The 115,343-nt window shown below is 69.3% G+C and carries 70 protein-coding genes and 2 pseudogenes (1 of these 72 only partly in view); 34 read left to right on the forward strand and 38 right to left on the reverse strand.

Going from position 1 to position 115,343, the window contains the following annotated elements; genetic code table 11:
• Nucleotides 1-331: 331 nt before the first annotated feature.
• The 5 genes from ACIHAO_RS09705 to ACIHAO_RS09725 all read right to left on the reverse strand — a co-directional run bounded on the left by ACIHAO_RS09705 (nt 332) and on the right by ACIHAO_RS09725 (nt 5,367).
• A complete protein-coding gene (locus tag ACIHAO_RS09705; RefSeq protein ID WP_396556290.1) occupies nt 332-1,591 on the reverse strand; it encodes a DUF222 domain-containing protein in 1,260 nt (419 codons plus the stop codon).
• Nucleotides 1,592-1,739: 148 nt separating this feature from the next.
• The gene (locus tag ACIHAO_RS09710) at nt 1,740-2,183 is read right to left on the reverse strand and encodes a GreA/GreB family elongation factor (RefSeq protein WP_396556292.1); all 444 of its coding nucleotides are present in this window, start codon (nt 2,181-2,183) and stop codon (nt 1,740-1,742) included.
• A gap of 90 nt (nt 2,184-2,273) precedes the next feature.
• Entirely contained in the window at nt 2,274-2,450 is a 177-nt protein-coding gene (locus ACIHAO_RS09715) for a hypothetical protein (RefSeq protein WP_396556294.1), read from the reverse strand.
• 6 nt (nt 2,451-2,456) lie between these two features.
• Nucleotides 2,457-3,719, reverse strand: coding sequence for an NAD(P)/FAD-dependent oxidoreductase (locus ACIHAO_RS09720; RefSeq protein WP_396556296.1), 1,263 nt, complete (start codon nt 3,717-3,719; stop codon nt 2,457-2,459).
• A gap of 109 nt (nt 3,720-3,828) precedes the next feature.
• The gene (locus ACIHAO_RS09725; RefSeq protein ID WP_396556298.1) at nt 3,829-5,367 is read right to left on the reverse strand and encodes a PucR family transcriptional regulator; all 1,539 of its coding nucleotides are present in this window, start codon (nt 5,365-5,367) and stop codon (nt 3,829-3,831) included.
• 181 nt (nt 5,368-5,548) lie between these two features.
• Between ACIHAO_RS09725 and ACIHAO_RS09730 the strand changes: the two genes are divergently transcribed.
• From ACIHAO_RS09730 to ACIHAO_RS09740, 3 genes are all read left to right on the forward strand, one after another.
• Nucleotides 5,549-7,117, forward strand: a complete 1,569-nt coding sequence (locus ACIHAO_RS09730) for a discoidin domain-containing protein (protein ID WP_396556300.1) — start codon at nt 5,549-5,551, stop codon at nt 7,115-7,117.
• An 87-nt stretch (nt 7,118-7,204) separates the two neighbouring features.
• The gene (locus ACIHAO_RS09735; RefSeq protein WP_396556654.1) at nt 7,205-8,764 is read left to right on the forward strand and encodes a discoidin domain-containing protein; all 1,560 of its coding nucleotides are present in this window, start codon (nt 7,205-7,207) and stop codon (nt 8,762-8,764) included.
• Between the two features lie 17 nt (nt 8,765-8,781).
• Complete coding sequence (locus ACIHAO_RS09740; RefSeq protein ID WP_396556302.1) at nt 8,782-9,813, forward strand: hypothetical protein; 1,032 nt, start codon at nt 8,782-8,784, stop codon at nt 9,811-9,813.
• A gap of 7 nt (nt 9,814-9,820) precedes the next feature.
• Here ACIHAO_RS09740 and ACIHAO_RS09745 read toward each other — a convergent pair whose 3' ends face one another.
• A complete protein-coding gene (locus ACIHAO_RS09745) occupies nt 9,821-10,813 on the reverse strand; it encodes an Lrp/AsnC family transcriptional regulator (protein ID WP_396556304.1) in 993 nt (330 codons plus the stop codon).
• Between the two features lie 160 nt (nt 10,814-10,973).
• Here ACIHAO_RS09745 and ACIHAO_RS09750 point away from each other — a divergent pair.
• The 4 genes and pseudogenes from ACIHAO_RS09750 (at nt 10,974) to ACIHAO_RS09765 (ending at nt 15,528) form a co-directional block, all read left to right on the forward strand.
• A pseudogene (locus tag ACIHAO_RS09750) lies at nt 10,974-12,483 on the forward strand (AbgT family transporter).
• A 50-nt stretch (nt 12,484-12,533) separates the two neighbouring features.
• On the forward strand, nt 12,534-13,628 hold the full coding sequence (locus tag ACIHAO_RS09755) for a M20 family metallopeptidase (RefSeq protein ID WP_396556656.1): 1,095 nt from the start codon (nt 12,534-12,536) through the stop codon (nt 13,626-13,628).
• Between the two features lie 74 nt (nt 13,629-13,702).
• Complete coding sequence (locus ACIHAO_RS09760) at nt 13,703-14,518, forward strand: esterase/lipase family protein (RefSeq protein WP_396556306.1); 816 nt, start codon at nt 13,703-13,705, stop codon at nt 14,516-14,518.
• 77 nt (nt 14,519-14,595) lie between these two features.
• The gene (locus ACIHAO_RS09765) at nt 14,596-15,528 is read left to right on the forward strand and encodes a universal stress protein (protein WP_396556308.1); all 933 of its coding nucleotides are present in this window, start codon (nt 14,596-14,598) and stop codon (nt 15,526-15,528) included.
• Between the two features lie 10 nt (nt 15,529-15,538).
• On the opposite strand, the gene ACIHAO_RS09770 is transcribed toward ACIHAO_RS09765, so the two are convergent.
• Nucleotides 15,539-15,925: a hypothetical protein gene (locus tag ACIHAO_RS09770; RefSeq protein WP_396556310.1), complete on the reverse strand. Its 387-nt coding sequence runs from the start codon at nt 15,923-15,925 to the stop codon at nt 15,539-15,541.
• A gap of 192 nt (nt 15,926-16,117) precedes the next feature.
• On the opposite strand from ACIHAO_RS09770, the gene ACIHAO_RS09775 reads away from it, so the two are divergent.
• Complete coding sequence (locus ACIHAO_RS09775; protein ID WP_396556312.1) at nt 16,118-17,059, forward strand: glycoside hydrolase family 43 protein; 942 nt, start codon at nt 16,118-16,120, stop codon at nt 17,057-17,059.
• Between the two features lie 47 nt (nt 17,060-17,106).
• On the forward strand, nt 17,107-17,343 hold the full coding sequence (locus ACIHAO_RS09780) for a DUF6480 family protein (protein ID WP_396556314.1): 237 nt from the start codon (nt 17,107-17,109) through the stop codon (nt 17,341-17,343).
• 6 nt (nt 17,344-17,349) lie between these two features.
• Here ACIHAO_RS09780 and ACIHAO_RS09785 read toward each other — a convergent pair whose 3' ends face one another.
• Nucleotides 17,350-18,243, reverse strand: coding sequence for an alpha/beta fold hydrolase (locus tag ACIHAO_RS09785; RefSeq protein ID WP_396556316.1), 894 nt, complete (start codon nt 18,241-18,243; stop codon nt 17,350-17,352).
• Nucleotides 18,244-18,353: 110 nt separating this feature from the next.
• Here ACIHAO_RS09785 and ACIHAO_RS09790 point away from each other — a divergent pair, with 110 nt between their 5' ends.
• Nucleotides 18,354-18,875, forward strand: coding sequence for a CGNR zinc finger domain-containing protein (locus tag ACIHAO_RS09790; protein WP_396556318.1), 522 nt, complete (start codon nt 18,354-18,356; stop codon nt 18,873-18,875).
• On the opposite strand, the gene ACIHAO_RS09795 is transcribed toward ACIHAO_RS09790, so the two are convergent.
• The 14 genes from ACIHAO_RS09795 to ACIHAO_RS09860 form a co-directional block, all read right to left on the reverse strand.
• Nucleotides 18,872-19,312 (reverse strand): DUF2243 domain-containing protein, encoded by a 441-nt coding sequence (locus ACIHAO_RS09795; RefSeq protein ID WP_396556320.1) that lies wholly within the window; start codon nt 19,310-19,312, stop codon nt 18,872-18,874. The two genes, ACIHAO_RS09790 and ACIHAO_RS09795, sit on opposite strands and share 4 nt — an antisense overlap.
• A gap of 29 nt (nt 19,313-19,341) precedes the next feature.
• Nucleotides 19,342-20,607 carry an ATP-grasp domain-containing protein gene (locus ACIHAO_RS09800; protein ID WP_396556322.1) on the reverse strand — a complete coding sequence of 422 codons (1,266 nt, stop codon included), beginning with the start codon at nt 20,605-20,607 and terminating at the stop codon, nt 19,342-19,344.
• Nucleotides 20,597-21,895 (reverse strand): cation:proton antiporter, encoded by a 1,299-nt coding sequence (locus tag ACIHAO_RS09805; protein WP_396556324.1) that lies wholly within the window; start codon nt 21,893-21,895, stop codon nt 20,597-20,599. The genes ACIHAO_RS09800 and ACIHAO_RS09805 overlap by 11 nt, the downstream gene beginning before the upstream one ends.
• A complete protein-coding gene (locus tag ACIHAO_RS09810; protein WP_396556326.1) occupies nt 21,888-23,681 on the reverse strand; it encodes an ABC transporter substrate-binding protein in 1,794 nt (597 codons plus the stop codon). Before ACIHAO_RS09810 ends, ACIHAO_RS09805 begins: the two co-directional genes overlap by 8 nt.
• Before the next feature lie 5 nt (nt 23,682-23,686).
• The gene (locus ACIHAO_RS09815; protein WP_125787272.1) at nt 23,687-24,031 is read right to left on the reverse strand and encodes a hypothetical protein; all 345 of its coding nucleotides are present in this window, start codon (nt 24,029-24,031) and stop codon (nt 23,687-23,689) included.
• A 216-nt stretch (nt 24,032-24,247) separates the two neighbouring features.
• A complete protein-coding gene (ddaH, locus tag ACIHAO_RS09820) occupies nt 24,248-25,054 on the reverse strand; it encodes a dimethylargininase (RefSeq protein ID WP_396556328.1) in 807 nt (268 codons plus the stop codon).
• Complete coding sequence (locus tag ACIHAO_RS09825; RefSeq protein WP_396556330.1) at nt 25,051-26,301, reverse strand: ATP-grasp domain-containing protein; 1,251 nt, start codon at nt 26,299-26,301, stop codon at nt 25,051-25,053. Before ACIHAO_RS09825 ends, ddaH begins: the two co-directional genes overlap by 4 nt.
• Nucleotides 26,198-27,844 carry a class I tRNA ligase family protein gene (locus tag ACIHAO_RS09830; RefSeq protein ID WP_396556332.1) on the reverse strand — a complete coding sequence of 549 codons (1,647 nt, stop codon included), beginning with the start codon at nt 27,842-27,844 and terminating at the stop codon, nt 26,198-26,200. Before ACIHAO_RS09830 ends, ACIHAO_RS09825 begins: the two co-directional genes overlap by 104 nt.
• Nucleotides 27,845-28,213, reverse strand: a complete 369-nt coding sequence (locus tag ACIHAO_RS09835; RefSeq protein ID WP_396556334.1) for a cupin domain-containing protein — start codon at nt 28,211-28,213, stop codon at nt 27,845-27,847.
• Between the two features lie 2 nt (nt 28,214-28,215).
• On the reverse strand, nt 28,216-29,538 hold the full coding sequence (locus tag ACIHAO_RS09840; protein WP_396556336.1) for a lysine N(6)-hydroxylase/L-ornithine N(5)-oxygenase family protein: 1,323 nt from the start codon (nt 29,536-29,538) through the stop codon (nt 28,216-28,218).
• Between the two features lie 16 nt (nt 29,539-29,554).
• Nucleotides 29,555-29,824, reverse strand: coding sequence for an acyl carrier protein (locus ACIHAO_RS09845; protein ID WP_396556338.1), 270 nt, complete (start codon nt 29,822-29,824; stop codon nt 29,555-29,557).
• Nucleotides 29,808-31,661 (reverse strand): HAD-IIIC family phosphatase, encoded by a 1,854-nt coding sequence (locus ACIHAO_RS09850; protein ID WP_396556340.1) that lies wholly within the window; start codon nt 31,659-31,661, stop codon nt 29,808-29,810. The genes ACIHAO_RS09845 and ACIHAO_RS09850 overlap by 17 nt, the downstream gene beginning before the upstream one ends.
• A gap of 10 nt (nt 31,662-31,671) precedes the next feature.
• Nucleotides 31,672-32,700: a 3-oxoacyl-[acyl-carrier-protein] synthase III C-terminal domain-containing protein gene (locus ACIHAO_RS09855; RefSeq protein WP_396556342.1), complete on the reverse strand. Its 1,029-nt coding sequence runs from the start codon at nt 32,698-32,700 to the stop codon at nt 31,672-31,674.
• A 275-nt stretch (nt 32,701-32,975) separates the two neighbouring features.
• Nucleotides 32,976-34,019, reverse strand: a complete 1,044-nt coding sequence (locus ACIHAO_RS09860; protein ID WP_396556344.1) for a ParB/RepB/Spo0J family partition protein — start codon at nt 34,017-34,019, stop codon at nt 32,976-32,978.
• A gap of 482 nt (nt 34,020-34,501) precedes the next feature.
• Here ACIHAO_RS09860 and pepN point away from each other — a divergent pair, with 482 nt between their 5' ends.
• Nucleotides 34,502-36,988 carry an aminopeptidase N gene (gene pepN / locus ACIHAO_RS09865; protein WP_396556346.1) on the forward strand — a complete coding sequence of 829 codons (2,487 nt, stop codon included), beginning with the start codon at nt 34,502-34,504 and terminating at the stop codon, nt 36,986-36,988.
• 6 nt (nt 36,989-36,994) lie between these two features.
• Entirely contained in the window at nt 36,995-38,026 is a 1,032-nt protein-coding gene (locus ACIHAO_RS09870) for an NAD(P)/FAD-dependent oxidoreductase (protein WP_396556348.1), read from the forward strand.
• 242 nt (nt 38,027-38,268) lie between these two features.
• Here the strand turns inward: ACIHAO_RS09870 and ACIHAO_RS09875 are convergent, their stop codons facing one another.
• Nucleotides 38,269-38,712 carry a VOC family protein gene (locus ACIHAO_RS09875; RefSeq protein ID WP_396556350.1) on the reverse strand — a complete coding sequence of 148 codons (444 nt, stop codon included), beginning with the start codon at nt 38,710-38,712 and terminating at the stop codon, nt 38,269-38,271.
• 84 nt (nt 38,713-38,796) lie between these two features.
• Between ACIHAO_RS09875 and ACIHAO_RS09880 the strand changes: the two genes are divergently transcribed.
• A complete protein-coding gene (locus tag ACIHAO_RS09880) occupies nt 38,797-40,155 on the forward strand; it encodes a dipeptidase (protein ID WP_396556352.1) in 1,359 nt (452 codons plus the stop codon).
• Here the strand turns inward: ACIHAO_RS09880 and ACIHAO_RS09885 are convergent.
• Complete coding sequence (locus ACIHAO_RS09885; protein ID WP_396556354.1) at nt 40,145-40,381, reverse strand: hypothetical protein; 237 nt, start codon at nt 40,379-40,381, stop codon at nt 40,145-40,147. The two genes, ACIHAO_RS09880 and ACIHAO_RS09885, sit on opposite strands and share 11 nt — an antisense overlap.
• A 251-nt stretch (nt 40,382-40,632) precedes the next feature.
• Between ACIHAO_RS09885 and ACIHAO_RS09890 the strand changes: the two genes are divergently transcribed.
• Nucleotides 40,633-42,561, forward strand: coding sequence for a BTAD domain-containing putative transcriptional regulator (locus tag ACIHAO_RS09890; RefSeq protein WP_396556658.1), 1,929 nt, complete (start codon nt 40,633-40,635; stop codon nt 42,559-42,561).
• A 3-nt stretch (nt 42,562-42,564) separates the two neighbouring features.
• On the opposite strand, the gene ACIHAO_RS09895 is transcribed toward ACIHAO_RS09890, so the two are convergent.
• The 4 genes from ACIHAO_RS09895 to ACIHAO_RS09910 are packed head-to-tail and all read right to left on the reverse strand — an operon-like array spanning nt 42,565 to nt 47,077.
• Nucleotides 42,565-43,260, reverse strand: coding sequence for an NIPSNAP family protein (locus tag ACIHAO_RS09895; protein WP_396556356.1), 696 nt, complete (start codon nt 43,258-43,260; stop codon nt 42,565-42,567).
• 27 nt (nt 43,261-43,287) lie between these two features.
• Entirely contained in the window at nt 43,288-45,492 is a 2,205-nt protein-coding gene (locus ACIHAO_RS09900; protein WP_396556358.1) for a xanthine dehydrogenase family protein molybdopterin-binding subunit, read from the reverse strand.
• Entirely contained in the window at nt 45,489-46,469 is a 981-nt protein-coding gene (locus ACIHAO_RS09905; RefSeq protein WP_396556360.1) for an FAD binding domain-containing protein, read from the reverse strand. Before ACIHAO_RS09905 ends, ACIHAO_RS09900 begins: the two co-directional genes overlap by 4 nt.
• Nucleotides 46,469-47,077 carry a 2Fe-2S iron-sulfur cluster-binding protein gene (locus tag ACIHAO_RS09910; protein ID WP_396556362.1) on the reverse strand — a complete coding sequence of 203 codons (609 nt, stop codon included), beginning with the start codon at nt 47,075-47,077 and terminating at the stop codon, nt 46,469-46,471. Before ACIHAO_RS09910 ends, ACIHAO_RS09905 begins: the two co-directional genes overlap by 1 nt.
• A gap of 96 nt (nt 47,078-47,173) precedes the next feature.
• Here ACIHAO_RS09910 and ACIHAO_RS09915 point away from each other — a divergent pair, with 96 nt between their 5' ends.
• Nucleotides 47,174-47,422, forward strand: coding sequence for a DUF1272 domain-containing protein (locus ACIHAO_RS09915; protein WP_396556364.1), 249 nt, complete (start codon nt 47,174-47,176; stop codon nt 47,420-47,422).
• Nucleotides 47,423-47,762: 340 nt separating this feature from the next.
• Here ACIHAO_RS09915 and ACIHAO_RS09920 read toward each other — a convergent pair whose 3' ends face one another.
• A complete protein-coding gene (locus ACIHAO_RS09920) occupies nt 47,763-50,084 on the reverse strand; it encodes an immune inhibitor A domain-containing protein (protein ID WP_396556366.1) in 2,322 nt (773 codons plus the stop codon).
• A gap of 221 nt (nt 50,085-50,305) precedes the next feature.
• Here ACIHAO_RS09920 and ACIHAO_RS09925 point away from each other — a divergent pair, with 221 nt between their 5' ends.
• The 9 genes from ACIHAO_RS09925 to ACIHAO_RS09965 all read left to right on the forward strand — a co-directional run bounded on the left by ACIHAO_RS09925 (nt 50,306) and on the right by ACIHAO_RS09965 (nt 60,867).
• The gene (locus ACIHAO_RS09925) at nt 50,306-50,542 is read left to right on the forward strand and encodes a ferredoxin (protein ID WP_396556368.1); all 237 of its coding nucleotides are present in this window, start codon (nt 50,306-50,308) and stop codon (nt 50,540-50,542) included.
• A 54-nt stretch (nt 50,543-50,596) separates the two neighbouring features.
• The gene (locus ACIHAO_RS09930) at nt 50,597-51,823 is read left to right on the forward strand and encodes a cytochrome P450 (protein WP_396556370.1); all 1,227 of its coding nucleotides are present in this window, start codon (nt 50,597-50,599) and stop codon (nt 51,821-51,823) included.
• Nucleotides 51,824-51,935: 112 nt separating this feature from the next.
• Nucleotides 51,936-52,382, forward strand: coding sequence for a hypothetical protein (locus tag ACIHAO_RS09935; RefSeq protein ID WP_396556372.1), 447 nt, complete (start codon nt 51,936-51,938; stop codon nt 52,380-52,382).
• Nucleotides 52,383-52,467: 85 nt separating this feature from the next.
• Nucleotides 52,468-53,694 (forward strand): amidohydrolase family protein, encoded by a 1,227-nt coding sequence (locus ACIHAO_RS09940; RefSeq protein ID WP_396556374.1) that lies wholly within the window; start codon nt 52,468-52,470, stop codon nt 53,692-53,694.
• A 95-nt stretch (nt 53,695-53,789) separates the two neighbouring features.
• Complete coding sequence (locus ACIHAO_RS09945; protein WP_125787251.1) at nt 53,790-54,038, forward strand: phosphopantetheine-binding protein; 249 nt, start codon at nt 53,790-53,792, stop codon at nt 54,036-54,038.
• Nucleotides 54,035-55,591: an amino acid adenylation domain-containing protein gene (locus tag ACIHAO_RS09950; protein WP_396556376.1), complete on the forward strand. Its 1,557-nt coding sequence runs from the start codon at nt 54,035-54,037 to the stop codon at nt 55,589-55,591. The genes ACIHAO_RS09945 and ACIHAO_RS09950 overlap by 4 nt, the downstream gene beginning before the upstream one ends.
• Before the next feature lie 20 nt (nt 55,592-55,611).
• On the forward strand, nt 55,612-58,029 hold the full coding sequence (locus ACIHAO_RS09955) for a condensation domain-containing protein (RefSeq protein ID WP_396556378.1): 2,418 nt from the start codon (nt 55,612-55,614) through the stop codon (nt 58,027-58,029).
• A gap of 13 nt (nt 58,030-58,042) precedes the next feature.
• Complete coding sequence (locus ACIHAO_RS09960; RefSeq protein ID WP_396556380.1) at nt 58,043-59,332, forward strand: MFS transporter; 1,290 nt, start codon at nt 58,043-58,045, stop codon at nt 59,330-59,332.
• Nucleotides 59,329-60,867, forward strand: a complete 1,539-nt coding sequence (locus ACIHAO_RS09965) for an amino acid adenylation domain-containing protein (protein ID WP_396556382.1) — start codon at nt 59,329-59,331, stop codon at nt 60,865-60,867. Before ACIHAO_RS09960 ends, ACIHAO_RS09965 begins: the two co-directional genes overlap by 4 nt.
• A 110-nt stretch (nt 60,868-60,977) precedes the next feature.
• On the opposite strand, the gene ACIHAO_RS09970 is transcribed toward ACIHAO_RS09965, so the two are convergent.
• From ACIHAO_RS09970 to ACIHAO_RS09980, 3 genes are read right to left on the reverse strand one after another with little or no spacing between them, the layout of a single operon-like run.
• Nucleotides 60,978-62,090: an acyl carrier protein gene (locus tag ACIHAO_RS09970; protein WP_396556384.1), complete on the reverse strand. Its 1,113-nt coding sequence runs from the start codon at nt 62,088-62,090 to the stop codon at nt 60,978-60,980.
• Complete coding sequence (locus ACIHAO_RS09975) at nt 62,087-62,815, reverse strand: alpha/beta fold hydrolase (RefSeq protein WP_396556386.1); 729 nt, start codon at nt 62,813-62,815, stop codon at nt 62,087-62,089. Before ACIHAO_RS09975 ends, ACIHAO_RS09970 begins: the two co-directional genes overlap by 4 nt.
• On the reverse strand, nt 62,812-65,946 hold the full coding sequence (locus tag ACIHAO_RS09980; RefSeq protein ID WP_396556388.1) for an amino acid adenylation domain-containing protein: 3,135 nt from the start codon (nt 65,944-65,946) through the stop codon (nt 62,812-62,814). Before ACIHAO_RS09980 ends, ACIHAO_RS09975 begins: the two co-directional genes overlap by 4 nt.
• A gap of 143 nt (nt 65,947-66,089) precedes the next feature.
• Between ACIHAO_RS09980 and proB the strand changes: the two genes are divergently transcribed.
• The 8 genes from proB to ACIHAO_RS10020 all read left to right on the forward strand — a co-directional run bounded on the left by proB (nt 66,090) and on the right by ACIHAO_RS10020 (nt 106,903).
• The gene (gene proB / locus ACIHAO_RS09985; RefSeq protein ID WP_396556390.1) at nt 66,090-67,202 is read left to right on the forward strand and encodes a glutamate 5-kinase; all 1,113 of its coding nucleotides are present in this window, start codon (nt 66,090-66,092) and stop codon (nt 67,200-67,202) included.
• On the forward strand, nt 67,193-68,443 hold the full coding sequence (locus ACIHAO_RS09990) for a glutamate-5-semialdehyde dehydrogenase (RefSeq protein ID WP_396556392.1): 1,251 nt from the start codon (nt 67,193-67,195) through the stop codon (nt 68,441-68,443). The genes proB and ACIHAO_RS09990 overlap by 10 nt, the downstream gene beginning before the upstream one ends.
• Before the next feature lie 13 nt (nt 68,444-68,456).
• On the forward strand, nt 68,457-69,626 hold the full coding sequence (locus ACIHAO_RS09995; protein ID WP_396556394.1) for a pyridoxal phosphate-dependent aminotransferase: 1,170 nt from the start codon (nt 68,457-68,459) through the stop codon (nt 69,624-69,626).
• Nucleotides 69,627-70,799: 1,173 nt separating this feature from the next.
• Nucleotides 70,800-72,194: a serine hydrolase domain-containing protein gene (locus ACIHAO_RS10000; protein ID WP_396556396.1), complete on the forward strand. Its 1,395-nt coding sequence runs from the start codon at nt 70,800-70,802 to the stop codon at nt 72,192-72,194.
• A gap of 112 nt (nt 72,195-72,306) precedes the next feature.
• Entirely contained in the window at nt 72,307-90,357 is an 18,051-nt protein-coding gene (locus ACIHAO_RS10005) for a non-ribosomal peptide synthase/polyketide synthase (protein ID WP_396556398.1), read from the forward strand.
• A gap of 10 nt (nt 90,358-90,367) precedes the next feature.
• Nucleotides 90,368-105,442, forward strand: a complete 15,075-nt coding sequence (locus ACIHAO_RS10010; RefSeq protein ID WP_396556400.1) for a non-ribosomal peptide synthase/polyketide synthase — start codon at nt 90,368-90,370, stop codon at nt 105,440-105,442.
• Nucleotides 105,439-106,713 (forward strand): MFS transporter, encoded by a 1,275-nt coding sequence (locus tag ACIHAO_RS10015; protein WP_396556402.1) that lies wholly within the window; start codon nt 105,439-105,441, stop codon nt 106,711-106,713. Before ACIHAO_RS10010 ends, ACIHAO_RS10015 begins: the two co-directional genes overlap by 4 nt.
• Nucleotides 106,706-106,903, forward strand: a complete 198-nt coding sequence (locus ACIHAO_RS10020) for an MbtH family protein (RefSeq protein ID WP_396556404.1) — start codon at nt 106,706-106,708, stop codon at nt 106,901-106,903. The genes ACIHAO_RS10015 and ACIHAO_RS10020 overlap by 8 nt, the downstream gene beginning before the upstream one ends.
• Before the next feature lie 310 nt (nt 106,904-107,213).
• On the opposite strand, the pseudogene ACIHAO_RS10025 reads toward ACIHAO_RS10020, so the two are convergent.
• The 4 genes and pseudogenes from ACIHAO_RS10025 to ACIHAO_RS10040 form a co-directional block, all read right to left on the reverse strand.
• A pseudogene (locus ACIHAO_RS10025) lies at nt 107,214-107,540 on the reverse strand (lysine 2,3-aminomutase); the annotation flags it as partial.
• 637 nt (nt 107,541-108,177) lie between these two features.
• Entirely contained in the window at nt 108,178-108,753 is a 576-nt protein-coding gene (locus ACIHAO_RS10030; RefSeq protein WP_396556406.1) for an Ltp family lipoprotein, read from the reverse strand.
• Between the two features lie 198 nt (nt 108,754-108,951).
• Nucleotides 108,952-109,128, reverse strand: a complete 177-nt coding sequence (locus tag ACIHAO_RS10035) for a hypothetical protein (RefSeq protein WP_396556408.1) — start codon at nt 109,126-109,128, stop codon at nt 108,952-108,954.
• A gap of 89 nt (nt 109,129-109,217) precedes the next feature.
• Complete coding sequence (locus tag ACIHAO_RS10040) at nt 109,218-110,540, reverse strand: tyrosine-type recombinase/integrase (protein WP_396556410.1); 1,323 nt, start codon at nt 110,538-110,540, stop codon at nt 109,218-109,220.
• 711 nt (nt 110,541-111,251) lie between these two features.
• Between ACIHAO_RS10040 and ACIHAO_RS10045 the strand changes: the two genes are divergently transcribed.
• Complete coding sequence (locus tag ACIHAO_RS10045) at nt 111,252-112,478, forward strand: hypothetical protein (RefSeq protein WP_396556412.1); 1,227 nt, start codon at nt 111,252-111,254, stop codon at nt 112,476-112,478.
• A 677-nt stretch (nt 112,479-113,155) separates the two neighbouring features.
• Here the strand turns inward: ACIHAO_RS10045 and ACIHAO_RS10050 are convergent.
• Both ACIHAO_RS10050 and ACIHAO_RS10055 read right to left on the reverse strand, forming a co-directional pair.
• Nucleotides 113,156-113,509, reverse strand: a complete 354-nt coding sequence (locus ACIHAO_RS10050) for a spore germination protein GerW family protein (protein WP_396556414.1) — start codon at nt 113,507-113,509, stop codon at nt 113,156-113,158.
• 43 nt (nt 113,510-113,552) lie between these two features.
• Nucleotides 113,553-114,557 (reverse strand): Acg family FMN-binding oxidoreductase, encoded by a 1,005-nt coding sequence (locus ACIHAO_RS10055; RefSeq protein WP_396556416.1) that lies wholly within the window; start codon nt 114,555-114,557, stop codon nt 113,553-113,555.
• Nucleotides 114,558-114,758: 201 nt separating this feature from the next.
• On the opposite strand from ACIHAO_RS10055, the gene ppk2 reads away from it, so the two are divergent.
• Nucleotides 114,759-115,343, forward strand: partial view of a polyphosphate kinase 2 gene (ppk2, locus tag ACIHAO_RS10060; RefSeq protein WP_396556418.1) — the 5' portion only. The gene runs 234 nt beyond the window's last position; only the first 585 of its 819 coding nucleotides appear in the window; its start codon is at nt 114,759-114,761; the stop codon falls past the right edge of the window.

Here is a 115,343-nt window from a genome sequence, read left to right on the forward strand (position 1 = left end):
GCGGCCGGGCGCGGGGGTGCCGGGGTGCCCGGCGCACCGCGCTTTCCGCGCGGTCTGGGGTCGCGAAAGTGGCTTTCGCGACACGGTCACCCCACAGTCCACAAGCGAATCCCCGCGACCCGACACCATGAAGTCAGCGGAATGCTCCCGGCCTCAGGCGACAGCATCTTCACCGCGCGAAGCAACAACAAGATCCTCCGGCACCACACCGAAACACCACACGAACTTCCGCCTCGGGACACTAGACGCAGTGAAGGGGGCCTTCACGTACTTCGAGCTGGGCATGGCGAGGGGCCCGTCGCCGATGTAGCTGGCTGGCGGGCTCCTCTGATCAAGCGGCGGTGCGGTGGAGGGTGTTGCGGCGGGGTTGTCGGAGCGGGTCCCGGTATTGGGGTGGGATGAACTCCGGTATCCCATCGGCGGCCATCCGGACTTCCCAATCACCATGATGGATCAACCGGTGATGAAAACCGCACAGCAGCACCAAGTTCCGGAGATCCGTAGGTCCGCCGTCTGCCCAGTGACGAATATGGTGAGCGTGACAGTTCTTCGGCCGCCGATCACACCCAGGGAACGCGCAACCCCCATCCCGGATGTTCAACGCACGGCGTTGACCAGGGGTGACGAACCGCCGCAGCCGCCCCACATCGAGGGGCTCACCAGCGGCGCTCATCACCACGGGAAGCATGAGGCAGTCGCAGGCGGCGAGGCGGGCTTCGCGGGCGGTCATGGTTCCGACATAGTCGAGGCACGCGGTCCCGAGGCCGGTCTTCAGCTCGTCAAGGCCGATGGTGACGTGCACGAGGGTGCGGTAGCCGTTGGTACCGGGCTGGTCGGGGCAGGCGACGGCGAGGTCGAGGATGTCGACCCAGGCATCTCCCATGCGTTCGCATTTCATTCGCAGATCGGCTTGGCCGAACTCGTCGACTGGGCGCGGCTGGGCGTAGGCATCTAGGGCGGCGGCGGTGCGGGCACCGGTTTCGTCATCGAGGAGGCCGGTGAGTTTCCAGAAGCCGTCTTTGCGCCGTTCCAGGGTGATTTCCCGGCGCGGCTGAGCGGGTTCGGGATCTTTCGGTTCGTTGCCGTCGGGATCCAGCAACGCGAGCAGGTTCGCCTCGGCTTCCGCGAGCTGCCGGGGACCAGCACTCGGGGCGAGGTTGGCCAAGATCTTCTCTGCACCGGCCCGATCCTCAACCGAGGTATCGGCCGGGAGCCTCTTCAAGAACTTCAAGATCTGATCGATCCGCTCATCCCCGACCAGACCTTCGGCAGCCACCGCAGCGGTAGCGGGCGCGACCGCGGGAACCTCGGTGCCATCCAAAGCGCACGTCGGGTTCAACGCGAGGGCCCGGTTCACCACCGCGCAAGCCTCACCGACTGATAGTCCCGCTATATCGGCGAACCAGTTGGCCGTACGGCCATAGCCGTACAGGTCCTTGACGCCCCGAGACTCGATCTCCGCCAGGTACTGACCCAGTCCGGCGGTGGCCATCCTGATCACCTGCAAGGACTGCTGCACGCCATGGGCAAGCTCCAGCTTGCCGGCGCGCCACAGTTCCTGCGGCAACTCGGGAAGGAAAGTCTCGGACACCCCTCAACAATACCGCAAACAATCGAACATTCGTTCGTAATTTTAAGCAACAATGAACCAGCTCATTTACCACTGACGGGTGATTGGTTGCGAAAAGGCGATTACCCGAAAGCAAGCAGGAGCCGCGAGCCGAGACGGTGCCGAACCGTCAGTGAGAGCCCTCCCGGTGGCGGCTGTAAGGCTTGGCGTCGAGAAGCGTGACGCCCACGGCTCCGCCGCTGGGCACGCGATACTCCCGCCGGTCGCCCGGTTTCGCGCCGTGCAGTGCGCGGCCGAGCGGGGAATCGGGGGAGTAGACCTCGAGTGCGCCGTGTCCTGCCTCGTCGCGAGTGCCGAGTAGGAAGGTTTCGGTGTCGCCGTCGTCGTACTCGACGGTGAGCACCATGCCGGGCTCGGCGATGCCGTCGTCGGGAGGGTCCTGTCCGACGACGGCGCCGCGCAGCATGTCCTCGATCTGCCGGATTCGTGCCTGCCGGTGGAGGAGGTGCTCGATCTCGTCGTCGGTGCCGGGGCGCCGCAACGTCGCGAGTTCGCGCACCAGGCGCGCGTGCGCTTCGGGGGTGAGCCAGGGGCCTGACGAGACGATGGTCATGGTGATGATCGCCTTTCGTTCGTTACGTCTGTGGGGGCCGGGCGCGGAAAGGATCCGGCCCCCACAGACCTTCGGTGAGTCCCGCGTCGGTCAGCGGGTCTCTGGCTTGTCGTGCCGCCGCTGGAAGGCGCCCGCGTCGGTGGCGAACCCGATCGCGGCCTTCAGCAGAAGGTCCTTCTCGGTGCGCAGCAGGGCGTTCTCGGCGCGGAGCCGGTCCATTTCGGACTGTTCGGCCGGTGGGGTTTCGTTGTCTGGAAGCATCGTCATCCGAAATCAGCGAAGGGGATCGAAGGGGCGCAGGGCCTCGGGCTGCTTTCCGGTGGTGATGTGCTCGGCCAGGAGGCGTCCGGTGATCGGGCCGTGGGTCAGTCCCCACATCCCGTGTCCGCCCGCGACGTAGAGGCCGGGGGTGCTCGTCGCGCCGATCACGGGCCGTCCGTCGGTGGTGACCGGGCGGGAGCCGACCCATTCGTCGGTGCGCCGGTCCCAGTCCAGGCCGGTGAGGAACGGTCGCGCCGAGGCGATGATCGCGTCGATCCTGGCGGGATCCAGTGGTGCGTCCGGTTTCCGGAACTCCATCGTCCCGGCCACGCGGAGGCCGCCCCGGTACGGCGTGCACGCCACGCGGATGTCGGGCAGGTAGAGCGGACCGGGTACGGGATGGTCGGTCGGCACGGTGAAGGAGTAGCCGCGTCCGGCGCGCACAGGAACCTTCACTCCCCACTTCCGGCCGAGATCTCCCAGCCAGGCCCCGGTCGCCAGCACGACCGCGTTGGCGTTCACCGTCTGGCCCGTCTTGGAGCGCACGCTCAGCGCGTGGCGGTGTGCGCGCAGGGACGCGACTTCGAACCGGTGACGGATCGTGCCGCCCCGGCCGACCACCGCCCGCGCCAGCGACTCGACGAATCGGCCCGGGTCCACGTAGCGCTGCCCGTCGATCCGGACACCGGCGCCGAGCCTCGCCGTGGCCTGGGGGAATCGTTCGGCGAGGTCGGCCGCGGTGAGCCGGGTGTAGGAGATGTCCTGTCCGGTCTCGCCGATGTGCCGCAGTTCGGTGATCAGCCCCGCGGCCTGGTCCGTGGTCTCGAACGCCGCCGTGATCGGCGCTTCGATGGTCGGCGCGTCCACCCCGTTCGCGGTGAGGACGTCGAAGGCCTCGAGGCATTCCTCGTTCAGTGGTGAGTTCGCCTCGACAGCGCGAGTCCAGGAGCGTCCGGTGCAGTTCGCGGCGAAGCGGGCGAGGAACGACCACAGCCGCGGATCGGGGGACGGCGGAACGTGCAGCGGTGCCTGCCGGTCGAGCAGCGTCCGCAGTCCGTAGCGAAGGACGCCGGGTTCGTTGAGGGGGATCGAGAGCCCGGGGGAGAGCCAGCCGGCGTTGCCCCACGACGCGCCGGCCGCGATGCCTTCGCGGTCCAGCACCGTGACGCCGACGCCGCGTTCCTGCAGGAACCACGCGGTCGACAGGCCGACCACGCCGGCGCCGATCACGATCGCCGAACGCGGGACGCCGTCGATCCGGTCGAGATCGCCCATGAATTCCTCCGCTGCACGAGTGGTGCTGTCGCGGTCAGGATGGCTCGGAAACGGAACGCGGCGATTGTCCGGATCCGACAAACAGGGCGGGCGGCTTTGGCCGGAACGGTCAAGTGCCAGGTTCGGACACGGCCAGCTCGATGATCATCGCCAGCCGTTTCGCGGGCTGGTCGAGCCGGAGTTCGGTCACCTCGGCCATCTTCCGCAGCCGGTAGCGGATCGTGTTGGGGTGCACGTCGAGCCGCTCGGCGGCTTCGGCGAGGTCTCCCTGCGCCTCGAGCCAGGCGCGCAGCGTCGCGACGTAATTGGTGGCGTTCGCGGTGTCGTGCCGTCGCAACTCGGTGATCGGGCCGCGGGCCGGTGCCCGGCCGGACGCGGCGGCGGCTCGCAGCCGTTGCACCAGGATGTCGTCCCATGCCTCGTCGTAGGCGATTGCGGACTTCGTGCCGGGCCGGACGTCGTGCAGTGCGAGGCACTCGTCGGCTTCCCGCCTGCTCGCAGGCAGCTCCACGGACGTCGCGCCGGCTCCGATCCCGGCCAGCATCGTCACCTGGCGGGGCAGTGCCTCCCGGATCGAACCGACCCACGTCCTGGCCGCCTCGACGTCGTCGCCTGGCAGGACGGTGTAGACGGTGTTGCTGAACAACGTGCTGCGCCCAGGCCGTGACCAGCCGAAACCGGTGGTCGCCCGCTCGAACGCGAGCAGGAGCGCGGCGTGGCGTTCGTCGCCGATGTGGGCCTGGAGTGCGATCACGCGGAATCGGCCGGGAGGCAGGCCGAGCCTGCTGAGCACCGCCGCCGCGTCCGGCGTGCCCTCCACCAGCCGGATCACCAGATCGGACTCGACCTGCCGTTCCAGATCCGCGCTCGCCCGGGAGCGCAGCAGATGCAAGCCGACCGTGCGCGAGCTGTCCCGCAGGACCGCACGCCGGGTGTCGGTCAGCGGCCGGTCGCATTCCACCCAGATCGAGCCCAGCGCTTCCCGGCCCGCGCGGACCGCGACGACCATGCGCCCGGTCAGCCCGTGCTCGGGATCGGCTTCGACGAACAGCGGCTCGTCGGACTCGGCGAGATGCCGGAACACGCCGCGCCGCTCGAACAGCTCGCGGACCGGCTCCGGGACCTTCCTGCCCAGGATCGTCTCCAGCCGCGCCCGGTCGGCCTGGTGCTGGCGGCTGGAGTAGGCCAAGACCCGGGAGAGCCGGTCTTCGATGGTCACCGCGCTGCCGAGCGCGTCGGCGAGGCTGTCGGCCAGCGCGAACAGGTCGGTCGGCCCGCGGCCGGACTCGGTCTCGCGACCTTCCAGCACCAGCCCGTAGACCACGCCGGCGAGCTGGCCCCAGGACACGTCCGGCTCCACCAGCAGCACCGCGACACCGCCACGTTCCGCCCGCTCGGCCGCCTCCGGATCCGGCGGCGCCGATCCGCGGACCAGGACGACCGACGCCCGCGCCGCGGCGGCGAGGTCCACGGCCGTCGTGACGGAGTCCGTGCCGACGGCGAGGTACACGTCCCCGCGCAGGTCGCGGGGGTCGGCGGCGTCGTGCATCACCACGTCGCGCAAGGCCGCCTCGCGCGATACCGGGCAGCACCACAACCGCGCCCCGTAGCCACCGAGGACGTTCACGAGCCGATCCAGCGTCACCATGGACGCGACCTTGCCACCAAATGGTGCCTGCCACCGGGCGCTCACCCGTTGACTGTGAGTTTAAGAACCTTTTACACTGCGATCGTTAGGAAACTTACTTAACTAATGTCAGGACGACTCCGGCCGACACGACGCCGCCCACCGCCGGTACTCGCCGACTCCGCAACGTCGAGGAGTTCGCATGAAACGGAGAACACCCCTGGCCGGTGTCGCGGTGGCGACCCTGGTCCTGCTGGGGCAGACGCTGATCTCGTCCGGTACCGCCGCGCAGGCGGAATCCCTGCTGTCCGCCGGTAAACCGACCACGACCTCGTCGGTCGAGGGCCCTGACTTCGCCGGTGGCAACGCCGTCGACGGCAACGCCACGACCCGGTGGGCGAGCGAGGAGATGGTGGATCCGCAATGGATCGCCGTCGACCTCGGGGGCACCGCGACCGTCACCAAGGTCAAACTGAACTGGGAAGCCGCGTACGCCAAGACCTACAAGATCCAGGGCTCGGCCGACGGCAAGACCTGGACGGACATCAAGTCGATCGTCGGCGGCGACGGTGCCATCGACGAACACCTCGGCCTCAACGCCTCCGCGCGCCACATCCGCGTCCACGGGACGGCTCGCGGCACGACCTACGGCTATTCGTTGTGGGAGCTCGAAATCTACGGCGACCGGGTCGGCGGCGGTGACACGCAGGCTCCGACGGCGCCGACCGGCCTCGCCGCGACGGCCACCACCACCGACAGCGTCACCCTCGGCTGGACGGCGTCCACCGACAACGTCGGGGTCACCGAGTACGAGGTGCTTCGCGACGGGAACGTCGTCGGGACCACGGCGACGACCACCTACACCGACAGCGGGCTCGCGTCCGGCGCGGAATTCGGCTATTCCGTGCGGGCACGGGACGCGGCGGGCAACGTCTCCGCGGCGAGTGCGGCGATCAGGGCGGCGACCAAACCCGGCGGCACCGGACCCATCACCATCGCGCTCGCGGGAGACATCGCCAACCCGGAGCTCTTCTCGACGCATCAGGCGACCGCGAACCAGGTCGCCAAGATGAACCCGCAGTACGTGCTGACCGTGGGCGACAACCAGTACCACAAGGGCACCATTTCCGAGTACCGCGCGCACTACGACAAAACGTGGGGCAAGTTCAAGAGCATCACCAAGCCCACGACGGGCAACCACGAGTGGGACGACCAGCTCCGTGGGTACAAGGAGTACTTCGGTGCGATCGCGTACCCGCAGGGCCTGCCGTACTACAGCTACGACATCGGCGACTTCCACTTCGTCGCGATGGACTCGAATCCGATCTACACCGGCGGCGGTTCCGAACAGGTGACCTGGCTGCGCAACGACCTGGCGAAGAACACGAAGTCGTGCGTCATCGGGTACTGGCACCACCCGCGCTTCAATTCGGGGAATTCCGGCGACAAGAAGCAGATGGCGCCGCTGTGGAATGAGCTGGCCAATGCGAAGGCGGACGTCGTGTTCGCCGGGCACGACCATCACTACGAGCGGACCAAGCCGCTGGACGTCAACGGGCATGTCGACGAGGCCAACGGCGTGCGTTCGGTCATCGCCGGCATCGGCGGCGACTACCTCTACACCGACTACAGGGCGCGTGAAGGGGTGGAAAAGATCCTGGCCAAGCACGGCGTGATGAAGCTGGTGCTGAACGGGAAGTCCTACTCCTGGGAGATTTACGACACCGCCGGGAAGGTGCTCGACAAGGCGGGTCCGTACACCTGCCGCTGACGGCCGTGGTCCGGTGCCGTACGCGGCACCGGACCCGGTGTGTTGTCCACGAAGACGTAGGTCCATCCAGGAGTACAGGTGAATCGAATGGTGAAGCCGGGCGTCGCCGCGATCGCGGCGATCGTCCTGCTCGCTCAACCCGTGACCGCTTCCGGCGCCACGGCCGGACCGGTGGAATCCCTGCTGTCGGTCAACAAACGGACCACGACTTCCACCGTCGAAAACGAGAGCTTCAGTGGTGCTCTCGCCGTCGACGGCGATTCGACGACCCGCTGGGCGAGTCTGGAGGGTGATCCACAGTGGATCGCGGTCGACCTCGGCGGTCCCGCGGACATCAGCCGGATCAAGGTCTTCTGGGAATCGGCCCACGCGAAGGACTACCAGGTCCAGGCGTCCGACGACGGCCAGAACTGGCGGGACGTGAAGATCGTCGTGGGCAGCGACGGCGGCCTCGACGAGTTCGCCGGCCTGAACACCTCCGCGCGGCACGTCCGGATCTTCGGCACGGCGCGGGCGACCGTTTACGGATACTCGCTGTGGGAGCTGGAGGTCTACGGCGTCCGGACGGGCGACGGTGACATCCAGCCGCCGTCGGTGCCGACCGCGCTCCGGCAGGCGTCGTCCACCACCGAGAGCATCACGCTCGGCTGGACCGCCTCCACCGACAACGTGGGGGTCACCGAGTACGAAGTCCTGCGCAACGGCAACGTCATCGGCCGGACCGCGACGACTTCCTACACCGACACGTCGCTGGCGTCGGGCTTCGACTTCCAGTACGCGGTGCGGGCACGGGACGCGGCCGGGAACCTGTCCGGGTCGACCGTGCCGGTGAAGGCGGCCACCAGGCCGTCGGCGTCCGATGGCATCGTCATCGCGCTCGCCGGCGACATCGCCAAGCCGGAGCTGCCGTCCGAGCATCAGCGGACGGCGGAGCTGGTGAGCAGGATCAAGCCCCGGTACGTGCTGACAGTCGGCGACAACCAATACGTCGACGGCACCATCGAAGAGTTCCGGAACTACTACGACAAGACGTGGGGCAAGTTCAAGCGCATCACCAAACCCACGCCGGGTAACCACGAGTGGAACAACGAGCTGGCGGGGTACAAACAGTACTTCGGGAGGATCGCGACACCCAAGGGGAAGCCGTACTACAGTTTCGACGTCGGCTCCTTCCATTTCGTCGCGCTCGATTCGGACCCGGTGTACAACGGTGGCGGCGCAGAGCAGGTGGCGTGGCTGCGCAAGGACCTCGCGAAGACCAAGAAGTCCTGCATCGCCGGGTATTGGCACCATCCGCGCTTCAATTCGGGGAATTCCGGAGACGCGAAGAGCATCGCGCCCTTGTGGAACGAGTTGGCCAGGGCGAAGGCGGATGTCGTGTTCGCCGGGCACGATCACCATTACGAGCGGACCAAGCCGCTGGACGTCAACGGGCACGTCGACGAGGCCCACGGTGTGCGCTCGGTCATCGCCGGTATCGGCGGCGACAGTCTTTACCTCGATTACAAAGCCCGTGAAGGCGTCGAGAAGATCCTGGGCAAGCACGGAGTCATGAAGCTGGTACTCAAGGGAAAGACCTATTCCTGGGAGATCATCGGCACCAACGGGGAACTGCTCGACAAGGCGGGCCCGTTCCACTGCCGGTGACGGGGAAAGGAGACCGGGTGAAGCTCCCGATGAAGTTCGTCGTGGCGCTGGCGGGTGTCGCCGCCCTCGCCGCCGCCTCGGTGGTGTACGTCGTGCAGGCCAAGGCGAACAGCCCTGAACGGCGGACGGCCGAGGCGACGGTCGCGGTGGATTCCGCACGGCCGGTCGTACTGGGGGAGCCGGGGCGGCTGCTGTTCCGCAACGGTGCGGCGGGGCCCGGCTACGGGAACGTCGCCTCGGTCCCCGTCTCCGATCCCGGGGGTCCGCGCCGGGTCAGTTCGCTGAGTTGCGAGCGGTTCTACACCGCGGCGGACGGCGGACTGTGCCTGGCGAAGGAACCCACGCCCATGCCCGGCGCGGTCGCCAGGTTCGTCGACACCGCGCTCGGCGAGGTCAAACGTGTCGACGTCCCCGGCATCCCCAACCGCGCGAAGCTTTCGCCCGCAGGCCGGATGGGGAGCTGGACCACCTTCGTCACCGGTGACTCGTACTCGACGCCCGGCACCTTCTCGACACGTACGGCCATCATGGATCGCGAACGGAACGAGCTTTCGAGCAATATCGAGGGCATCCCGCTGCGGATCGGGGACGCGGTCCACCGCGGCGAGGACGTCAACTACTGGGGCGTCACATTCGCCGCCGACCAGCGGACGTTCTACGCCACGGTCGCCACCGGCGGGCGGACCTACCTGGTGCAGGGCGACAACGAGGCATGGAACGCACGCACGCTGCGGGAAAACGCGGAATGCCCGTCGCTGTCGCCGGACGGCACGAAGCTCGCCTTCAAGAAGCGGGTGGCGGGCGGCGACGTCCGGCCCTGGCGGGAACACGTGCTGGACCTGGCCACGATGCGGGAGATCCCGCTCGCCGAAACGCGCAGTGTGGACGACCAGGTGGTCTGGCTCGACAACGACACGATCGCCTACGGCCTGCCGCGCGAGAACGGGAAGGAAAGCGACATCTGGTCCGTGCCTGCCGACGGCAGCGGCGCGCCTCGCCTGCTGGTCCCCTTTGCCTCGTCGCCGTCGGTCACCACGGCCGCCGGCTGAGCCGGGTTCAGTCGCTGTCCGGGGCGAATCGGCCGTCCTCCCGGTACAGCCAGTACCGGCGCAGCATGCGCAGCACCACCGAGACCTGGAGTGCGGTGATCCCGGGTAAGGGTGCGAGGTCGCGGGTGAGGAAGTCGGCCATCTCGTCCTCGTTGCGGAACACGCCTTGGTGGATGACCGAAGCGGTGCCGGCGACGATCGACACGTACCGCGCCGACGGATGCCGCGCCAGTTCACCGGCCACGGCCTGGATGGCACCGGGGGTGATGGTCAGCGCGATGACCGCTTCCAGTTCGTAGCCGAGCTGCGCGGGTTCGACCTCGACCCGCGGCCGGACGATGCCGCGTCGCAGCGTCGATTGGATCAGCCGGTAGGCGGTGGACTGGCTGAGGTCGAGGATCCGGCCCGCTTCGGCCGCGGTGATCCGGCCGTTGCCTGCCAGCAACCCGATGAGCCGCCGCTCGTCCGGGCCCACTTCGTCGGCGTCGAATCCGTCCGGCGTGCCCGGTACCACCTGTTCGCGGGCGAGGATCTCCTGCTGTTCTTCGCTCAACCGGTGCAACCGCCAGGAGTCGGCCCTGGTCAGCGCCCGCAGCACCAGCTCCGAGTGCGTCCCGGCCACGCCGGCCACCCCGGGGATGCGCTCGGCGAGCAGTTCGCGCGCCTGAGCGCGGTCCGGGACGTGCACGGCCAGGTAGACGTCCGACCGCCCCGCCGTCTCCGCCGCGAGCTGGACCTCGGGAAACCGTGCGAGCGCCTTCGCCGCCGACCCGGAGGCGCCCGGTTCGGTCGTGACCCAGACGTGCCGCGGGTTCCCGCGAGCCCTCGCCCTCCACTCGACCTGGCCGATCACCCGGAGGATCCGCTGTTCCTCGAGGCGGGTCAGCCGTCGCCCCACCGTGCTGGCCGAAACGTCGAGCGCCTCGGCGAGCGCGGCGACCGAAGCGCGTGGGGCGACCTGGAGCGCCGCGATCAGATCGAGGTCGGGTTCGGTCAGCATGCGTTGAATGTATCAGTCAATGAGTGCGCTCAAGTGACTGATTCAAGCGATCTTGCCTTCAAGGTTGCACTATTCGGTCGCTTGAGTTTGTAATGGGCCTCCGATCGCGAAAGGAGCCGCGCCGGTGAGTTCCAACCAGGCCAGAACCACTTCACGTCCGATGAACCTCCTGCTGCGCGCGCTCGACGGCGTCGAGCGGCTCGGCAACAAGCTGCCGCATCCGTTCTGGCTGTTCGTCCTCCTGAGCGGAGTGCTGGCGCTGGCCAGCTGGGGGCTCAGCGCGGCCGGGGTGTCGGCGGTGAACCCGGCCACGGGCAAGACGGTCGAGGCGAAGAACCTGTTGTCCGCCGACGGCGTGCGGATGATGGTGACCGACGCGGTCAAGAGCTACACGTCGTTCCCGCCGCTGGGCACGATCCTCGTCGTGATGCTCGGCGTGGCGGTCGCCGAGCGGTCCGGTCTGCTCGCGGCCGTGCTCCGGTCCGGCGTTTCGAAGGTGTCGCCGCGGTGGGTGACGTTCGCGCTCGCGTTCACCGGAATGGTGTCCCACGTCGCCTCCGACGCGGCCTACGTGGTGCTGATTCCGCTGGGAGCACTGGCTTTCCGCGCGGTGGGGCGCAGCCCGATCCTGGGCATCGTCGTCGCGTTCGTGTCCATCTCCGCCGGTTACGACGCCAGTCCGCTGATCACGCCGACCGACGCCATCCTGTCGGGGCTGACCACGGCGGCGGCGCAGACGATCGATCCGGCCTACTCGGTCACCCCGCTGGCCAACTACTTCTTCTCACTCGCCTCGTCGGTCGTGCTGGCCGCGGTGATCACCCTCGTGACCGAGAAGGTCCTCGCGCGACGCGCCGAGGCTATGCCCGTCGACGACGACGCGGAGGAAGACGATCTCGGCTCACTCCGGCTCAGCCGTGAGGAGCGGCGGGGCCTCCTCGCCGCGCTCATCGCGCTGGCCGTCTTCGTGGTCGCCTTGGTACTGGCGGTGCTGCCCTCGTCGTCGCCGTTACGCGGCAAGGGCGGGAGCATCATCGAGTCGCCGCTGCTGACCTCCATCTCGATCTTCCTCGCGCTCGGCTTCCTGGCCGCGGGCTGGGCCTACGGCAAGGTCGCCGGGACGGTGACCAGCAGCCGCGACATCCCGGGGTTCATGGCCCACGGATTCCGCGAGATGGCGCCGATCCTGGTGCTGTTCTTCGCCATCTCCCAGTTCCTGGCCTACTTCAAATGGACCGGCATCGGGGAGATCACCGCGATCAACGGCGCCGGGCTGCTCAAAACCTCCGGCGTCTCCGGACCGGTCATCATGCTGGGCATTCTCGTCGTGGTGAACCCTGGTGAACCTGATCGTCACCAGCGGTTCCGCACAATGGGCGCTGATCGGCCCGGTGTTCGTGCCGATGCTGATGCTGCTGGACATCCCGCCGGAGACCACGCAGGCGCTGTACCGCATCGCGGATTCGTGCACGAACGCGATCACCCCGATGAGCCCGTACTTCGTGATGGCGCTGGGCTTCTTGCAGCGCTACCGCCGGTCGGCCGGTATCGGCACGCTCTTCTCGATGACCGTCCCGCTCGCGTTCTCTCTGCTGGTGGTGTGGACGTTGCTGTTCTTCGTGTTCTGGGTGTTCGGCATCCCGCTCGGCCCCGGCGCCCCCGTTCGCTAGAAAGGATTCTCTTGTCACACAAGGATTGGTCCCGGCAGGCACTGCCCGGCATGCTCGATGATCTGCGGACGATCGTCGAACTGGAGACCCACAGCTACGACAAGCCGATGCTGGACAAAGGACTCGACACCATCCGGTCCTGGGTCTTCGACCGCCTCGGCGCACCGGATACCGAGGCCCGGCACACCGACCTGGTCCGCGGCGACGTGCTCGAACTGAGCTATGCGGGTACGGCGCCGGGAACGGTGCTGCTCCTGAGCCACTACGACACGGTCTGGCCGACCGGCACGCTCGCAGAGTGGCCGTACACCGACGAGGACGGCCGCATCTCCGGGCCGGGCGCTTTCGACATGAAACTCGGGCTGGTGCAGTCGGTCTGGGCTCTGCGCGGCCTCCGCGAACTCGGCCTTCCGCATCCGTCGGTGAAATTCCTCTTCAACGGCGACGAGGAGATCGGCAGCCCCCACTCGCGGCCGTACATCGAAGCGGCGAGTGAAGGCGCGCTCGCCACGCTCGTTTTCGAGGCGTCGCTGGACGGCAAGCTGAAGACCGCGCGCAAAGGGGTCGGCCTGTTCGACGTGACCGTCACCGGCGTCGAGGCTCATGCGGGCCTGGACCCGTACGCGGGAGCGAGCGCGATCCACGCCCTCGCCGAGGTCGTCGGGCGGCTCGCCTCCGCGGGCTCGCGCGAACACGGGACCACGGTCAACGTCGGCACCATTTCCGGTGGTACCGGTCGCAACGTCACCGCGGGCAACGCCGTCTGCGGCGTCGACGTCCGCGTCGCCGAACCGTCCGAAATGGACCGGATCGACGAGGTGTTCGCCGGACTGGCCGCCACCGATCCTCGCGTGACGGTCGCGGTCGAAGGGGAGTGGAACCGTCCGCCGATGACGCCGAACGACCCATCGCGGGCGCTGTTCGCGACGGCGCGGAAGGTCGCCGCCGAAGCGGGCTGGGACCTGGAGGAGACCGCCGTGGGCGGTGCGAGCGACGGTAACTTCGTGTCCGCGCTGGGCCGCCCGGTGCTCGACGGGCTCGGCGCCGTCGGCGGCGGTGCTCACGCGCGCTTCGAACACGTCCTCGCGACGCACATCCCGGACCGGACGGCGCTGGCGATCGGGCTGATCACGGCACTGGCCTGACCGCGCGGGCCGAATGTCTGAAGTGGAATCTTCGGGGTACTCGGCTGGGAAAACGACCAGTTGGGAGTGTCGTCATGAACCGCCGCGCCGAGACGTCCGTGCCCATCGCCCGCCTGTCCGCCGTGACCGAGTCGGTGCGAGTGCTGTGCCGGGAACAGGTAGTCGTCGCGATCCTGGAGGTTCCCCGGCTTCGACGACATCGGGTGTGGCGCGACGTGGACCCCGATCAGGGTCGAGGGCTCGGCGTGCTGCTCGTTCCCGGATTCGGTTTCAGCGACGCCAGCCTCGTGCTGACGGCGACCTGGCTGCGGGAGCGGGGATATCGCCCGGCCGGCGCCCGGATCGGCCTGAACATCGGCTGTACCAGCGATCTGGTGAAGCGCATCGAGCGCAGGCTGGAAGAGCACGCCGAGGCCACCGGTGGGCGCGTGGTGCTGTTCGGGCAGAGCCGTGGCGGTGGGCTCGCGCGGCTCGTGGCGGTCCGGAGACCCGATCTGGTGCGCGGTCTCATCACCCTCGCCAGCCCGGTGCTCGACCCGCTCGGCGCTCATCCGAAGGTCCTGCGCATAGCGCGGTTCATGGCGCGGCTTTCGCAGGTGGGCCTGCCGGGATTGCTGACCGAGGACTGCCTGACCGGATCCTGCTTCGACAGAAGCAAGAAGGACCTCGTCGCCGCCTTGCAGGTGCCCGCCGTGGCCGTGTACTCGCCGGAGGACGCGATCGCGCCGGGACATCTGTGTCAGGACCCGTACGCCGAGTGCGTCGAGGTACGCACCACGCACACCGGGATGGCGCTCTCGCCGGATCTCTACACCGAACTGGCGCCTCGCCTCGCGGCCTGGGCGGCGGAGGAGGAGAGCTCCGAGGTGCTCGCGCGCCGAGCGAGTTGACCAAGCGCCGTGTGTGAGTCGTGGCCGGAGTGGGTACCCGGATGGGTTGACGAGGAGCGACCACCACGGGAGCAGCGATGTCAACACCGGAATCCACAGTGGACAACGGAGCCGTCGTCGTCGGTCATGACGGCTCCGAGCAAGCACGGAAGGCCGTGCGCTGGGCCGCGGGAGAGGCCGCCGCCCGCGGCCGCGGACTGGTCGTCGTCCATGTCGTCGGGTTCCCGCCCATGGCCGAGGCGGTGCCGGGTGGCGGGGCGTGGCCGCGTCCGGGGTTCCTCGAAGCCGGTCAGGAAACGGTGCAGCGGCATGCGGAAACGCTGCTCGGCGATGTCGCGCGGGAATGCCGCCGGGAGTGGCCGGAGCTGGCCGTCTCGACCCGGCTGCTGTCCGGACGCGCCCCCGACGCGCTGGCCGATGCCGCGGCGAACGCGGAACTGCTGGTCATCGGGTCGTCCGGGCTCACCGCGCTGCCAAGGCTCCTGGTCGGGTCGACGGCCAACGAACTCCTGCACGACTGCCGTCGGCCGATCGTGGTGGTGCGCGACAGCGATGAACCGTCGGCGGACGAGGAGAGAAAAGTCGTGGTGGGCGTCGATGGATCGGAGACCAGCGTCGAAGCCATCGGTTTCGCCTACGACTTCGCCGCCCGGCACGGTTGCGTGCTGGTGGCCTTGCACGTCTGGTCCGACCTGCCCCTCGAAGCGATGGCGGTCAATCCCACCGAGCACGACAGGGAGATCATCCAGGAACGAGGAAAGCCCCTGCTCGACGAATCGCTGGCAGGCTATCGGGATCGGTATCCGGACGTGCCCGTCCGCCGGGTGATCGCGATCGACCGGCCCGCCCATGCGCTTTCGGAGCAGGCGGAGGGGGCCACGCTGCTCGTCGTCGGCAGCCACGGACGCGGCCCGCTACGGCGTGCTCTTCTGGGATCGGTCAGCCGTGCCGTGGTGCACCACGCACCCTGCCCCGTCGCCGTGGTCCGTCACCACAAGGAGCGGCGGTAACCTCGCTTTCTCAACCGGCGTCCCTCAACCAGCGGTCCGCCCGTTGCCAGATGGCTCGCGAATCGAGGTCATCGGTGCTCCAGGTGGTCGCGCGGGTGGTACCGAGTTCGCGGTACTCACGCATGATCGCCACATGGGCAGGCAGCCCGACGAAACCGCGCATACCTGCGTGGTCGCGCCACACCGACACCGATCCCAGGCGCCGGCGCAGCGGTTCGGCCCACAGCCACTGGCCGACCGCGCCGGGCAGCCGGGGCCATTCGCGGCTGAGCAGGTACCCCGCCCGGTAGGCGCCCGGCGTGCTCCGAAAGTCGTCGAGTGTCAACGCGGTGACGCTGACCAGCACTTCTCCGGAGAAGTCCGCGGCCTGACCGGGGATCCACTTGGCTCTGATCATGCTCGCTCCTCGCGTCACCTCAGCCCTAAATGGCTGCGTCCTGCTTATTATACGCAGGTGCCTATCATTTTGTGCTACCCGTTGGCGCGCGGATGAATCCCGCAGGACCGGGTGAACGATCAAGTGCATGCTTCCCGGTGACAGCGACCGGGTGAGGCTGCCGGTCGCGTCCTCGCGTCGACAAAATCGGTTATGAAGTTCAGGCACCGCATCGCGACCTTGGCCGTGGTCATGGTCATGACGCTCACCGCCCCGCCTCCGGCCTTCGCCATCGGCACGCCGCAGCTGCTCATCGGCCAGGATTTCCCGGACCCCGACATCGTCAAGACCGACGCCGGCTACTTCGCCTTCTCCACGAGCACGGGCTCGGTGAAAGTGCCCTACGCGCGGGCACCGGCGCCGGAAGGTCCTTGGCGAGTGGCAGGCGACGCTCTCGCGGCCGTGCCCAAGTGGGCCAAACCGGACGGCGGGTTCTGGGCCCCCGACGTGACCCGGCTTTCCGACGGCACGTTCCTGCTCTACTTTTCGGCGGCGGTGGCTCCCGGAGGGGAGATGTGCATCGGTGTCGCGACCGCGTCGAAGGTCGAAGGACCGTACACGCCTGTCGGGGACGGTCCACTGATCTGCGTTCCCGGCGACGGCGGCGACATCGACCCGCAGACCTTTGTGGACTCCGACGGCTCGCGATACCTGCTCTACAAAAGCGACGGCGCGGCGGTCGGGCCCCCGGCCGCGATCTGGTCGCAGAAACTGCTCGCCGACGGACGGACCCTGACCGGCCCGCGCGTCGAACTCCTCCGCGCCGACCTCACCTCCGAAAAGGGGGTGGTCGAGGCGCCGTCGGTGGTGAAAACACCGAGCCGGTACTTGCTGTTCTACTCCGCGGACACGTTCCAGAGCTCCGGCTATCACACCGGATACGCCTCGGCGCCGTCGCTGAGCGGGCCGTTCGTGAAGGCCGACGCGCAGTTCCTCTCGACCGACCTGCTCGGCGGCAAGGTCGACGCACCGGGCGGGGCCGACGTCGTCGACGGCCATATCCACTTCCACGGCTGGCTCGCCGGCGGCCGTACCGCCCGCGGGATGTACCAGCTGCCCATCGGCTTCCCGAACGACGTTCCCCAGCTCGGCTGATCGGCGAGCCGGGGGTTTCGTCGCCCGTGTCCGGGTACCCGGACGGTATGACCGCCTTACCGCCCGACCCGGAACCCGAGAAGACCCCCGACCTCGAACCGGGAGGCGGTGTGTCGCCGGGCGACACACCGCCCGACTCGGGTCAGACGTCCGGGCTCTCGCATCCGCAGCCGATGCCGTCCAAGGCGATGCCCATCGCCTGGCTGGTGCTCATCGGCGTACTCGTCGTGCTGGCGACCGGTTTCGTCATCGCGCTGGGGCTGGGCTGGCTCAAGCTGGGCTGATCGAGGTCAGCGCAAGGTGCGGCCGAGGAAGTCCCGGATGAGCTCGGCGATTTCCGGGCCGTGCGTCTCCAGGGCGAAGTGTCCGGCGTCGAGAAGGTGCAACTCGGCGTCGGGCAGGTCGCGGAGGAAAGCGCGGGCACCGTCGGCACCGAAGATCTCGTCGTGCTCGCCCCAGGTGATGAGCGTCGGCGGGCGGTGCTCTCGGAAGTACTGCTGAACGGCCGGGTAGACGTCGAGATTGAACTGGTAGTCCCAGAACAGCTGAAGTTGCACCTCCTTGTTGCCGGGGCGGTCGAGCAGAGCCTGGTCGAGGGTCCAGGTGTCCGGGGTGAGCCGGTCCAGCCGGTCGGCTGGGACGCCGTGGGTGTACTGCCAACGAGTCGCCGCGGGCTCCAGGAGTTCGCGTACGGCTGCTTCGTGGGTTTCGCGGTCCTTGGCGTGCGCAAACAGAACATCCCAAAACGGGGTGAAGCCGTCGACGTAGGCGTTCCCGGATTGCACCAGCAGCGCACTGACCCGCTCCGGGTGCCGGCTCGCGATGCGGAGCCCGATGGGGGCCCCGTAGTCCTGGATGTAGAGGGCGAAGCGGTCCAAGGCGAGTGCGTCGAGGAGCCCGATCGTGATCGCGGTCAGGTTCTCGAACGAATAGTCGAACCGGTCGACGGCCGGGGCGTCGGAGTGACCGAACCCGATGTGGTCGGGGGCGATGACGTGGTAGCGGTCGGCCAGCGCGGGGATCAGCTCGCGGAACATGTGCGACGACGTGGGAAAACCGTGCAGCAACACCACGGTCGGCGCCGTGGGGTCGCCGGCTTCCCGGTAGAACACGCTGCGGCCGTCGATGGTCGCGGTGCGGTGGAACACCTCTCCGGATCTGGCCGGACGGGTGGCTTCGGACATGGAGAAACTCCTCAGGGCTGGATCTAACCGTCTATCTTCTTGAGAACGGTTAGAGGCAAGCATGCGGGAACCTAACCTGTCAAGCGATCGACGAAGGGTAGGATGCCGGTGTGCTGCAACGTCCCCTGTCCGGCGAGCCCATCGCTCTGGACCTGCTGAACACCACGTGGCCCGATCGTGGTGTCCAGCAGGACGTCTTCGACGAACCCGGAGGGATCGGTGCCTGGCTGGCCGAGTGGGGTTTTCCGGACCAGCCGGGCGCGAAGGAACCGTTACGTCACACGCGTTCCGTCCTGCGTGAGCTACTCGAGCGGCCCGGCGATCCCGCCGAACGCGCGCTGAACGCGGTGCTGGAGCGAGGGCGCTTGCGGCCGGAACTGAGAGAGGGCGGCCCCGAAGAGGTGATCGAGGTCGAGGAGCCGTCCTGGCGTCCGGCGTGGCTCGCGGCCTACGGCTACTTGACTCTGCTGCGCGGGCGCCCGGAACGGATCAAGCGGTGTTCGGCGTATCCGGTGTGCACGCTGTACTTCGACGACACGACCCGTAACGGCACCAGGCGGTGGTGCTCCATGGAAACCTGCGGCAACCGGGCGAAAGCCGCCCGTCACTATCGCCGCGAACGTTCGGCTTAGGCGCCGCTCAGCGACTCGCGTTTCCGTGCCATCAGGGTGCCGATCGCGACGAGCACGGCGCCCAGCACCAGGAAGCCGAGGTCGTAGGCCGTCTGGTGGGCACCCGGGCGGACATGGTGGACGCCGAGGATCAGGTGGTCGACCGTGCCTTCCACCAGGTTGAACACTCCCCAGCCCGCGAGCGCGCCGCCCCAGAGGACGGGGCCGGGCAACCGATTCCCCCGGTTGAGCAGGACGACGCCGATGACGACGAAGATCAAGCACAACAAGTGGAACAGGCCGTCGCCGACCATGTTCAGGTGGAGGTCTTCCGGAGTGTCGGGCGGGTACCAGCTCGACAGCATGTGATGCCACCCGAGGATCTGGTGAGCGACGATGCCGTCGATGAAGCCACCGAAGCCCAATCCGAGCAACAGCGAGGACGCGGGGAGTCTCATGCGGGCACGGTTAGCCTGGCTGCCGAGGGTCAAACACCCGATTCCGAATCAGCATGGATCGTGGTGATGCGCAGTGACGCCTGGGCGGCGTCCAGCGTCCGGGCGCATTCGCCGATCGAGTCGGCGACCGCGGTGACGTAGGCGACGCGGCCCCAGACGGTGCCTTTGGGCGGCGGGGAAACCACGGCGCCGGGCTCGGCGATGGTGACCGCGTGGTCCACTGTGGACGGAAGTGTCGCCGGGTCGAAGTGGATCGAGGCGATGGTGGTGTCGTCCCGGTCGACGTAGCAGAAGCGGATACCCGCCACCCGCCGCCGGGTGGGGTGCACGTCGAGGTCGTGACCGCAGGCCGCCGCGGCGGCGAGGGCTCCGGGGTCGATTCCGGTCGCCAGCTTGCCGAGACAGGGGATCAGGTCGCCGCCGAGCCTGCCGTTGACCTCGATGAGTTTCGGGCCGGTCCCGGTCAGCATGTACTCGGTGTGCGTCCACCCGTCCCGGAAGCCCAGCGCGGTGTGGGCGTCCTGCAGGAGCGCGGTGAACGTGGAATCGGCGAGCAGCGGATCGTCCGCGTCCACGTAATGGCCGACCTCTTCGGCGTAGGGCGGGAAGCCGACCACCTTGCGGGCCAGGAAGAGCGGTGTCACCTTCCCGTCCTGGACGACCGAGTCGACGCTGATCTCCTCGCCGGTCACGCACTGCTCGACCAGGACCGGGTGATCACTGGCGTAGACGACCGGGTCGGGTGCCTTGGTGTCGCGGGTGAAGGCGAACATCTCGCGCAGCCGCTCGGGATCGTCGACCCGGACGACACCGAGACTGGCGCCGAGTCCACGGGGTTTGAGGATGGCCGGGTATCCCACCTGCTCCGCCGCGGCCAGTGCCTGCGCGAGGGTGCGGACCTTGACCGAGCGGGGCTGTGGCACGCCGGCCTTGGCCAGCGCGGCGCGGGTCTGCGCCTTGTCCCGCAGCCGCCAGATCATCGCCGGGTCGCCGCATCGCAGCCCGAGCGCCTCCGCGACGTGGGCGGTGGCGTGGATACGCCCTTCGTCCCAGCAGAGCACGCCGTCGATCGGCTCGGCCTCGTGCAGCCGGAGGGCCTCGCGGGCCATCGCGGGACCGTCGATGGTGCTGGGCAGCACGGACCAGCCGGTGACGTACTCCCGTTCCCAGTGTGGTTCGGCGGTGTGGAACAGGTGGACCCGGTATCTGGTGCTGATCGACCGCAACAGGTATTCCCGGAACACCTGCCAGCCGGTCGCGATCAGCAGCAGTCTTGGTCGCGTTTCACTGGACATGGAACCTCTTCTCCCGTACGCGTTCCTCGTCCGTGACGGCGATACGCCGCACCGCGTAGCGCAGTGTCGGCGGCGCCATCAGCGACGTCACGATCGCCACCAGCACGATGATCGTGTAGGTGGCGGTGCTCAGTACGCCGAGCCGCAGCCCGACGATCGCGACGATCACCTGGATCACGCCGCGCGCGTTGAGACCACTGCCGAGCGCCAGCCCCTCCCAGTGGCTCAGCCTTCCCACCCTGGCACCGAGATAGGCGCCGGTGAACTTGCCGGCGACCGCGACGACCAGCACCAGCACGGCCGAGCCGAGCACCGCGGGATCGCGCAGCGCGGTGAGGTCCATCCGCAGCCCGGCGGTGGCGAAGTAGATCGGGGCGAGCACCGCCAGCACGATCGTGCGCAACGGCGCCAGCCGCGCGAGATCGAAGTGCCGGGACGAGCCGATGAGAATTCCGCACAGCAGCGTGCCCAGTACCGGTTCCATGCCCAGCGCGTGGGTGCCCGCGGCGGCCAACAGGAGAAGGACCACGACCGTGGCGATGCCGGGACCCGGCTCGGAGGAACGGGCCGCCGGCCGCAACGACGCGTTGACCAGCGGACGTCCGACGACGACCGTGAGCACCAGTACCACCAGCAGCCCGCCGACCGACAGTGCCACCTGGCCGGCGACCAGTCCGGTGACGGCCAGCGCGGACACCACCGAAAGCAACAACCAGCCGATGATGTCGTCCACGGCCGCGGCGCTCACGATCAACTGGCCGATGTCGCGGTGCAGCAGCCGCATCTCCAGCAGGGTTTTCGCGATCACCGGGATCGCGCTCACGCCCATCGCGACACCCATGAACAACGCGAACACCGCGCGGTCGATCCCCGCCGGGACCAGCGAATCCGGGAGCGCGAAGCCGAGCCCGATACCGAGGCCCAACGGCACCAGCAGGCCGCCCGCGCTGGTCCAGGCCGCGGGTTTGCCCCTGCGGCGCACCAGTTTCAAGTCCATGTGCAGACCGGTGATCCCGACAAGCAGCAGTACGCCGAGCTGCCCCACGGCGTCGAGCAGGTTGAGCTGCGCGGCCTCGCGCGGCAGCAACCAAGCCGAGAGGCCGGGTGCCAGATGGCTCAGCACCGACGGTCCGATGAGGACACCGGCGGTCAGTTCACCGACCACCGCCGGCATCTTGAGGCGGAGCGCGAGCCGTCCGAGAACGAGCGCGAGTCCGAGCAGCAGTCCCAGTTGGAGCAGGAACAGCAGCATGGAGTGCGCGCCGATGGGGGCGACGGGGCTAGGCATCGACGTAGTACCAGTTCTCCGGGCTGATCATGCCGAACGGGTTGATCGGCTCGAAGCCGCGCAGGTTGCCGGCGACCTCGAACAACCGGATCGGGAAGTTGGGGTTGAAGACGACCGGCACCTGTTCGGCGATGTAGTCCTGGTACTCGTACAGGACTTCCGGGTCGTCGGTGGTGACGGTGCGCTCGATCAGCTCGTCGGCCATCGGGTCGTGGTAGTGGCCGAAGTTGCCGCCCGCGTCCGTCCTGAACAGGACCTCGCCGGTCGGGTGGTGATAGACCCAGCCACCGTTCCAGCAGCACATCTCCCACCGGCAAGGGGTTTCGTCGGTCGGGTAACACGGCGCGTCCTCGGCGACCAGTATCGAACCGTAGACCTCCTGCAGCCGCAGTTCGATCCCCGCCGCGGCGGCGTCGTGCCGGTATTGCGTCATCAGCCTGGTCAGCGCCGGCCGCCCTTCGACGTAACGCAGCAGGAAGCTCAGCTTGGTGCCGCGCGGGATCCCGTCGCCCGCCCGCTCCGGATCGACGCACACCGCCGGGGTGACGCTGGTGTCCCAGCCGTGTTCGGACAGCAGTTCCCTGGCCCGCTCGGGATCGAACGGCAGTGGCCACGCCCCGCCGCGCTGCGGCGGCGACACCAGATCGGTGGCCGGGAGCATGGGCATCGGGCCGTTCTGCCGGTAGGCGTAGCCCTGGTAGATGTCCCGGACCGCGGAGTCCTGGTCGAGGGTGCACTGCAGTGCCTGCCGGATGTAGGTCTGGGCGAACATCTTGCCGACCACGGTGGGATTGTTGAAGTTCAGACTGGTGTACCGGATGCAGTACGCCACCTGCGGCACCATCGTGTAGCGCCCGGCCAGCGGGTTCACCCCGCCCTTGGCCGGATCGTCGGTGTGGCCGGTGGCGAAGCTGAGCGGCAGGTAGCCCACCTGGACCGCGTCCTCGCCGTCCGGACCGTTCTCCAGCCGGCGGTACTCCTCCTCGTCGGAGGAGAACGGGATCTGCCGGAACTCGTCGAGACGCGGCTTGTTCGGGCCCGAGTAATGCTCGTTGGGCACGAACGTCACCACACCGTCCAGGGTGTAGCTCTTCAGCCGCCACGCTCCGCTCACGACACTCCACACAGGACTTTCGGCCCAGCGGGTGCGGTGTTCGTTGCTCTCGTCGATGATGTCGCCCTGTTCGGCCATCAGGTAGTCGTAGACCGCCTCGACGTCGGCGAGATCGCCGGAGGCGTTGGCCGGGCCCTCCGCGGTGCGGTCCCAAGCCTTCGGCAGCGGAATGATCAGGCTGAGCTGGTTCATCAGCACCCAGCGCCGGGAGTAGGCCTTGTCGAAGGTGAAGTAGCAGGTGTCCTCGGACAACTTGCCGTAGTCGGTGCAGTTGTCGGGGAAGTAGCCGGGGGTGTACTCGCCGTACCGGTCGCCCTTGACCTTGAGCAGGTTCACCCAGAACAACACGTTGTCGGCGCACAAGGTCTCGCCGTTGGACCATTTCCACGGCTTGATCTTGACCGTGACGGTGAGCCCGTCCTCGCTCCACACGGGTGGCTCGCCGATGCTCGTGGCGTAGTCGACCTCGGGTGTGCCGTCGCTGCCGAAGAAGTACAGGGTGCGGTACATCAGGGCCTGGAACTCCAGGACGTTGCGCATGCCCATGCGTTCCGCCGGGGTGAACGGGAAGATCACCGCTGGCGGGAAGCCCGGCGCGCACGCCCAGGTGACCGTGCCGCCGCGGCGCGGCTTCTCACTTCGAGTCGCGGGTTTCGCGGTGGTCCGGGTCATCGCCATCACCGGATCTCTTGGAGGCGGGAGACCCCGACGGACTGGTGCGGGCCGTAGCGCTGCCACACCTCGTCGAGCTGGATCCGGCCGTCGTCGAGGATCCGCGGGACGCTGGTGCAGTGACCGGAGATCACCTCGCCGCTCTCCAGGACCATGCAGTACGCGAAGTCGAGTTTGCCGTCGGGGCCACAGGTTCCGGTCAGCGAGCCGCGCCGGGCCCTGCCGCCGGTGAACTCACCCCAGATCAGGTCGCCGTTCTGCCGGTAGACCGCGACCCGGTCACCACCGGTGTCGTCGCCGGTGTCGTCGACGGCGACCGGACGGAACCGCCGGCCTTCGTAGTTGATCATGGCGCTCCTTTGTGGAGGGAGGGTTGAAGGTGGGGGATCGGTGCAGGTGGTCGTGAGTGGCAAGTAGCGTTCTAACGCTCTTTATCACTCACGACCCCCTCGCTAAACCGCGCACATTGCCCAAATCGGGCGTAGTCGTCGCGAAAGGTGTCCTTTATGGATAGTCGGGGCCCTCCTCGGCGAGCCCGGCTTTCTCCGCCAAGTCCGGCACGCCACTCACGACTCACGGAGCTCCAGCGCGCAGCATTTCGCCGCGCCACCGGCCTTCAGAAGTTCGGACAGGTCGACGCTGATCGGCTCGAAGCCCGCCGCCCGCAGGCTTTCGGCGAGGTGGACGGCCGCTTGGGGGAGCAGCACATGCTTGCCGTCCGAGACGGCGTTGAGACCGAAAACCTCGGCTTCGGCCCGGTCCGCCCGGATGGCGGTCGGGTACAGCTCGCGAAGCAGTGCTTGGCTGTCCGGCGAGAACGCGCCGGGGTAGTACATGATCTCTTCGTGGTCGAGTACCGCCAATGCCGTGTCCAGGTGGTAGAAGTACGGGTCGACCAGCCGCAAGGTGACCACCGGCACGCCGAAATGGTCGGCGGCCTCGGCGTGCGCGCGCTCGTCGGTGCGAAAACCCGTGCCTGCCAGGATCCGGGTGCCAGTGGGCAGCATGTCGCCTTCGCCCTCGTTGACGAACCGGGCGCGCCGGACCGGGTAACCGTGCTCGGCGAACCATGCCTGATAGGCAGGCGCCTCGCCGAACCGTTGCGGATGCCGGTACCGGGCGGCCAGCACCTGACCGCCGAGCACGGTGGCCGCGTTCGCGGCGAACACCATGTCGGGCAGGCCGGGCCGCGGCGGCACCACCTCGACCTGATGGCCGAGCGCGACCAGCCGGGCGCGCAGCCGGTCCCACTGCATGATCGCCAGTGGCGTGTCGGTCGGCTTGTCCGGCTCCATCCACGGGTTGATGGAGTAGCTGACCTCGAAATGGTCGGGCGGGCACATCAGGAACCGCCGGCGACTGGCCACTCTCATCGGTCACGCTCCAAGGTGACGGTGATCTTGCCCGCCAGTTCGGTCATCAGCTCGTAAGCGTCCTCTTTGGACGTCCCGGTGGTGCCGAGGAAGCCGAAGATGGTGTTGCCGTCGGGCGGCCTGAGGATGACGTCACCGGGGCGGGCGGTGATCTGCAGCAGGAAGACCCGGTCCGATTCGCTCACCTCTGGCGGCACCTCGATGCGCTCGACCACGCCGCCGTCGCAGATCAGGCACATCGCCGTGATGTGTGTCCCGGTCGGCCAGTAGTGGCGGACGGGCGGCTTGACCCCCCGGGCGACGTCCACCACGGCACGGATCGGATCGTGGTCCGCGGTCAGCCGGGCGATGGTGTCCAGCCCGCCGCCGCCGACCCTGGCCGCGATCTCCAGCAGATGCGGTTTGCCGTCGTGGTAACGCACTTCGGCGTGCATCGCGCTGCGCTGAAGTCCTTGCGCGCGGGCTGCCGCCTTGACCACGTGGTGCACCCGGGCCAGTTCTTCGGCGGGCAGGGAGGTCGGCGCGTGGTGCACGTCGTCGTCGAAACTCCGGCCCTCCGCGGTGATCCGGTCGACCACCGAACCGAGGTAGAGCTCGTCGTCCCAGGCGAGCGCCTCCATCAGGTACTCCGGTCCATCCAGGAAGGACTCGACGAGCAGCCCGATCGGACCGAGGTCGACGTCGTCGGCCTCGGCGTTGATCCAGAACATGTTCCGAAGTCCTTCGCTGGCCGTGGTGAAGTCACGGGTCAGCTCCTCCGGACCGTCCACTCGGTACACCAGGTGACTGCCGGCGCCCAGGGTGGGTTTGAGGATGACCGGGTAGCCGAATTCGGCGGCCGCCGCGAGCGCGTCGTCCAGTTCGGTGACGAACCGGAAGGCGGGAATCGGCACCCCCGCCCGTTCGTACGCCTGGCGCATCAGCAGTTTGTTGCGGCTGTTGCGAGCACCGTCGACGCCGATGCCCGGCAGGCCGAGCGCTTCGGCCACCGCGGCGACCGCGATCACCGCCGCCTCGGAAAAGGTGATCACCCCATCGAAATGCTCGGTGGCGTGCCATTCCTCGGCGCAGGCGATCATCTCGTCGATCTTCTTCGAGCCGACCAGCCGGTAGTGGTCGGACGGCCAGAAGTCGGCCGTCCCCTCACCGTTCATCACGTACAGGTCGACGCCGAACGCCTGCACCTGCCGATAGCGGGAGTGGTAGTAGGTCAGGTACTGACGGGTCTCGATGGTCAGCAGCTTCATGGCTCGCCTCCTCGGGCAGCCGGGGGAGTCGGAACACGGGTACGGAAGCGGGTGGTTCGGCGGCGAGGGACAGGTCGACCCCGTCCTTGCCCGCCGCCTCGGCCGCGTCGATCAGGATCGGGGCGGCGCCCGCGAGCAACGTGCGCGTCTCGAGCACCAGATCACCCGGGGTGATCGCCGAACCGCCGGCGAGGCCGCCCAGCCGGTCAAGCTGGGTGAGCACCGTCTCGGCGGCCCGGTTCATGCTGTAGCCGGGCAACTCGTAACAGCCGCGGAAACGCGCCAGCATGGCCGCGGCGCGGCGCCGTCCGTTGGGGGACACCGGCAGCGGGCCGGAGAGCCCGTGCAGCGCCGACGACATCGCCTCCGCCAGCGCGTTCCACGGCGCGCCGAGCCGCCGGTACCCGGTGTCGCGCAACCCTTCCCGGCTGAAGTCGGTGCGCGCCTGCTCTGGTGCGGTCTGCGCCAGATGGAACCGGACCAGGTCGCGCGGGACCTCGGCGAGCAGCTCGGCCGTCCGGATCAGATGGCCGCGGCTGGTGGAGAACTTCTCCCCGGCCAGGTTGTAGAACTCGTTGCAGACGTTGGCCGACGGTGTGACGTACCGGTCGCCGTGGGCCAGCAGGAACACGAGATCCATCAGGCCCCAGTGGTAGACGTTGTCGTAACCGTGGAAGTAGACGACGTCGGCGTCGTGTCCGGCGCGCCAGTGCTCGTCCACCGGCACCGTGGTGTCGCCCGCCGACCACCAGGTGCTGTACATGACCGCGGGCATCGCCTCGATCCACGGGTACAGCATCTGGCCGGGTGTCTCCGGGAACGGCGCGGGAACGCCCCATCCGGCCGGGATCGTCACGGGAATCTCCGGCAGCGGCCCGGCCAGCAGCTCGCCGATCAGCTGTGCCGCGTGTGGACGCCACCGTCCCGACTGCGCGGCGTAGTAGTCGGTGAGGCGCTCCCGGTACTCCTCCATCGGCAGCACCAGGATCTCCTTGTCCCGGTAGGACACCGGATCATCCGGGTCCATTGTGGAGTGTGGGTCGAGCAGCTCGTCGTAGTTGTTCGGATGCCCGCAGGCCTCGCAGACCCCGCCGCTGCTGACGGCCAGGCAGACCGGGCAGGTGCCGGTGACCAACCCGTCGAACAGGTACGTGCCGGACCGCGTCGCGAACGGCAGCCGCACCGTACGTTTCCGGAACCGGCCCGCCTCGTACAGGGCGGTGACGAATTCGAGCACCGTGCGCCGGTACACCTCGTCGATCGGCGGGAGACCGGCCATCGAGATGCCCATCGCGGAAAGCGAACGCCCGATCGCCGCGGTGGAGCCGGCGCACAGCGCCCGCGGGGTGGTGCCCGACCGTCGCGCGGTGGACACCACGTAGCTCTGGCTGTCGTCGGTGCAGGTCGTGTAGATCACCGAGGCGCCGGTGGCCCGCAGGTACCGGGCGTACACGTCGCCCGCCAGGTAGGGCCCGGCCAGATGTCCGATGTGCAGGTCGCCGTTGGGCGTCGGGGTCGCGGCGACCACGATGGTCGTGGACATCTACACGCCGGCCTCGTCGCGGGTGGTGAACCGCCCCGCCATGTCCCTGTCCCACCAGACCGCGTACATCCGGAACTCTTCGGTGCCGGTGTTCACCACCTGGTGACGCGACCCCGGCGGGAAGTGCACGATGTCGCCCGCGGCGAACGGCACCCGGCGTCCGTCGCAGACGATCTCCGCGGCCCCGGTCATGGCCACCCAGATCTCGTACTCGTGGTGGCTGTGCGCGCCGGACTCCGCGCCCGGCTCCACCACACACCAGGAGCCCTCGAACGGTGCGTTCAGCTCCGGCCACGGCAGCAGCCGGGTGGCGGCGAGCCCGTTGTCCGGCTTGAGGTTCGCGGGATCGAGCCTTCGGATCTCCATCATGGTCACTGCACTCCTTGGGTGGCGGCGAGCGGGCGGGCGGCGGCTTCGGTGACGGCGGGCAAGCGCGGCGTCCGGCGCTCGGCGAGCAGGTCGGTGACGATCTCCGCCGCCCGCGCGGCCAGCACGCTAAGCAGGGAGTCGGCGATACCGTGGGTGGCCTCGTTCACCCCCTGCAGGTGGCAGGTCCCGCTGAATGACGGCGGCAGGCCCATCCGGTAGCTGCGGTTGACGGTGATCTCGTCGATCCCGACGGCGGAGGCCATGTCGTTGACGATCCGCGGCATCCGCTTGGTGAAACCGGTACCGAGCAGCACCACGTCACAGCGTTGCGTGGAGCGATGGCCGGATTTGCGGTCCACGAGGGTGAGCACGATCTCGCGGCCGTCCATCTCGGCCTCGGCCACGTCGACCATCGGGATCATCTCGATGCGTTCGGTCCCGGTGAGCCGTTCGATGTACATCTGCCGGTACAGGGTGTCGAGCATGTCGGTCGTGAGACCGGCGTAGTTGGTCCGGTGCATTTCGCGCAGAAGCTGTGCCCTGGCCTCCGGCCGCGCCGAGTGGAACTCGTCCACAAAGGACGGGTAGAACAACTCGTTCGTGAACTTGCTCGTCTCGTAGGCGTTGAGGCCGATCGAGCGCATCACCATCGTGCACTGCGTCCCGGGGAACGTCTGGTGTGCCGTCCAGAGCATCTCGGCCGCGCTCTGCGCCCCGCCGACGACCACGATCCGGCGTGTCTGCTCGGGGTCGATCTCGCCGATCCGGGCCGCGAACTCGGTGCTGTGGATCATCAGCTCGCGCGGGATGGCCGCGAAGGTCTCCGGGATGTACGGGTCCCGCCCGGCCGCGACCACCAGGTGACGGCACACGACGGCACTGCCGTCGGCCATCTGGACCAGCCACTCGCCGGTCCCGTCCGCGATACCGAACGGCCGGACCGAAACGCAACGCCGTCCGTAGTCGATCCGCACGTTCGGCAGGGATCTCGCGACCCAGCCGAGATAGCCGGAGATCTCCATCCGGTACGGCGTGAAGCTGCCGAGGTTGATGAACTGGTCCAGTCGGCCGACGGAGTGCAGGTAGTTGACGAAACTGAAGGGGCTCCGCGGGTTGCGCTGGGTCACCAGATCCTTGAGGAAGGAGACCTGGCTCTGCGTCCACGGGATCAACATGCCGCGCTGCCAGACCACGTCGTCCTGCTGTTCGACGATGAGCGTTTCCTTGGCGAGCTCGGACTTCGCGAGCTCCTCGACGGCGACGGCGAGCGCGAGGCCCGACGGGCCCGCTCCGATCGCCAGCAACTCTACTTCTTGAAATCGCACCGCAAATCCTCCCCGGCTATTCGCGCCGACCGGCGCCCGCGTTGGTCGTCGCGGCGACCGCGACGAGGTCGATCAGGGCCGTCACCGTGTGCGCGGCGTGGTAGCTGCGCAGATCGAGCGTTACCGACAGCCTGCTTTCCAGCTGGGAAAGGACTTCCAGCGACGAGAGGCTGTCCCAGCCGTGGGTGGCGAGCACGGGGCGGGCCCGCAGGTCGCCATCCGGTTTGTTCAGCACTTCGCTCAGCGTGTTCAGCACGACGGACGCCGTGTCATCCATGTCGGTCATCACTCGTCTCCGGGTAGGCGATCCAGGTGGGCAGGCAACTCGGCGCGGTGGCGGGCACCACGGTGTACAGGCCGTCCTCGCCGGACGGGGTGAAACCGGCCTTCTCCCAGAAGCCGTCCGCCACCTTGTTGCGTCCGGTCGGCACGTAGCGGCCGGTCAGTGCGGTGGCGCCGGCGTCGCGGGCCCGCCGCACGATCCAGTCCGTGATCGCGAACTCGATGCCCCGGCCGAACACCCGGCAGCTCAGCACCAGGTTCAGCACCCGCCAGACCCGTCCTCGGCATTCGATCCACGCGGCGCCGACGATCCCCTCGTCGCCGAACCGGTCCGAGACCGCGAACGAGGCGACGAGCCGGTCCGGATCGGCGCACATCGCGGTCGTGGCGCCTTCGTCGAACCGTTGCCCGGTCAGGTTGAACTGGTTGGTACGGGCGGAAAGCTGGGCGACCCGGCCCACCTCGAAGGTGGTGACCGGATGCGCGATCACCCGTGTCCGCAACGCGTGCAGGTAGTCCTCCGAGGAAGCGAACCCGGTGGAGAAGCCGGTGCGCAGCGCGCGCGAGCGGTACAGCGCCGGACGCTTCAGGTCGGTGCCGGTGAGTTCCGGCACGTCGAACCAGCCGGGCCGCAGCAGCGCCCGGACCAGGTGGGCCGGGTCGCCGTCGGCCGCCACCAGCGCTACTTCGGGCAGTTCGGCGGCCACGTGCCCGCGTTCGAACGGGGAGTCGTCCATGAAGACGAAGGCGTTCCCGGCCAGGTTGAGCGTCTCGGCGGCTTGCCGCAGGTTTTCCGCCTTCGCCGTCCAGTTCACCGCGCGGACCGCGAAGTCTTGAGGGCGCAGCAGCATTTCCGGATGACCGGTCAGCACCTCGTCGACCGCGCCGGCGTCGTTCTTGCTGGCCAGTACGAGGACGACCCCCTGCTCGCGCAGCCGGCGCACGGCCCGCTGAAGTTCCTGGTAGCAGTTCCCCGGATACAACCCGCCGAGTTGCAGCCCGGCCTCGCCCGCTTCGCCGAGCACACCACCCCACAGCGTGTTGTCCAGATCGACCGCGAGTACCTTGCGCGACAGGCCCGACCTGGCCGCGACCACCCTGGCGACCTGCCGCGCCAGCGCGAGCAGCGCGCCGTCGGTGTACGGCAGGTCCGCGTACCGGTGCAGTCGCTCGTCCCTGGCCGCGACGGCGAGGTCGGCGAGCTCACCGGCCAGGTCCACCACCGTGATCCGCCCGTCGTCCTCCGCCAGGCCGAGAAGGTCCGCGTTGAGCCGGTGCCAGGCCCGGCCGATCGCGGCCCGTACCCGCCAGCTGATCACCGAATCACGCAGTTCGGCGGGCATCGGCACGGTGTGCAGCACGAACGCGCCCGGTGTGCGCCGCAGGCAGGCGAGGAGCAGTCCTCGCAGCTCGTCGAACCGGGCCGTCAGGTGTTCGGTCAGGCCCGCCGTGTCGACGGCGCTCCAGTCACGAGGCACGAAGTACCGCTCGTCCAGCAGACAGGTGACGACGTCGGGGGAGCCGTCGATCTCGCCGGCGGCCAGTGACAGCTCGAACGTGCCGTAATCACCGAGGAGAAGGGTGGGCCGGGTACCAGTGGTGACCAGTGCGGCGCGCAGCAGATGCTCGAACGGGCCGATCGTGCAGGTGGCCAGCACGGCCACCCGGACCGGTCGCAGGTCCGGCCCGGCGGGCGGGAGATCGGCGAGGATGCGGCCCGCCCGGCGGACCGTCGCCGGATCCTGGACCTCCCCGAGCCGCTGTCGCACGCCCGGCGACGGCGTCGAGTGGGTGGCCGTCGCGGCGCGCAGGCTGCCGAGCAATTCCGTGAAATCCTTCATCGACCCCTGCCTAGACTCGGAAAATCGTGCAATACCAGCGCATACCGATGGAGATTCCGGCCAGCGCGACGAGATCCCCCGCATTCAGTTCGCCGCGGTCGAGGTACGTCCCGAGCGCGACCAACTGGTCCGCCGCGCCCATATGGCCGTGGTCGCTCGCCAGCTCGTGGTTCGTCCTGGCCAGCGGGAAATCGATCGAACCCGCGACGTCGGCGATACCGTCCGGGTCATTGATGTAGATGAACCGGGCGAGATCTTCGCGCCGTACAGCTGCCCGGCGGCAGGCCCGCTCGACCACTTCGACGACGCGCGCGTTGAGCTGTTCGCCGAATTTCTGGAGCTGCCGGGGGTCTTTCCGGAAATGGGCCTGCACGCGTTCGGTCCCGCTCGGCGCTGTCGCACTCGACCAGCCGGGTGGTGGTATCGGCGTGACGCTGCCACCGATATCGGTGCGGAACCAATCGCAGAAGTCGGAATCCGTGAACTGTTCGGTGGCCAGCCAGGTGGCGCGGTCGTGGCCTCGGCGCAGCACCACGGCGACCGCGCCGTCGCTGTGCACGGCGTTGTTGACGTTCATCCGGTTGCGATGGAACTCGCTGACCCGATTGACGGCGGTGAACAGCACCGTGTCGATCTCCGGCTGCAGCGCCAGCTGCCCGGCGACGGCACCGAGTCCGGTCACCCCGCAGGCGCAGCCTTCGGTCAGCAGCATCGTCTGCCGCTCCCGGATCTTCAGCTCCCTGGCGAGCGCGGCGGAGGAGTCCCAATACGGGTACTCCGCCAGTTCGGAATTGGCCAGCACCACCAGATCGACGTCCGCCGGGTCCATCGCGACCCTGGCCAGCGCGGCACGGGACGCCTCCGCCGCCAGCGCGGTCGAGGTCACCCCGTCCGCGGCACGATGGAAGGTCCGATAACCCCAGCGGACGATACGCTCCGGGTCCGCGACATAAGTACCGGCGACGTGTTCGACGTCCTGGTCTTCGCCGAAGGCGTAACCGAAGCCGGCGATACCGAATTCGGCGAGCGGTGCTGCCATTTCTTCTCCTCTTGCCGAATCCGGTCGGCGACAGTCTTTCCGCATCAATCATGAACTGATGTCGATGGCGGCTGAATTCGAATCGATCGGGCGACGGCCGCTTTCGGCGATGCGGTCAGTCGCCGCGGTCCGGTCTGATCGAATTCGAGAACAGTTCTCGGCCCCCATGGCGTGATGCGTGGGAATACTGCCGCACACTTCGCCCTTCGACAACCGTTCGTCGTTCAACTGAGTTCCGATGCTCGGTTGAACACGTTGTCGTATTCACGAGCGGGCTACGACTTCTGTGAGCCGACTCGCTGTTCCAGTTGGTGCGCGAACTCGATCCACTCGTTGGCGCACCGGCGAGCCAGTGCGGCGAGGACGTAGACGCTGTGCGGCGGGACCGTGTCGACCAGTTCACGCCACTCCTCCTCGGCGATCACCCGGTGGACGAGCCAGCGCAGCGTCCGGGTGCCGGTCTGGGCGAAGCGCAGGGACGGATCGCGCTCGAGGTTCCGAAGGACCGCGTTGCGCTCCGTCGTCGAGAGACGTTCGGTGTGATCGTGAGCGGGCTGGCTGGTCTCGCGGCGTTCGGTGCGGTCGTCCCGGACGGTGCGTGGCCGGCGCGGTGGCACCGGGTCCTCGCCGCGCTGGATCCGCTCGCGCACGTCGCGAACGGTGGCCGGGGCGATGCCCGCCGCGCGTGCGATCGAGCGCAGTGACGCGTCCGGAAAGGCCGCGATCAGCCTGCTCGCGACACGCCGTCCGTCGGTGCTGTCCAGCGGGCGGACCTTGCCGTCGCGGCCGAGCCGTGCCGTTCCTTGCGGAAGCCCGTCGATCCGGCCACGAACCGTGGCGACGGTGCGAGGCCCGAGTCCGGCGGCCGCGGCGATGGCGCGATCGGACCAGTCGGGGTGGGAGATGACGATGCGGGCGACCGCGGCCTCTCGGTCCGCGTAGGACAACGGCAGGCCGTGCGCGACGTTGGCCTTGACCGCCAGTACGAACGCGTCTTCCTCACTGCCGTCGAAAAAGACCACGTCGATGGTGTGCTGGCCGCGCAGGCGGGCCGCGCCGAGCCGGTGCATCCCGTCGATGATCCGCATCGTCGAGCGGTGGACCAGGATCGGCGGCAGCGCGCGATCCGGTTCGGCCAGCACCCGGATGTGCTCGGCGTCCTCGCCGATCAACCGCGGCGAGTCCGCCGGTCGCAACGCGGCCAGCGGAACGGCGCAGGTGACCTGGTCCGCCTTCGGATACCCGGTCGACGGTTCGGCCAGTTCCTTCGAATCAGCCGAATGCCCCTGGCTGGAGCCGTGGTCAGCTTGCCCGGTCAATGGGCACCCCCGTCGGGTTGTGGATGGCAAACCTGCGACTTACCCTGAATGAGTCCTGGCGCCCCGCCCCGATTACCGGCTATCGACTCTTCGCTGTTTTCGGGCGTCGTCGCCTCAGACCTGAATTACGATTTGCGCGGCAGCACGAGGATGCAAAACCGTCGCCGACCGCGTCCCCCATTAAAATGTCCCCATTGAACCAGGCGTCGTTCAACTCATGAACTGCGTCATCACTGGTGCCCTCCCCGTCTCCTGGTCAGAGGGTAGGTCGTCGATCGACCACGAACTAGGTGTTCAAGTGAGTTCCAGCGCGCCAAGGGGCCGCCGACGGAACCATCGGGCGGTCCGCGCCGCCCGTTCAACTGCTTCACCGGACGCGGTTGAGCGTCGAATGCGCTATTCGGCGGCTCGGAAGATTGTCTGCCCGGCGGCCGCCTGAGCTGTTCGGCGGCGGCGATACAGCTATTTGGAGGGTCGTGGAAATGCCCAGTCTCACGCAGGCCGAAGCGCAGGGGCGCGGCGCATTGCTGCGAGTACGTTCGTATCGGGTCGATCTCGATCTGACACTGGGGGACGAGATATTCCGATCGACCACGAGAATCGTTTTCGACGCGCGTTCCGAAGCTGACGGCACATTCCTCGACGTGCGGCCCCGGGCGCTGCGCTCGGCGACCCTCAACGGACGTGAACTGGACGTCGCCGCGCTCGAGGACGGGCGGCTCACGCTCACCGGTCTCGCCGGTGAGAACGAGATCGTCGTGGTCGCCGACATGGCCTACTCACGGGAGTGCGAAGGGCTGCATCGGTACACCGATCCCGCGGACGGCCGGGTCTACCTGTACGCCTTCGTGTTCATCGACAACGCGCCCCGGATCTTCGCCTGCTTCGACCAGCCGGATCTCAAGGCGCCGTTCACCTTCACCGTCACCGTTCCCGACGACGACTGGCAGGTGCTCGGCAACGCGCCGGCGACCAGGCTCGGCGCGGGGCGCTGGCGACTCGCCGAGACCGCGCCCCTGGCGACCTACCTCACCACGCTGGCGGCCGGTCCGTACGAGTCCTTCCACGCCGAGCACGACGGAGTGCCGCTGGGCCTGCACTGCCGGGCCTCGTTGGCCGACGGGCTGAAGGACGACATCGACGAGGTCTTCGAAATCACCGGGCAATGCCTCGACGAGTACGGGCGGATGTTCGGTGTGCCCTATCCGTTCGGCAAGTTCGACCAGGTCTTCGTCCCGGAGTTCAGCGTGCTCTCGCTCGACCACCCCGGTTGTGTGCTGCTGCGCGAGCTGTACCTGTTCGGCTCCGCCGTGCCGGCGAGCGAACGGGAGACCAGGGCCGTGGTCATCGCACACGGACTGTCCCTGATGTGGCTGGCCGGACTGGTCACCAACACCTGGTGGGACGACCTCTGGCTCGGTCAGGCCTTCGCCGACTACATGGCCCACCGGGTCACCAGCGACGTGACGAGGTTCTCCGGGCCGTTGACCACGTTCGCCGTGCGGCGCAAGGCCCAGGCCTACGTCGCCGACCAGCGGCCGTCGACCCATCCGGTGAGCCTTGCCGGGCCGGACGTCCGGACGGTGTTGCTCGAACTGGACCGGATCTCCTATTTCAAGGGCTCTTCGGTGCTGCGGCAGCTGGCCGCCCGCGTCGGCACCCCGGCCCTGCGCGAGGGCCTGCGCGTCTACTTCACCCGCCACGCGTACGGCACCGCGACGTTCTCCGACTTCCTCGCCGCGTTGAGCGAGGCCACCGGAACCGATCTGACCGAATGGGCCCGGCTGTGGTTCTCCACCTGCGATGTCAGCACGGTGACCCCGGAGATCACGGTGACCGACGGGGTGATCACGGCGGCCGCCGTGCGCCAGGACGTTCCGGCGGGCCACCCGGTGCCGCGGCCGCACACACTGGATGTGGGCTGTTACGGCGACGAGTCCACGACGGTGCGGGTCGCGATAGACGGCCCACGGACCGAGCTTCCGCAGCTGGTCGGCCGTCCAGCACCGAAATTCGTCCTCCTCAACGATGGCGACCTGACCTACGCGAAGATCCGCTTCGACGACCGCTCCCGCGCAGCACTGCCCGAGTTCCTTCCCCGGTTGTCCCCGGTCAATCGCGCGATGGTGTGGTGCGCGCTGCTCCTGGCGGTGCAGGACGGCGCCTACCCGGCCGCAGACCACCTGGGCCTGGTGACCGGGATGCTCGCCGTGGAGCCGGAACCGTCCATCGTCGTCGAGGTGCTCGAACAGGCCCGCGTCGACGTCGCCGACCGCTTTCTCGACCCGGCGCTGCGGCCATCCGCGCTCGCCGCCATCGCCGGCGCGATTCGCGACCGCTTGGCCGAGGTCGCGCCGTCCGACGAGATCTGGCTGTGCCTGTGCCGGGGGTTCATCGAGTTCAGCGCCGACATCGGCGAGCTTCGTGGCTGGCTGGACGGCACCCGGCTGCGCGCCGGGCTCGTGCTCGACGCGGATCTGGCCTGGCGGACCCGGTACCGGCTCGCCGTGCTCGGCGGGCTTTCCGAGGACGAGATCGCCGCGGCACACCGGGCGGATCCCAGCACCCGGGGCGAGCAGTTCGCGGCGAAGTGCCGTGCGGCCAGACCCGATCCGGCGGCAAAGAGCGCGGCTTGGGAGGCGATCATCGGCGACACCGAGGTTTCGAGCTACGGCCTTTGGGCCCTGGCCGAGGGATTCTGGCAACCGGAGCAGACAGAGCTGACGGCGGAGTATGTCCCGCGGTTCTTCGCCGAGATGCCCGCGGCCGCCAGGCTGCGCGGTGACCTCGTGCTGGACGTGCTGGTGCGGTTCCTTTACCCGCGTTACGCCGCCTCACCGGAGACCCTACGGCTGGCCGACGAGCTGCTGGCCCGTACCGACGTCGAGCTCCCGCTTCGCAGACGGGTCGCGGACTTCACCGACGACCTGCGCCGGGCGGTGGCCGCCCGGTCCGACGCCACCGATTGAGTCGCCGTGCGCGTGGGAATCGCCGGGGGCGGCGTCGCGGGCACGATGCTCGCCTGGCGGCTACTGCGGTCGGTGCCGCGGATCGCGGTCGACCTGTACACCACCCGATCGGCCGACGGCGACGCGACCAGCGCGTCCGGCGGTCTCGTCCGCGGTTTCGAGCGGACCGCGCCGGAGTGCCTGCTGGCCGCGCGCAGTCTCGCGGAACTGCGCGGAGACCCCGCGTTGCGGACGGCGTCGGACTACCAGGAGGTCGGAGCGGTGTACCTGCTGTCCGCCGGCGCAGAGGTGACCGAACCGCTCCGGGTGCTCGAAGAGGCACTGCCCGGCTCGGCGACCTTGCTCACCGGCCCCGAGCTGGCAGGCCGATATCCGTTCCGCGGCCTGCCCACCGGAGTGACCGCGGTCGTCGAACGGCACGCGGGCTACCTGTCGCCCGCCGGGTTGCGGGCCGCCGTGCTGGGCTGGCTCACCGATCGCGGCGTGACCGTCCGGCGGCTCCCGGTGACCACCGTGGGTCCGGGCCCGGCCCTGCGGCTGGCCGACGGCACGACCGCGGGATACGACGCGGTCGTGCTCGCCGCCGGCCCGTGGACGCCCGCCTTGCTGGCGGCGAGCGGGCTGCCCACCGGCGGGATGCGCGTCAAACAGATCCAGTACACCGTGTACGAGGGGCGGCCCACCCCCCTGGGCGCGTTCGTCTGGGAGGACACCGGCATGTGGGGCCGTCCGGCGGGCGACGCGGGGTTCCTGCTCGGGCTGCCGAGCGACCGGTGGGACGTCGACCCCTCCTGCCCGCGACCGGACACCGCGCTCGCCGAGCGGGTCGCGGACGAGGCCCGCCGCCTGCTGGGCCACCCACGGGCCGCCCACTGTCCACATCGGACCACCGCGTCGTCCGACTGCTACCACGACCCGCCGGGCCTCGAACTACGCGAGGCAGGGCCGGGGGTGTTCACCTTCACCGGCGGCTCGGGCGGCGCGGCCAAGATCGTGGTCGCGGCGAGCCGGGTGGCGGCGGCCGCCTTGGTGCGCTGACCGGGTCTCGCCAGTCCGTGAAGGCCTCCTTGAGGGACCCTGAGTCCCTCAAGGAGGCCTTCACGGACGTGGCGCGAGGCGAGCCCACGGGCCGGCGGGGGGAGGGATGTCGCGAAAGCCACTTTCGCAACCTTGAACGTTGCGAAAGTGGCTTTCGCAACGGCGGTGGAGGCGCTCGTTGCGACGGACAGTGAAGTCCGTGAGGGCCTCCTTCCCTACTTTCAGGGTAGGGAAGGAGGCCCTCACGGACTTCCGGCGGGAAGGTGCCGAGCCTGCGAGTACTGGACCAGCTCCAGCAGTAGTCCGGCGGGCCTGGCCAGGTACGTGAAGGCGACCAGCATCCCCGGCCGGGCACCGGCGCAGGGCTCGCGGTCGACCATCGTGAACCCGGCTTCGCGCAACCGGTTCAGCTCCGGCTCGAGGTCGTCCACCTCGATGGCGATGTGGTGCAGTCCGGGCCCGAAGCGGGTGAGGTGGCCGTCGAGCGCCGAGCCGGGGCCTGCCGGGGAGACCAGTTCGATCAAGGGTTGGCCGTCTCGTCCCGCCGGTTGCCAGAACTCGCACGCCACGCGATATTCGGCGGCGATTCCACTGTCCAGTTCGGACATCCCGAGCGCGGTCATCGCGGGACCGAGTGCCGAGGGTTCTTCGGTCACGAGTCCGATGTGGTCGATTCCGAGCAGCATGGTCCGAGCGTAGCGCCGCGGCGTTCGATTTCGCGTGCGGTTGACCGGCTCCTTTTCCGTCGGCCGCGCCGTACGATCCGGTTCATGACGACCAAGGACCTGAGGGAAACCGAATTGAGGACGGCCGTCGAACGGGAAATGTCCCGTGCGCTAGCCGATCTGGAAAATCTGGTCCGCATTCCCGGTATCGCCTTTCCCGAATTCGACCACACGGAGGTGGACCGTTCCGCGGAGGCGGTGGCGGCCCTGGTGCGCGGCTGCGGGCTGGACACCGAGATCGTCCGTGCCGGTGGCCACCCGGCCGTCATCGGCCGCAGGCCCGCGCCGCCCGGCGCGCCGACCGTGCTGCTCTACGCGCACCATGACGTCCAGCCGCCGGGGGACGAAGCGTTGTGGGACAGCGACCCGTTCGAGCCGGTGGAGCGCGACGGCCGGCTCTACGGACGCGGCGCGGCGGACGACAAGGCCGGGTTGATGGCGCATGTCGTGGCGCTGCGGGCACTCGGCGACGCCCTGCCGGTCGGGGTGGTGGTGTTCGTCGAAGGCGAGGAGGAATACGGCTCGGCTTCGCTTGCCGACCTGCTCCGGCTGCACCACGACAAGCTGCGCTCCGACCTCATCGTGATCACCGATTCGGCCAACTGGGACATCGGCGTTCCCGCGCTGACCACCTCGTTGCGCGGAATCGTCAACTGCGTGGCCGAGGTGCGCACCCTGCACGCCGCCGTCCACAGTGGAATTTTCGGGGGAGCCGTCCCGGACGCGTTGACCGCGCTCGTCCGGTTGCTGGCGACGCTGCACGACGAAGCCGGCGACGTCGCGGTGGAAGGGCTCGAGGCCGGCCGCGAGTCCACACTGGAACTTTCGGCCGATCGGGTGCGCGCCGAGGCGGGGATGGTCGACGGCGTCCGGTTCACCGGCACCGGTTCGATAGCGGACCGGTTGTGGACCAAGCCGTCGCTGTCGGTCCTCGGTATCGACGCGCCGTCGGTTCTCGAGTCGGGCAATGCGCTGGTTCCGGTGGCGCGGGCGAAGATCAGCGCCCGGCTCGCTCCCGGCGACGATCCGGTCAAGGCCTTCGCCGCGCTCCGCGACCACCTCGATGCCTACTGTCCTTGGGGTGCCGCGATCTCGGTCGATCTGGACGGTGGTGGCGCACCGTGCGTCATCGACACCACCGGGCCGCACTACGAAACGGCCCGGTCCGCGATCCGCGCCGCGTGGGACGGGGTCTCGCCGGTGGAGATCGGACTCGGCGGCTCGATCCCGGCCGTTTCGACGTTCCAGGCGGAGTTCCCGGACGCCGAAATCGTGGTGACCGGCGTCGAGGACCCGCATACCCGGGCGCACGGCCCGAACGAGAGCCTGCACCTCGGCGAGTTCGCCCGGGTCTGCCTCGCCGAGGCGCTCATGCTGAACGGGGCGGCCCGCCCTATCGGATGAGGCGGCCGAGTTCGGCCGGATCCGCCGCGAAGACCGAGGTGTCGTAGTCCTCGATCATCGCGGTGACCGGGCCGTCATACTCCGCCAGCCATTCGTCCGTGGCGTAGACCGACTGGGACCGCTCGACCCGTTCCTGCTCGGAAGGAAAGGCGCGCAGCAGGAAATAGCCGTTTTCGTTGTTCAGGGACGGGCCGTGCGCGAGGACCGTGATACCCAGCCGCCGCATCAACGGAATGGTGCCCTCGCGGCTTATGCGATCGAATTCCTCTCGGCTGCCCGGCTTCACTTTGAACAGTCGAATCTCCAGCAGCCATGGCTTAGCGTTATCCATCGTGCACCTCACCCTCGGTATTCGCCGAAGGCGAGTAGAGCACCGGAGAATGGTGGACGTCAATTAACGGCGAATCGAACGCGTCACCGGTCAGGTTCCGGTTCCTCGGCCCGCTCGAATTCTTCGACGGCGGGCAATGGGTCTCGATCGGTGCCCCGAAGCAACGGGCCCTGCTGGCCGTCCTGCTGATCAACGCCAACCGCGCGGTGTCGGCGGATCAGCTCATGGCGGAGCTGTGGGGCGAGCGACCGCCACCGAGTGCCGCCGGTCTGCTGGCCGGGTACGTCTGGCGGTTGCGCAACGGTCTCGGCGATCCGGGAGGGCGGATGCTGAGCACCAGGGCACCCGGCTACCGGCTCGTGCTTCCGTCCGGCGCGACCGATGTCGACGAGTACGAGGGGCTGGTCGCGGCGGGCCGGAAGAGCCTCGCGGAGGGTGACCTGTCCTCGGCGGTCGCGGCGCTGACCGAAGGGCTCGGGATGTGGCGCGGGACGCCGATGGCGGACGTGGCGATGGTTCCCTCCGTCCTTGCCGAGTCTGCGCGGCTCGAGGAGGCACGCGTGGCGGTGGTCGAGGCGCGGATCGAGGCCGAGATCGGGCTCGGCGGGCACGAGGCGCTGCTGCCCGAACTGAAGCTGATGGTCTCGCAGTTCCCGCTGCGCGAGCGGCTGCACGCACATCTGATGGTCGCGCTCCACCGGTCCGGTCAGCAGGCCGAAGCCCTCGGCGCGTACCGGGATCTGCGCAGGCTGCTGGTCGACGAGCTCGGTGTCGAGCCGAGTAAACCGTTGCGGGAGCTGCAGGGCCGGATTCTGCGGGACGACCCGCTGCTGCTGGAGGCACCGCGTCGCACCACGACGACGACCGCCGCCCCGCGGCTCGCCGTGCCACGCACCCTGCCTCCCGACGTGCCCGCCTTCATCGGCAGGGAACGCGAGCTGGCGTGGATCACCGCCCGGCTGACCGGCGGAGACCAGCGCTGCGCCGTGCACGGCATGGCGGGCGTCGGCAAGACCGCCTTGGCGGTACACGCCGCCCACCGGGTGGCCGGGTCCTTTCCGGACGGTCAGGTGCAGCTGGATCTCGGGGCGTCCGCGACGCACGGCCCGACGCCGCCGGTCGACGCGATCGGACGACTGCTCGCGGCGCTGGGCGTATCGGCCGCGGACATCCCACCGGACGAGGAGAGCGCCGCCGCGCTGCTGCACTCTGCCTTGGCCGACCGCCGGGTGATCGTGGTGCTCGACGATGTGGCCGACTCCGAACAGATCCGGCGGCTGTTGCCGGCCACGCCGGGCTGCGCGGTGATCCTGACGAGCCGCCCGGCCTCCACCGCGGTGGATGGATCGGGCCTGCTTCGCCTCGGCAGGCTCCCGACGACGGCCGCGACGGCACTGATCCGGCGCTACGCCGGGGCTCCCCGGGTGGACACGGACCTCGCCGCCACCGTCCGGCTCGCCGGGCTCTGCGACCATTTGCCGCTCGCTCTGCGCATCGCCGCCGCCAGGCTCGCACGGCGTCCGGAATGGACGGTCGGCGAGTTCGCCGCGCGGCTGGCCGATCCGGTGCGCCGGCTGGACGCGCTGACTTGCGACGGGCTCAGCGTCCGTGACGGCTTGCGGGCAGGTGTCCGGTTGTTGCGCCGCGTCGCCGATCCGTTCGCGACACGCGCCCTCGGCCAGCTCGGAGTGCTGGACCTGCCGGTGGTCTCGACGGCCGCGCTCGCGGCCGCGCTCGACATCCCCGTCGACTTGGCCGAATCGGCGGCGGAGCGGCTGGTCGACGCCGGGCTCATCGAGACGGTGCGGATGGACCGGTACCGGGTTCCGGGGCTGGTGCGGCTGTTCGCCACCGACGAGTACGTCACGGCCGACGAGGAGCGCACGTCGACGCACCGCATCGTCGGGTACTACGAGGGCGCGGTGCGTGAGCAGCTTTCCCGGCTCGCGGCGAACCGCGGCGCCGGGCTCGCGTGGTATCGCGAGGAATGCCTGACATTGCGCGCGCTCGCCGCCCGGGCGCCGGACACCGAGCTGCCAAGGCTGGTCAATCGGCTGTCCTCCGCGTTGCGGTGACGATCAGCGCAGCATCGACCGGTCGGTGGGGGTCAGCAGCAGCCGTTCGACGGAGTCCGGCAGGCGGGGCTGGACGTCGTCCCGCCACTCGGGGAGCCCTGCCAGCCGCTCGGTGTGCTCGGCGTAGGCGTCTTGACCGGGGAACGAGGCGAGCACGACGAGGACGTGCTCGCCCGTGCGGACCGGCAGGCCCTTGAAGTCGTTCTCCGCGTATTCCGTCCGCAACAAGGCGAGCGGAGTCGCTCCGGCCTTCTCCAGCAGCGGAAGGACGGTTTCGTCGAAGAACCGGACGTCCTGCTCGTCCGGCGGCGACGGCAGGTGATAGATCGTGGCCGTGACCAACGACGAGGCGGGCGCGTCCCGCGTCGCGGGGTCGAGGCCGGCCAGCGCTCCCTGCCGGATCGGCCGCAACAGCAGGACGTCGTCCGAGTCGATCATGGTGGCGTTGGCCGCCGCCGCGTTCGCCTTCCACGCCGGACCCGTGTAGAAGCTCGTCAGGGCCTGAAACCTGGCCGGCATTCCGGGAAAGCTTCGCAGCCACACGAAATGATCCGGGCGGTCGAGATCCCGGAACTGCCCCAGGACACGCATCCCGGTGGCTTCCTGGGTCTCGACGAACTCCCGGTCGAACAGCTCGATCAGCACCTCGCGCTGTCCCGGGTGAAGCGTGTACTGCCGTAGCTCGACAACGTCCGTCACGGGAAGAACCCTAAGGCATCCGAAAGGTCAAGTCTCCATCAGTTTGTCGAGGGTGATGGGGAGGTCGCGGACGCGGCGGCCGGTGGCGTGGTGGACGGCGTTGCCGATGGCGGCGGCGATACCGACGGTGCCCAGCTCGCCGATCCCGCGGACGCCGAGGGGATTGAAGACGGTGTCGGGGTGGTCGAGGAAGCGAACGTCGATCGGCGGGACGTCGGTGCCGACCGGAAGGGCGTAGTCGGCGAGGTTCGCGTTGGCGATGCGGCCGGTGTCCGGTTCGACGTGCGTGTTCTCCAGGAGGGCTTGGCCGATGCCGAAGATCACGCCGCCGATGATCTGGCCGCGTGCGGTCTTCTCGTTGACGATGGCACCGGCGTCGATGACCGTCGTCACGCGGCGCAGACGGGGTTCTCCGGTCCACCGGTTGACCGCGATTTCGCAGAAGTGCGCGCCGAACGAGGTGAAGGCGAACCGCTCCCGCTCAGGCCCCAGCGCCGTGGTCTCCGTCGCGTCGATCCCGGCGAGATTGACGACGCCGAGCAGGGTGCCGAACGCGATTCGCCGCCTTGGCCCCACGACGTCACCACGTTCGTAGCGGACCTGGTCCCGGTTCAGACCGTGGAAGGGGGAGCGTTCGTGTGTCACGGCGAGGTCGAGAAGCGCGCGCGTCGCGGACAGGGCCGCCGCGTGGACGGCCGGCGCGGAGCTCGCCGTACCCGCGGAGGCGAACGCGCCGGGGTTGTCGGCCAGCGCGGAATCGCCGAGAGCGGAACGGACGCGGCCCACCGGGATGCCGAGCGCGTCGGCACCGACCATCGCCAGCACCGTCCACATCCCGGTGCCCAGATCCGACGTCGCGGTGGACACCGCCGCGGTGCCGTCGGCCTGGAGCCGGACCTTTCCCGTGGTGCGGTACCGCGAGGCCGGATAGGCCGCGGTCGCCATTCCCGTGCCGATCAGCCATTCGCCGTCGACGACCGACCTGGGCGCCGCGGCACGCCGGGACCAGCCGAACGCCTCGGCGCCGACGCGGTAGCACTCGTCGAGATGCTTGCCGGACCAAGGCACGCCGCGACCCGGGTAGGTGGTGGCGTAATTGCGCATGCGTAACTCGACAGGGTCGAGTCCGAGCCGTACCGCCAGTTCGTCCATGGCGGTTTCCAGCGCGAACGAGCCGGCTTCCGGCCCGGGTGCCCGCATCGGTGTCTGGGGTGGGACGTCCAGGGTCACCAGGCGTTGTCCGACATGGATGTTGGGGGAGGCGTAGAAGTACCGCGAAGTGGTGTGTGGCCCCGCCTCGTAAAGGAAACCGTCGCCGCCGCTCGAAAGACTGGCGTAGGCGTCGTGCTTGACGGCGGCGAGGCGCCCGCCGTGGTCGGCGCCGAGGGAGACCGTCTGGGACATCGCCGAGCGGTGGCCGGTGACGCCGAAGGTCTGCTCCCTGGTGAGCACGATCCGGACCGGGCGGCCGAGTGCCTTGGCCGCGGCCGCGGCGAGCACGGGGTGCCCCCAGGTGAGGATCTTGTTGCCGAATCCGCCGCCGACGTGCGGGCTGAGCAGGTGTACCCGGGAGGGATCGACACCGATCGTGGCCGCGATCGTCCCGGCGAACAGCTGCGGAGCCTGTGCTCCGCTGTAGAGGGTGAGGTAGCCGTCGCGCCACACCGCGATGGCGGCGTGCGGCTCCATGGCGCTGTGATACTCGATCGGCTGCGTGTAGGTGGCGGTGACGACCACCGGGCTCGCGCCGAGAGCTTCGTCGATGGACGCGACGCCGTCGGCGAGCAGGTCGAGTTGCGCCGGCTCGCCGTTGACGTCGTCCGGCAGGGTGGCGCCGGGCATCCCGTCTCGTAACGACGTCCGTGCCGGGACGGCGGCGTAGTCGACGCGGACCAGGGCGGCGGCGTCGCGGGCTTGCTCGAAGGTTTCGGCGACCACCAGTCCGACGATCTGCCCGTGGTGGCGAACCTGGTCGTCCCGCAGCGGAAGCCAGTTGTAGCCGATGCCGGATTCGGCGCCGCCGAACAGGGGCAGCGGGTTCGCGTGACTGTAGACGGCGAGCACACCAGGGGAGCGGCGCGCGGCGGTCGCGTCGACGGCACGGATCGTGCCGCGTCCCACGGTGCTGAGCAGCAGGTAGCCGTTGGCGAGGCCATCGACCGGGTAATCGGCGGAGTACCGGGCCGCCCCGGTGACCTTGAGCCGTCCTTCGACACGGGAGAGTGAGGTCATGTCCGGTCCGCCAGCTTCATCAGGGCACGGGTGATGGTGCGTCGCAGCAGCGGCACCTTGAACCCGTTGTGGGCCAACGGCCGGGCTCCTTCGGCAGCCAGCGCGGCGGCCTTCTCGACGACGTCGGGCCGCAGTGGCTTGCCGCGCAAGGCGTCTTCCACCGCGGCCAAGCGCCATGGCCGGGTGCCGACCCCGCCCGCCGCGAGCCGCACGTCACGCACGACACCGCCGCGGACCAGTACCGCCGCCGCCGCCGAGGCGAGCGCGAACTCGTAGGAGGACCTGTCCCGCACTTTCACGTAGGTCGACCGGTTCGCCCAGCCGAGCAGGGGCACCGTCACTTCGGTCATCAGCTCGCCTGGTCGTAGGTCGTTCTCGAGGTGCGGGGTGGTGCCCGGCAGCCGGTAGAACTCGGCGAGCCGGACGTCTCGGGAGCCGTCCCGGCCGGTCAGCCGCACCGAGGCGTCCAGCGCCACGAGGGCCACCGCGAGATCGCTCGGATGGGTGGAAACACAGGAGTCGCTGGTCCCCAGGACGGCGTGCGCGCGGTTGACGCCCTCGATCGCCGGGCAACCGGTGCCGGGCGTCCGCTTGTTGCACGGCGTCGAGGTGTCCCGGAAGTAGCCGCATCTGCTGCGTTGCAACAGATTCCCGCCGATGCTGGCCATATTCCGCAGCTGCGGCGACGCGCCGGCGAGCAACGCCTCGGAGAGCATCGGATACCGCGAAGTCACCACCGGATGCGCGGCCACGTCGCTCATCCGCTCCAAGGCCGCGATGTGCAGGCGATGCCGATCCGTCCACACACCGGTCAGCGGCAAGCGGTTGATGTCCACCACCCGGCTCGGCGTCAGCACTTCGAGCTTCATCAGGTCCACCAGCGTCGTGCCGCCCGCCAGGTAGGCGGAGTTCGTCGCGGCGGCGCTGTCGAGCGCCTCGGCCACGCTGTGCGTGATCGCGAAGTCGTACGGCCGCATCAGTCCGCCGCTCCCGCGGCCCGGACCGCGTCGACGATGCCGTCGTACGCGCCGCAACGGCAGATGTTGCCGGACATGAGCTCCCGGACCTGCTCGGCCGAGCGAGGACGCCCTTCCCGGAGCACGGCGACCGCCGACATGATCTGGCCGGAAGTGCAGAAGCCACACTGGAAACCGTCGTGTTCGAGGAACGCCTGCTGCACGGGATGCAGCTCGCCGCCGCGCGCCAGCCCCTCGATGGTGGTGACCCGCCTTCCGGTCACGGAGCCCGCCAAGGTCAGACAGGACAGCACCCGCCGTCCATCGACGTGCACTGTGCACGCCCCGCACTGACCGCGATCACAGCCCTTCTTCGTGCCGGTCAGCCGCAATTCGTCGCGCACCGCGTCGAGCAACGTCACCCGTGGATCCAGCCGCAGCCGCTCCACGCGCTCGTTGACCCGCAACTCCACGTCGACGAGGCCGCTTCCCCCGGCGGCCGCCGCCTCAGGATCGGCGAGCTGCCCGCCGACCGCCAGCACCGCCGACGCCGTCGCGGTCCGCCCCAGAAAGCCGCGGCGGGAGATTCTGCCCTCGTTCGAGTCGTCCATGCTCTGATCGGTCTGCACTGAACCTCCAGTAACCTCTCGGCGGCCGAGTCTCGTGGATCGCGTCCGGTTTCGATATCGCTCAGCTGAACAGCGGTCTCGGGTAGAGTTCGCGCCATGCTCGAGCTCAGGCCCAATTGCGAGTGCTGCGATCGAGACCTGCCGCCCGCAGCGGACGCGCGCATCTGCACCTTCGAGTGCACCTTCTGTCCCGCGTGCACCGAAGAGCGCTTCGGTGGCGTCTGCCCCAACTGCGGTGGTGAGCTCGTGCGCCGGCCTGTCCGGCCAGAGGCCCTGCTCGAACGCCACCCGCCCTCGCCGCTGCGAGTGGTCAACCCGCACGCGGCCTGTTCAGCGGCGGGGTAACTCCGCGCTGTCGCTGTGGCAGCCGGCTCGCTCAAGTGTCATGAAAGGGTCGTTCAGGACGTTTTTCGTCCTGAACGACCCTTTCATGACATGCGGTGCGGTGCGCGTTTCCTCGCAGTCTGGGACCATGTTCGCGTCGCGCTCCCGGCAGCGCCGGACCTCACGTCAAGATTGGCCCCCACTGGACCGGCCACACACCCCACCGACGTTGCGAAAGCCACTTTCGCAACCTTCAACGTTGCGAAAGTGGCTTTCGCGATACTCCACCTTGGCCCTAGCGGCCCAAAACTCTCACGATGGTTGCCGTGGCCATGTCGTGAAACCCGCGACGCCGGCCGCCCTACTTGTGCCCGACGCGAACCCGCATCGACGTACCGTTCTGCGACAGCACCCGGATCGTGGTTCCGGTGGCCGGGAGGACCACTCCGGCGTTCGGCTGGTCGGGGAACAGGAACGTCCCGGTGTCGTCGAACAGCGGCACGGCGTTCCGCCCGCGGAGGTAGCTGGGCTTTCCGTTGACGTGCAGGGTGAACGAATCCGCCTTGCGGAGCGAGAACGGCATGTCGTAACCGGCGATCCTGGAACGCCAAGGCACGCCTTCGATGTTGTAGATCGGCTCGGGATGCGCGTCGACCGGGAGGATCAGCCCGGAGCCGAGGTGCTCACTGGTGTTGTTGTCCATTTCGGACGTGTCCCAATAGGACACCACCAAGCCGGTCTGATACGGGAAATGCTCGACGAAAGCGGGTCTGTCCGGGAACCCGAAGTTGTAGGGGCCCGTGCGCAGATATCGGCCGTAGGACTCGTAGGTGCGGTTCGACGCGAGGTAGAAGTTGTCGAACAGGCGGGTCTCGGTGGCGGCCGCCGTCCGGAAACCGTCGAGTGCCCAGCCGTTCGCGCCGTTCTCCGCTCCGTCGGTCAGCAACGGCGCGCCGTCCGCGGTGATCGTGATGTCGTCGGCGAAGAACCCGCTCCGTGCCAAAGCGCCGTCGGTCCGATACTGGAACCGGAGCAGGGTCTTCTTGCCCGCGATCGAGTCGAGCGGCACGTTGACGTCGATCCAGCTCCCTCCCGTGGTGCTCGACAGTGCCGGCAGTCCACTGAAGTCCCGCTGGAACGGCGCGCCGGCGGCTAGGCCGTCCACCGCGGTCCACGTGACGCCGCCGTCGGTCGACACCTGCGTGTAGAGGAAGTCGAAGTCCGGCTGGATGTCGTAGCGGGCCTTGAGCGTCAGTGACGCCGAGGTCTTGCCGGTCAGGTCGAGCGGACGGGTCATCGTGGTGGACAGGTTGTTGCCCTTGGTGCTCCACCACTGGTTCGGGCCGGTGAACGGCTGTCCATGGTGGAATGTCTTCGGCTTGTCCGGCAGCACGACCACGACGGCCTGGGCCTTCGCCGAGTTGTATTCGTGCGGGCCGAGGTCGAGGGTGCGGGTCTGGCCCGCCACCACGACCTCGTAGTCCAGCCAGCCGAGCTGCAGTTTGGACCACGCGTCCAGGTCGTTGATGCGGGTGCCGATCACCTCGCCGGGCCCGGACACGCGCTGCTGCGCCATCGGCGACCACCAGCTCACGTTGTTCGCGCCACCGTTGGTGTCGTACAGGTCGGGCAGGCCGAGGTCGTGCGCGAACTCGCGGCAGAACACGCTGATACCGCCGTTCTCCGGCTGGACGGTGTAGTTGCCGACCCAGATACCGCTGTCACCGATCTGGGCGCCACCTCGCCGGTTGCCGTCCGGGCCGGCAGTGGTGTTGGCGAACGCGTAGGCGCTGTGGCTGTAGATCGCGTCCTCGCCGTGAACGGGATCCGCGTCGGCCTGGTCGGCGCCGGAGTGCACGATCTGGAAGTGGTCGAGGTAGCCGTCCGGTTCGTTGAAGTCGCCGTCGCGGTCGAAGTCGTCGCGATCCCAGACGTCGAACGTGGCCAGCTGCGCGCGGATCTGCGCCGGTGTCCGGCCGGCGGCGAGTTGCCCGCCGTACCAGGCGTTGACGGCGTCGGTCACCAGGTCGAACGAGTTGGCGCAGACGACACCGGCGCACGGGAAACCGTTCGACCGCCCGTAGCGGGCCTCGTTGAACGGCACCGTGGTCCAGTCGGTGACCATCCCCTCGACCGAGTATCTGCCCGAGGACTGCTTCCGGTAATAGGCGGCGAGCGAGTCGGCGCCGGGAGCGGTGGAGAAATACAGGTCCTGGTAATGGCGGCGGTCGTAGTCCGGCTGCCAGATGGTGGTGTTGTTCGTTCGCCGGTCGGGCTCGGGGATCTGATTGTGCCGCGGACCGTCGAAGCGTACCGGGCCGGGGATGGCCGGATCGGTGTCGGCGTCGGGGTAGGACGGATGCCGCTGGTCGCCGAACTCGGCGAGTACCACGAAGATCCGGTCGGTCGATTCCCTGGCCAGCTCGACGTACTCGTCGACGGGGCCGCCGGTCCTGACCACGGTGCTCGCGCCGCGTCGCTCGGCGACTTCCTCGCCCTTCAGCACGTCCGCGATCGCCTGCTGCCGCAGCTTCCGCCGTTTCACGTCGTCGGGGCCGGGCAGATCATCCCCGCCTCGGGCTTCGGCGGCGGCCGCGGGTGCCGCGATCGCGGCCGGAGCGCCCGCCGTCGAACCGGCGACCAGGGTGGAGACGCACAGGGCGGCAAAAAGTCTTCGTAACAAAGGAGATCCCCTCTCGAACTGATTCGTGAGTGGCGATTCGTGTGCTAACGATTACCACTCACGACCATCCTGGCCAAAGCGCCTTCTGGCCGTAACCGCTCAAGCGAGAGAACACCTTGCGCCACAAGACATTCCCGTGAACGATCGGCTCCCCTCGTTCAACTGGTTCCGGAGCGGCAGTTGAGCGCTCCGAGGCGCCGTTCGATTCCAAGGAGACTGACATGACCGAGAGCGGTCGCCGCTGGCGGATCCTCGTGGACCAGGACCGCTGCATCGGTTCCGGGGTGTGCGTGGGAGACCTTCCGCACCGGTTCCGGTTCGTCGACGACAGGTCGCAGCCGGTCGACGTCGAGATCGGTGCCGACGAGGAGGTGCTCGCCGCGGCCGACTCCTGTCCACGGGAAGCGATCCGCGTCGTGGACGTGGCGACCGGTGAGGTACTGGCGCCCCTCGAATGACCGTGGCCCGACCAAGACACCGTGTCCGGTCCGCCGGACGCGTGGAGGATGTTGATGCAAAGCCGTCGAACGACGAAGGTCGAAAGACTCTCGGCCGACTTCGTCCAGGATTCCTACACGTTGTACGCGCGGTTGCGGGAAGCGGGCCCGCCCCGGGAAGTGCTGATGCCACACGGCATCAAGGTATGGATGGTGACCCGCTACCGCGACGCCCGCGCCCTGCTGTCGGATCCGCGGATCAGCAAGGACGGACGGCGGGTCAACGAGCTGTTCGCCCGGCACGCCGAGTCGCCGGACAAGACCCCCGCGGCGGTCGACGACGAGCTGGCCGCGCACATGCTCAACAGCGATCCGCCGAACCATGTCAGATTGCGAAGACTGGTCGGCAAGGCCTTCACCGAACGCCGGGTGAAACTCCTGCGGCCGCGGATCGAGGAGATCACCGGGGAACTGCTCGACCGGATGGCCGGCGCGCGCGAGGCGGAACTGATCGAGGATCTGGCCGCCCCGCTGACCATCACGGTCCTCGCCGAACTGCTCGGCGTGCCGCCCGAGAATCGCGAGGTCTTCCGCGCCTGGACGAACACGCTCGTCGGGGCGAACCACACGCCGGACGAGGTCGCCACGGCTTCGGCGGCGGTGGCCAGGTTCACCGAGGACCTGATCGACGCGAAACTCGCCGATCCCGGCGACGACATGTTCAGCGCGCTGGTACTGGCCACCGAGGAAGGGGACAGGCTCAGCAAGGACGAGCTGGTGGCGATGGTCTTCCTGCTCGTGGTGGCCGGACACGACACCACGTTGAGCATGCTCGGCAATGGGGTGTACACCCTGCTCCGCCATCCGGACCAGCTCGCCAGGCTACGGGCGGACCCGGCGTTGCTTCCCGCCGCGGTCGAGGAACTGCTGCGGTACGAGGGTTCGGTCAGCCTGGCGACGTTCCGCTTCACCACCGAGGACATCGCACTGGACGGCGTGACCATTCCCGCCGGCGAGATCGTGGTGGTCGCACTGGGTTCGGCGAACCGCGACGCGGAGAAGTTCGAGCACGCGGACAGCCTGGACATCACCCGCGGGCTCGGCAGTCACCTCGCCTTCGGTCATGGCATCCACTACTGCGCGGGCGCGCCGCTGGGCCGTCTGCAGGTGGAGATCGGCATCGGCAGGTTGCTGGAACGGTTCCCGGACCTCGCGCTGGCAACGGAACCGGAGCAGCTCCGCTGGAAGACCAGCACGATCATGCACGGCCTCGTCTCGCTGCCGGTGTCCCTGCACCGCTGAGCGCCGTCCTGCAACCCACGCCCCGCCGCGAAGGCGCGAGAAGCCTTCGCGGCGGGGCATCGGCGTCTTCGACGACCGCGGATGCCTCCTGATGGCGTGATACCGTTGCGGAATGGGCGAATTCGATTTCCTCGTAGGCTCGTGGAATGTCCTCAACCGCCGTCTGACAAAGCGGCTTGCCGGTAGCGACGAGTGGGTCGAATTCACAGCACCCGCGAAGAGTTGGAGCCTTTTCGAAGGAAACGCGAACGTCGACGAAATCGTTTTTCCCGACGGTGTGCGGGGGCTGACCCTGCGGTTGTTCGACCCAGTGGCCCGGAAGTGGTCGCTGAACTGGTCGAGCAGCGACGTCGGGCGGCTCTTCCCGCCTGTCATCGGCGAGTTCACCGACGGACGCGGCGTCTTCTACGGCGAGGACACCGAGGGTGGAACGCCCGTGCGGGTCCGGTTCATCTGGTCGGACGTCACCGAGAATTCGGCCCGCTGGGAGCAGGCCTTCTCGATCGACGACGGTGAGAGCTGGGAGGTCAACTGGATCATGACCTTCACCCGTGCCTGACGATCATATTTCCGCGAGCGGCGATCCGCGGTGCGCAATCGTTGCCGCGTGACCGAACCGCCCGCAGTCTGCTTCTCTGGCCCGCATGCAGCAACGCATCGAAGCCTCCCAACTGATTCCCGGACGCGGCACGCCGATCATGGACGGTGTCGTGATCGTCGAGGGCGACCGGATCCGCTACGCCGGTCCGCGTGACGGGGCGCCGGCCACCCCCGGCGCCGACGTCACTCGCGGCCATACCGTGATGCCCGGAATGTGGGACTGTCACGGGCATTTCATGGGCCTGCGCAGTGCGGACCTGCACGATCTGATGCACGAGCCGATCGCCCTGCGGTCGGCTCGGTGCGTGTCGGACCTGCGGGCCTGCCTCGACTCGGGCTTCACCTCCATCCGCGAGGTCGGCGGTCTCGGCATCCACTTGGTCCGCGCGGTCGCCGAGGGCACCATCGAGGGACCGACGATCTACAGCGCGGGCACGGCCTTGTCGACCACCGGTGGACACGGCGACGTGCACGGCTTCCCGGTTCCGTGGATCAACGACTTCGGCCACCTCGGCGGCGAGTTGAGGCTTGCCGACGGGCCCGCCGAGTGTGCGCGGGCCGCCCGTGAACAGCTGCGCAACAACGCGAAGCTGATCAAGGTGTTCGCCTCCGGCGGGGTTCTGTCCGAAGTGGACCACCCGCATCATCAGCAGTTCACCGACGCCGAACTGGCCGCGATCGTGGAGGTGGCGGGACAGGCCGAGCGGGTGGTCGCGGCGCACTGCCACGGCAAGGCGGGCATCATGGCCGCCTTGAAGGCGGGTGTGCACACCATCGAGCACGGCACCTACCTCGACGAGGAAGCCGCCGCGGCGATGCGTGAGACCGGCGCGATCCTGGTCCCCACCCGCACGATCATGCACCTGCTGCTCACCAGCGATCTGCTTCCCGCCTACGCCAAGCGAAAGCTGGAAGAGGTGGCCGGGCGGCATCTCGACGCGATCGCACTGGCCCGCGAGGCGGGTGTCACCATCGCGCTGGGCACCGACCTCGCCATGACCGGCCCCGATCGGCCCACCCAGTGGGGGAAGGGCGGCATCGAGCTTTCACTGATGGTGAAGAGCGGTGCCACCCCGCTGGAGGCGATCGAGATGGCCACGGCCACCGCACCCGCCACTCTCGGACCGCAGGCGCCGCGCTCCGGACAGCTGCTGGCCGGCTACGACGCGGACGTGCTCCTGCTGGACGCGGACCCGGTGCTGGACATCGACGTCCTCGCCGATCCGGCCCACGTGACCGACGTCTGGAAGTCCGGCCGTCAGGTGAAGTGAAGGCAACAACGGCCGTAGAACCCGAGTACATCGAGACAACAACCACGGCGGCGATGGTCTCGGTGACGAAGCCCCGGCTCCATGGAGAAATGCCCATGAGTGACACGATTGTCGATTTCGACGCCATCATCACGCGGTATGCGACCTTCACCTTCGACGACTCGACGCCCTTGCTCGACGCGGGGCTGGAATCGCTGGCCTTGCTGCGTCTCGCGGTCGACGTGGCGGGTGACGACGACGCCGAGATCGACGCCACCCGGCTGGTCGACCTGCACACGGTCGCCGATCTGAAGCGCTGGCTGGCCGATCTGGCCGCCGCCGGTCAGGACGGGGGCGCGCGATGACCACCCGCAGACTCTTCGACTGGTTCGACGATTCGGTGGCGGTTCACGGTTCCTCGACGGCGATCGAGGTCGGCGGGCTCACCTTGACCTACGACGAACTGCGGGCCGCCGTCGAGCGGATGGCGGTGCGCCTGGTGTCGGCCGCGGGCCGACGACCGGAGCGGGTCGGCCTGCTGACCTCGCGCAGCCTCGCGAGCTACGTGGGCTACCTGGCGATCCAGCGGGTCGGCGCGGCCGTGGTGCCGCTCAACCAGGGCGCGCCGGTCGCGAGGAACCTGGCGATCACCAAGGACGCCGGCCTGGACGTGACGATCGTCGACGACACGTCCGCCAAGCAGCTGCCGGAGTACCCGCGGCAGTCGGGTATCCCGATCGTCGACCTGACCGGTGACCGGTGGCGTGGCCTGCTGGACGGCGATGAGCCGCTGCCCGAGATCGGTTCCGGCGACGGGGACGTCGCCTACATCATCTACACCTCCGGCTCGACCGGGAGCCCGAAAGGCGTGCCGGTGACGCACGAATGTGTGTCCTCGTTGCTGGAGGACAACATCCGCCGGTTCGGCTTCACCGACGACTGCCGGGTTTCACAGACCTTCGAGCTCTTCTTCGACGGTTCGATCGTCGAGCTCTTCGCCACCTGGGGGACCGGCGCGACGTTGTGCGTCCCGCAGCACAGCGAAGTGTTCGCGCCGGTGCGTTTCGTCAACGAGAAGCGGCTCACGCACTGGCTTTCGGTGCCGTCGATCATCTCCTTCGCACGCAGGCTGCGGGCCCTCGCCCCGGGCAGTATGCCCAACCTGCGCCGGGGGATGTTCGGCGGCGAACCGCTGAACCTCGAACAGGTCGAGGTGTGGCGGGCCGCCGCACCCAACGCGACCATCCACAACTGTTACGGGCCGACGGAACTGACCGTCATCTGCACCGGATACGAGGTGCCCGCCGCGCGCGCCGACTGGCCGGTCACCTCGAACCGGTCCATGCCGATCGGTGAGCTCTTCCCGCATCTTGACTATGTCCTGCTCGACGAGGAGCTCCGGGAATGCGAGGACGGCGAGCTGTGCGTGCGCGGCCCGCAGCGCTTCCCCGGCTACCTGGACCCCGATGACAACGCCGGGCGTTTCCTTGCCTTCGACGGCGAGCAGGGCACGGTCTACGACGGTGCCGAGCCGCTGACCTCCGGGCACTGGTACCGCACCGGTGACCGGGTGCGCCGCGAGAGCGGTGAGCTGGTGCATCTCGGCCGCGTCGACGACCAGATCAAGGTCCGGGGCAACCGGGTCGAACTGGGCGAAATCGAGTCGGCGCTGCGACGGCATCCGTCGATCGCCGAGGTGGTCGTGGTGGCGCTCACCGCCGTCGACGGCGAGGTGGACCTGCACGCCGTCTACGCGGGCGATCCCGTGGACGAGAAGGAGTTCGTCCGCCTGCTCGAGGACCTCCCGGTCTACATGCGCCCGAGGGGTTACCACCAGCGCGACAGCATCCCGTTGGCCGCCAACGGGAAGGTCGATCGCAAAGGGTTGACCGAAGAGATCCTGCCGATCGTCCGCTGAACACCGGAAAGGAATTCCCGTTGAACGCTCCCGTCGCGACGGACACCGGCATGTTCCCGGCCAGTGCCCTCATGGAGATGCTGTGGTGGATCCATCAGAGGGCGAGGAACAAGTCCGTCTACAACCAGACCTGGCCGCTGAAGGCCGACCGGCCGCTCGACTTCGACGCCCTGCGGGTCGCCTGGCAGGCCGTGGTGGACCGATACGAGGCGATGCGCGCGAGCCTGCACCATCGTGACGGCGCGATCATGGTGTCCATTGTGGACCATGTCGACGTCGAGCCGCAGTGGATCGCGATCGAGGATCCCGGCTCCGTGCCGGTGGAGCCCCTGCTCAGGTCGATCGCGGGGGAGATCCAGGAGCGGCCGCTCGCGCTGGACGTCGCGCCGGCGGCACGGCTGGTGGCGGTGACCGTCGGCGATCAGCACGAGTTGCTGGTCACCGTCCATCACGCTCTCGTCGACGGATGGGGGATGCAGCTGCTGATGGACGACTTCGCCAAGGCGTACGCGGCTGCTGTCGCGGGTGAGGAACCGGATTTCGGTGCCGAGCCCCCGGTGTCGTTCCGGGAGCACATCCTCGCCTCGAACGCGGCCCGCACCGACGGCCGCTGGGACGCGAGCCTGAAGTACTGGCGCGAGAAGCTCGACGGCGCGGTGACCACGACACTGGTCGCCGACCGGCACACCTACACCGGCACCGGCAACAAGGGCGGGATGGTGCGGTTCGTCTTCAGCAAGGAGGCGGTCGACGGCATCGGCGAACTCGCGAAGCGGTACTTCACCACGCCGTTCAGCGTGCTGTTCGCCGCGTTGCAGACGGTGCTCGCCCGCGGCGGCGCCGGACCGGAGGTGTGCACGGGCCTGGTCAGCGCCAACCGTATGACGCCACAGGACCAGGCGCTGGTCGGGTATCTGGCCAACGTCCTGGTGACCAGGACCGTCATCGAGGACGGCGACTCGTTCGGCACGGTGGTCGAGCGGGTCCGCGACGGCATGTGGGACAGCCTCGCCCATCAGACCGTGCCGTTTTCCCTGGTGTACGGCGCACTCACCGAATCGGCGCAGGCCCGGCTGCGGGACGCGATCCCGCTCCTGGTCACCTGGTACGGATCGATCGGTGTCGGGCTGCGCCTCGGCGACGTCTCGCTGAAGCTGCAACGCGCACCGAACCGCGCGGCCCGCACCGACCTCGGGTTCGGGGTGTTCGATTTCGAGGGCGAGTACGTCGTCGAGTCCGAGTACAACGTCGGCCGGTTCGACCACTCGACGGCGCGGCGCCTGTTCCAGGACATCGACCGGGTACTCGCGGAGGGCGGCCTCGATCCGGAACTGCCGGTGGGCACCATCGAGGTCGGAACCCGGACCGCGCCCGCCCACCTGGAACACACCATCACGACGGCCGAACCGGACACCACGGAGATGCCGCGGTCCGCGGCGCTCGACCAGGTCCGCAGGGTCTGGACCGAGGTGCTCGGCACTCCGCCGGCTGGAGCGGACGAAGACTTCTTCGCCACCGGAGGCCGGTCGCTCAAGGTCGTCCAGTTCGCGTCGGCCATCGAGTCCGAAAGCGGCGTGACGCTGGACATCACCGGGTGGCTCACCGAGCCGACCCCACGACGGGCGGCCGAGCAGCTCGACGGTGGTTCCGACGCCGACGACGGCAGCACTCTGGTCGTCCTGCGGGAAGGCGGTGGCCCGCATCTACACCTGCTGCCCGGCGCGGGTGGCAGCGTGCGGGACTACCACGAGCTGGTGGCCGAACTTCCGCCGGACTGGCTGGTCACGGCCTCGCAGGAACGCACGCCGCTGGACTCGATCCCGGCGATGGCGGCGAGATTCCGCGCCGATCTGGATGCCGAGGATCTGCGGCCCGATCTGCTCGGTGGCTGGTCGATGGGCGGGCAGATCGCGTTCGAGATGGCGGCGACCGGCCGGGGCGCCCCACCGCCGGTGGTGCTGCTCGACTCGACACCACCGGTCCGGCACGACATCGCCGCCGAGGTGCGGGACGCCGTGGTGTACGAGGTCTTCTCCGAGAACATGGCCGCGACCTTCGGCGCGACCCTCGACGGCACGCCCGCCCGGACCACGCCGGGGGATCCCGAGCTGGCGATGCGGGTGCTGGCCGCCCGGCTGGCCACGGCGAGCGGGCAACCGGTGTCGGTGCCGATGCTCCTCGAGCGCTGGACGACGTTCAACCGGCACACCGACGCCGTCGGCTCGTACCTCAACGAACGGCCGCTCGCGGTTCCCGCGCTGCTCGTGCGGGCGGAGCTGGCCGAGCACCAGGTGGATCAGTGGACGACGCAGTTCACCGCACCGCCACGCCTGGTCCGGGTCGAGGCCGACCACTACGGCATCCTCCGGGCCCCGGTGATCGCGGAGATCGCCGGCGAGATCGTGCGACTCCACGCCACCGCAACACCATCAGTGTGAACTTGGAGGAGCTGTGTCCGAGCGACCCTCGACCGTTCCCGCCGTCACGACCGAGCCCCTGCCGTCGCAACGGCGCAACGAGTGGCTGCTGATCTCGTTCACCGGGACGACCAACACCGCGGACGCCGTGATGCGGGTGGCGCTTCCGTTGCTGGCCACCACGGTCACCGATTCACCGGCGTTGATCGCCGCGGTGGCGATCATGCTGACCCTGCCGTGGCTGATCACCGCGTTGCACATCGGGGTGCTGGTGGACCGCAAGAACCGGCGCTCGCTGATGGTGGGGGCCGAGTTCGCCAGGATGGCCGCGATGGCGGTGATGCTCACCGCGGTCGCGGCGGGCTTCGTCAACCTGCCGCTGATCCTCGCCGTGGCACTGGTACTGGGTGTCGCCGAGGTGGTCGCGCAGCTGTCCGCGATGTCGATCATCCCGACGGTGACGCCGAAGAGCCGATGGCAGTCGCTGAACGCGCGCCTCACCGCGACCGAATACGTCACGTTCAGTTTCCTGGGCGCGCCGATCGGCGGATTCCTCGTCGCCGCCGGATTCGCGGTCGCGCTGGGTGCGGGCGGTGCGGTGTACCTGTTCGGGGCGGTGCTGCTGACCATGCTGGCCGGCGACTTCGCGGTGAAGCAGGCCAAGGAGCGCCGTCCGGCAAGGGTGGAGATCCGCGAAGGTCTGTCGTTCCTGTGGCAGCACCGGTTGCTGCGGACGATGGCCGCGCTGATCACGGGTATGGCGGGCTGCTGGGCCGCGTGGTACGCGCTCATCCCGGCGTACGCGGTCGGCGGGCCGCTCGGTCTCACACCCGCGCAGTACGGATTCCTGCTGACCAGCCTCGGCGCCGGCGGAGTGCTCGGCACGGTACTGGTCGGCCCGGTCAACCGGTTGATCGGCAGACGCTGGGCGATGTTCGCCGACATCATCGGCACGGTGCTGATGGTCGGGGTCCCCGCGGTGGTGCCCGGCGCGCCCGCCAGTGTCTGGCCGGTCGGCGTCGCCGCGTTCTTCGCGGGCGTCGGCGGGACGATGTGGACGGTGAACTCCCGCGTGATCAGCCAGTCTCTCGTGCCGAACGAGCTGCTGGGCCGGTTCAGCGCGGCAAGCAGGCTGCTGTCCTGGGGCATGCTCCCGGTGTCGGCGGCCATCGCGGGCGGTCTCGCGGAGCTGTTCGGCTTTCAGGTCGCGTTCGGGGTCTTCTCGGTCGTCTGCCTGCTGATGATCTACCCCTTCCTGCGGGTGATCACGGCCGCCGCGATCGCCGAGGCCGACACCTCGGCCGGGGAAAGCGGCGACAAGTGATCGATCCACAAGGGACGATGTACGGCTGGTTCCTCGACACCGTCCGGAGATGCCCGGATGCGACGGCCATCGAGGTCCGTGAGGACGCGCTGAGCTACAGCGAGCTCCGGCTGCTCGTGGACAGGCTGGCGGCCGGGCTGGTGCGGGCGGCGGGCAGGCGCCCGCACGCGGTCGGGCTGCTGGCCGCCCGCAGTCTCGCCACCTATGCCGGTTACCTCGCGGCGCTACGCCTCGGTGCGGTCGTCGTCCCGCTCAACCCGAAGTTCCCGGCCGACCGCAACCGGACGATCTGCGCGGCGGCCGGGGTGGACGTGGTCGTGGTCGACGAGGCGGGCGCGGCGGAGGTGGTGGACGGCACGGGCGCCGTCGCGCTGCCCCTGCTCGGCGATTGGCCCGAGCGGCTGCCCGAGCCGTGGAACCCGCCCTACACCGGCGATCCCGACGCCGTGGCGTACCTGCTGTTCACCTCCGGCTCGACCGGAACCCCCAAGGGCGTGCCGATCCGGCACCGCAACGTGGCCGGCTACCTGGCGCACTGCGTCGAGCGTTACGCGGTCACGCCCGGTTGCCGGCTCTCCCAGACCTTCGACCTGACCTTCGACCCCTCGGTGTTCGACCTGTTCGTCGCGTGGAGCACCGGCGCGACCCTGGTGGTGCCCTCCGACGCGGAGGTGCTCACCCCGGCCCGGTTCGTCACCGGCAAGCGGATCACCCACTGGTACTCGGTGCCGTCCGTGGTCTCGCTCGCCGGCCGGCTCCGCGGGCTGCGCCCCGGCGCGATGCCGGAGCTGCGCTGGAGCGTTTTCGCCGGTGAGCAGCTGACCGTGGACCAGGCAAGGGCCTGGGCCGCCGCGGCACCGAACAGCGTGCTGGAGAACGCCTACGGTCCCACCGAGCTCACCGTCACGGTCACCGCGTACCGGCTGCCCGCTGATCCCGAGTCGTGGCCGGACACCTCGAACGGCACCGTACCGATCGGCCGGGTGCACGACGCGCTCGACGCGGTGCTGGTCACCGAAGACGGCCGCGCGGGCGAGGACGGCGAATTGTGCGTCCGCGGCGGGCAGCGCTTCGGCGGCTACCTCGATCCCGCAGACGACCACGGCCGGTTCTTCCGCGGCGAAACGTCGTTCGTCGTGGCCGACGGCCCGCCGCGGGACGGCGATTGGTACCGCACCGGAGACCGGGTCCGGCGGGAACACGGCGAACTCGTCCACATCGGACGGTTGGACGATCAGGTGAAGATCCGCGGTTACCGCATCGAACTGGGCGAGATCGAGGCCGTGCTGCGGAAGCATCCGGGAGTGCGGGACGCCGTGGTGATCGCCGTGCCGGCGCGCGGGCAGACCGTGTTGCATGCGCTGCACACCGGCGATCCGGTCGACCCGGGCGAACTGACCGCCGCCGTCGCTCGCCGTCTCCCCGAGTACATGGTGCCGGCCGCCGTGCACCACGTCGACGTCCTGCCCGTCAACGCGAGCGGCAAGATCGACCGTCGCCGCCTTGCCGCGGAAGTGACCGACGCCGCGCGGTGAGCGCGTAACTCGCGTGCTTGGAGACGTAACTCGCGTGATTGAGCGCGTAACTCGCGTGATCAGAGACGGACCGCCTCCAATCACGCGAGTTACGCTTCTGATCACGCGAGTTACGTCCCTGGGCACGCTCGTCGCGCGAAGATCGCGCACAGCGAGTCGATGTCCTGCAACGCCTGGGGAGTCAGGTCTTCGTCACCGAGTACCACCGCCAGCCGTGTCTCGACCCGTTCGATGATGTCGACCAGCCCGAAGGAGTTGTAGTTGGGGAGCTCGCGCAGGGTGGTGGCGGCGCGCACGGTGGGCTCGTCGATCCGCAGCACGTCCTGGATCGCGGCGAACACCGCGGCGCGGGCGGTGTGCCGGGCGGCGAGCCGGGCCGCGATGGCGACGTCTTCGTGGAGCAGGCGGCCGAGGTCGTCGAGCACGGCGGCGCCAGGGGCGCCGGTACGGGATCGGCGCGAGGCCACATAGCTTTTCGAGGCGAGGGTGAGCCAAGCCTTGGCGTGCTCGTCGACCTCGGGGCTCGGCCGGTCGTGCCGGGCGAGCCAGGCACCGTGCAGCAGGCGTGAGCGGCCCAGCAGCCAGATGTCGAGCACCAGGCCCTCGCCGTGTTCCGCGGCGAGATAGGCGTCGATGGCGGGGACGGCGGCGGTCATCGCCCTGGCGTTGGTGGCGAGGACATCGGGCCGCTCGGCGACCGGTTCGGCGGTGAACCGCAAGGCGGTGGCCGTGGGCAGCATGGCGTCCAGTTCGCCCGGGGAGAGCCGCCACACGCCCGGACGGCACGGGCCCCACGGGGTCTCGTCGTGATAGGCGTCGACCACCGTGTCCGATGTGGACAGAAGGAACGTGTGCTCGGTGTGGCGGCGGCCGGCGTACGGCGTCCACGTCAGGGCGTGCGCGTCGGCGATCACGTACAGCGGACCGGCTTCGTCGGCCAGCGCCCGCAGCCGGGCGCCGTCGATCCCGTCCCAGCGTCGCGCCACCCGCAGGCCGAGCGTCTCGTGCGCGGCGGCCAGCCGATAGGGCAGGGAGGCGGCCACCTTCGGCCCTGGCTCAAGATCGAACCGCAGCGGGGCGCCGAGCGACAGGTGCGCGCCCGCCTCGCCGTGCCGGTCGGCCAGCACGGCGAGGTTGGCCTGCAGGCAGTCCAGCGCGTCCGCGCGCACCGTCTCCAGCAGCGGCGACCAGAGCCGGTCGTACGCCTCGGCCAGGGAGGTCACGATTCCCGCTCCAGGCCGAGGAACGCGTCGACCTCACCGGTGAGCCGGTCCAGGTGCCGCGGTTCGAACACGTCGTAGTGGCCCGCGTCCAGGGTCGCGGTCCGCAGGTCCGGCGCGAGCTCACACCACCGTCGCAGCGCGACGGTCCGGCCGGAGATGCCGTCGTCGGCGTCCGTGCACATCAGCAGCAGCGCCCGGCCGGGATACTCGCGTTCGGCGGCGTATCCGGCCAGCGCCTGCGCCTGTGCCCGGAAGGTGCGCTCCACCCTGGCGACGGTGTGTTCGTCCGGCCGGGGGCCGAGGCCCCCCACGATGAGCTTCCTGATCCGTTCGTCGTCCTCGGCCGAGGCGTGGCGGGGCAGCGGCGAACTGTCCACGATCACCAGCTCCGGCCGCGACCCCCGGTCGGCCAGCCGCACGCACATCTCCCAGCCGACGGTGCCGCCCAGCGACCAGCCGAACACCAGCGCCGGGGAGCGGTCGCCGAGCGCCGACAGGGCGGACTCGGCCATCGCCCCGATGCTGTCCTCGGGCGGTTCCCCGGGAACCAGTCCGGCCGCCCGCACGGCGTAGACGCTGTAGTGACGGCCGAGGTGGGAAGCCAGTCGCAAGTACGGGTTCAGCCCGCCGCCCGCGCCGGGCAGCATCACGCATACCGGCCGGTCCTTGCGGCGCACCAGGGTGACCAGCCTGCTCGGCGGCTCTTCGCGTACGGGCTCGTTCATTGCCGGACCAGCGCTGCCAGCGTCGCCACGGTCGGCGAGCGGAAGAACTCGACCAGCTGCACGGCCACTCCGTACCGCTCCTGCACCTGGCCCACGACGGTGAAGATGTTCAGCGAGTGCGCGCCGTACTCCAGCACCGGGCGGTCCCGCTCGACCTGGGGCACGCCGAGCACCTCGGCCCAGATGCCTGCCAGCTCGCGCTCGAGGTCGTCGGCGTACTCGGCGGTGGGTGCGGGCGCCTCCGCTCGCTGTGCGCTGAGCTGTTCGGCCAGCGCCACCAGTGCGGCCCGGTCGGTCTTGCCGCTGCGGGATGTCGGTACGGACTCGATGTCGACGATCTCCGCCGGTGCCATGTACGACGGCAGCCGCTCGGTGAGCGCGGCCCGGACCCGCTCGTGGTCCGGCGCGGCGCCTGGCTCGGCTAGCAGGAAGAGCAACGGCCGTCGATCGATCCCGTCCCCGCGCACCGCGGCCACCGCCTGACGTACGTCCGGCAACCCGGTCGCCACGGCTTCCAGCTCGCCGAGTTCCACCCGATAGCCGCGGATCTTCACCTGGGTGTCGTTCCGGCCGAGGAAGATCAGCGCACCGTTCTCGTCGCGCACCACGTGATCGCCGGTGTGATAGGCGGTTTCGCCCGGGGTGAAACCGTCGGGCAGGAACCGTTCGGCAGTGCGCTCCGGGTCGTTGACGTAGCCCTCCGCGGGCGAGTGGCCACCGAGCAGCAGCTCGCCGGGGACACCCGCCGGCGCGAGATGACCGGTCTCGTCGACGACGTACGCGGTCACGTTCGGCAGCGGCAAGCCGATCGGGACGTGGCGTGACCACGGCGGGTCGGCCGCGGTCAGCCGCCAGGTGGTCGCGGCGTTGGTCTCGGTCGGCCCGTAATGGTTGACCAGTGTGCACTGTGGATGGTCGGTGAAGAACGCGCGGATCTCCTCGTCCACCAGCAGCTGCTCGCCCGACACGCACAGGTATCGCAGCGAGGGCAGGTGCGTCCGCACGGACTGCACGAACGGGCGCAGCGCCGCCACCGGGAGGTAGAGGTGGGTCACCTCGGTGTCGGCGACCCGGCGCACCAGCTCGGGGAAGTCGCGCCGGTCGGCGGGCTCTCGCGACACCACGGTCGCCCCGGCCAGCAGCGTGGGCAGGATCTCCTGGAACGACACGTCGAAACCGGCGGGCGCGTACTGCAGGAACCGGCTGTCCGCGGTCATGTCCAGCGCGGAGATCTGCCAGGCGGCGAGATTGAGCAGCGGCCGGTGGCCCATGAGCACGCCCTTGGGCAGCCCGGTCGAGCCGGACGTGAACATCACGTAGACCGGAGAGTCCGCCGTCGCGACGGCCGCGGTTTCCACCTCGGACTCGAACGCGGCGGCCGGAGCGACCTCGACCCCGTGCAGCGTGACACCGGAGCCGATCACCACCCGGCACCGGGACTGCCGCACCATGTACGACAACCGGTCGGCGGGCAGGGTCGACTCCAGTGGCAGGTAGGTCGCGCCACGCCGCAGGATCGCCAGTATCGATGTGACGGTCTCGCTGAGGGAATCCAGCCGCAGCCCGACGACGTCGCCCTGGCCGACCCCGCGGCCGGCGAGCCCTGAGGCGATGCGCTCGGCGGTACGGGAGAGCTCGGCGTAGGTGAGCGTGCGGCCGGGTTCGGTGACCGCGACGGCATCCGGAGTCCGGCGTGCGGTCTCGGCGAACCACTCGTACAGGGTCGGCGACGGCACCTGCGCCGGATACCCGTCGTGGCGACGGCTTCGCACGGCGGAGGCGTCGTCGAACAGTTCGGCGAGGGTGAGCGTGCCGTCGGCCACCGTCCGGCGGAGAGCGGTCCGCATCGAGTTCAGCAGCCCGTCGGCGACCGCGGGCGGGATCAACTCGCTGTCGTACTCCAGTTCGAGCAGCCACCGGCCGTCGACCAGGGTGGCACCCAGCCACAGATCGAACTTGGCGGTGCCGTTGCCCGGCTCGTACGCGCCGACCACCGCGCCGGTCCCGGTCGCCGGGTCGAATGTGTCCTGCATGGCGAGCATGCAGGAGAACAGGGGGTTGCGGTCGCTCGGCCGGTCCGGCTGCACCTGCGCCACCAGCTGGTTGAACGGGACGTCCACCGCGGAGCGGCAGTGGTCCACCGCGGAGCGGACGGTCTTGTCGAGGTGTTCGTCGACGGTGCGCGTCCAGTCCACGTCGACGGTGACCGGCAATGTGTTGACGAAGAACCCGCACAGGTCGTACGAGCCGATCGTGCGCCGCGCGGTGAACGGGCTGCCGATCAGTACCCGTGTCACCCCGCCGTGCCGCGCCAGCACCGTGCCGTACACCGCGGAGAACACCACGAACGGGCTGACCCCGAGTCGTTTACAGGTGGCCTGGAACCGCTCCGACTCGGTTTCGCCGAGAGTCCACGAGATCCGCTGCCCGGCGAACTCCGTCCGGTGTGGACGGTCGGGTCGGGGGTACAGGACGAGCGGCGGGACTTCGCGCAGCCGTTCGGCCCAGGTGGTGACCTGTTCGGCCGTCCGCGCCGAACCCGCGGCCCGGTTCTGGGCGTTGAGTTCCTTCACCAGCGCGGCTTCCCGGCTCACCCGCAGCGTCTCCACGTCGATCGGGCCCGCCAGTGCGCGGTCGAGGTCGCGCACGATCGGGCCCATGGAAACCCCGTCGCCGACCAGATGGTGACCGCAGATCAGGATCGCCGCGGCACTGTCGTCGGTGGCGCGCACGAAACCGAAGCGGTGCACCGGTCCGGTCGTCAGATCGAACGGCGCGCGGCCGATGTCCCTGCCGAGCGCCGCGAGTGTGGCGGCGTATTCGGCGGGCGGCACGGAGATCGACTCCAGTGGCAGCTCGTCCGCGGTGGGCGGAGGCCGCAGCACGGCGTGCATCTCCGGATGCAGCCGGAACACCTGGCGCAGCGCCGGCTGAACGGTGACCAGGGCGACCAGCGCCCCGGTCACCGTCTCGGCCAGCGTGCCGGCGCATTTGGCCGGATCGAGGTCGAACTGGATGACCTGGTTGTAGATCTGCTTCGTCGGCACCAGGCTGTCCACCACCAGCAGTCCCTTCTGGGACTCGGTGAGGTGGAGGGTCGCCGTGTCGGCCAGCTGGAGTTCTGCTGTCATGACGAGAGGGTCGCCGGATCCGATGTACCGCCGATGTTCCGTCGATGCAACCGGGCTGTGCCGCCTCGCCCGGCCCCGGCGGAACACCGGCCGCGTATCGCGAGCACATCGGCAGTACATCGACGGCGGTGAGCATCTGCCGCATGTCGACCAACAGCTTGCCGGTCACCGCGCCGCCGACCGAGGACCTGGCGTCGCAGGGGGGCCGGGTGGTGCTCAAGATAGGCACGTCCTCGCTGCTCACGGACGGCAGGCTGGACGCGGTCAAACTCGACAGGCTGTGCGAGATCGTCCACAGAGGACTCGTCGCGGGCCTGCGCCCGGTGCTGCTCGCGTCCGGGGCCATCGCGATCGGCCGCGGCAGGCATCCCGCGCTGGCCGTGGACGATCCGGCGGCGTTGCAGGTGTCCGCCGCGCTCGGCCAGTCTCGGCTGTACTCGGCGGTCGAGGCCGCGTTCGCCGAACGCGGCGTGCAGACCGGGCAGCTGCTGCTCACCCCGCCTGACCTGGTCGAGGACGAGCGGAGCGGCGGCGTCGGGCACACCCTGCACACCATGCTGGCGCTGGGCATGGTGCCCGTGGTCAACGAGAACGACGCGCTCGGCGTGCGCAACAACGACGTGCTCGCCGCGCTGCTCGGCGGCTACCTCCAGGCCGAGTTGCTGCTGTTGCTGACCAACGTGCCCGGTCTCTACGACAGCAACCCGAAGCTGGCCCCCGGCGCCCGGCACATCGAAGAGGTGCCGGTGCTGACGGCCGAGACCGAACGGCAGGCGGGCGGCGCGATCGGCGACGGCGGCACCGGCGGCATGGTGATGAAGCTCGGCGCGTGCTGGATCGCCACGTTCAGCGGCGTACGCACGGTCATCGCGGAGAGCGCGGACCCCGACGTGCTGGTCGCCGCGCACTGTGGCCGTCCGGCGGGCACGGTGTTCCACCCGCGCGCGGTCACCGGAGCGACTCCCGGCATCGGAACGCTCTGGCGCGCGTTCCGGACCCCGCCGGTCGGGGCGCTGCACTGCACGCCTGCGGGCCGGGAGGTCGTCTTGCGTGGTGAAACCGTGTGCCACCACCACATCGCCGCCGTCCACGGCACCATCGCGCCCGGCGACGTGGTCGACATCTGTGACCAGCACGGGCGACCGCTCGCCCGTGGCCCGCTGAGCCGTGCCGTCGAGCCCGGCCGCCCGCCGACCGCACCCGTCGTCGACGGTGGCGACTACGTACCGATCATGGAGGACCTGCCATGTCAGTGACCGACGTCTGCCGCTCCGCGGCCGAGGCGTGGACCGAGCTCAAAGGGCTGACCACCGCGCGGAAGAACGCGCTGCTGCTGGACATGGCCGTCGCGATCGAGGAACACCGGGAGCGGATCATCGCGGCCAACGAGACGGACGTCGCCGCCGCCCGCGACAACGGCGTCTCGGCCACCCTGGTCGATCGGCTGACCCTGACCGAGCGGCGGATGGCGGGCCTGGTCTCGGCCATCCGGACCATGGCCGACCTGCCCGATCCGGTCGGCCAGGTGGTCGAAGGCTGGACAAGGCCCAACGGTCTGCTGATCGAGCGGGTCCGCGAGCCGATCGGGGTGGTCGCGGTGATCTACGAGGCACGGCCCAACGTCACCGCCGAGGTCGCCGCGCTCTGCGTGAAGTCGGGCAACTGCGCGGTATTGCGCGGCTCCTCGATGGCCATGGCGACGAACACGGCGGTCATGGCGGCGCTCGACAGCGCGATCGCCCGGCACGAAGACGTGCCCGCCGCCGCGGTCCAGCTGGTCACCGACCCGTCTCATGACGCCGCTCGGGAACTGATGCGCGCCAAGGAGTTCGTCGACCTGCTGGTGCCACGCGGCGGGCCGGAGCTGATCGAGTCCGTCGAGCGCAACGCCACCGTGCCCACGGTGATCGACGGTGCCGGCAACTGCCACGTCTACATCGACCGTTCGGCGGACCTGGAGATGGCCACGGCGGTCACGGTCAATGCCAAGACCTCCCGGCCCAGCGTGTGCAACGCCATGGAAACCCTGCTGGTGCACGAAGAACTCGCCCGCGACTGGCTCCCCGACGTACTCGACGAGCTGTCGGCCGCGGGTGTGGAGATCCGCGGTGACGCGACCGTTCGCGAGGTCTGGCCCAAGGCGGTGGCCGCGAGCGAGGACGACTGGGGCACCGAGTACCTCGACCTGGTGCTGGCCGTGCGGGTGGTGCCGGACGTGGGTGCGGCGATCGCGCATATCGACCGGTGGGGCACATCCAACGCCGAGGCGATCGTCGCACGGGACATCGACGTCGCCCGCCGGTTCGCCCGCGAGGTGGACTCCGGCAGCGTGTTCGTCAACGCCTCGACCCGTTACTCCGACGGCGGCGAATTCGGCTACGGCGTCGAGATCGGCGTGTCCACGCAGAAACTGCATATCCGCGGTCCGATCGGGCTGACCGCGCTGACCACCGTGAAGAACGTCGTCTGGGGTACCGGACAGACGAGGATCGTGTAGGGGAGCGAGCCCAGTGTCCACTGTCCGAACCGCGTCGCCGATCCGTCCGTCGTCCCTTGTGGACAATGCGGCGCAGGCGCTGTCCATCAAGTACAACAACCTGGTCTACGAGCTGAGCGCGGCCGGGCAGGACATCATCACGCTCTCGCTCGGCGAGGCGTTCTTCGACCTGCCGCTGCCCCGGTTCGACGACCTGACCGGGCACGGCCTGCATCACTACTCGCACTCCCGTGGGCTGCCGGAGCTGCGGCAACGGCTGGCCGGGTACTGGGCCGACTTCGACCTCCCGGTCGACCCGGACACCGAGATCGTCGTCACCGCGGGCTCGAAGGTGGCGATCTACATGGTGTTGCTGGCGCTGCTCGAGCCGGGGGACGAGGTGATCGTCCCGGAGCCGTTCTGGCTGAGCTACCCCGAGCAGGTGCGGCTCTGCCGCGGTGTTCCGGTGCTGGTGCCGCACGACGTGAGCGTGTTCGACTTCGGCCGTTACGTCACGCCGCGTACCAGGGCCATCGTGATCAACAACCCGAACAACCCGTCCGGCCGGGTGCACACCGACGCCGAACTGGAGTTCGTGCACGATCTGGCGGACGCGCGGGGCCTGGTGGTGATCGCCGACGAGGCGTACCACGAGTTCGTGCCGGCGGACACCCCGTTCCGGGCCTGTGGCTCGTTCGACCCGGAGCTGCGGCACACCGTCACGGTCAACTCGATGTCCAAGAACTACGGGGTTTCCGGCTGGCGTGTCGGCTACGTCATCGCGCATCGCACGCTGATCGACCAGGTCCTGAAGATCAACCAGCACCTGATCACCTGCGCGCCGACGATCCTGTCCTGGTATCTCGCCGAACACTTCGACGACATCCTGGACATCACCCGTCCGCAGATCCGCCGCGTCGTGGATCTGCGCCGCGAAGTCGCGGGCCAGCTCGCGGACATCGGCATCGAGACCCTGCCCGGCTCGGCGACGTTCTACCTCTTCGCCTCCCTCGGAAGATCCACTCTGGACTCGATGGAGTTCGCCACCCGGCTGCTGCGGGAAAGCGCGGTCAGCGTGGTGGCGGGCATCGCCTACGGCGAGTCGTGCGACCGGCACATCCGCATCTCCGTCGGCACGGAGTCGCCGTACCGGGTGGCAAGGGGCATCGCCGAGATCCGGAACCTGATCGACGCCACGAGCTGACCAGCGCAGGACTTGCGGGTCAGGTGACTGTTCCTGCGCTGTAAGGGGCCAGGCATGAGGCACCTACGGCGGGCGGCGGGTCGGGATCGCAGGTCCGGGAAGGGCTCCTTCCCTACCCTGAGAGTAGGGAAGGAGCCCTTCACTACATGCCGGACTGAGCTCGGCCCGGGCCGAGGCTGGCTTCGGACGGCAACACCACTGTGAGCCTGAGCACTGGAGCGACCGCGCGTGAAGGCCCCCTTGCCTCGGCTCAGCCGAGGAAACTCGACCTTCACACCTCCCTGAAGTACATGAAGGACCCCTTCCTTGCGCCTAGGTGCAGGAAGGGGTCCTTCATGTACTTTACTCGCGAAACCGCGCAACCCGCCCAAATCGGGCACATGCGTCTCGCAAGAGTCCCTTGTGGACAGTCGAGAGCCGGGTGAGGCTCCTTGCCTGGGCGCGCTGCTGCCGGGTCCACTTCGCCTTGTCCCGCCATGGCGGCGGAGCCGACCAGCAGTTATGCGAATTACCGGGGCCCTACCCGATCCTTGGACGGCTGCGGCTTCGGCGGCCGGCCGTGAAGCAAGGCGTGACTCGCGTGCCTGGAAGCCGCACTTGAGATCCGGATCTGAACACGCGAGTGCGGTGCCGCGTCACCCAGCCGAGGACTCGTCCTGGCGCCACGGGCGGCTACCTGGCGTTGCCCTTGCCGGAACGGCCGCAATCGCATTCCCGCCCGCAGGAAATTACTTGCGAGTCGCAGGTTTGAATACTTTTTTCCTGGGTATAGGACACTGTTCGAGCCCGGAGACATTCCTTCCGGTTTTTGCCCTGCGCTGGTCTGGCGAGTTTCACGCCGAAGTCCGATTGGCGAATTCTCTTCCCCCCGCGGCGGCGTCCGGCGGTGGCGGCGACACTGCGATACCCCAGGAAGAGCTCGATTTCAAGGCCACTCTGCCCGCGGTTCCACGGCATGGAATTGACCGGTGGTCAATCCCATGATCGCTTCTCGAATTGCGATCTTGGCAATTGTATGCCTATTGATTACCAATCAGAAGGATCTTCGTTTGTTTCCCGGTTCGTCCACTTGGTGGTATCGAAAAGCGGGCGGGGTGGGCAACGTATAAAGCGTCTCTTGGCGAGAATGATGCGCGGCGAGCTTCCCAGGGCGCCACAGCGGTCATTGGTTACATGCGATTTTCTCCTGTGACAGTTGAAGTGGTTCGGAAGGTCAGTTCAGTGTTTTCGTCAGTAGCAGAGTCGTGTGTTCCCGCAACCTCCGGAAGGCAGTCGGCCCGTCCCATCCCGCCAGGCAGGCTGGCCGGGGTCCTCAGCTCTCTCATCCAGCGGCATCACGTGCCGGGAGCCCAGCTCGCGGTGTGGCACAGCGACGAACTCTCGGTGGCCGAGGCTGGCATGGAAGACGGCGACCGGCCGATGAGTGTGGATTCGACGGTGCCCGTCGGGTCCATCACCAAGGCCTTCACCGCGACGCTCGCGATGCTTCTGGTGTCCGACGAGGACCTCGAGCTCGACACGCCCATCGGCGAGTTCCTCCCGGAACCGCGCGGCAGCGAGCTCGGCGGCCTGCTCACGCTGCGGCAGCTGCTCGGGCACACCAGTGGCCTGCCCTCCGACCCCGCCGAGCACTGCGCCAGCCGCCGCGAACTGCTCGGCTGGCTGCACCCGGACCTGCTGGTCTGTGCCCCAGGCACCGCCTTCTCCTACTCCAGCGTCGGCTATGCGCTCGTCGGCATGCTCATCGAGGAAGCCACCGGCATGCCGTGGCAGGAGGCCCTCGAAACGATCCTGATCGGCCCGCTGGGCATGAACGCCGCCTTCATCGGCTGCGCGGGCCGGGAGCCGACCGCCAAAGGACACGCCGGTCGTCCCGGAGCCCGGCCCCGGGTGGTCGAGCAGATGCTGGCCCCGATGCTCGCTCCCGTGGGCGGCCTGGCGCTGAGCGCCCGCGAACTGATCAAGTTCGGCCAGGCTCATCTGGGCAATCCCTGTCTGCTCGACGAGGCGACCGCGAGGGAGATGTACACCCCTGGCGACGCAGAACCGTTCGGCCTCGCCGACAGCTGGGGGCTCGGTCTGTCGCGTTTCCAGGGCAAGCGCGCCACCTGGCTGGGCCACGACGGCACGGCGGACGGGACTTCGTGCCACCTGCGCATCGACCGCGAAGGACAGACCGTCGTCGCGTTGACCACCAACGCCGTCGGAGGAGCGGCGCTGTGGTCCGCGGTGCTGCGGGAGCTGCGCGCGCTCGGCCTCGACATCCCGGACTACCGGGCGCGCGGTGAGCGTGCCCGGCGGGTCACCGTGCCGGACGAGAGTCGCGGCGGCTACCGCAACGGGGAGCTGGAGTACGTCGTGGAGACCGACACCGAGGGCGTCGTATGCCTCACGGTGGACGGTGAGGTCCACCGTGACCTTGCCCTCTACGACTGCGGGACGATGTCGGTCCCGGACCCCGCCACCGGACTGCGGGCCGACTGCGGCCGCATCGTCCGCGATCCCCGCACCGGACGCGTCACCGCCTTGCAGGTCGGTGGACGGCTCGCCGAGCGGGTGAGTCACTGAAGGCGGTCGCGCCGCCGTACGGCCCGAGAGCCGCTCTTCTTCCCCCTCTGTCTTCGTCCACCCGTCTCCCTCGAGGCGGTCCTCGACGTGCGCTCGGAAGGTTCGACGTTTCATGACATCCCAGGACATCGCCAGAGCCCACCACCCCGAACCGGCCGCGGAAGCCGGCGCGACCCTCCCCGGCCTGTTCGCGCGTCAGGTGGCGCGTACCCCGGACGCGATCGCCGTGACCGGGGACTTCGCGCCGTTGACCTATCGGGAACTCGACGAGCGGGCCGACCGGCTCGCGCGCCGCCTGGTGCGGCTCGGCGTCCGCGCCGAACACCCGGTCGCCGTGAGCCTGACGCGGTCGCGCGACTTCGTCGTCGCCGAAGTCGCGATCGTCAAGGCAGGCGGGGTCTACGTCCCGCTCGACGCGCGGGCTCCCGAAGCGCGATCGAACCGGGTGCTCGCCGAAGTGGGGGCTTCGGTCCTGCTCACCGACCGGGAGCGTTCGCTTCCCGGCGTCCACGCGCAGCGCCTCGACGACCCCACCCTGGACCACGAACCCGCCGGTTCACCCGGCACGGTGGTGGATCCGGACCAGCTCGCGTACGTGATGTACACCTCCGGTTCGACCGGTGTGCCGAAAGGCGTCGCCGTGACGCACCGGGACGTCACGGCGCTGGCGGCCGACAGCAGGTTCGGCGACGCGCACGAACGGGTGCTGCTGCACTCGCCGCCGGCCTTCGACGCGTCGACCTACGAGCTGTGGGTGCCGCTGCTGAACGGCGGCACCGTCGTCGTCGCGCCGCCGGGCGAACTCGGGGTCGAGGGATTGCGCCGGATGGTGTCCGGACACGGGGTGACGGCGTTGTGGCTGACCGCCGGGCTGTTCCGGGTGGTGGCGCAGGAGGCACCGGACTGCTTCCGCGGCCTGCGGGAGGTCTGGACCGGTGGGGAGGCGGTCCCGGCGGGCCCGGTCCGCCGCGTCCTCGAACGCTGTCCGGGCCTCGTCGTGGTCGACGGGTACGGGCCAACCGAGACGACGACTTTCGCCACCTCGCACCGGCTGCCGTCACGCGGTTCGGTGCCGGAACGCCTGCCCATCGGCACTCCGCTCGACGGGATGCGGGCGTACGTGCTGGACACCGGGCTGAACCCGGTGGCCGACGGCGAGGCGGGGGAGCTGCACCTCGCCGGGTCGGGGCTGGCGCGTGGCTACCAGGCACGTCCGGGGCTGACCGCGGAGAAGTTCGTCGCCGACCCGCTCGGCCCGGACGGCGACCGCATGTACCGCACCGGTGACGTCGTGCGCCGGAACGACCGCGGCGAGCTGGAATTCCTCGGCCGCGTGGACGACCAGGTCAAGATCCGCGGCTTCCGCATCGAACTCGGCGAGATCGAAGACGTGCTGTGCCGGCACGACGACGTCAGCGAGGCCGTGGTCGTGGCCAGGGAAGACCGGCCGGGCGCCAAACGGCTCGTGGCGTATCTCGTCACCCGCGGCGACCGTAGAGAGGAACCGGACGGTCTGCGCGCGTTGCTCACCGAGACGCTGCCCGGCTACATGATCCCCTCGGCGTTCGTCGTCCTGGACGGCCTGAAACTGAACGCCAACGGCAAGGTCGACCGGCGCGCCTTGCCGGCGCCCCCGGCGGAAACGGCGGAGTACGTCGAGCCGCGGACCGTCGCCGAGCGGCGGGTCGCCGCGATCTGGGCCGACGTGCTGGGCGGCGGTCCGGTGGGCGCCACCGACGACTTCTTCGCCAGGGGCGGCGACTCGATCCTCGCCGTGCAGGTGCTTTCCCGGCTGCGCGAGGCGTTCGGGACGGAGCTGACGGCGAAAGCGCTGTTCGACGCCCCCACCGTCGAACGGTTCGCCCGGCTCCTGCCGGAGACTCCGGACCCGCCCCGTGCCGAGCCGATCCCGGTCGCCCCCCACGATCGTCCGGTGCCGATTTCCCCGGCACAGCAGCGACTGTGGTTCCTCGACGAGCTTTCCGGAAACGCCGCGACCGAGAACAACACCGGCGTCGGGCTGCGGCTCTCGGGCCCGCTGGACGTTCACGCCCTCGCCAACGCGCTCGACCTGCTCTGCGCACGCCACGACTCCCTGCGCACCACCTTCGACGTGGTGGACGACGAGGGTGTCCAGCGGATCGCCGACTCCGCCGTCATCCCGCTCCAGATGCGCCGACTGTCCGATGAGGACGATCTGGACGGCGAACTCAGGGCTGAGTTGTCGCGGCCGTTCGACCTCCGGAGCGGCCCGCTGACCCGGGCCACTCTGTTCGCACTGGCGGACCGGGAGCACCTGCTGGTGCTCTGCCAGCACCACATCGTCACCGACGGCGCGTCCATCGGCATCCTCACCGAAGAGTTGATGGACCTCTACGCCGGGAAGACACTGCCGGAACTCCCTGTGCGCTACGCCGACTTCGCCGCCTGGCAACGTTCCCGGCTGACCGGCCCGGCGCTGCGGCCGCATCTGGCGTACTGGCGGCAGCGGCTGGACGGCCTCGAACCGCTGGCCCTGCCGACCGACCGGCCCCGCGCCGCGCAGCGGTCGACCGAGGGTGCGGTTCACCGGCGGCCGCTGCCCGCGGCGCTGGTCGACCGGCTCACCGAACTGGGCCACGAGCACGGCGCGACGCTGTTCATGACGCTGACCGCCGCCGTGCAGATCCTGCTGGCCCGCCAGAGCGGGCAGCAGGACGTCGCGGTCGGCACGGCCGTCACCGGCCGGGACCGCGCCGAACTGGAGAGGCTGACCGGTTTCTTCGTCAACACCCTGGTGTTGCGCTCGCGGGTGGAGGACGACCGGCCGTTCACCGGGTTCCTCGGCGAATTCCGGGGAACCGTGCTGGACGCCTTCGCGCACGCCGACGCGCCGTTCGACCGGGTCGTCGACGCGGTGCGCCCCGAACGCGATCCCTCCCGGACGCCACTCGTGCAGGCCGTCGTCGTCCTGCAGAGCCCGCTGGTGCGGCCGCGCGACGTCGCCGGACTCCGGGTCACCGAGCAGGACCTGCCCCGGCCGTCCGCCCGCTTCGACCTCGTGATCGAGTTCTGGCCGCGCAACGGCACCTTCGAGCTCGTGATCGAGTACAGCACCGGCCTGTTCGACGCCGTCACCGTCGAACGCCTGGCGGCCCGGCTGGAGACCCTGCTGACCGGGATCGCCGCCGATCCCGCCCGGCCGCTCGGTGACCTGCCGCTCACGACGGAGGCGGACCGGCGCTTCCTGCTCCCCGGCGACAGCCCCGTCGCCCCGGTCGACACCGTCCCGGCGGCCTTCGGCCAGCAGGTCACCCGGACACCACACGCGACGGCGGTGACTTGTGGAGACACCTCGCTCACCTACCTCGAACTGCAGGACCGCGCCGATCGGCTCGCCCGCCACTTGAGCGAACTGGGTGTGCGGGCGGAAGACCGCGTCGGGATCCTGATGGACCGCTCGGTGGACCTCGTCGTCGCCGTTCTGGCGGTCCTCAAGGCAGGCGCCGCGTACCTGCCGCTCGACCTGCGCGCGCCCGCCGCGCGGATGCGACGGATTCTCGACGGCTCGGCGTTGCTGCTGACCGACTCCACTTGGGCGGACGTCGCCGCGGACGTGCACTCGCGGCCACTTCAGGTGGTCGTCCCGGCGAAACCCGGTGACCGGCCTGGCATCGAGCTGGATCCCGAAAACCTGGCGTACATCGAGTACACCTCGGGTTCCACGGGCGTGCCGAAGGGGGTCGCGGTGCGTCACGCGGACGTCGTCGCGCTCGCGCGGGACAGCCGGTTCACCGGCAGCGCGCACGAGCGGGTGCTGCTGCACTCGCCGCTGGCGTTCGACGCGTCGACGTACGAGCTGTGGGTGCCGCTGCTCAACGGCGGCGAAGTCGTCGTCGCCCCGCCGGGAGACCTCGACGTCGACCGGCTGCGGCAGCTGATCACCCGGCACGGCGTGACCGCGCTCTGGCTCACCGCGGGCCTGTTCCGGCTTGTCGCCCAAGAGGAACCCGACTGCTTCACCGGTGTCCGCGAAGTCTGGACCGGTGGCGACGTGGTCCCGGCGGAGACGGTCCGTCGCGTGCTCGCGCGCTGTCCCGGGCTGGCCGTGGTCGACGGCTACGGGCCCACCGAGACGACCACGTTCGCGTCCGCCTTCCGGATGACGTCACCGGCGTCCGTGCCGGACGTCGTGCCGATCGGCACCCCGCTCGACGGGATGCGGGCGTTCGTGCTCGACGCCCGGCTACGGCTGGTGCCGCGTGGCGCGGTCGGCGAGCTGTACGTCGCCGGGCCCGGTCTGGCCCGCGGCTACACCGACCGTGCCGGGGCCACCGCCGAACGCTTCCTCGCCAATCCCTTCGGCGATCCGGGAAGCCGGTGCTACCGCACGGGTGACCTGGTGCGCTGGCGTTCCGACGACACGCTGGAGTTCGTCGGCCGGGCCGACGACCAGGTCAAGATCCGGGGCTTCCGGGTGGAGCCGGCGGAGATCGAGGCCGCCCTCACCGAACGGGCGGACGTCGCGCAGGCGGTGGTGCTCGCGCGGACGGACGCCGGGCGCAAGCGGCTCGTGGCCTACGTCGTCCCGGCGCCGGGTACGGCACCGGACGCGACCGCGGTACGCGGCTCGCTGGCGAAGGTGCTGCCGGACTACCTTGTGCCGTCGGCGATCGTGCTGCTCGACGCGCTTCCCCTGAGCCCCAACGGAAAACTCGACCGGCGCGCGCTGCCCGAACCGGCGCTCGACCCGGCGGCCGTCCGCCGCACGGAACCGCGGACGGAACCCGAGCGCGTGCTGGCCCGCATCTGGGCCGAGGTGCTCGGGCTCGACGAGGTCGGGGTCGAGGACAACTTCTTCGACCTGGGCGGTGACTCGATCCTGAGCATCCAGGTCGGCGCCAGGGCACGCCGGGCCGGGTTCGCGCTGAGCACCGGCGACCTCTTCCGGCACCAGACCGTGGCCGCGCTGGCGGCCACGGCCACCGAGACGCGCGGAGCGACCGCGCGGGGCCCGGTGTCCGGTGAGGCGCCGTTGACGCCGATCCAGGAGTGGTTCTTCGCCACCCAGACCCGGCGGCCCGAGCGGTTCGACCAGTCGCTGTCGATGGAACTCGCCGCGGATGTCGACGAGGCCGCGCTGCGCACCGCGCTGTCGGCACTGGTCGAACAGCACGACGCGCTGCGGATGCGCTTCGAACGCGCGAACGGGCGTTGGCGTCAGGTGAATCCACCACCCGGACCGGTGGACGTACTCGACGGACCGTCCGAAGCAGACCTCGGCCGCGGGCCGTTGCTGCGGGCATCGCTGTCCGAAGAGGACGGTCGCAAGACACTTCGACTGGCCGCCCACCACCTCGTGGTCGACGGGGTGTCCTGGCGAGTGCTGCTGGAGGACCTGGACCTGGCCTACCGGCAGGCGGTCCGGGGCGAGGCCGTCGACCTCGGACCGAGGTCGACGTCGTTCCTCGAGTGGGCCCGCCGCCTGGCCGACCGGGCCGAGGCGGGCGGGTTCGCCGGAGAATCGGCCTACTGGCAGGACCTCGACGGCGGCACGTCGGTGCCGGTGGACGGCGCGGGACCGAACACCGCCGGTGCCGCCCGGTCGGTGACCGTGCGGCTGACCGAAGCGGAGACGACCTCGCTGACGCGTGACGTGCCCGCCGTGTACCGCACCCGGATCAACGACGTGCTGCTCACCGCGCTCGGCCGCGTCCTTCGGGACTGGACCGGCCACGACCGGGTCGTGGTGGACCTCGAAGGCCACGGCCGCGAGGATCTGTTCGAGGACACCGACCTGTCACGGACGGTGGGCTGGTTCACCAGCCTGTTCCCGGTGGCGCTGGAAACCGGTGGTGACTGGGGCCGGGCGCTCAAAACGGTCAAGGAGCGGCTGCGGGCGGTGCCCAGTCGCGGCATCGGCTACGGCGTCCTGCGCTACCTCACCGGGACGGCGCCGGAGATCACCCCGGCGGTCAGTTTCAACTACCTCGGCCGGTTCGACCCACCGGTAGCCGACGGCGGCCTGTACGCCGCGCCGGGCCGCGAACTGACCTTGGACGTCGCCCCGGAGGAGATCCGGCCGCATCTGCTCGACGTCGTCGGCCGCATCGACGGCGGCGCGCTGGAGTTCGACTGGTTCTTCGCCGAGGGCGTGCACGACGAGTCCACAGTGGAGGGTCTGGCGAACGCGCTCCTCGACGCGTTGCGGGAGATCGTCCGGCACTGCGCCGAGCCGGGCGCGGGCGGCCGGACACCGTCGGACTTCCCGCTGGCCGCGCTGGACCAGCGGCAGGTGGACGCGCTGGCAGGCGACGGCCGCGCGGTCGAGGACCTCTACCCGCTGACCCCGATGCAGGCGGGGATGGTCTTCCACGCCCTGGCGCCGGGCGGCACCCGGGTCTACTTCGAACAGCTGACCTTCGTCCTGGACGACGTCGCCGATCCGCGGCGGCTCGGTGCGGCCTGGCAGCGGGTGGTGGACCGGACGCCGGTGCTGCGCAGCCGGATCGTCTGGGAGAACGTGCCCGCCCCGCTGCAGCTGGTCGAACGCGACGTCACCCTGCCGATCACCCATCTCGACTGGACCACTCGGTCCACTGTGGACCGCGAGGAGGCGCTGCGGCGGTTGCTGGAGGCCGACGCCGAGGAAGGGCTCGACCTGGCACGGGCGCCACTGACCCGGCTCGTCGTCGTCAGGCTGCCCGGTGACGCCGTACGCGTGGTGTGGACGTTCCATCACGTCCTGCTCGACGGCTGGAGTGTCTTCCAGGTGCTGTCCGACGTCATCGCGCTGGCCAGGGGCGATGAGGAGGCGGTGCCCGAACGACGGCCGTTCCGCGACTACCTCGCCTGGCTGGCCCGCCAGGACGATCGGGCCGCCGAGAAGTACTGGCGAGCCGAACTCGCCGAGCTGGCCGCGGCGACACCGTTGCCGTACGACCGTGTGCCCGCCCGCGGCCACACGACCGGCTCGGCCGACCGGGTGGCCGCCGAGCTGGACGAAGCCGCGTCCGACCGGCTGTACGCGTTCGCGAAACGCCATCGGCTGACGGTGAACGCCGTCGTCCAGGGTGCGTGGGCGCTGTTGCTGTCGCGCTACAGCGGCGAGCGGGATGTCTGTTTCGGCGCGACCGTCTCCGGCAGACCGTCCGAGCTGCCCGGGGTGGACGACATCACCGGCATCTTCATCAACACCCTGCCGGTGCGGATGCGCGTGGACGGCGGTGCCGGACTGGTCGACTGGCTGTGGGAGGCGCAGACCCGGCAGGTCTCCTCACGCCGGTTCGGGCATCTCGCGCTCACCCGGCTGCAGGGCTGGAGCGGTGTCCCGGCGGGGACGAACCTGTTCGACAGCATCGTGGTGTTCGAGAACTACCCGATCGACGAACTCTCCGACGGGCCTCGGGTCCGGGAGCTGGAGGCGGCCGAGCGGACCAACTACCCGCTCAGCGTCGTCGTCTATCCGGGACGCCGGCTTTCACTGGTGCTCGGCTACGACCCGGCCCTGTTCGACGCCGGAACGGCCGAACGGCTCGCCGCCCATCTGGACGTGCTGCTGCGGGGCATGGCGGACGTCGGAGTCTCGGCGATCACGATGCTGACCGAAGCCGAGGAAGACCGCGTGGTCCACGAGTGGAACGCCACCGGCACGACGTTGCCGGACGCCGCGCTGACGCCGTTGTTCGAAGCTCAGGTACGGCGCACTCCGGCAGCCGTCGCGGTGGACGGCGACACCGGGTCCCTGACCTACGCCGAACTCGACGCACGGGCGAACCGGCTGGCTCACCTGCTGCTGCGACACGGCGTCGGTGCCGAGGAGCGGGTCGCGGTGCTGATGGACCGCTCGGCCGACCTGGTCGTGGCGGAGCTGGCGATAATCAAGGCGGGTGGCGCCTATCTGCCGCTGGACCTGCGGGCACCGGCGGACCGGTTGCGCCTGCTGCTGACCGAGGCCGAGGCGAAGATCGTCGTCACCGACACGGCACGGCGACCGCAGGCCAAGGAAGTCCACTGTGGACAGCTGCTGACGGTCGACGACGCCGCCGGCGAACCCGCGACGGCGCCGGGTGTCCCGGCCGATCGCGACCAGCTCGCCTACGTCATCTACACCTCGGGCTCGACCGGCTCGCCCAAGGGGGTCGCCGCACGGCAGCGTGACGTCGTGGCGCTGGCCCGGGACCGGCGGTTCCGGACCGGGGCGCACGAGCGGGTGCTGCTGCATTCACCACATTCGTTCGACGCCTCCACCTACGAAACGTGGGTGCCGCTGATCAACGGCGGCTGTGTGATCGTCGCGCCGGCACGGGAACTGGACGTCGCGACGCTTCGCCGGATGATCGTGGAGCACCGGGTCACCGGGGCGTTCCTGACCACGGGGTTGTTCCGGCTGGTGTCGCAGGAGGATCCGCGTTGCTTCGCGGGGATGCGGCAGGTGTGGACCGGCGGTGACGCCGTGCCCGCAACCGCGTTGCGCCGGGTGCTGGAAGCCTGTCCGGACACCGTGGTCGCGGACGTCTACGGGCCGACCGAGACGACCACTTTCGCGACCGTCCGCCTGATGTCGTCGGTCGGCGAAGTGCCGGACGTGGTGCCGATCGGCGGACCGCTGGACAACACGCGGACCTACGTCCTCGACGCCGGGCTGTCCGTCGTGCCGCCGGGGGTCCCCGGTGAGCTGCACATCGCCGGTGAGGGCGTGGCTCGCGGATACCTGGCGAACCCGGGTCTCACCGCGGACCGGTTCGTCGCCGACCCCTTCGGCACCGGCGAGCGGATGTACCGCACCGGGGACATCGTGCGGTGGACGCCGGAGGGGCAGCTGGAGTTCGTCGGCCGCGTCGACGAGCAGGTCAAGGTCCGCGGCTTCCGGGTCGAGCTGGGCGAGATCGAGGCGGCGCTGGGTGCGCATCCCGCACTGGCGCAGGCCGCGGTAGTCGCGCGGGAGGACGGCGGCGTCAAACGACTGGTGGCCTACGTCGTCGGGGAGAGCGGCGTGCCGGACACCGCCGAACTGCGGGAGTTCCTCGGCCGCACCCTGCCGGACTACATGGTCCCGGCGGTGTTCGTCCCGCTCGAGCGGCTTCCGGTGAACGTCAACGGGAAACTGGACCGGCGGGCGTTGCCCGTACCCGACTTCGACACCCAGCGCGCTACCGCTCACGTGGCACCGCGGCCGGGCCGCGAAACCGTGCTCGCCGACATCTGGGCCGAGGTGCTCGGGGTCGGGCGAGTCGGCGCCGAAGACGACTTCTTCGCGCTCGGCGGAGACTCGATCCTCAGCATCCAGGTGGTGTCCCGCGCCCGGCAGGCCGGACTCGATCTGCTGCCCGGTGACCTGTTCACGCACCGCACCATCGCCGAACTGGCCGTCTCGGCGGGCGACGTCCACGAAACGGCCGACCGGGGCCCGATCAGCGGCGACGTCGTGCTCACCCCGATCCAGCGGTGGTTCTTCGCCACGCAGAACGACGATCCCGGGCACTTCGATCAGCGCGTCGAGATCGAGCTACCGGCTCCGGCCGACCCGGGCGCGGTGCGCACCGCGCTGGCCGCGCTGCTCGAACACCACGACGCGCTGCGCATGCGGTTCGAGCATGGTCAGCGGCAGGTGAATGCCCCGGTCGATCCCGCGGCCGACGTCCTGGACACACCGGTGGATCGCGACCTGGCCACCCGGGCGATGCTGCGCGCCGCGCTGCCCGCGCCCGGCAGGCTCACCCTGTCCGCACACCACCTCGTGGTCGACGGCGTGTCCTGGCGGGTGCTGCTGGAGGACTTCGACAAGGCTTACCGGCAGGCCGTACGCGGAGAAGCCGTCGACCTCGGCCCGCGCGGAACCTCCTTCCAGGAGTGGGCGGAACGGCTGGCGGAGTACACCGCCGCGGGTGGGTTCGACGACGAACTCGGCCATTGGCACGCCACAGCCGCGGAGCCGGCCGTGCCGGTGGACGGCGACGGCCCGAACACCACCGCGGCGATGCGCGAGGTCACCACCCGCCTCGGCGCCGAGGAGACCGCGGCGCTGCTGCGCGCGGTGCCCGACGTGTACCGGACTCAGGTCAACGACGTGCTGCTCACCGCGCTGGGCCGGGTGCTGGCCGACTGGACCGGACGGGACCGGGTGCTGGTGGATCTGGAGGGACACGGCCGGGAGGAGCTGTTCGACGGCGTCGACCTGTCGCGGACCGTCGGCTGGTTCACCACGCTGTTCCCGGTCGCGCTCGACGTCCCGGACGACTGGGGCACGGCGCTGAAGTCGGTCAAGGAGCAGCTGCGAGCGGTGCCCCGGCGCGGTATCGGTTACGGCGCTTTGCGTTACCTCGCCGGGACGGCGCCGGAGATCACGCCTCAGGTGAGCTTCAACTACCTCGGCCGTTTCGACGCGGATTCCGGCCGTCTCGAATCGGACGACTCCCCGCGCTCGGTCCGGGCACATCTGCTGGGCGTCGTCGGCCGCGTCGAAGGCGACGAACTGGAATTCTCCTGGTACTACGCGGAGGGCGTGCACCGGGAGGAGACGGTCGCCCGGCTGGCCGGGGCGCTGGTCACCGCGTTGCGCTCGATCATCGCGCACTGCGCCGAGCCCGGTACCTGGGGCCGCACGCCGTCGGACTTCCCGCTCGCCCGGCTCGACCAGGCGACGGTGGACCGGCTCGCCGCCCTCGACGTCGAGGACATCCACCCGCTGACGCCGATGCAGTCGGGCATGGTGTTCCACTCCCTGTCACAGGGTGAGGAGCGGGTCTACTTCCAGCAGGTGGCGTTCGTCCTCGACGGTGTCACCGATCCGGACATCCTCGCGAGGGCCTGGCAGCGTGTGGTCGACCGGACGCCGGTACTGCGCACGCGCATCGTCTGGGAGGGCGTCGACGAGCCCGTGCAGGTGGTCGGGCGTGACGTAACCGTGCCGATCACCCACCTTGACTGGCGCGCACTGTCCGAAGTGGAGCGTGAGACCGCCTGGCGCGCCGTCCTCGACCGCGACCGGGCCCAAGGGATGGACTTGACGGTCGTGCCGTTGCTGCGGCTCACGCTGGCGCGGTTGTCCGGTACCGAAGTCCGCGTGCTGTGGACGTTCCACCACGTGCTGCTCGACGGCTGGAGTGTGTTCGGGATCCTGTCCGACGTCTTCGCCTGCCATGGCGCGTTCACCGACGGGGAAGCCGAGGACCTGCCCCGCCGCCGTCCGTTCCGCGATTACGTCGAGTGGCTCGCGAACCAGGACGACCGGCTCGCCGAAACGCATTGGCGGACCGTGCTCGGCGACCTCACCGCACCCGCGCGGTTGCCGTTCGACCGGCCGCCAGCCCAGGCGCACACCACCCGCTCGTCGGACTGGCTGACCGTCGAACTCGGCGCGGACGAGACCACACGACTGCGTGAGACCGCGCAGAGTGCCGGGCTCACGCTGAACACGCTCCTGCAGGGCGCGTGGGCGCTGCTGCTCGCCCGGTACACCGGTGACCGCGACATCTGCTTCGGCACCACGGTTTCCGGGCGGCCGGTGGACCTGCCGGGAGCGGACGACATCGCCGGCATCTTCATCAACACCCTGCCGGTCCGGGTCACCGTGGCGGGTGCGGTCAGCGCGGTGGCGTGGCTGCGCGACCTCCAGGCGGGCCAGGTCGAATCCCGCCGATACGGACATCTGCCGCTGACCCGGCTGCAGGGCTGGAGCGGGGTGCCCGCCGGCGCGAACCTGTTCGAAAGCCTGGTGGTGTTCGAGAACTACCCGATCAACGAGGAAGCGGCCACCGCGCACGGCTTGCGGCTGCGGGCGCTGGACGCGGTCGAGACGACCAGCTATCCGCTCAGCGTGGTCGCCTCGCCGGGCGAGCGGTTGTCCATCGACCTCGGCTACGACCCGGATCTGTTCGAGGCGGCTTCGGCGCGGCGGATCGCCCGGCAGCTGACCGGCGTCCTGCGGAGTCTCGGCGAGGACCTCGGCCGGCCGCTGGCCGAGATCGACCTGCTCACCGACGCCGAACGGCGGCAGGTGCTCGTCGAGTGGAACGACACGACGAGCGCGGTTCCCGAGCGCACGCTGGGCGAATTGTTCGCCGAGCAGGTGCGGCGGACGCCGGACGCGCCGGCGTTGACCGCCGACGGCGTCGAGCTGAGCTATGCCGAGCTGGACGCTCGCGCGGACCGGCTGGCGCAGCGGCTGGACATCGGGGTCGAGGAGCTGGTCGGCGTGCTCATGGAGCGCGCGCCCGAGCTGGTGATCGCCGAACTGGCCATCGTGAAGGCGGGCGGGGCGTACCTGCCACTGGACACCCGCGCGCCCGAAGCACGGCTGAAGAGCCTGCTCTCCGGGGTTTCCGCGCTGGTCACCGACCGGGAGTGGGAGCCGGTGGCCCGGTCACTCCACGCCGGGCCGGTCCTGCTCGCCGAGGACACCGAGAACGCCGAGCCGTCCACGCCGCGCCGCCTTCCGACGCCTCATCGGGACAACCTGGCGTACGTCATCTACACCTCGGGCTCCACGGGAACACCCAAGGGAGTCTCGGCGCGCCACCGCGACGTCGTGGCGCTGGCCTGGGACCGGCGGTTCCGGACCGGAGCGCACGAGCGGGTGCTGCTGCATTCACCGCATTCCTTCGACGCCTCCACCTACGAGCTGTGGGTGCCGTTGCTGGCGGGCGGTTGTGTCGTGGTGGCGCCGCCCGGTGACCTCGACGTCGACACGCTCGCCCGAGTCATCACCGAACATCGGGTCACCGGGGCGTTCCTGACGACCGGGTTGTTCCGGCTGGTGGCGCAAGAGGCTCCGGGCAGCTTCGCCGGGATGCGCGAAGTGTGGACCGGCGGCGACGCCGTCCCCGCCACCGCGTTGCGCCGGGTGCTGGAAGCCTGTCCCGGCACGGTGGTCGCCGACGTCTACGGCCCCACCGAGACCACGACCTTCGCGACCGTGCGCCTGATGTCGTCGGTCGGCGAGGTGCCCGATGTGGTGCCGATCGGCGGGCCCTTGGACAACACACGGGCCTACGTCCTCGACAGCACGCTTCGGCCGGTGCCGCCCGGAGTGCCCGGCGAACTGCATCTGGCAGGAGAGGGCTTGGCCCGCGGCTACCTGGGCAGTGCCGGGCTGACCGCGGACCGGTTCGTCGCCGACCCCTTCCGGGCGGGCGAGCGCATGTACCGGACCGGGGACGTCGTGCGGTGGACTGCGGAAGGGCAGCTGGAGTTCACCGGCCGGGTCGACGAGCAGGTCAAGATCCGCGGCTTCCGCGTCGAACCCAGTGAGATCGAAGCGGCGCTCGCGGCCCATCCCGGCCTGGTCCAGGCCGCTGTGCTCGCCCGTGAAGATCAGGGAGTCAAGCGGCTGGTGGCCTACGTCGTCGCCGAGACGGACGTACCGGACGCTGCCGAGCTGAAGGAGTTCCTGGCGCGTGACCTGCCGGACTACATGATCCCGGCCGCGTTCGTCCCACTCGGGGAGCTTCCGTTGAACGTCAACGGGAAACTCGACCGGGCGGCACTGCCGGCACCGGACTTCAGCCTGCCGGTGACCGCGTGGGCGGCCCCCGGCACGGACGCCGAACGTGCGCTCGCCGAGATCTGGGCCGAAGTGCTCGGCGTCGAGGAAGTGGGTGTGGAAGCCGACTTCTTCGAGCTGGGCGGCGATTCGATCCTCAGCATCCAGGTGGTGTCGCGAGCCCGGCGGGCCGGACTGCGGCTGCTGCCGAAAGACCTGTTCCGGTATCCGACGATCAGGGCGCTCGCCGCGAGCGCGCAAGGCCCGGCGCCCACCCTCGCCGACCAGGGTCCGGTCACCGGTGACGTCCCGCTCACCCCGATCCAGCACTGGTTCTTCGCGACCCAGCCCGAGCAGTTCGACCAGTCCGTTCTGGTCGAACTCGCCGAGGACGTCGACGAAGCCGCGCTGCGCGCCGCGCTGACCACCGTTTTGGAGCACCACGACGCCTTGCGGATGCGGTTCGAGCGCACCGAGGACGGCTGGCACCAGTACAACGCGCCACCGGAGCCGGTGGACGTGCTGCACACCGGCGAAGTGTCCACAAAGGACTTCGACCTGCGGAACGGCCCGCTGTTCTCGGCCGTCCTGTCTCGTCCGCGCGAAGGCGGGCCGCTGCTTTCCCTGACCGCGCACCACCTGGTTGTCGACGGCGTGTCGTGGCGGATCCTCCTGGAGGATCTCGAAACCGCGTACCGCGGCGGCGGCCTCGGCCCGAAGACGACGTCGTTCCGTTCGTGGGCGCGACGGCTCGCCGAGCACACCGAGGCGGGCGGCTTCGACGACGAACTGGCGTACTGGCTGGCCGTCCCGCGGCCGGCCGCGCTGCCCGCCGACCACGACGGCGAGAACACGATCGGTTCGGCCCGCTCGGTCACCGTCCGGCTCGATCCGGACGAGACCAAGGCGTTGCTGCGTGATGTACCCGAGGTCTACCGCACCCAGGTCAACGACGTGCTGCTCACCGCGCTCGGCCGGGTGCTGGCCGACTGGACCGGGCAGCGGGAGGTCGTGGTCGACCTGGAAGGTCACGGCCGCGAGGACCTGTTCGACGACGTCGACCTGTCACGTACGGCAGGCTGGTTCACGAGCATGTTCCCGGTCGCCCTGGAGGCCCCCGCGGAGTGGGGCACCGCGCTCAAGGCGGTCAAGGAACGGCTCCGGGCGGTGCCCCGGCGTGGCATCGGCTACGGCGCCCTGCGCCACGTCGCCGGAACCGTGCCGGAGCTTGAGGCACCGGTCAGCTTCAACTACCTCGGCCGGTTCGACTGGGATCTCGGCGGCCTCTACCACGCCATGCGCGGGGGACTGGACGCTGACCTGGACGCGGCCGCGACGCGGACGCACGCTTTCGACGTCGTGGCCAGGGTGGAGCAGGACGCGCTCGAAGTGTCCTGGTCGTACTCGGCGAACCTGCACGACGAGTCCACTGTAGACGCACTGGCGGCCGGACTGCTCGCCGCGCTGCGAGGCATCATCGAGCACTGCGCCGGACCCGGCGCGGGCGGCCGGACGCCGTCGGACTTCCCGCTCACCACACTCGGCCAGTCCCAGGTGGACCGGCTGGTGGGCGAGGGCCGCGACGTCGAGGACGTCTACCCGCTGACCCCCATGCAAGGCGGGATGGTCTTCCACGGGCTGTCGCAGAGCGAGCAGGGCCTGTACTTCGAGCAGGCGACGTTCGTCCTCGACGGCGTCACCGACCTCGACGTGCTCGCCCGCGCGTGGCAGGAGGTGCTCGACCGCACCCCGGTGCTGCGAACAGCCTTCGTGTGGGACGGCCTGACGGAACCGGTCCAGGTCGTGCACCGCGACGTCATACTGCCGATCCGGCGGCTCGACTGGACGGACCTGTCCGAAGCCGAACGTGCGAAACGGCTGCGGCGTCTGCTGGAAGAGGACCGTGAGGAAGGCCTCGACCTCACCCGCGCCCCTCTGATGCGCGTCGCGCTCGCCCGGCTCTCGGACACCGAAGCACAGGTGCTGTGGACCTTCCACCACGTCCTGCTGGACGGCTGGAGCGTGTTCGGCGTGCTCGCGGACCTGTGCGCGGCCCACGCCGGAGGCTCACTGCCGTCCCGGCGGCCTTTCCGGGACTACCTGGAATGGCTGGGCGGACGCGACGACGCCGAGGCCGAACGGTTCTGGCGGCGCACCCTGGACGGCGTGGCGGAGCCGACACCACTGCCCTGCGACCGGGCGCCTGCGGAGACCCACACGACCTGTTCGGCGACCTGGCTGCCGTATTCGCTGGACGAAGCGGACACCGCCCGGCTCGACGGCTTCGTCAAGCGGCACGGGCTCACGCTCAACGTCATGGTCCAGGGCGCCTGGGCACTGCTGCTGTCGGTCTACAGCGGGCGCCGGGACGTCGTGTTCGGCGCCACCGTGTCCGGCAGGCCCGCCGAACTGTCCGAAGTGGACGGAATGCTGGGCATCTTCATCAACACCCTGCCGGTGCGCGCCGACGTCGACCGTTCGGCCGGGGTGGCCCGATGGCTGAAGGAACTGCAGAACGCCCAGGCGGAGGCGCGCGGATTCGACTTCGTGCCGCTGAGCAGGCTGCAAACCTGGACCGGGCTGCCCGGTGGCGTGAACCTGTTCGACAGCCTCGTGGTGTTCGAGAACTATCCGATCAAGGATGACGCGGCCGCTGAGCACGGCTTGCGCGTCCGTGACCTGACGGCCTTGGAGACGACGAACTTCCCGATCACCGTGGTCTCGTCGCCGGGACCGCGGCTGGCGGTGGAACTCGGCTACGACCCGGAACTGTTCGACCGGGCGACCATCGAAGACATCGCTGGGCGTCTTCTCCTGCTGCTGCGCGAACTCGCCACCGACGGCGACCGCCCGCTGGGCCGGGTGCCGCTGCTCGACGCGGGCGAGGAACGGCTCGTGCTGCGCGACTGGAACGCCACCGGCGACGAGCCGGCGGCACGCTCGCTGCCGGCGGTGTTCGCCGGACAGATCCGCGACCGTCCGGACGCGCCCGCGGTCGTGTCCGGCGGCGAAGTCCTGAGCTACGCGGAGCTGAACCGGCGCGCGAACCGGCTGGCGCACCGCCTGCTCGCGCTCGGGCTCCGGCCGGAGGACCGGGTCGGTCTCGCGGCCGAGCGGACGAGCGCGTTCGTGGTCGCCGAACTCGCCATCGCCAAGGCGGGTGGCGTCTACGTGCCCCTGGACACCCGTGCTCCGGACGAGCGCCTGCGGCTGCTCCTGACCGGCGTCGAGTACGCCGTCACCGACGAGACCTGGCTGGACACCCTTTCGCGTGTCCACGAGGGACACGTGGTGGTCGAGCCGGACACAGGTCCGGACCACGACCCGGAGGTGGCGGTCGATCCCGAGCAGGCGGCGTACCTGATGTACACCTCCGGCTCCACCGGGACACCGAAGGGGGTCGCCGTCCGGCACCGTGACGTCGCCGCACTGGCGGCGGACCGGCGGTTCGCCGGTGGTGCGCACGAGCGGGTGCTCCTGCACTCGCCACCCGCCTTCGACGCCACCACCTACGAGCTGTGGGTACCGCTGCTCAACGGCGGCACGGTCGTCGTGGCACCGCCCGCCGAACTCGACGCCCACGCCGTGCGGCGAGCGATCGCCGAGGACGGCGTGACCGGCCTCTGGCTCACCGCGGGACTGTTCCGGGTGCTCGCCCAGGAGGCGCCGGACTGCTTCACCGGCCTGCGTGAGGTCTGGACCGGTGGCGACGTCGTCCCGGCCGCCGCCGTCCGGCAGGTACTGGGCGCCTGCCCTGGCCTGCGGGTGGTGGACGGCTACGGCCCGACCGAGACGACCACCTTCGCCACGTCGTTCCCGATGTCCACCGTGGACGAAGTGCCGGACGTGGTGCCGATCGGCCGTCCGCTGGACGGGATGCGCGTTCAGGTGCTCGGTCCCGACCTGACGCCGGTTCCGCCGGGGGTCCCGGGGGAGTTGTGCATCAGTGGCGCCGGACTCGCCCGCGGCTACTTCGCCCGGCCCGGTCTGACGGCGGATCGTTTCCTCGCCGCTCCGTACGGGCCGCCGGGTACGCGGATGTACCGCACCGGCGACCTCGCCGCCTGGACCGCCGACGGCCGGGTCCGGTTCCTCGGCAGGCTCGACGAGCAGGCCAAGCTCCGCGGCTTCCGGATCGAACCGGGCGAGGTCGAAGCGGCGCTGGCCGCCCACCCCGCCATCGGACAGGCCGCGGTCATCGTCCGCGAGGATCGGCCAGGAGCCAAACTGCTCGTCGCCTACCTGGTGGGCGGCGACCTGCCCGCGGAAGAACTGAAGGCCTTCCTCGGCCGGACGCTGCCGGACTATCTGATCCCGTCGGCTTTCGTCCAGCTCGACGCACTTCCCCTGAGCCGCAACGGAAAGCTCGACCGTCGTGCGCTGCCCGCGCCGGATCCGGCCGAGACGCGACCGGCGTACGCCGCCCCGGAGACCGACACCGAACGTGTCGTGGCCGGAATCTGGGCCGAGGTGCTCGGCCTGGAACGGGTCGGCGTGGGGGACAACTTCTTCGACCTCGGCGGGGATTCGATCCGGAGCCTGCACATCGCCTCCCGGGCGAGCGCGGTGTTCGACATCCGGCTCACCCCGCGTGACGTACTGACCGCCCGCACCGTGGCCGTACTGGCCGAGACGGTCGAGGAGAAGATCCTGCGGGATCTCGAGCTCCTCGCCTCCGGTGACACCACCACCGAACTGTGAGGACCCGCCCATGACGTCATCCAGATCCGACCGAATCGCGGCACTGCCCGCCGAACTCCGGGAGAAGCTGCGCGCCAGGATGGCAGGCGCGGCCGCGCGGACCGACGTGCTCCCCACCGCGGATCGTGACCGCCCGCTCCCGCTGTCGTTCGCCCAGCGGCGGCTGTGGTTCCTCGACCGGCTCCACCCGGACGACGCCGAGTACAACAGCGCACTGGCCTTGCGGCTGTCCGGAGAACTCGACATCCCGGCCCTGGCCGAAGCCCTGCGCGCGCTCGTCGAACGGCACGAGTCGTTGCGGACCACCTTTGACGAGGTGGACGGCGAAGGCGTCCAGATCATCCACCCGCCGGCGGGTCTGCCGCTGCCTGTGGTGGACGTCGACGCCGAAGCGCTCGAACGGGTGCTGCTCGAGGAGTACTCGCGACCGTTCGACCTGCAGCGCGGGCCGTTGGTGCGGGCATGGCTGGGCAAGACCGGCCCCGAGGAGCACGTGCTGCTGATGTGTGTGCACCACATCGTCACCGACGGCTGGTCGATGGGCGTGCTGACCGGCGAACTCGCCGAGCTGTACAACGCCGGTGTCCGTGGTGAGCGGGCCGTGCTCCCGCCGCAGCCGGTGCAGTACGCCGACTTCGCGGCGTGGCAGCGGAACCGGCTGTCGGACGACGTGCTCGCGGAACGGCTCACCTACTGGCAGCACAGATTGGGCGGGCTCGCCCCGTTGGAGCTGCCGACCGACCGGCCGCGACCGGCGACCCGGACGACCGAGGGCGCGGTGCGTGAATTCCGCCTGCCGCGGGAGACGGCCGCGCGGCTGGCCGAGCTGGCGCGGTCCGGCGAGACCACGCTGTTCGCCACCGTGCTCGCGGCCTGCAAGGTGCTGTTCGCGCGTTACGCCGGGCAGGAAGACGTGGCCGTCGGCACGGTCGTCCAGGGCCGTGACCGGCCGGAACTGCAGCGGGTGGTCGGGTTCTTCGTCAACACCGTGGTGCTTCGGTCCACTGTGGACCTGTCGCGGAGCTTCCGTGAGCTGCTGGGCGAGGTGCGGGAGACGGTGATCGACGCCTTCTCCCACGACGACGTGCCTTTCGAGCGGCTGGTCGACGCCGTGCACGCGGACCGCGATCCCAGCCGCAGCCCGCTGTTCGACGTGATGGTGCTGCTGCACAGTGCCTCCGGCGCGAAGCCGTCCTTCGATGGACTCGAGGCCGAAGACGTCGGTGTCGAGCGGAAGTCGTCGAACTTCGACCTGACCGTCGAGTTCGAGGAACGCGACGGCGCCCTCGCCGGACTGGTCGAATACAGCACGGCGCTGTTCGACGCGGACACCATCGACAGGCTGATCGCCCATCTCGCGGTGCTGCTGGACGCCGTCGCCGCCGAACCGGACCGGCCGCTGGCCGGGGTTCCGCTGACGACGGACGGCGAGCTGCACCGGATGCTCGTCGAGTGGAACGACACCGGCATCGACGTACCGGACACGACCGTCGTGGACTTGCTCGACCGCCAGGCCGTGGCGACGCCCCACGAGACCGCTTTGGTGTTCCGTGACGAGACGCTGGACTACGCGGAGCTGGTCCGGCGCGTCGACGTACTCGCCGGTGAGCTGGTGCGGCGGGGAGCCGGACCGGAGCGGATCGTCGCCGTCATGCTGCCTCGGTCGGCCGAGGCCGTGGTGGCACTGTTCGCGGTGTTGAAGGCGGGTGCGGTGTACCTGCCGGTCGACCCCGGTCTCCCGGCGGAACGCATCGAGACGCTGCTGCGTGACGCGGATCCGGTCGTGGTGGTGGACGAGGACTTCGAGTGCACGGGGCATCCGGCGGTGCCCGTCGGCCCTCGCCCCGATCAGGCCGCGTATGTCATCTACACCTCCGGGTCGACGGGCAAGCCGAAAGGCGTCGTGGTCGAGCACCGCGCGCTGGTGAACCTGCTGGCCAACCACCGGCGGGTCTTCGGCGCCGGCCGCCTGCGCGTGGCGGGCACGGCGGCCTTGTCGTTCGACACGTCCTGGGAGGGACCGCTGCTGCTGGCCGACGGCCACGAACTGCACCTCGTGGACGACGACACCCGGCTGGACCCGGAGGCGCTCACCCGGTACGTCACCGGGCACCGGATCGACTTCCTCGACCTGACCCCGTCCTATCTCCGGCAGTTGCTCCCCGCCGGACTGCTGGACGGGCCGCACCGCCCGGAACACCTGATGCTCGGCGGCGAAGCGATCGGGGAGGCTCTGTGGCGCGAGCTGGCGGATCGGCCCGGGACGACCGCCCACAACTACTACGGGCCGACCGAGACCACCGTCGACGCCGTGTGCACGCCGGTGTCCGGTGAGCGCCCGCTGATCGGCCGTCCACTGGGCAACTTCCGCGCCTACGTCCTCGACGAGACGCTCTCACCCGTACCGCTCGGCGTACCGGGACAGCTGTACCTCGGCGGCGCCCAGCTGGCTCGTGGTTACCTCGGCCGTCCGGGGTTGACCGCGGACCGGTTCGTCGCAGACCCGTTCGGTGCGCCCGGCACGCGGATGTACGCCACCGGCGACCTCGTCCGCTGGACCGGCGACGGAGCACTGGACTATCGCGGCCGGTGCGACGAGCAGGTCAAGATCCGCGGGTTCCGCGTCGAACCCGGCGAGGTGGAGGCCGTCCTGCTGCGTCACCCCGCGGTCGCCGAAGCCGCTGTGGTGGCGAGGGAGGACCGGAACGGCAAGCGGCTCGTGGCCTACTTCGTGCCGGACGGCGGAAGCCCGGACCTCGGCGAACTCCGGCGTTTCCTGGCCGGTTCACTACCCGACTATCTGGTGCCTTCGGCCTTCGTCCGGCTCGACCGGCTGCCGCTGACCCGGCACGGCAAACTCGACCAGGCCGCCCTGCCGGCACCGGACTTCTCGGCCGCCCGCGCCCGGTATGTCGCCCCGCGCGACGACGTGGAGCGGCTGGTGACCGGCGTCTGGGCGGACGTGCTCGGTGTCGAACGGATCGGAATCGAGGACAACTTCTTCGATCTCGGCGGGGACTCGATCCTCGGCATCCGTGTTCTGTCCCGTCTCCGGGCCGCGCTCGGGGCGGAGGTCCCGGCGCGGCTGCTGTTCACCGCGCCCACCCCCGAGCGGCTCGCCGCGGCCCTGCCCGGTTCCGCCGGGCACGAGGTCGCGATTCCGGTCATCGAACGCGAGAACGGCGCGTTGACGGCCCCGCTTTCGTTCGCCCAGCAGCGACTGTGGTTCCTCGACGAGTTCGAACCGGGCAGTACCGAGTACGTCTCGCCGACGGCGTTGCGGCTTCGCGGAGAACTCGACACTGGCGCACTGGACCGGGCGCTGACCGCGCTCGTGGCCCGGCACGAGGCCCTGCGCACCACTTTCGACACCGTCGACGGGCACGGAACCCAGGTGGTGCATCCGCCGTCCGAAGTCCGGGTGCCGCTCACCGACCTCAGTGGACTGTCCGAACAGGACAGACAACGACGGTTGATCACCGCGCTGGCCGAGGCATCGACTGCGCCGTTCGACCTGCGCCATGGTCCGCTGCTGCGCACCCGGTTGCTCCGGCTGGCACCGGAGGAGCACGTGCTCACGCTGGTGCTGCACCACATCGTCACCGACGGCTGGTCGTCCGGAGTGCTCATGGGTGACCTGAGCGCGTTGTACACCGCTTTCGTCCGCGGGGAACGCCTCAGCCTGCCCGATCTGCCGGTGCAGTACGCCGACTTCGCGGTCTGGCAACGCGAAAGACTGGCCGGGGCCATGCTGGACGAGCAACTGGGTTACTGGCGGCACCGCCTCGAAGACGTCCCGCCGCTGGAGCTGCCCACCGACCGCCCCCGGCCCGCCGTGCGCACCAAGAACGGCGCGCTGCTGGAGTTCAGCGTCCCGGAGGCCACCACCGCGCGGCTGAAGGAGCTCTCCCGGCGCCAGGACGGCACGCTGTTCATGACCCTGCTCGCCGCCTGCCAGCTGCTGTTCGCCCGCTGGTCGGGACAGGACGACGTCGCGGTCGGTACGGTCACCTCCGGCCGGGAACGCGCCGATCTGGAAGGGCTGATCGGCTTCTTCGTCAACACCCTGGTGCTGCGGTCCGAAGTGGACCTTTCCCGGCCGTTCGACGCGTTCCTCCGCGACGTCCGTGAGCTGACCCTGGACGCCTTCGCGCACCAGGACGTCCCCTTCGACCGCGTGGTCGACGACCTGCAGCCGGTCCGCGACACCAGCCGCACCCCGCTGTGCCAGGTCATGGTGGTACTGCACAACACGCCCGAGGGGAAGCCGGCGCTGCCTGGGCTGGCCGTCGAGGAACTGGCGCCGCCGGTGGTGACCGCGACCTTCGAACTGATGATCCAGTTCCAGGAGGTCGCCGGGCGCCTCGACGGAGTGGTCAACTACAACACTGATCTGTTCGACACCGCCACGATCGAGCGGTTGACGGGTTGGCTGCGGCTCGTCCTCGAAGGCGTCAGCGCCGCCCCGGACCGCCCGCTCGGCGAACTGTCGCTGCTGACCACCGGCGAGCGGCACCATCTCCTGCACACGCTGAATGACACCACCCGGCCGCTGGACGAGACGACCCTGCCGGAACTGGTGCGGGCCCAGGCCGGGCGGACCCCGGACGCCCCCGCGGTCACCGATGGCGGCGTCACTCTCTCTTACGGCGAGCTGGAGCGGCACGCCAATCGGTTGGCTCACTGGCTTATCGCGGCCGGGGCCGGGCCGGAACAGCGGGTTGCCGTCGTCCTGCCGAATTCGGTCGAACTGTTGGTGGCGTTGCTGGCCGTGCTCAAATCCGGTGCTGCTTATGTGCCGATCGATCCGCTGTACCCACCGGAACGTATCCGGTTCATGCTTGACGATTCCGGGCCGTTGGTGGTGCTCGACAGCCGGGAGGCGGTCCTGGACACCGCGGGGCTGCCGGAAACCGACCCGGGAGTGCGGCCGCTGCCCGGCCTGCCCGCGTACGTGATCTACACGTCCGGGTCGACCGGCAGACCCAAAGGCGTGGTCAGCACCCACGACGGACTGCTGAACTACCTCCGCTGGGCGGCCGGCGCGTATCCGGGCCTGGGCGGCACCGCTGTGCTGCACTCGTCGGTCTCCTTCGACCTCACGGTGACCACGTTGTACGGCCCCCTGCTCACCGGCGGCCACATTCGGGTGGAGGGCAGCCCCTCACCGCGGCCGCCCACGTTCCTCAAGGCCACCCCGGGTCATCTGCCACTCTTGGGCGCGCTGGACGAGGACGAGCTGTCGCCGACGGGTGAGCTGGTGGTCGGCGGCGATCAGCTTCTCGGGCCGGTGGCCGAAGGCTGGCGCGCGGACCATCCGACCGCGGTGGTGGTGAATGAGTACGGGCCGACCGAGACCACCGTCGGCTGCATGGAGTACCGGGTCGAGCCGGGACAGGAGCCGTTCGACGGCGCGGTTCCGATCGGTCATCCGATCTGGAACACGCGGCTGTATGTGCTCGACGGGCTGCTGAACCCGGTGCCCGCCGGGGTCGCGGGCGAACTCTACGTCGCCGGTGCCGGGCTGGCCCGTGGGTACTTCGGGCGGCCGGGACTGACCGCGGCCGGGTTTGTCGCGTGTCCCTTCGGCGCACCGGGGGAACGGATGTACCGGACCGGGGATTTGGTGATCCGGCGGCACGACGGCGAACTGGAGTACCAGGGCCGCGCCGACCAGCAGGTCAAAATCCGAGGCTTCCGGATCGAGCTCGGCGAGATCGAAGCCGTGCTGGCCACGCATCCGGACCTTGGCGAGGTCGCCGTGGTGGCCCACGAGGCGGACGGCACCCGCCGGCTGGTCGCGTACCTGGTCCCGGCGCCGGGCGCCGCGGTGCCGGGGACCACCGTGCTGCGGGAGTTCCTCGGCCGCACCCTGCCTGCGCATATGGTGCCCGCGGTGTTCGTCGGTCTCGACGCGCTTCCGTTGAACGCCAACAGGAAGCTCGACCGCCGGGCACTGCCCGCACCAGACGGGCACGTCGAGGCGGGCCGCCGGTACGTGGCCCCGCGGACGCCGGTCGAGCGTGAGCTGGCCCAGGTGTTCTCGGCGGTGCTGGGCGTCGAACAGGTCGGCGCCGAGGACAACTTCTTCGGCCTCGGCGGCGACTCGATCCTCAGCATCCAGGTCGTGTCGAAAGCGCGTAAGGCGGGGTTTTCCCTGTCCTCGAAGGACATCTTCCTGCATCAGACCGTGGCCGAGCTGGGTTCGATCGTCGAGGCGCGGGTGGCGCCTGAGTCGGCGGTGCCCGCCGAACCGTCCGGGCCGGCACCGCTCGGGCCGATCCAGTCGTGGTTCTTCGAAACCGGCCTCGACGACGGACACTTCACCATGTCCATCCACATCGGACTCCGAGCGGACGTGGACCTCACGCGCCTGTCCGACGCCGTCAGCCGGGTGGTGACGCACCACGACGCCCTGCGCATGCGGTTCTCGCGGGTGGCGGGTGAGTGGGTACAGGAACCGGCGCCGGACGAGGACACCGCGCCGCAGATCGTTCGGCTGCCCACCGCGGACGAGGACGGGATGCACGCGGCGGCGCTCGCCGCGCAAAGCTCGCTGAACCTCACCGATGGGCCGTTGTGGCGGGCGATCGTGTTCGTCCCCGGCGACCAGGCGCCCCGGCTGTTCCTCACCGTGCACCACCTCGTCATGGACGGCGTGTCGTGGCGTGTCCTGCTCGCCGACATCGAGGCCGCCTACCGGGGTGAAGACCTCGAGCCGGTCGGTACTTCCTACACCGCCTGGGCACGGTCGCTGGCCGGTCACGTCCGGACGGGCGGATTCGACGAGGACCTCGAGCACTGGAAGACCGTGTTCAGCGACGCGAGTCCGGACCTGCCGGTGGACCGGCCCGGTCGCAATGAAGCGGGCTCGGCGCGCACGGTCTCGGCGAGCCTCGGCCGGGTCGAAACGGCCGCGCTGCTGCACGAGGTGCCGTCGGTGTACCGGACGCAGGTCAACGACGTCCTGCTGGCGGCGCTCGGGCGGGTGCTGGCCGGGTGGACCGGCCGCGACCGCATGGTGATCGCGGTGGAGGGCCACGGCCGCGAGGAGATCGTCGACGGGCTCGACCTGTCCCGCACGGTCGGCTGGTTCACCGCCCAGTTCCCGGTCGCGCTGAACCTGCGCCCCGACGCGGGCTGGGGTGAGGAGCTGAAGTCGGTCAAGGAACAGGTGCGCGCGGTGCCGAACAAGGGTGTCGGCTACGACGCACTCCGCTATCTCGGCCGCGACGGAACCTCGGCGAGCCTGCTGCGAGACGATCCGGCGCCCCGGATCTCGTTCAATTACCACGGGCAATGGGATGTCGCGCCGTCCGGCGAGAGCCTGTACCAGGAGCGGCACGAGTCGCTCGGCCGCGACATCGCCGAGGCGAGCCCGCGGACGTACCTGCTGGACGTCATCGGTGTCGTGGAGGACGGACGGCTGCGGCTGGCCTGGGAGTACTCCGCCGACCTGCACGACGAGGCCACGGTCCGGCGGCTGGCCGAGGGCACGGTCGAAGCCTTGCGGGAGATCGTCGCGCACTGCGCCCTGCCGGACGCCGGGGGCCGCACGCCGTCGGACTTCCCGCTGGCCCGGCTCGGCCAGTCCCAAGTGGACCGGATCGCCGGCGACGGCAGGGACGTCGAGGACGTCTACCCGTTGACCCCGCTGCAGGCGGGCATGGTCTTCCACAGCCTCGTCGACGCCGGTTCGACGGCGTACTTCGACCAGTTCCGGCTCCGGCTCTCCGGTGTCGCCGAGCCCGTCTTGTTCGGCGAAGCCTGGCAGCAGCTCGTCGACCGGACGCCGATCCTGCGCAGTTGTGTGGTGTGGGAAGGGGTCGACGAGCCGGTGCAGGTGGTTCGGCGCCACGTCCCGCTCCCGGTCCGGCAACTCGACTGGCGTGGACTGTCCGAAGAGGACCAGCAGGTCGCGTTGACGGACCTGCTGGCGGACGACCTGGCCGCGGGCATGGACCTGACGACAGCGCCGCTGATGCGCCTGGCGATCGCCCGGCTGACCGACGACGAGGTCCAGTGCGTGTGGACCTCGCACCACGTCCTGCTCGACGGCTGGAGCACCGCGCAGGCCTTCGGCGAGGTGTGCGAACGGTACGCGGCCCTCATCGGCGGACGACGGCCGGAAGTGCCGTCCCGGCGACCGTTCCGCGACTACCTCGGCTGGCTGGCCGAGCAGGACGTCCAGGAGGCCGAACGCCACTGGCGTCACCTCCTCGCCGGGTTCGAGGCGCCCACGCCGTTGCCGTACGACCGGCCGCCGGTCGAGGCCCACCGCGCCGAATCGGGCGAAACGGTACTGGTCGAACTCTCGCCCGAAGAGTCACAGCGGCTGCACACCATGGCGAAGCGCGCGGCGCTGACCGTCAACACCGTGGTGCAGGGCGCCTGGGCGCTGTTGCTGGCGCACCACAGCGGCGAGCAGGACGTGCTGTTCGGCACCACCGTGTCCGGGCGTCCGGCCGAACTGCCAGGGGTCGAGTCGATGATCGGCATGTTCATCAACACCGTGCCCACGCGCATGCGAGTCCGAAGTGGACAGACCGTGGCGGACTGGCTGCGGGAGGCGCAGGCGGAGCAGGTGGACTCGCGGCGGTTCGACTTCGTGTCACTGGCGCAGCTGCAGGCGCTGATCGACGTGCCGCCGGGGACCGGCCTGTTCGACAGTGTGGTCGTCTTCGAGAACTACCCGATCGACGACGCGGCGGGTGGCGACGGTGTCGTGGTGCGGGACGTCGATTCACTCGACACCACGAGTTTCCCGCTGAACCTGACCGCGTACCTGCACGAACGACTCGGGCTGGAACTGTCCTACGACCCGCGGCTGTTCGACGCGGCGACGGCCGAGCGACTGGCGGAGCACCTGGCCAGGCTGGTCCGGCGGATCGCCGAGGAGCCGGACGGCCGCGTCACCGAGCTGTCCCCGCTGGGCGACGTGGAGCGTCGTCGGCTGCTGGTGGACTGGAACGACACCGCGGTCGACGTTCCCGGGGGCACGGTGCTGGACGTGTTCCGCACCCAGGTGGCCCGCACCCCGCACGAGACCGCTTTGGTCTTTCGGGACACCGCCCTGGACTTCACGGAGTTGGACGAGCGGTCGGACCGGCTGGCAGGCCACCTCACTGAGCAGGGTGCGGGTCCGGAGCGGGTGGTCGCGGTGGTGCTGCCCCGCTCCGCCGAGGCCGTCGTCGCGATCCTCGCGATCTTCAAGGCGGGCGCGGTGTACCTGCCCGTGGACCCGGATCTGCCCGCCACCCGGCTCGAGTGGCTGCTGCGGGACGCGAGCCCGGCTGTCGTACTCGACGACCCGGCCCAGGTCCGCGCATGGTGCGATCGGCCGTCACCACGTGAGCTCCCCGGCGCCGCGGCGGATCACGCCGCGTATGTCATTTACACGTCCGGGTCGACCGGGCTGCCCAAGGGCGTGGTCGTCGAGCACCGCAGTCTCCTGAGCCTGCTGGCCGACCACCGCCGTTCCTTCATCGGCGACGCCGCCGGGAAACGGACACGGGCGGCACTGACCGCGGCGTTCTCCTTCGACACGTCGTGGGAGGGTCTGCTGGCCATGATGGACGGTCACGAGCTGCACGTCCTCGACGACGGCACCCGCATGGACCCGCGCGCCGTCGCCCGTTACGTCGACGAGCACCGGATCGACCTGCTCGACCTCACGCCGTCGTACCTCCAGCAGCTGCTGGAGGGCGGACTCCTGGACGGCGCGCACCGCCCCGGCACCCTGTTGGTCGGCGGTGAGGCGACCGGTGAGACGTTGTGGCGTGAGCTGGCGGCACTGCCCGGCACGGCCGTCTACAACTACTACGGCCCCACCGAGGTCACGGTGGACTCGGTGTTCTGCCGCGTCCGCGGTGAGCACCCGGTCATCGGGCGGCCGACCGGGAACGTGCGGGTGTACGTGCTGGACCGGACGCTCTCGCCGGTCCCGGCCGGCGTGCCCGGCGAGCTGTACCTCGCCGGCGTCCAACTCGCCCGGGGTTACCTCGGTCGTCCCGGCCTCACTGCCGACCGCTTCGTCGCGAACCCGTTCGGCGGGCCCGGCGAGCGGCTGTACCGGACGGGCGACCGCGTCCGCTGGACGGCCGGCGGGGAACTGGACTACCTGGGCCGGGTCGACGAGCAGGTCAAGATCCGCGGCTTCCGTGTGGAGCCGGGTGAGATCGAAGCCGTCCTCCTTGGGCATCCCGCCGTCGCCGAGGCTGTCGTCATCGCGCGCGAAGACGAGCCGGGGGACCGGCGGCTGGCTGCCTACGTCGTACCCGGCGCCGGGGCACCCGACGTCACCGAACTGCGGGCCTGGCTGCGCCGAGCCGTGCCCGGCCACCTCGTGCCGTCCGCCTTCGTGGTGCTCGACCGGTTGCCGCTGACCCGCAACGGCAAGGTCGACCGCCGTGCGCTCCCCGCTCCGGAAAGCAGTGGCACCGGCACGAAGTACGTGGCACCGCGGACCTCCGCCGAGCGCACGCTGGCCGAGATCTGGTCCGATGTGCTCGGCGTGGAGCGAGTCGGCGTCGAGGACAATTTCTTCGAACTGGGCGGCGACTCCCTCCTCAGCATGCGGATCGTGTCGCGCGTGCGGGCCACGTTCGGTACGGACGTGTCACCGCGCGCGTTGTTCTCCGACCCGGTCCTCGGCCGGTTCGCCGCCGCGGTGGCCGATCAAGGACCGGCGGGCATGGCCATCCCGGTGATGGATCGCGACGGCCCGCTGCCGCTGTCGTTCGCGCAGCAGCGCCTGTGGTTCCTCGACGAGTACGAACCGGGCAGCACGGAGTACGTGTCGCCGACGGCGTTGCGGCTGCGCGGCGAACTCGATGTCGGGGCGCTCACCGACGCGCTGACCGCCTTGGTCGCCCGGCACGAAGCATTGCGGACGACCTTCGACGCGGACAACGGGCGCGGCGTCCAGCTCGTCGGCGCTCCGTACGCGGTGGAACTGCCACTGGACGACCTGAGTGGACTGTCCGAAGAGGACCGTTCGGCCGCGCTGGACCAGACGCTGGAAAGCGAGGTGCGGCAGCCGTTCGACCTGCGGACCGGCCCGCTGCTGCGGGTGAGGCTGATCCGGCTGGCGCCGGACGAGCACGTGCTCACGCTGGCGCTGCACCATATCGTCACCGACGGCTGGTCGTCCGGCGTGCTCGCCGGCGACCTCGACGCGCTTTACACGGCGTTCGTCCGCGGTACGGAGCCGCCGCTGCCGGACTTGCCGATCCAGTACGCCGACTTCGCCGTGTGGCAGCGGCAGGTCGTCGAAGGCGAGCTGCTGGCGGATCAGCTCGGTTACTGGCGGGACCGGCTCGACGGCATGCCTCCCCTGGAACCACCCACCGACCGGCCGCGGCCGGCGGTGCGTACCACGAACGGCGACTGGTACGCGTTCGACGTCCCGCGCGGACTGGTCACCGCGCTCAAGGGCCTCGCTCGTGGCGAGGACAGCACGTTGTTCATGACGCTGGTCGCCGCCTGCCAGGTGCTGCTGGGCCGGTGGTCGGGGCAGGACGACGTCGCGGTGGGCACGGTGACGTCCGGCCGGGAGCGACCGGAACTGGAACGGCTGATCGGCTTCTTCGTCAACACCCTGGTGCTGCGGTCCACAGTGGACGCCACGACGACGTTCCGTGAGCTGCTGACGTCGGTCCGGGAGACCGTCCTCGGCGCCTTCGCTCACCAGGACGTGCCGTTCGAGCGGGTCGTGGACGCCGTGCAGCCGGAGCGCGACGTCAGCCGTACGCCGCTCTTCCAGGCGATGGTGGCCTTGCAGAACATCGGCGACCCGGTGCCCGCCGGTGGCGCGCTGGCCGCCGAGGAGATCGCGCTGCCGTCGGCGACTGCGGCGTTCGACCTGCTCGTGCAGTTCGAGGAACACGACGGCGGCCTGCGCGGCGCGGTCAACTACAACACCGACCTGTTCGACCCGGCCACCATCGAACGGCTGACCGGTTGGCTGCGGCTCATCCTCGAAGGCGTCGCCGCCGCCCCGGACCGCCCGCTCGGCGAACTGCCGCTGCTGACCGCCGTCGAACAGCACCACCTTGTGCACACCCTGAACGACACCGCGCGGCCGCTCGGCGCGGCCACGCTGCCGGAACTGGTGCGGGCACAGGCCGAGCGGACCCCGGACGCGACCGCGGTCACCGATGTCGGCGTCACTCTCACCTACGCCGATCTGGAGCGGCACGCCAACCGGCTGGCCAATCGGCTGATCGCGGCCGGGGCCGGACCGGAGCACCGGATCGGGATCGTGCTGCCGAACTCGGCGGAGCTGCTGGTGGCGTTGCTCGCCGTGCTCAAATCCGGTGCCGCCTACGTCCCGATCGACCCGATGTACCCACCGGAACGGATTTCCGCCGTGCTCGGCGACTCGCGGCCCTTGGCGGTGCTCGACGATCGGGAAGCGGTACTGGATACCGCTGGGTGGCCGGAGACCGACCCCGGAGTGCGGCCCTCGCCCGATAACCCCGCCTACGTGATCTACACCTCCGGATCGACCGGCAAACCCAAGGGGGTGATCACCACCCACGGCGGGCTGCTGAACTTCCTCCACTGGGCGGTCGAGGCGTATCCCAGCCTGAGCGGAACGGCCGTGCTGCACTCGTCGGTCTCCTTCGACCTCACGGTGAACACGCTCTACGGCCCGCTGCTCGCAGGCGGCCGGATCCGGGTGGCCGGCAGCCCGGCACAGCGGCCGCCCACCTTCCTCAAGGCCACTCCGGGCCATCTGCCGCTCCTCGGCGTCATGGACGACGACGATCTGTCGCCGACCGGCGAACTCGTGGTCGGCGGGGACCAGCTCATCGGCTCGGTGACCGACGCCTGGCGCGCGGACCATCCCGGCGTGGTGGTGATCAACGAGTACGGCCCGACCGAAACCACCGTCGGCTGCATGGAGTACCGCGTCGGGCCAGGACAGGAACTGGCCGCGGGCGCGGTCCCGATCGGGCATCCGATCTGGAACACGCGGCTGTACGTGCTCGACGACCGGCTGAACCCGGTCCCGGCCGGGATCGCAGGCGAGCTGTACGTGGCGGGCGCCGGACTGGCCCGCGGGTACTTCGAGCTGCCGGGGCTGACCGCGGCCGGGTTCATCGCGTGCCCGTTCGGCGAGCCGGGGGAGCGGATGTACCGCACCGGTGACGTCGTGATCCGGCAGCACGACGGCGAACTGGTGTACCTCGGGCGTGTCGACGAGCAGGTCAAGATCCGGGGTTTCCGGATCGAGCCTGGAGAGATCGAAGCCGCCTTGCGGAGCCATCCCGACCTCACCGAAGCCGTCGTCGTGGCTCGCAGGGACGACGGTCAGGCGCGTCTGGTCGCCTATCTGGTATCCGTGGCGGACGCCCCGGACGCGGCCGCGCTGCGGGAGTTCCTCGGCCGTTCGCTACCCGGGTACATGATCCCGTCGGCATTCGTTCCGCTCGACGTGCTTCCGTTGAACCGCAACGGCAAATTGGACCGTAAGGCACTGCCCGAGCCGGACGCACCGGTGGCGGCGGCGACGTACACGGAGCCGCAGGGGCCGGTGGAACGGGCACTCGCCGACATCTGGGCGGAAGTCCTCGGCCTCGACCGGGTCGGCGCCCACGACGGGTTCTTCGAACTGGGCGGCGACTCCATCCTCAGCATCCAGGTGGTGCACCGCGCCCGTCAGGCAGGCTGGCGGATGACGTCGAAGGAGTTGTTCCGGCACCGGACCGTCGCGGAACTGGCGAAGGTCGTCACTTCCGTCGAAGCCGAGCCGGACGAGCGCGAGGCCGTCGCCGGGGACGTGCCGCTCACCCCGATCCAGCAGTGGTTCTTCGACGTGCACACCGCCAACCCGCACCATTTCAACCAGTCCGTTCTCGTCGAACTGACTCCGGCGGTGGACCTGGAGGTACTGCGGCAAGCGCTCGACGCCGTCGTCGCACACCACGACGCGCTGCGGATGCGCTTCGAGCACGTCGAGGGGGAATGGCGGCAGCACAACGACCCCGTCGGGGCGTCGACGGCGCTGCGGATCGAAACCGTGTCCACAGTGGACGAAAATGACCAGCGGGCGCTGATGGAGGAGGTCGCCGACGAGGCGCACGCCGGGTTCGACCTGTCCGCGCCCCCGCTGCTCAAGGCCGTGCTGTTCGCCCGCGAGCCGGGGCCGCTGCTGTTCCTGACCGCGCACCACCTGGTGATCGACGCGGTGTCGTGGCGGATCCTGCTGGAAGACCTCGAGCGGGCCTACCGGCAGGCCGCCGACGGCGAATCCGTCGACCTCGGCGCGAAGACGACGTCGTTCCGCGACTGGTCGCATCGGCTGCGGGAGTTCGTCGACGGCGGCGGGCTCGATCACGAACGCGACCACTGGTCGCGGCTGCTGCCTGCCCGCGATCTACCCGTCGACCGCGCGACGCCGGTCCCCGGCACCCCATCGGAGGCCGTGACCGTCCGGCTCGACGCCGATGACACCGACGCGCTGCTGCACCTCGCCCCGGGCGCCTACCGGACCCGCATCAACGACGTCCTGCTCGCGGCGCTGGCCTGGGCGCTGGCGCGGTGGACGGGCGAGGAGCAGGTCGCGGTGGATCTGGAGGGCCACGGCCGGGAGGAGATCTTCGACGACGTCGACCTCACCCGCACGGTCGGCTGGTTCACCACGCTCTTCCCACTGGCGCTCGACGTCACCACCGCGGACGAGCCACGCTGGCGTGACCTGGTGAAGTCCGTGCGCAGGCAACTGCGCGCGGTGCCCGGCAACGGCTTCGGCTTCGGCGCGCTCCGCCGGCGGAGATTCCCCGAGCTCGGCGGGCGCTCCCCACAGATCTCGTTCAACTACCTCGGACAGGGCGACGACACCGCCGCCGGAACCGGGCTCTACCGGGCATCGCACGCGCCGATCGGCCACGAGCAGGATCCGGCGGACCCGGGCGGCCATCTGCTGGAGGTGGTCGGCGGTGTCCAGGAGGGACGGCTCGAGTTCTCCTGGTTCCACCGCCCGGACCGCCACGACCGGGCGACCGTGGAATCGGTCGCCGCGGACTTCGCCACGGCCCTGCGCAGGATGGCCCGAGACGTCCGGGGTGAGCCGGCATGACGACGCTGTTGTCGCGCAACCGCGACTACCGCCTGTTGTGGGGCGGGCAGGTCATCTCGGAGACCGGTTTCAGCACGTCGATGATCGCCTTCCCGCTGCTGGTGCTGGCCGTGACCGGCTCGGCGGCGCAGTCCGGTCTGGTGCTCGGCGCGGTCGCGATCGCCCAGCTCGCCGCCGGGCTGCCCGCCGGGGCTCTGGTGGATCGCTGGAACCGCAAGAAGATCATGCTGGCCTGCGAAGCCGTGCAGGGCCTCGCGGCCGCCGCACTGGTCGCGGCGCTGTGGTGGGGTGTGGCGAACGTGGCGATGATGATCGCCGTCGCCGCGGTGATGGGGCTGTGCCGGGCGCTGTTCGAACCCGCGGAGGAGGCGAGCCTGCCTCGGCTGGTCACCGTGGACCAGGTGCCGTCGGCGGTGGCGATGAACGCGGCACGGTCGAGCGCCGGGCAACTGTCCGGCACGGCGCTCGGCGGGTTCCTGTTCGCCTTGGGCCGGATGGTGCCGTTCGTCTTCGACGCCATCGCCCACGTGGTCGCCTTCGTCGCCCTGCTGTTCGTGCGGTTGCCGCCGAAGCCGATCGAACACCGGACGGCGACCCCGCATCTGGGCAGGGAGATCGTCGCGGGGCTGCGCTGGGTGTGGCGCCAGCCGCACGTGCGGATCACCGCGGTGTGCGCGATCTGCCTGAACCTGTTCTTCAGCGCGTACTACCTGGTGATCATCGTGCTGGCGGATTCGCGCGGCGTCCCGGCGGGCGAGATCGGCGTGATGGCCGCGATGCTCGGCGGCGGCGGCATCCTCGGCGCGCTGGCCGCGCCGTACCTGCACCGCAAGCTCAGCCCGTACGTGATGATCATCAGTGTGTTCTGGGCACTGACCGTGCTCACCCCGCTCGCGGTGTTCGTCCACAATGGATACTTGATGGGCCTGCTGTTCGCGGCGATGGCGTTCCTCCCGCCCGCCGCCAACACCACCATCAGCACCTACCAGCTGCTGCTCACGCCGGACGCGCTGCGCGGGCGGCTCGGCGGGGTGATGGGAGTGACCGGTGGCCTTGCCGCCGCGGCGGGCCCCGCGCTCGGCGGCTGGCTGGTCGACGCGTTGCCGGGCGCCACCGCCGTGCTCGTCTGCGCGGGCGCGATCGCCGTCGTCACCCTTCTCGCCACCTTCAACCCGACGCTGCGCCGGTTCCCCCGGCGTATCGACGAGACCGCCGCGGATTTGCCCGAGAAAACGGAAATGCTGGACACGAAAGGAAAGTCGAATGGCTGACGAAAACACCTACCAGGTACTGATCAACGACGAAGAGCAGTACTCCCTCTGGCCGTCGGAGAAGGAGATCCCGGAGGGCTGGCGCGCCACGGGACACCGGGGGAGCCGTCAGGAGTGCATGGACCACGTCGACGAGGTCTGGACCGACATGCGCCCGCGCAGCCTCCGCGAACGGATGGCTTCGCAGTAGGCGCCCCGAACTCGACCCCCCGTGCGCCGGTGCACGGACATGGGCAGGTGCGTGGCTCCGGCACTTGGTCACCGGAGCCACGCACTTGGCGGTCAGGTGCAGATCGCCGGTCTTGTGCCACCGTCAGGCAAAGGTGGCTTCTGGTGAGGGTGTGGACTCACTGGCGCTCCCGTCCCTCACCGTGTGGATTTCGGGCCATCTGACGTCCCAAAATCCACACGGTGAGGGACGCTTCCGGTTCTGCCCTTTGCCGCAACGTCAAGTCCGGCGGATCCGCGCGTTCCTCGTGCTGGATGCACACATGTAAAAGCTATCCGTGCTGTTCGCGCCACCAGCGCTGGCCGGCTTCAGGCAGCGTGGAGATCGGGTCGTAGTACGGGTACTTGCGCTGCAAGGCTTCGGGGTCCTCGTGCTCGATCCCGGTGCGGTAGTTCTTGGTCCAGTAGGAAATTCCCCGCTCGCGGTCGTACTCGGCGAGCTGGTGCACCCAGCGCTTCCCGACATACGGAACGTCGCAGACGATCCGCGGAGTGGCGTAGCCGGGCAGATATCCCATGATCGCGTGCTGCAGTTCCTGTGCCTCGTGCACGGAGACCCGCCAGTGCTCGGCGTTGGGGATCATGTCGCACAGAGCGAAGTTGGGTGTAGGCGGTCGCCTTGGTGCCACCTTTACCTGCTGTGTTAGCTGTCGCAAACGTCCATAATGGATCCCTGGGGAGATTCTGGGCCGCTTGCAAATGCATGCATTCGCCGTTCCTTGGTCTCGCTTCCGTCTGGAGCCCGCTCAACGCGGTCCAAGGGTTCGTGGAGTCCATGTTGACAGTAAGCTTTACAAGTACTTCCCCGCTATCCCCGAACTAGGCTAAGCATGAGTTAGCTGACGAATGATGTCCGTGGCCAGTGAATACTCTCTATAGCGGGCCAGAGAGGCCCCGTTGGTGGCCCCGGGTTCCCGTGGATGGCAGATATCTCCCCGGTAGATCGTCCAGGTTGTCGCGCGGCGAGGCTGCGCGATGTGTAGAAAAACAGGGAGATTCTCAAGGCGTATGGCCTCACGGCGAGTTACCGCGCTGCGGCAGACTTGGCGGGGTGTAGGGACAAGGATTATGAGAGGTCGTCGCCGCGTGCGAGGTGGCCGAGGCTGGAGCAAGTACGGCAGCCTGGGTCGCGGCGGGGATGAGTTGCCGGACGGCTAGGTGGATTCGGCCGATCTTTCCGGCGACAGGTGCGGCGCGAGGGGAGTGGAGTGTTCGGCGATGTTCACAGGTGGGACCTCATTTGCACGCCTTCGTCTGGTGTGCGCCGAACTTGGCCTGGGCGTTGGTGAATTGCCCGCCGTACCTCGATGACAGCTGCTGGATCAGGCCGGTGCAGGAGAACGAGGTGTAGTCCAGGTAGGACTGTGCCGATTTGGCTGCCTGCGCGTTCCAGTCGACATCCAGGCTGTCCACCGCCTGGGTGGCGACGTTCTTCGGGTAGCTGTCGCCGTACTTCGAGGACAGTTGATCGATCAAGCCGTTTCGCGAGAAAGCGCTGTAGTCGAGATACGACTCCGCGGACCCACGGGCCTGCTCGACCTGGGGCGGGTACTGCGGAGCCACGCTGGCTGGACTGGACTCGACCTGGGGCGGTGACTGCGGAGCTTCGCTGGTCGGGCTGGACTGGACCAGTTGCCCGTTGATGCATGACTGTCCGGTCTGCAGCGGAGGGCAGGACCCTTGCGGCGTGTAGCTGGGTGTCGAAGCAGGGGCGGGAGTCAAGCCACCGACACCGAGATCGCCGGCGTCACGACCGGAACAGGCGGTGAGAGTGACCGCTGCCGCGGCGAAGAGGACGACGCCCTTGATCATGAGGAGCTCCTTGGCACGAGGTGATTTGTAGTCGTGTGCGCTGTTCTGTGCGTTACGCCGGTCATGTCTGCCCTCGAGACGCGGGCCGTGTCATGCCAACCGTGTAAGCCCAGGGATGGACCAAGATCGGGTTCGCTGGCAGCGAGGATCTGGGCGGGATCAGGCGTCATGATCCAGTCCCGTTACGTCGCTGCTCGGTCAGGAGACGGCGACGATCGTGCCGGAGTGGACGATGAGCACCTGTTCGTGGGTCGAGACGGCGAGGACGAGAGGCCGGTCGGGTTCGATGCCGCACATGTGGCGGGCCGCGGCGGGAAGGATGAGGGCTCCGCAGACATCGATGACGTGTCGGCCGGACGGGTCGGGTGCGATCACGATCTGCCCGTGCAGCGTGTCCAGTGCCGGTTGGCGGCCTGGGTGCCAGCATAGTTCGCGGAACAGCAAGCGGCAGGCCTGGTTGCCCGCTATCTACGTCGGCGGTTCAGGCCTGCCGTCTTGATACGGCGGCCGTGGTTCCCTGCCATCCTGCGTCTGGTGGGTGCGGGCGGGAACATGGTGTCGATCGCGAGCCGTGCTCGGTCGTAGCTGGTCAGGGTGAGGTGTACGTAGATTTTGAGGGTGAAGGCTTCGGAGGAGTGGCCGAGGTAGGCGGCTATTTCTTTGATGGTGACGCCTTGGGTAAGCAGGTATGAGGCGTAGAAGTGGCGCAGGGCGTGCATGCCGTCCTGCTGCCGCTGGTAGGAGATCTCGGCCTGCTCGAAGGCAGGCTTCCAGACGTGCTCTCCCCAGGTGGACCCCCGCCACGGCCGGTCGTTTGCGTCGGTGATGAGCAGGTTGACAGTCCGGGTGAGGATCCTGTCCTGCTCGGCCCAGGGGAGGGTGACGGGGATGGGCGGGTATGCCGCCGTGTAGTCGTCTATCAACCGGATGATAGCTCTGGTCATAGGGATCGTTCTGGATTTATGTCCCTTCGGTAGTTTGAAGGCCAGAATTCCGTTGCAGTACACGATTTGACGATCGCAGTTGTACGTGAGTTTCGCGCGGTCGATGTTCTCGGGCGAGAAGGCGAACACTTCACCTGGACGGAGGCCGAGGCCTGCGCCGAGCGGCACGGCTATCCTGTACCTATCGGGAAGTGCCTGCTTGATCGCGCGTAGTTTGGCCGCCGGCCACGGTGTCACTCGATGAAAGACGCGTCGCGGCGGGCAGAGGAGGCTGCTTCGGAAGGGGTTCGTTCCGATCAATCGTGCTTCGACTGCCGCGTCGGGTGTGGCGGACGCGGTCATCCAGGCATCGGCTTGGTAGTTGATGGAGATGTGGGAGTGCTCGGCCAGCCAGAGCTTCCACTGCCGAACCACCGCTACGTCGATGTTTCTGATCCTCTTCCTGCCCAGGAATGGCAGTATTTGATTGTCGAAAAGACTGTCGAGCGAGACCTTGCTGGACTCGTCCTGTGACCGGCCGTGCCGGTAGGTGACTGACAAGTCGGCGAAGCTGATGTCGCCTGCCCTGGGGCTGATGTAGATGCCGGCGTAGAGGTCGTTCTCCATCTTTGTCTTGAACTTGCGAGCCAGAGCAAGTTGCCCATCGGGAAACGACTTTGAATGCTCATCGCCGTCTGGGTCGGTGAAGCGCACGCGGTAGCGCAGGCCAGTGCCGAAGCGGGGTGTTTTCGTGCGTACTGGAACTCCGGCGCCATCTCGAATACGTTCGCCGGTCGAAGGACTTCGTTTATCCTTCCACCAACGATCCTCTATGTATGCCATCGCGACCGACTTCTCTCGCATGTTCTTTCACCGGAGACCGAGTCAGACTCAGAGTGTTCCGCCTACGCTGTACTCAGCGTAGGCGGAACTGTTCACGCCGGTGTTCACTCGATAGGTGGGCAGGTTTCACCCGTGCGGGTTTGCATTCTTATGTGTTATAGGCCTGTAGCGCACAGTGAGGCGCTGCTCAGATGGCACTGGGCGGATCGGACAGTGCGACACCAAGCGTGGGCGCGGGTGCTTGGCGCACAAAAGCGAACTGACCTCGACCTCAAGGAGATGCTGGAGGAAACGTCTGCTTCGTGCGTGGCTGCCCAAGCGCCCCCAACTGGCCGAAGGGATTCTAGGGCGCCTAGTCAACTCCACGTGGGCGACCTGGGATCAGGTTGCTGGAGAGGCTCTCGTCTGGTGGCCTAGGGTGTCGGGATGCCGAGACCGCCTGCCGCTATCGTCCAGCTGCCACCGTGGTTGTGGGGCGGTAACCCCACCGGCTTCTTCTCCGACGCCGGCCTACATGCTCGTGTGCACGACTCGGCCGAGGGTACATGGCTGGTAAAGACCGAAGAGCGCCATCGCACGGTGCCGCCGAGTCTCGTCGAGGTTCACCACGTAGCCGGGAGTCACCAGAAGCCGGCACGATTCGATCGGATCGCGACATTCGCAGGACCACGACTCCGAGGGCCCCTGTCCGCGCGTGAACATCAGGTCCTGTCCGAGCGCGCCGATCGGGCAATGGCTACCAAGGAGCTCGTCGACGCTTTCAATGTGCTGACTTTACAGACAGTGCTTGCGGACCAGGAGCAGCTACCCGACATCGTCGGACACGTTCACGGAGAACTCCTGGACTTCCGCTTCTCAGGGGAAGCTCCGGAGCAGGTGTTTCCCCACGCGGGCGTTCACGTCGTCCGTCGCCGGAGCGAGTTGGTGCACAGGATCAAGATGGCCGGGGTGCTACTTCGCTTGGAGTACGACACGCAGCTGACAGGCGGCGACCTGAGTGGGATCAAAGCGGCGCAAGACAAGGGTCAGCTGATCTTCTCGTCATCCGAACATCTTCTCAACGGCGCAACGTTTCTCGACGTGTATGTCGGTCCGCTGATGGGTGCGGCATCTCCGGCGATCTGGAACCTGCACGCCGCGCGCGAGTTCGGCATCGTGGTGTACAGCCTCGGACGGTTCATCGTGGCACCGAAGGACGGTGCGGCGGAGATGCTCCACTTCCTGCCGATTCGCGGTTCGCTCGAGTCTGTTCCCACCCCGACGATCCGTCCAGGCGCCTGCTCGACGGCGCTGGACTGGTGGGGAGCGAAGCTCAACAATCTCTTCGGCGTCCTGACCGACCCGGTGACCTTCACCGACCAGGCGGGCAGGTATGTTCCGGTGAAGCACCTTCAGGCCATCAGCACTGTTGAACAACTGTTCAAAAGGATCACCTCACTGCAAGCGGCACACCGTGACCTCACGGCGCGCCGGGTCTTGTTCTTTTCGGTCATGGATACGCTTCATCGTCTTACTGGCCGGCCGATTGAGAAGCACTGCTCTCTGCAGTTCGCCACTGAGACGCTTGAGCGACTACGTGCAGCGATCTCCGCGGAGGCCGCGGAGGTGCTGCTCCCCGCAGCGGAACGTGCTGTAACAGCCTTACGTAAGGTCCAAGACGGCTTCTATCTCGCTCGGCAGTTCGGCCGAGACGAGATCGATGTCGTGAACAATGGCGCGGCGACGGGGAAATTGAACCTGGAGGACGCGGCCAGTGAATACCTTGAGATGCTGCGGAACGCTACCCACGGGTTCGGCTCGAACAAGTCGCGACACGTCGGCCTGACGAACACGCTGCTTGCGCACCACGATGGTGACGTGCCACATGACATCGGATTCCTGGGATACCTGTACCTCTTGGACCTGGTGAGCCAGCCTGAGACGCTCAGGGGCGCTCTCTACCGCGGAGGACGCCTTTGACGTCACTGAACGTTCGCGGATCACTGGAATCCGTGCCGATGTCGCCGCAGCCGTCGTCGTGGCCTCCGCGATTGAAAGTAAATGGGGGCTTTCGCACGAGCCCTGCTTACCCGCGCGGTTCACTGTGGACGAAGTGATCTTCGAAGAGGAACGGGTCTGAATAGTTTGTGTCACCACGCCGGTCTCGCCTGGCACAGGTCCGCGTAGCAGGCTCGCGGCGACAATCAGCAGGCGTCCGGATCTATCGCTGGACACGATCGGAGCTGCAGATCGACTGGACCTACCTTGGCCTCTACGGTCTGATCACCTTGATGGCGTGAATCGCTATCGGTTTGGGTGGCAACTCTATCGGTGTTCGCGCCTTAAGATCGTCCGTTGAAAAAGCCACCGCAGCTGCGTCTGACGACGTTCTTGCTCCGCGAGCTTCTTCCGCTTCGCAATCTCGGTACTCAACCGCCGCCGACGCTCCTCCTCGGCACGAGCTCGCCGCTCGGCGTTGGTGGCGAGCCGCACTCGCAACTGCTCTCGCGACCGTGCCCCCGTCTCGGAGATCCGGTCGACGAGACGCTGTAGATCGCGCGCGGTTCGCAGCTTGGCGTTCACGTTCTCCCCGCGCCGCTTCCTGGGATTCCATGCCGGTTGCATGGTTCTCGATGCTCGCCGCCTCGACCTGGCTGTCAGGAGAGCTCCGGCTCGGTGTCCCGCTTGAGCTTCACGAAACGGGTGGCCGCGAATAGGGCCGCCACCGCGATCATGCCGAACGTGGTCATGAGGCGGTTCACGTCGATGGCGGGCTCCCAGCGCAGTTTGCCGTCTTTGATGACGTACGCGCCCACCGGTTTGGCCGACAGGCCGAACCCGGCACCTTCGCCTGAGCGCCCCTTCTCGTCGCGGCTGTCGCCCCCGCCACCGCCGGTGCCGACCGTGGCGGCCACGATCACCGTGACCCCGTCGGCGTGATACGGCTCGCCGTAGACCATCTTGGTTTCGAGGCCGTCTTTGGCCTTCTTCAGGAGTTCGTCGACGTTCATGATGTGCTCCCAGGGGTTGTTGGTGTGTTCGTGGGCGGGGGTGTCAGCTTTCGCGCTGCTGTATCGGTATCGGCAGGCCGATCCCGTAGTGGCCCAGTGGTCGCAGGACTTCCGCGATCGGCCGTCGTGGGGTGGCGGGGAGTGGGGGAGTGCCGTCGGGTAGGTGGCCGATTCGCACGACGAGCTGCGGCTCGGCTCCCTCGGCGACGACGCAATCGCGGACCAGCCCACGGGTGCAGGTCAGCTCCAGTGGCTCCGTGACCAGGCAGGACGCGAGGTTCAGCCGGGTCGCCGTCAGCACCACGGCGCTGGCGGCTTCGCCTGCCCGTAGCCTGTCGAGCGGAGTGTCGTCCACAGTCGACAGGACGGTCAGCGCGGCGCCATCGTGGGCGTCGGTGTCGGCGAGCAGGGCGTCGGAGAAGTCTCGTACCAGCGGTGCCGCGGTGGTCAGGACGGCGTTTCGTGCGGGTACGCCGTCTGCCGCGTACCGCCGTCCGCTCCAGGACGCGAGTTCGATTCCGTAGTCCGGGTCGGCCCGGTGCAGGCCCCGAGCCTCCACCGCCGCGGCCGTCAACGCCGAACGCTGTGGGGCACCGTCCACGAAGCGCAACGTCGCGTCGTGGTCTGTCGCGCTTCTCATGAGACGGTCCACCTCCCAGGCCGTCAACGGCCGGGTGGCATACCGGCGGCGATCCGACCGGCGTCGAGGTATCGCCGTGGCCGGCGCGATGTCCTCTTCACGCGGTTCACGAGGAAAGAGTTCGATCCGGGCCAGCACGTCGGGATCGGGCATCCGGTCGACGCGGGCGGCCCAGCCGAGCGCGGCGGCCGCGATCGTGAAGTGATGGAGCACGCACCCGCAGCTGATGAGCAGATCGCGACCTTCGGGGTCGGCCTGCCGCAGCCTGCGGCCGGTGTCCGCGCGCAGTTCGATCGTGCGGCCGCGGAACCGCCAGTCCCAAGGTTGGCTGTTGTGCACCGAGGGGGCGCGTACAGCCAGTGCGATGGCCGCCCTCACCGTGTACGCGTCGGGCAGGTTCTGGTCCATCGCTTTTCCTCCTCGGATCGGACCGTTCTCATGCTCGCCGTCTCCGAGTCGCGGTCACAGGGGCGAACGGCCCCACTGGGCGTGACGGAGCCGAGGGTCCTTCGACCCTTCCGCTGTCTCTGGTCGCTCATGACCAAAGACCTCTCCACCGTCGACGTACGGCGGAAGCCAGATGCCGCCTGGATTCGTACCGTTGAGGGCATGGCCGGCAAGGGCAAGGCGCGGATCCCGCGCGTGGTGTACGAACGGGAACTGCTGCGGTTGCAGGCCGAGCTCGTCAAGCTTCAGGAGTGGGTGCGGCACGAGGGCGCCCGGCTGGTGGTGGTGTTCGAGGGCAGGGACGCGGCGGGGAAGGGCAGCACGATCAAGCGGGTCACCGAACATCTGAACCCGCGCGTCGTGCGGATCGCGGCTCTGCCGAGGCCCACCGATCGTGAACGGACGCAGTGGTATTTCCAGCGCTACGTCGAGTGCTTGCCCGCTGCCGGTGAGATCGTGCTGTTCGACCGCAGCTGGTACAACCGTGCCGGGGTCGAGCGGGTGATGGGTTTCTGCACTCCCGAAGAGCACAGGCGGTTCCTTGCGCAGTGCCCCATCTTCGAGCGGCTGCTGGTCGACGACGGCATCCTGTTGCGCAAGTACTGGTTCTCGGTCAGCCGGGACGAGCAGGAGCGGCGGTTCCGAAGCCGGATCGACGATCCGATGCGCCGCTGGAAACTCTCCGCGATGGACCTGCGGTCCGTGACGCAGTGGGAGGAGTACTCGCGGGCGAAGGACGACATGTTC

It is taken from the genome of Amycolatopsis sp. NPDC052450, assembly GCF_044547565.1.
In the GTDB taxonomy this organism is placed as follows: Bacteria; Actinomycetota; Actinomycetes; order Mycobacteriales; family Pseudonocardiaceae; genus Amycolatopsis.

Excerpts from the sequence above, each read along its gene's own strand:
- ACIHAO_RS10030 (WP_396556406.1), bottom strand. The coding sequence starts at position 108,753 with ATGATCAAGGGCGTCGTCCTCTTCGCCGCGGCAGCGGTCACTCTCACC.
- ACIHAO_RS09800 (WP_396556322.1), bottom strand. The coding sequence starts at position 20,607 with ATGTCCAGTGAAACGCGACCAAGACTGCTGCTGATCGCGACCGGCTGG.
- ACIHAO_RS09850 (WP_396556340.1), bottom strand. The coding sequence starts at position 31,661 with ATGAAGGATTTCACGGAATTGCTCGGCAGCCTGCGCGCCGCGACGGCC.
- ACIHAO_RS09975 (WP_396556386.1), bottom strand. The coding sequence starts at position 62,815 with ATGAACGAGCCCGTACGCGAAGAGCCGCCGAGCAGGCTGGTCACCCTG.
- ddaH (WP_396556328.1), bottom strand. The coding sequence starts at position 25,054 with ATGAGAGTGGCCAGTCGCCGGCGGTTCCTGATGTGCCCGCCCGACCAT.
- ACIHAO_RS09720 (WP_396556296.1), bottom strand. The coding sequence starts at position 3,719 with ATGGGCGATCTCGACCGGATCGACGGCGTCCCGCGTTCGGCGATCGTG.
- ACIHAO_RS09730 (WP_396556300.1), top strand. The coding sequence starts at position 5,549 with ATGAAACGGAGAACACCCCTGGCCGGTGTCGCGGTGGCGACCCTGGTC.
- ACIHAO_RS10045 (WP_396556412.1), top strand. The coding sequence starts at position 111,252 with ATGGCTACCAAGGAGCTCGTCGACGCTTTCAATGTGCTGACTTTACAG.
- ACIHAO_RS09760 (WP_396556306.1), top strand. The coding sequence starts at position 13,703 with ATGAACCGCCGCGCCGAGACGTCCGTGCCCATCGCCCGCCTGTCCGCC.
- ACIHAO_RS09830 (WP_396556332.1), bottom strand. The coding sequence starts at position 27,844 with ATGTCCACGACCATCGTGGTCGCCGCGACCCCGACGCCCAACGGCGAC.
- ACIHAO_RS10000 (WP_396556396.1), top strand. The coding sequence starts at position 70,800 with ATGCGATTTTCTCCTGTGACAGTTGAAGTGGTTCGGAAGGTCAGTTCA.
- ACIHAO_RS09925 (WP_396556368.1), top strand. The coding sequence starts at position 50,306 with ATGACCGAGAGCGGTCGCCGCTGGCGGATCCTCGTGGACCAGGACCGC.
- ACIHAO_RS10040 (WP_396556410.1), bottom strand. The coding sequence starts at position 110,540 with ATGCGAGAGAAGTCGGTCGCGATGGCATACATAGAGGATCGTTGGTGG.
- ACIHAO_RS09935 (WP_396556372.1), top strand. The coding sequence starts at position 51,936 with ATGGGCGAATTCGATTTCCTCGTAGGCTCGTGGAATGTCCTCAACCGC.
- ACIHAO_RS09980 (WP_396556388.1), bottom strand. The coding sequence starts at position 65,946 with ATGACAGCAGAACTCCAGCTGGCCGACACGGCGACCCTCCACCTCACC.
- ACIHAO_RS10055 (WP_396556416.1), bottom strand. The coding sequence starts at position 114,557 with ATGGACCAGAACCTGCCCGACGCGTACACGGTGAGGGCGGCCATCGCA.
- ACIHAO_RS09875 (WP_396556350.1), bottom strand. The coding sequence starts at position 38,712 with ATGCTGCTCGGAATCGACCACATCGGACTCGTGACCGAAGAACCCTCG.
- ACIHAO_RS09785 (WP_396556316.1), bottom strand. The coding sequence starts at position 18,243 with ATGTCCGAAGCCACCCGTCCGGCCAGATCCGGAGAGGTGTTCCACCGC.
- proB (WP_396556390.1), top strand. The coding sequence starts at position 66,090 with ATGTCGACCAACAGCTTGCCGGTCACCGCGCCGCCGACCGAGGACCTG.
- ACIHAO_RS09810 (WP_396556326.1), bottom strand. The coding sequence starts at position 23,681 with ATGACCCGGACCACCGCGAAACCCGCGACTCGAAGTGAGAAGCCGCGC.
- ACIHAO_RS10015 (WP_396556402.1), top strand. The coding sequence starts at position 105,439 with ATGACGACGCTGTTGTCGCGCAACCGCGACTACCGCCTGTTGTGGGGC.
- ACIHAO_RS09885 (WP_396556354.1), bottom strand. The coding sequence starts at position 40,381 with ATGCGGCGGCTGGGTATCACGGTCCTCGCGCACGGCCCGTCCCTGAAC.
- ACIHAO_RS10005 (WP_396556398.1), top strand. The coding sequence starts at position 72,307 with ATGACATCCCAGGACATCGCCAGAGCCCACCACCCCGAACCGGCCGCG.
- ACIHAO_RS09795 (WP_396556320.1), bottom strand. The coding sequence starts at position 19,312 with ATGAGACTCCCCGCGTCCTCGCTGTTGCTCGGATTGGGCTTCGGTGGC.
- ACIHAO_RS09775 (WP_396556312.1), top strand. The coding sequence starts at position 16,118 with ATGAAGTTCAGGCACCGCATCGCGACCTTGGCCGTGGTCATGGTCATG.
- ACIHAO_RS09735 (WP_396556654.1), top strand. The coding sequence starts at position 7,205 with ATGGTGAAGCCGGGCGTCGCCGCGATCGCGGCGATCGTCCTGCTCGCT.
- ACIHAO_RS09990 (WP_396556392.1), top strand. The coding sequence starts at position 67,193 with ATGTCAGTGACCGACGTCTGCCGCTCCGCGGCCGAGGCGTGGACCGAG.
- ACIHAO_RS09780 (WP_396556314.1), top strand. The coding sequence starts at position 17,107 with ATGACCGCCTTACCGCCCGACCCGGAACCCGAGAAGACCCCCGACCTC.
- ACIHAO_RS10050 (WP_396556414.1), bottom strand. The coding sequence starts at position 113,509 with ATGAACGTCGACGAACTCCTGAAGAAGGCCAAAGACGGCCTCGAAACC.
- ACIHAO_RS09940 (WP_396556374.1), top strand. The coding sequence starts at position 52,468 with ATGCAGCAACGCATCGAAGCCTCCCAACTGATTCCCGGACGCGGCACG.
- ACIHAO_RS09770 (WP_396556310.1), bottom strand. The coding sequence starts at position 15,925 with ATGATCAGAGCCAAGTGGATCCCCGGTCAGGCCGCGGACTTCTCCGGA.
- ACIHAO_RS09855 (WP_396556342.1), bottom strand. The coding sequence starts at position 32,700 with ATGGCAGCACCGCTCGCCGAATTCGGTATCGCCGGCTTCGGTTACGCC.
- ACIHAO_RS10010 (WP_396556400.1), top strand. The coding sequence starts at position 90,368 with ATGACGTCATCCAGATCCGACCGAATCGCGGCACTGCCCGCCGAACTC.
- ACIHAO_RS09845 (WP_396556338.1), bottom strand. The coding sequence starts at position 29,824 with ATGACCGACATGGATGACACGGCGTCCGTCGTGCTGAACACGCTGAGC.
- ACIHAO_RS09755 (WP_396556656.1), top strand. The coding sequence starts at position 12,534 with ATGCTCGATGATCTGCGGACGATCGTCGAACTGGAGACCCACAGCTAC.
- ACIHAO_RS09710 (WP_396556292.1), bottom strand. The coding sequence starts at position 2,183 with ATGACCATCGTCTCGTCAGGCCCCTGGCTCACCCCCGAAGCGCACGCG.
- ACIHAO_RS09725 (WP_396556298.1), bottom strand. The coding sequence starts at position 5,367 with ATGGTGACGCTGGATCGGCTCGTGAACGTCCTCGGTGGCTACGGGGCG.
- pepN (WP_396556346.1), top strand. The coding sequence starts at position 34,502 with ATGCCCAGTCTCACGCAGGCCGAAGCGCAGGGGCGCGGCGCATTGCTG.
- ACIHAO_RS09745 (WP_396556304.1), bottom strand. The coding sequence starts at position 10,813 with ATGCTGACCGAACCCGACCTCGATCTGATCGCGGCGCTCCAGGTCGCC.
- ACIHAO_RS09715 (WP_396556294.1), bottom strand. The coding sequence starts at position 2,450 with ATGACGATGCTTCCAGACAACGAAACCCCACCGGCCGAACAGTCCGAA.
- ACIHAO_RS09825 (WP_396556330.1), bottom strand. The coding sequence starts at position 26,301 with ATGAAGCTGCTGACCATCGAGACCCGTCAGTACCTGACCTACTACCAC.
- ACIHAO_RS09815 (WP_125787272.1), bottom strand. The coding sequence starts at position 24,031 with ATGATCAACTACGAAGGCCGGCGGTTCCGTCCGGTCGCCGTCGACGAC.
- ACIHAO_RS09765 (WP_396556308.1), top strand. The coding sequence starts at position 14,596 with ATGTCAACACCGGAATCCACAGTGGACAACGGAGCCGTCGTCGTCGGT.
- ACIHAO_RS09835 (WP_396556334.1), bottom strand. The coding sequence starts at position 28,213 with ATGATGGAGATCCGAAGGCTCGATCCCGCGAACCTCAAGCCGGACAAC.
- ACIHAO_RS09900 (WP_396556358.1), bottom strand. The coding sequence starts at position 45,492 with ATGACCTCACTCTCCCGTGTCGAAGGACGGCTCAAGGTCACCGGGGCG.
- ACIHAO_RS09915 (WP_396556364.1), top strand. The coding sequence starts at position 47,174 with ATGCTCGAGCTCAGGCCCAATTGCGAGTGCTGCGATCGAGACCTGCCG.
- ACIHAO_RS09930 (WP_396556370.1), top strand. The coding sequence starts at position 50,597 with ATGCAAAGCCGTCGAACGACGAAGGTCGAAAGACTCTCGGCCGACTTC.
- ACIHAO_RS09945 (WP_125787251.1), top strand. The coding sequence starts at position 53,790 with ATGAGTGACACGATTGTCGATTTCGACGCCATCATCACGCGGTATGCG.
- ACIHAO_RS09950 (WP_396556376.1), top strand. The coding sequence starts at position 54,035 with ATGACCACCCGCAGACTCTTCGACTGGTTCGACGATTCGGTGGCGGTT.
- ACIHAO_RS09805 (WP_396556324.1), bottom strand. The coding sequence starts at position 21,895 with ATGCCTAGCCCCGTCGCCCCCATCGGCGCGCACTCCATGCTGCTGTTC.
- ACIHAO_RS10020 (WP_396556404.1), top strand. The coding sequence starts at position 106,706 with ATGGCTGACGAAAACACCTACCAGGTACTGATCAACGACGAAGAGCAG.
- ACIHAO_RS09905 (WP_396556360.1), bottom strand. The coding sequence starts at position 46,469 with ATGCGGCCGTACGACTTCGCGATCACGCACAGCGTGGCCGAGGCGCTC.
- ACIHAO_RS09880 (WP_396556352.1), top strand. The coding sequence starts at position 38,797 with ATGACGACCAAGGACCTGAGGGAAACCGAATTGAGGACGGCCGTCGAA.